The sequence below is a fragment of the Lentibacillus sp. JNUCC-1 genome (assembly GCF_009741735.1).
Taxonomy (GTDB): Bacteria; Bacillota; Bacilli; order Bacillales; family Amphibacillaceae; genus Lentibacillus_B.
Genome location: NZ_WHOH01000003.1, coordinates 403,701 through 514,115 on the forward strand (window position 1 = coordinate 403,701; position 110,415 = coordinate 514,115).

The window sequence follows — 110,415 nt, forward strand, 5'->3', positions numbered from 1 at the left end:
TTTTTAACGGATAAAGTGAAACAGGCTTTTTCGGTAGCAGATTCTTTAGGCGGGCAAGCGGATGTAGACATCACGCATGGCGAACCTCCATTAGACAATCATCCTGATGTCATTGATTGGTTAAAACAAACCATTCAAGAGAACTATCCCGATTTTTCGATTCATGAAGGGCCTTATGGATTAGGAAGTGAGGATTTTAGTTATGTGACTCAGGAAATGCCGGCTGCGATGTTTTTCCTCGGCTGTAAAATAGCAGGGGATAAAGAGCGGGACTTGCATACCTCAGATTTTGACATTGATGAGGCTTGTCTCCCTTATGGCGTTTCCATTTTAGTAGAAACAGCTTTAAGGTATCTGGACGGCACTTACAATTTAAACACGGGAGAAAAATAACGAGACAGCCAATCGTTTTATAAGAGGTGAGGATAGAATGATCGCGGAAAAGTTGATTGAAAAGATGTTAATCGGCGGAAAATGGACACGTAAATCTGAAACAATTGACGTCTATAACCCGGAAACAAATGAAGTCATCGGTACCATACCGAAAAGCACACGCGAAGATATGGAAAAGGCCATTCAAAAGGCAAAAGAAGCCAAAGAGAAAAATGGTGTATTACCGGTTCACGAGCGGATTGAAATTTTACAAAAAGCGGCTGGCTTAGTTAGAGATCGGAGCGAATCGTTTGCAGAGATCATAGCGTTGGAAGGAAGCAAAACCATCACAGAAGCGCGTGGTGAGGTAGGCCGGACTGCAAGCATTTTACAAATGAGTGCCGAAGAAGCAAGGCGAATCAATGGGGAAACGATTGCTTTCGACCAAGTGCCAGGAAGTGAGAACAGAGAAGGGTACTATAAGTATGAACCAGTTGGGATCATTGGTGCGATCACTGCTTTTAACGATCCTCTCAATCTCGTCGCCCATAAAGTAGGCCCGGGATTAGCGGCTGGCAACCATATGATTGTGAAACCGACATCCGAAACCCCGTTTAGTGCGCTTCATTTGGCAGAAGTTCTTCTGGAAGCAGGGCTGCCATCAGGTATGCTATCTGTTGTTACAGGAAGCGGAAGTGAACTGGGTGAGCCGCTTGTGAACGCCCCTGATATCGGAATGATCGTATTTACCGGCGGCCTGGAAACAGGGGAACACATCGCCGATCAAGGCGGAATTACGAAATTGCAAATGGAACTGGGCTCCAATTCGCCTGTGATTGTGGCAAAGGACGCAAAGTTAGAAAATGCTGTCGCAAGCAGTGTTGGTGGCGCATTTGGAGCGGCTGGACAAAATTGTCTTGGGGTTCAGCGTATTTACGTTCATGAAGATATGTTTGAAGACTATACCAAACAATTTGTTGAACAGACAAAAAAGCTGAAGATGGGCGCGAAAATGTCTGAAGACACGGATATAGGCCCGATGATCAGTGAGGATGCAGCAAAACGGATTGACTCATGGGTGAAAGAAGCGAAAGAACGCGGAGCAAAAATCCATTGTGGGGGTGAACGCGATGGTGCATACTATGCCCCAACCGTATTAACCAATGTACCGACGGGATGTAAAGTGGTGCATGAAGAAGCTTTTGGCCCGGTTGTCTCCTTGTTCCCTGTAGCGGATTTTGAGGAGGCGATTGAGAGAGCGAATGCGGTGAATTACGGTCTTCAGGCCGAGGTGTTCACCCAGGATATTGACAAAGCGCATGAAGCCATTAACAAATTGGTCGTCGGCGGCGTAATGATTAACGACAGCAGCGATTACCGCATTGACGCCATGCCTTTTGGCGGCCGTAAAGGTTCCGGAATTGGCCGCGAAGGCATTCAATATGCGGTGGAATCTATGTCCGAGAAAAAAGTGGTTTGTTTTAATCTGGCAAAATAAATGGGTGAGCGGACGATTTAACTATAGGTGAGGAGGTATTGAAGTACGATGGCACTTAATAACAACAGTTCTACCCAAGATATGGATATCATTAAAGAGCGTGAATCACAAGTACGGAGTTACAGCCGTAACTTTCCCGCTGTTTTGCAGAAATCCAAAGGCTATAAAATATGGGACAAAGAAGGCAATGAGTATATTGACTTCTTTGCAGGTGCTGGCGTTTTAAACTATGGGCATAATAATGACAAAATCAAGCAAGCGGTCGTTGATTACTTTGAAAACGATTATATCGTGCATAGTTTAGATATGTTTACAGAACCCCGAGCGAATTTCCTGCAAAAATTTAATGAAACGATCCTGAAACCGAGAGGCCTGGATTATAAAGCCATGTTTGCAGGGCCTACAGGAACAGACGCAGTGGAAGGCGCTTTAAAACTTGCTCGTAAAGCAACTGGCCGGACAACCATTATGGGCTTCACGAATGGATTTCACGGTGTGACGTTAGGCGCGCTCGCGGCCACTGGAAACGTCGGAAAGCGACAGGCTGCGGGAGTTCCCCTTTCAAATACAGTGTCGATGCCCTTTGACGATTACTTGCCTACGCAAGAGTCTTTAGATTTGGTTGAACGCTATATCAAAGAGGGGGGAACAGGTGTCGAACGTCCCGCTGCGATGATTTTTGAAACGGTTCAAGGTGAAGGCGGTATTCACGCCGCAAGTATGGAGTGGATTAAAGGCATCGCGGATATTGCGAAAAAATATGATATTCTGCTGATCGTTGATGATATCCAAGCAGGCAATGGCCGTACCGGGACATTTTTCAGTTTCGAACCAGCGGGCATTAATCCGGATATCGTCACCGTCTCTAAATCCATTGGCGGCTATGGTATGCCGCTGTCCTTCACCCTTTTCAAAGAAGAATTGGATATTTGGGAACCGGGTGAGCATAACGGGACTTTCCGCGGATTCAACTCCGCGTTCATTGCAGCAACAGAAGCTCTATCCTATTGGGAGAATGATGATTTAGCCAATCAAGTGAAGGAAAATGGCAATTGATTTCCGACTTTACGAAAAAAGTAGAAAAAGCGTATCCGGCACTACAAGCAGAAGCCCGTGGACGCGGCATGTTCCAAGGGGTAGCCTGTGGTTTAGACGGAGCGGCTGAGGAAATTATTAAAGAGTGCTTCAAGCGCGGACTCGTGATGGAAACATCAGGACCAAATGATGAAGTATTTGAGTTCCTTGCCCCGTTGATCATTGATCAGTAAGGACTGGAAAAAGGCTTTGCCATCATCGAAGAGAGTATACAAACGGTTTTAGCAAAACATTAAAGTTCGGATAAAACATCGGGACGGTGCTTGTGCTTCCTTTTTATGGCGTGGAAGCAGCAGGGCCGTCCCGTTGTTTAGTCTGTTGCTCCCGTATGGAAAGGAAATTTACTTGGATCAGTTATGTATCTTTGCTGCTTAGCTTCATACCAGTAATTCTTTCCTATTTAATAGCTGAAGGCATTATAGGGCTCAATTATTTCACCTATGTGCTTCCATTAACTGTTATACTATCTTTGATTATATCAATTATTTCACTGAGGAAAAAAGCTGAAAAATAGTTGATATCCGCAGTTGCCTTGATTGTAACAATCTGGGGCGATCTTCTTGTACTTGCAGGTTTTATTGTTTCCGATATGGTGCAGCCTACTTAAATGATCGCTACATAATCGTATTCCGGAATCTGTCTAGATTGTTGATTAACTTAATGGGGGGAGCATATGCTGAATAAAGTTAAGATACCGATGATTATGATCTTATTGCTGATTGTCATTATTGTCGTTGGAGATGATGAGACAAGACACTTTTTAAAAGAAAGCGCTAAAAGGATGCTGAAACGTCCGACAAGAGAAGTGTAATAATACTTTTATGACGTGGCATGGGGGCGGTTCTCGTGCTTCCTCTTTAAAGTGTGGAAGCCTTAGGACCACTTCTTCAAATCAGGCCATTACCTGGAAGAATCTATTTGAAGGGAGGTTACAAAATGCTGATTACGAAAGCTCTTTTAAGAGGCGGGATCCCACTCGTTATTATGAGCGGTATTGCTTTCTCATTATATCTTCAAGGTAAATATTCCGATGCTAAAGGAACATTTATGGCAAGTCTAATCGCCTTTTTTGTTGGGGCAGCAACAGTTATTTATAATATCGATGATTGGAGTTTTATGAAGCAAAGTGGTGTTCATTTTTTAATCATGTTAATGACAGTTTATCCAGTACTATTGCTAAGTGGCTGGTTTGAAATTTCTTCTGCAATGGACGCTTTTAAGATTCTTCTACTTTTTGTTTCAGTGGGTTTAGTTATATGGCTTGTAATGTATACATTAGCTAAGGTTTTTTCTTGGTAAATTGAAAACACGGGTAAGGTGCTCATGCCGTTATCGTTGGATAGAAGTCGTCCTTGCCTGGATAGAATGTGTTCTTCGTGATAGAAGGGGTTCTTGCTTTGATAGAGAGGAATTCTCGTGTGATAGAAAAGGCTCTTGCTTTGATAGAAAGGGGTTCTCGTTAGATAGAAGACATTATTCCCTCCTCATCAAACCTTTCCAATATGATTGCCCATTTTGCGTTTATTAATCCGCTTATCGGATGAGAAAATTCAATATACATTGAGGAAGGACTTGGTTATAATCAAGGGGATGATGGGGATTTGAATGAAAATTCTGCTGTGAACAGTTTTATATTTTCAGGGGTCGTACAGGATTATTCATCAGGTCACTAAAGCTGAATGCGGCTCCAGGTGAGGTGGAAGAAACAAAAGGGGAGGATGGCATGGACACGAAATGGGTTGCTGAAAGATTTAACGACTTTGCTGCTTTAGAATGTGAAGGTTCTAGCAAGCTGTATAAAACCTTATCAGAACAAATTGCAGAGGATCATGATGTATTGAAGCTTTGTTTACATGTCAGGACAGGTCAACCGATTCCGAACCTGCTCTTAGGAGCGGTACATTATTTGCTGCTCAAAGGTGCAGACCATGAGCTTAAAGCGTTCTATCCAAGTATCGTAAATGAGGTGAAGAGGACAGATAACCCTTTTCCTCTATTTAAAGATTTTTGTATTGAAAACGCTGAAAGCATCATTAGGCTGCTTGAAAACAGGCTAGTCCAGACAAATGAAGTACGTCGATGCACTTACCTCTTTCCGATATTTTGTTACATATACCAACAAACCAATAAGCCCCTTTCACTCATTGAAATTGGTACAAGCGCCGGGTTACAGCTGTTATGGGATCAATATGCATACTCCTATGACCATGTTCAAATCTATGGAAATCGTGAATCGCCTGTACATTTGAGGTCTCAAGTACGTGAAGGGGGCATACCTCAAAATGTTTTATCCGTAAATCCTCAAGTACATGATCGACTCGGCATCGATCTGCATATTAGTGACCTTACCAATGAAGAAGACTACTTATAGCTAAAAGCATTGATATGGCCAGAGCATAAAGAACGGCTGGAAACCTTTGAGAGTGCGGTTAAGCAATTGCGATTAACTCCACCTAAGCTCATTGAAGGGGACGGTGTGGCATTACTTTCCGAGATAGCAAAAGATATTCCAAAAGATACAACAATATGTATCTTTTACACGCATGTAGCCAATCAAATGCCGAGCGAGGTGAAGCGTGAATTAATGAGTAAAGTTAATGAAATAGGAACAAAAAGAGATGTCTTTCACATTTACAATAATATGGATGATCAAAAGCTTCATGTTGATTCTATTATTAATGGGGCGGCGAGGACAAACACAGTTGGTGAGACAGATGGTCATGCCCGGTGGTTTGATTGGAATTTACCTGAAAACGTCCGAATGTGACTGAATAAGTGAAATGGGGAATTTGATTATGTGGAAAAAGATAGAGTGCCTTGCGATTTATGCAAAGGACATTGGGGAAGCGGTGAAGTTCTATCAATCGTTAGGTTTAACGAAGGCGTGGGAAACGTATCAAGACAATGAAAAACAGTGGAGTCTTGTAGGGATGAGATTCCCCGATGGTGATTCCGAATTGGTATTGAAAAACAATCCGGAATTAAATTTTGCTGAAACAGAAATTGTTGTTGAAGATGTTAAGGCGACTTATGAAACATTAAAATCCAATCCTGAAGTTGAGTGGATTAGAACCCCATTTCCTAATTCATTAGGTGGCCACGTTGCAGTAATGAAAGCTCCGGATGACAATGTATTTGTGTTAGTTGGAAAATGACTTGGTAACGTTTTGTAAAACGCGGTTACAGAATTGAATTGTGCCTGTTGTGCCTGGATTGGGGCGTATTGTTTTGATAGCACAGCGTTGTCGTTGGATAGAACTCGTTCTTCCTTGGATAGAATGTGTTCTTCCTTTGATAGAATGCATTCTCCGTCTGATAGAAACCGTTCTTCCTTTGATAGACAGGAATTCTCGTGGGATAGAAGAGGTTCTTGCTTTGATAGAAGACATTCTTCGTTTGATAGGCGCAAATGCTCCCGCTGGAAAGCGCACGAGGAAGGGCCTTTACGAAACATGAGGACAAGTCCTGTGCTTCCTCTTTATAGTTAAGGAAGCATCGGATCCCTTCCCATGCTTCTCTGGTGTTTTGCTCACGTATGTGTCGGAGTTGCTCCCGTTCTAAGACGCTTTGCTCACGTAAGTGTCGGAGTTGCTCCCGTTCTGAGGCGCTTTGCTCGCGTATGTGTCGGAGTTGCTCCCGTTCAGGGCGCATTGCTCACGAAAGTGTCGGAGTCGCTCCCGTTCTGCGGTGTTTTGCTCACGTAAGTGTCGTAGTTGCTCTCGTTCTGAGGCGCTTTGCTCACGTATGTGTCGGAGTCGCTCCCGTTCAGGGGCGCTTTGCTCGCGTAAGTGTCGGAGTTGCTCTCGTTCTGAGTCGCTTTGCTCACGTAAGTGTCAGAGTTGCTCCCGTTCAGGGGCGCATTGCTCGCGTAAGTGTCAAAGTTGCTCTCGTTCTGAGGCGCATTGCTCCCGTATGTGTCGGAGGAAAGCGCACGAGGACGGTCATCATGCTTCCTTTCCCAGCATGAAACCGTCCTCGTTCTGCACCTTAATTAGACACTTCACGATCGTTATGCGAATAGACAACCATTCTTGGTGATGGGATGTCAATGCCTTGTTCGAATAAGTGTTCTTTGACTTCTTTCCGGATGGCCCTGGCACCGGCCCATTGCATGACGGGAAAGGTTTCGGCGCGAATGCGCAATACATAATTAGACAGCTCAAGCGCCTGCAAGCCGTTGATTTCGGGTTCTCCGATAAACATGTCGTATTTTTTCGGCAGTGTGGTTAAGATGTTACTGACTATTTTCTCGATGTTCAGTATATCTGTTTCATATGGGACATTGACTTCAACCATTGCAAAGCCATTACTTGCGGAATAATTGGTTACGATATCAATTTGGCCGTTGGGAATGACATAGTTCTGACCATAGAAACTTCTTAATTTCGTGCTGCGGAGCCCGATCATCTCGACATCCCCTTCGATCCCGCTCGTTTCAATATAATCGCCTACTGAAAACTGATCCTCGAAGATAATAAAGAAGCCTGCGATGATGTCTTTAACCAGGCTCTGGGCCCCAAAACCGATTGCAAGCCCAGCAACCCCGGCACCGGCAAGCATTGTTTTTATGGGAACGTTGAAGGTGTCCAGAACCATCATGGTCGCGATAAACATGATGAGATAGGACAGAATGTTTTTTGATAAACTTTTTAGCGTCTGTTCCCGCCGGTTCGTTGTCAGCTTGATCCGCGTTTTTTTCTTGTCTTTGAAAATGGTATCGATGACTTTATTTCCTAAGTGTTTGAAAACGAGAGCAAGGATGATGATGGTGGCGATTCTCACGAGTGTTTTGCCTATTGAAATCCATAATGTGCCACCTGTGATATATTCATATAATGAGTAGAGAACATCCGTAAGAAAATTCATATTGCGCCTCCTAATTGCATAATGACATTCTAGATATGTTGGCGGGCGGATGCGATTCAGAGTACATATGCTGTCACATTTTCAATTTATTGCCGCCTTCTAAAGGGTATACACACATATCAGCTGCTATGTATTACAAAACCGATCTCACACATCCTCTTCCCTAAACCTTACCACTTCAAGACGAAGAGAGGTAGTTAAACGAAAAAATAGGTTGGCAGTTCTTTTCTTTTCCCCATAAAGTGGTGTCAGAATTAGCCTTGAATATATTTAGGTGTATCTTTTTCAAATGAGATGTGTTACACTAAGAATAACTTAATTGTTCGTGCTAGGAATACAAGATTTTAGCTATAACATAACAACTTATATCATCGTCTTGAATTATTGAAATGAGCAATCAAAGTAATAAACGTGCACAATGCACAACGGAGGAATTACACATGAACACAGGTACAGTAAAATGGTTTAACGCAGACAAAGGTTTCGGTTTCATTGAAGTTGAAGGTGGAGACGACGTATTCGTACACTTCTCAGCTATTCAAGACGAAGGTTTCAAAACTTTAGACGAAGGCCAGCAAGTTACTTTCGACATCGAAGAAGGTAACCGCGGACCACAAGCCGTTAACGTCGTTAAATAATAATGCATAGTAAAAAGCCCTTCTATTATAGAAGGGCTTTTTTTTGAGTCCTGAAACATGAGAAACGTTATAATGTTTCTTCCTTTGATTTTCTTAAGATGTTGGTGCAAGCCGTTGCCACATGCCATTCTCCATGTTTATCAATGCCCTTTTTCTATACTCCCATTAAATAATTTAATTAAACCATTGAAATTAAATCCCTTTTGCTGTAATGTAACGATAACAATTCTGCAGGTTATCTAATTTCAGCAGAAAAAGGGATGTTTTTTTATAAGTGGAGGGTTGAAGAAATGACGGTGAAAAACATGGCAGCTCTATATGGAAGAAGTTTTTTAACATTGAAGGATTTTTCCCAGGAGGAAATTTGTGAACTGGTTGATTTCGCTAAAGCCCTAAAGGATATGAAAAAAGCAGGGAAACCACACCGTTATCTGGAAGGACAAAATATTGCGTTGCTGTTTGACAAACCCTCGACACGTACGCGTTCTGCATTCACGGCAGCTTGTGTGGACCTGGGCGCACATCCCGAGCATTTGGGAAAAGGGGATATTCAATTCGGCAAAAAGGAGTCTGTACGAGATACGGCAACTGTTCTGGGAAGGATTTTTGACGGCATCCAGTATCGCGGCTTTGAGCACCGGACGATCGAAACTCTAGCCGCCAATGCCAATGTTCCAGTCTGGAATGGCTTGACAGACATCTACCATCCGACCCAGGTGTTGGCTGACTTTCTCACCATCGAGGAGAATATCGGACACTTAAAAACCCGTCGTCTTGTTTACGTTGGAGATGGGCGGAATAACATGGCTACAAGTCTGTTAATCGGCTGTGCCAAATTGGGGATGGACATCCGGATTTGTGCGCCTGGCCCGCTTCAGCCGGATGAAGAAATTTTGGCCTACGCAAACCGTATCGCGGATGAATCCGGCGGGCGTGTCATGGTTACAGCAGATGTTGCTAGCGCTGTAAAAGGTGTTGATGTCATTTATACCGATGTATGGGTATCGATGGGGGAAGAAGAACAGCTGGAAGAACGCATTAATTTATTAAGACCTTACCAAGTGAATTGGGCTATGCTGGATGCGACCGGAAATCAGGATGTGCTGTTTCTGCACTGTCTCCCTGCTCACCACGACCTCGAAACGGAAGTCGGAAAAATTGTCTATGAAAAATATGGATTGACCGAAATGGAAGTCACGGATGACGTGTTCCACAGTTCCCATTCTGTTGTGTTTGACCAGGCGGAGAATCGATTACATACGATCAAGGCGCTCATGGCTGCTACAAACGGAGATTTTTCTGGCGGCTAAGTGGTACTCAAGCAGTTAATAATGTTAAATAGTAAAAGAGGTTGGGACAAAACAATTTTAATGGTGAAAACACAAATAATAGCTTAGAGCTTTGGGCCCCGCTCCGGGAAAACACTACGCTTTCCGTGGGCGCTGCTGAGCCTCCTCGCGCTACCGCGCTCCGGGGTCTCATCGAGGCTTTTCCTCCCACTGGAGTCTCCGTGTTTTCCCTCCGCTAAATCATAATAACTCGAACAATTACCTGTAATAAGATAGAATTGTTCGGGTTTTTTATTTATGTATATTACTTTTGTCTCAACCTCTTTTTGAAATTACGGGTCATGCATCCTTTTAATAGTACGCAACAACTAACACGTGCTCTTCGTTGGATAGAAGTCGTTCTTCGTTTGATAGAATGCGTTCCTCCTTGGATAGATGCTGTGCTTGCTCTGATAGAATGGTCTGTTCGTTTGATAAAACGCATTCTTCGTCTGATACGAGCCGTTCTTACTTGGATCGAAAACATTTTTCCTTTGACAGACGAACTTGCCCTCTTATCAAAAATATGGGGACGGCTCCCATGCTTCCTTTTAGAGTCTTGGAAGCATGAAGGCCGTCCCCGCATGTTTTAGTTACTGTCCTTATGCGATGGGCTGTTGGCTGAAATGGATACGGTCATCACGGTATGACTTGAACCACCTTCAACTGTTGCGTTAAATACGTTTTCCAAACCGGCAAACACCTGGGAAGCGTCACCTTCTAATTTCGTGGCGTAGTGGGCATGGGACACGGTGACATACTCTTTCATGGCTTCAATTTGCTGGTAAATGGCATCCATGTAATTGCCACCACCGAGAGGGTAGAGGGAAAACTTAGCTGCGACGTATTGTTTCCAGTCCCTGACCTTTTCTTCATTTAATGGGACCTCATCCACTTCAAGATAAACGTCTCCTTCAGAATCTCCCGGACACCCGACCGAATAGGTCGCTTGGAATGCAACATGTTTCCCGGTCTTTGCAGCATGCATGAATAAAGCCTTGGTTACATCGAAAATGTGAACTGATTTTCCGCGAACGGTTGTCGAGACATCATCTGTTTCGAGCCAGACTTTGGAAGTGTCCACTTCTTTCAATGCCCCCATTATAATGTCAACAAAATCATCACTCATCGGATGAATGGAAAAACTCGCACCTACAATGTTACTCACACCACAATTTTGATCTGTCATAACAATTCCTCCTAAACATTATTTTTTCACCAGTTAGACGGGAAAGCGGAACGCCGTCTAACTGTGGATCGTCTGAATAATTTTCCTTTTCCATTGAAGAAATTCTTCGGAAAGCAAGAGCTCTTCATCTCTCGGTCTTGCAAACGGTACTTTTACAATGTCTTTAATTTCCGCGGGATTGACGGATAATATGATGATTTTGTCTGATAGAAACAATGCCTCGTCGATACTATGGGTAATGAACAAAATCGATTGATCATATTCTCCCCAAATGGACAACAGCCATTTTTGCATGTCTGTCCGCGTGAACTCATCAAGTGCCGAAAAAGGTTCGTCTAGACACATGAGAGATTGGGGGCTTAACAAGGCACGGATGAAGGCGACGCGCTGCTTCATGCCGCCGGATAATTCGTGCGGATAGGCATGAATGACATCGCCAAGTCCTGCTCTTTCTAACATGGCAGCGGCACGGTCTGGGTCTTTTTTTCCTTGTAATTCTTGTCCCAGTAATACATTGTCTAAAATTGTGCGCCATGGGAAGAGGGAAGCCTGCTGCGGCATATAACTGATAAAACCGCTTTTATTTGTAATTTGGTCACCGTTCAAATAAACATCGCCGGAATCTGGTGTTAAGAGCCCGCCAATCAGACTGAACAGCGTACTTTTACCACTTCCAGATGGCCCAATTAACGATACGAACTCCCCATCCGCCACATGCAGCGAAATATCATGCAACACCTGCTTATCTCCAAATGACTTACTCACATGACGTAACTCAAGCATTTATGCATTTTCTCCCTTCTGCTGCCACCGGATGAAAAACTTCTCCAGCAATAAAATAAGTCCAAAGAAGGCCAAGCTGATAATCATCGCCACGATAATGGCCACAAACACGCGAGATGTCCGGAAAGAAGAGGCTGCGAGTGTCATAAACACACCGATGCCTTTCTGGGCGCCGAGCCATTCCGATACAACCGCCGCCATGACACTATATGTGCCTGCGATTTTAAGTCCGGAAAATATGGCTGGAATGGCATGCGGCAGTTCCAATTTCCAAAACAACTGAGCTTTATTGGCGCCCATCATTTTCATATAATGGACCAGCTCACGATTGGTTTGGGTAAACCCGCCCAATGCAGATACGGCAATCGGAAAAAAGCATGCCAATGTAATGATGATCAGCTTTGGCAATGGATTAAATCCAAACCAGATGACGAGTAATGGTGCAAGTACAATAATGGGCATATTCTGAGATAAAATGATAAACGGAAAGAATGTCTCCCGCACCCTGGGCATCAAATGCAATACGGTCGCAACCCCTAAACCAACTGTTGTGCCGATCAGGAAACCTGCCACAGATAATTGGACTGTGGACCCTACGTGCGGCATGAATACAGGTATAACACTTTTAGCTTCCATCACAATATCAGATGGCGCCGGAAGCAGCCATTTCTCAATTGCAAACAAGCGCGTTGCTGCTTCCCATAACCCAATGAATAGGAGAATCGCTATAAGCGGCCGCCATACTTTTCCCAGCCAATTTGTCGTCATCGGGATCTCTCCGTTAACTTTTGCGAAAGAACGCGGGCTGCGCTTAACTTTGACATATCATCACTCCTGCATGTTGTTCTATAAATCTATTTTTCTGGTAAAAATTCATTCGTGAATGCCTGCTCCACATCAACAGGCTCATCAATAATGTCATTGTCTAATAGAAAGTCAGCAAACTTCTGCCATCTGTCCTGTTCTTGTATCCCAAACCGTTCGGCATCATCTTTGTACCTAGGTGATAACCACTCTTGACTGTGCTTCACAAGTTCGGGATCAAGATCCGGCACACGATCAATTAAGATCTCGGCCGCTTCTTCTGGATTGTCAATCGCAAATTCATAACCTTTTACGGCCGCATGTGTAAAGGCTTTGACCGTTTCAGGGTCAGAAGCAATCATCTCTTCGTTCGTCGCAATTATCGGTGTATAAAAATCAAGCTTATCGGAGTAATCAGCAAGGTAGACCATGTTCAAATCGACACCTCTGAGCTCTGCTTCAATGCCCGTCCAGCCGTAATAAACGAGTGAGAAATCCACATCCCGTTCAACCGCTACGAAAAAGTCGGAGTCGCCAGTTGTGATGTAATCGACCTCTTCCACATCGGCATTGTCATTCTTCATCAAAGCTGTCATCATTGCTTTTTCAAGGTCAGATCCATTTGCACCAAACTTTTTACCTTCAAAGTCTTCAGGTGAAGTAATGTCTTTGTCTGCAGGTGATGCATAACCAGCTGTATTGTGTTGTAACACGGCAGTGATTGACACCACCGGAAGCCCTTCTGAGCGCGCCTGAGTCAACCCTTCCTGATAGCTGATCCCAAAGTCAGCTTTCTCCGCCGCCAGCAATTGGTTCACACCTGCTTCTCCAGGGAGGAGGATCTCAACATCCAGACCTTGTTCTTCAAAATATCCTTTTTCCTTTGCAACATATATGCCAGTGTGATTGGTATTCGGTGTCCAATCCAGCGCAAATTTAACCGGTGTTAAATCAGAATTATCCGTGCCATCGTTTCCTGTATTTTCTGCCTGACCGGTGTTTTGACCACAGCCAGCCATGAAAATGAACAATCCAATTAGTACGACCCTAAACAGGTTCTTCAACGTCATTCCTCCAGTAAACTTTTACATGAAGGTGTCCTTTAAATGATCAGCAGCATGGCGCCGGGAATGTAGAGTGGCGTGGTATCTATTCCTGTAAAGGAGAGAGCTCTCCTACTGATTCGGTTTCATTCTATCTTTTAGTCCGCCATGAAATATGAACAATAAAAAATGCGCTAAGGTTAAGGACCTTTAGCGCACAGGTATCTCATTTATGCAAATATAAATGACAAAATGAAATGTTCCCTACGCTGGTGCCAACCAGATCAGGTTCAAAGGGTCCGTATTTCAAGAATACGGTCTCAGCTAGCATGACTAGCACCCCCACATAAAAGTATGTAGTTTTTTGTGTAATGCATTACAAACGCAAGTATGTCATATGTACGGTTAAGTTGCAAATTTTTGAAGTGGAGGGCGTGGGAGCGGCGGAATCAGACATGTGTTTCTTCTTAAATACATCCCTTGCAACATCAATATTTCACATCATATGTAGTATAATAAGCATAAGATTCATTTGAATATTTCCTCGAGGAGGCGTTCAGAATGAGGAAGATTGAAGGTCAAATGGCAAAAGTAATGAAGGAAATCATCTCTGACGGTGACCCAGTTGTTGAAATTGAAGGTAAGAAATATTACCTTTCTTTAATTGAAAAGCCGGAATCCACGGTTACAGAAGATGTAGAAGCTGACCCAGAATTAAAAGAAAAATTGCTTCAAGCCAAAATGGATATTTTGCATAGTAATACCTACACAACAGAGGAAGTAGTTGAAATGATTAATCAGGGAGAACTTTAAATGAGGTTGGAATGGACTGACCAAGCATTAGAGGCTTTTCGAAATATACGCAGCCAACATTATACCCAGACTGAGACTGCAGAATATAAAAAACGCTTGCCAGAAATATTCAGGAAAAAATCACTTTACTTGGTGTAAGTACTTTAGTAGAAGAAAAGGAATGGAAAGGCAGTTACAAAATCATTATTGATAAGATTGTTGTCTATTATTCATTCTCAGAAAAACAGAACGTGTGTTATATAGAGTACTTCAGGCATTCTAGCCAGCATAAATAATCCATAATAACTGGATGCAAACCGCATCCTTTTTATTTTATCAAAAATAAACGAGAAAACGCCAAGCGCCGTAAAACGCGGGGACGATTCTCATGCTTTTTTGGGAACGGGAGGGGCGGTTGGGAGAAATACCATGGATAAGGATTTGTTAATTTTGACAACGAAAGCTATGGTGAATCGTATGATATAACAGGAATTGAAATTTTCAAACCAGCCAGATACGTGAGTAACTGATGATTTATTATAAAGAGGTGTTTTATGAGAAAGCTCCTTGTATCGTTGCTAATAATGATGTTATTTAGTGTTTCGCTCACAGGATGTGGTGAACCCCACACGGAAGGTATTGTGATAGAGGCAGATCAGAACTCAGTTTTGGTAGCTGGGAATCTTTCTACAGATCGGTACAAGGAATTGAAGCGTGAATCAGCTTCAGATGGGGATATATTCGAAGCGGTGAAACAGGAAGTACGTGACACAGGAGGAGCTATTGATTTAGTTGATTTCACGTATGAAGATGCCAACCAATTTGCAGCTGGTGATGAAGTTATCGTCTGGATTAAAGGCGGGATAGCAGAATCATTTCCCGGACAAGGCGATGCTCGAAAAATTTCATTGAATGAGTAAAGCGTTATGAGATGGTTTTTTGTATGGTAAATTATGTTAAAACTATGTTAGTTCAAAAGAAGCAGCGGATATTTTGATTTTTTAGCTTTAGCCTTATATTTCCTGGAAGCAGTTCCATTAGCGGGGTATGTGGCTCATAAGTTGGTCGAACAGACGAATTGAATGATGTTTTGTAAGCGGTCTATTTAATGGGGTGGCAAAATTATTGGGTTTACGAAGGGGGATAAAATGAATAAATTTAAAGCATCAAAAAGCAATGTGACGCATATAAGTACTAATATCTTTGCCTTGTTATTAATTGTTTTAGGAATTAATACGCTAAGGTATGGCACTTATCTTTTAGAGGGCTCTGCAGGTGTTTATAATTGGGTGCTTTTTGTTTTCAACTTGTTCTCTTTGATTTTGATTGTGATTTTGAAGGTTAATGGGCGGATAAAAATATTTGGTCCGGACGGGAAGTAATTAAAGACAGCCGCTGTGATCGGGCAGTTTTTTGAACAGGACCGGGTTGCTTGGATAGAACGCGCTTTTCGTTGGATAGAAGGTGTTCTTGCTTGGATAGAACGCGTTCTTCGTTTGATAGAGCTTGTTCTTCCTTTGATAGACTAGAATCTTCGTTGGATAGACAGGGGTCTTGCTCGGATAGAAGACACTCTTCGTTTGATAGATGTATTTGCTCCTGATCGGAAAAGTAATCATTTCAGGCAGTTCCATCATATAACACAATTCGTTCCAAAAAGGAGGACTTTCACATGTCATTCACGACAATTTTAGTCTATTTAACATTGGCGAGCTTGTTATTTACCATTAATGATGTGAATAAAGTTAAAAAAGAAAACGAGAAGCTTAGAAAAGATGTTGAGGCATTAAAAAAACAGGTTGAATAAAAAATATTTTAACCCATTAGCTGAATACGCCAGCTAAATTTAAAGGGGATTGGTATGGTCAGTAACCCAGCTGGATTTTGGATAAGGTTAGGTGCGATTATTATAGACCAAATATTTTTATTCCTTGCATTGGGAATCGTGGGTTTTCTTTTGTTTAAAGAATTTCTTGTTGAAGGCTTTTTCGTGGATGCAATAAGTTCGTTATATTTTGTGCTGCTACCTATTTTTTGGTGTGGATATACGGTTGGAAAAAAAGGGACAGAGATTCGTATTGTTCGTGAAGATGGTGATGAAGTGGGTTTTGGAACTATGTTTTTGCGTGAAGTTGTAGGTGGTTTCGTTTATGTTCTAACATTGGGTATTGGTGTGATCGTAAGCGTTCTCATGGTTGGTCTTAGAGAAGATAAACGTTCGATTCACGATTTTATCGCTGGGACCTATGTGACTTATGATGAACCCGATTAAGATTGTGCCCAAGGATAATGAGCTTGTGCTGAAATGGCGATATAATCTTCAACATTTTAAAGTCAGGCAAAGGAGTGTGCATCCACTTGAAACCAGATCAAAATGATATTGTGCTAAGTTTGCTTGTCTGTTTTTTTCTTTCGTTTCTCATTCCCGGCATTATTTTTACCGATGGGCTGGTCCGGTATGAATTCGGTTTTCCGTTTTGGTATATAACGGTGTATCAGACCGAAGCGGGGAGCGTATGGTTAGGCAATAATTTTTTTGCGGGTAACGCTGGGTTGTCCATTAATCCGCTCTTTTTTCTTTTCAATGTGATGATCATGTATTTTGTAATCCACCGTATTAGAAAGCGTCCAAATAAGCGAAGGAAAACGGAGAAGGAGGTCGTGAAATAAACATGTATTCACAACCGCTCTCTCTTATCCGTTAACTTCTGTTTAAGCTGTAAACATTCCTACGCGTTTTGATTTGCGAACCGTTTTGACAGTTGTGCCAGCAGGTCGGGCTTATCATCACGATGCATCACAACTTCAATAAACGTCAGGCTCTCATGATTGTTTTCCGCTGCTGTTAAGGCTTCCTCGAGTTCGGTTTCCGTTTTGACTTTAAACGTTAGGCTTTTCCCTTGGGGGCTGAAAACCTCAGGCAGCTTCTTGTAATCCCACATCGGAATATCATTATAAGGCTGATTTTCTCCGTGAATCGCGCGCTCGACCGTGTAGCCGTCATTATTGATCAAGAAAATAATCGGTTTGATTTTCTGTGAGAGCATGGTTGAAAGTTCTTGTGCTGTCAGTTGAAATGAGCCATCTCCGATAAGAAGAATGTTCCGCCGGCTCATATCGGCAAGCTGTGATCCCAGTAAAGCCGGGAAGGTAAAGCCGATCGATCCCCACAAAGGCTGTCCGATAAACATGGTATCTTTCGGTATTGGCATCGTCGCAGCACCATAGTAAGACGTCCCCTGTTCCGCCAGCAGAATATCGCTTTCTTTCATAAAGTAAGACAAGCGCTCGAAGAAACGGTTTTGCTCAATGTTTTCTTCTTTTGCCTCATATGGCGTCTGATTGATTTGTGCCTTCAGCGGCGTAATATTAAGCTCCTCAGCATTTTTTGGCGTAATTTTATCGCTTAGTGCTGAAAGTGCATCTTTCATAGTAACTGGTGCATATTTTTTGTCTGAAGTCTTCACAGAAAAAGGAGTCATCTGTATCACGTTTTTTCCTGTGAAGTCATAAGAAAAGCCGCCTGTCGTTGAATCGGTCGGTTTGGCACCAATTTGCAGAATGCAATCCGCGTCATCCACGCGCTGCTGTAAGTAAGGCGCACTCAGTTCCCCGTTGTAGACCCCAATAAATTGTGGGTGCTCTTCGTTAAAAGCGCCTTTTCCACCACTCAATATGGTTACAGGAATCCCTGTTTTATTCGCGAATTCCAGCAATTCTTTCCGGTTGTCATAACGGTTTACCTCGTAACCGGCTAAGATGACAGGCTGATTTGCATTGTTAATCATAGGTGTAAGTTCCGCCAGCATCTGGTTTAAAGCTTCGTGATTGCTGGTAGCGACTTCCTCATGTAAAGGACTTTCCGGCTTGTTGGCAGGTTTATTATAGACATCAATCGGTAAGGTGATATGCACAGGGCGTTTTTCTGTCATACAAGCAAGCAGTACCCGGTCAATTTCTTGTGCGGCGTTTTCTTGTGTTAATAAGGTTTGGGCCACAGTCACCTCTTGAAACATTCTGGAAAAGTGGTCAAACTTGCCGTCGCCCAATGTATGGTGGACATACAAACCATTGTCCATCACTTTTGTTGTCGGTGCGCCTGAAATCTTCACGACAGGCACATGCTCCGCATAGGAACCGGCAATGCCGTTGATTGCGCTCAATTCACCAACACCAAATGTTGTGCTTAAAGCAGCAAACCCGTTAATGCGGGCATAGCCATCGGCAGCATAAGCGGCGTTTAATTCATTCCGATTTCCAACCCATTCCATGCCTTCATGATCGATTACATCATCCAAGAAAGCTAAGTTATAATCTCCCGGCACGCCGAACATATGGCGGATACCGAGTTCTGATAAACGGTCTAATAAGTACTTTCCAACAGTATACTCATATTTCATGATTGACACCTCAAATTCGTATTTTTATCATGTTAGATTTAACATATATACATTTTCTATCCCCTGGCAGGTGAAACTTCTGGGCAAAAATGGGATGTATGTATAGATGCATGTCAAAACTAAAGGTCAACTGTATTGACCTTTTTAGAATAACATCTGAACTTTTATAGGTCAACCACATTGACTGATATTTTATTGCAGGCAACATCATGCTGATACCCAAAATGCGGATCATTTGATATTCTTTAAGAAGGGGGTTTAAACGCAATGGACAAAAAACGTGAAGAACAATTAAATGAGACACTTATGCTGTTTTACTTTGCCTACCGTACATTTACAAAAGAACCCGATCGTATACTCGAACAACATGGTATTCACCGTCTCCATCACCGGATATTATTTTTTGTGGCCCGAACACCGAATATTCGTGTTCACGAGCTTTTGAAAACGTTGGAAGTCTCCAAACAAGCTTTACATGCGCCCATGCGTCAGCTCATCGAAATGGGGTATATCAACAGTGAACCGGCTGAATATGATCGCCGTGTCCGGGAGCTGCAACTAACTGAAAAAGGTCAAAAACTTGAGATGCAATTAAGCAATGTTCAACGCGGTAAAATGAATGCCATTTTTGAGGAGATGGGCCCAGAGAGTGAGGAAACTTGGAAAGCGGTTATGAGGCACATCATGGACATGGACCATGAAGGTCATGAAGAATAGCTGAAGACTGGGGCCGTGTTGACAAGCAGGAACCCATTTTTGAAGGCATATGTTTCAGGGAAGATTGATGCCTGATTTGCAGATGTGCGAATCTGATCTCCCCGATAAAGACGACTGCTTATGGTGAAAAGCTGATTCCTAAACGCGTTGAATATAACCAGGGGGGGAACTGCCCACCTGTTTTTGAAAATGGAATGGGGGGAGAAAGAATGAAAAAGTACATAAGAGTCGTTGTCGGTATCAGTTTCATATCTTATATATTTGCACTGGTAATCCTGTTGTTTATCGGTGGCCGGGGTTATAGATTTTCAGACCTTTCGTTACTGGAATATATAATGTCTTCATCCAATCTTGTTCCGTTTAAAACGATCAATGCATATGTACAGGTACTCATTAACGGCAGCATGAATGCCGATATACCCTTAAAAAACCTGCTAGGTAACGTATTGCTGTTTTTGCCCATGGGAATCTATCTGCCTTTTTATATTAAAAAGATGGGGAGAGCGGGCATGTTTATCGTTTCAATGATTGTCATGTTATTTTTGATTGAAGCGGTACAGATCGTCACAAGAAGAGGAAGTTTTGACATAGATGATTTTATTCTTAATATGGCTGGGGCTTTAATAGGCTTTGGAATTTGGAAAATGGTGATGAGAAAAGGATAACTCATGCAGATCACAGCTCTTTTGAAAAGAGGGGAATGGAATGACTTTGTATTATCAAGAATACGGGGATACGGAGGCTTCACTCATCGTGTTTTTACATGGTGGAGGGGTGAACAGCTGGATGTGGGATAAACAAGTCCAGTATTTAACTGGATACCATTGTGTGACGATTGACTTACCCGAGCAAGGACTGAACGCACATGAAGGGCCATTTTCAATTGAATCCAGTGCAAATAAGATCATTGAGCTGATTGAAGAGATTGCTAACGGGAAGCGTGTCACTGTTATTGGTTTTTCGTTAGGCGCGCAAGTTCTTGTTCAAATGTTAAGTGTTAAACCGGATTTAGTTGATCACGCCATGATAAACAGTGCGCTGGTGAAACCGAGCAGACTCGGCGTGGCAATGGTTGACCCTATAATTCGTCTAACATTTCCAATGATTCGAAACAGGACTTTTTCAAAGCTGCAGGCGAAGACACTTTTGATCAGTGCGGACTACTTTGAGAGGTATTACCGTGAAAGCAGTCAGATGGAACGCCATACGCTGGTTCGGATATTAAGAGAAAATATGTCTTTTGAATTACCTGCTGACTTCGCTAAAGCACGTGCGAATATATTGGTGACTGTTGGTGAGAAAGAAAAAGGCATGATGAAAAAGTCAGCACTTGAGTTGGTGCACCATAATCAAAATTGCACTGGTGTAATGATTGCTGGAATTGGTCACGGGGCACCATTGGCAGTACCGGAGTTGTTTAATCAGATGATTGAAGAATGGATAGAGGCTGGTGAAGTCTCATTTGACTCGACAAAAACCACTTTATAGTTGAGTCTAACGTTACGTCATACTTTATGATCATAACCAAGTGATAATTTTTTAGGGGATGGTCAAATGGATACATTCAAAGTTGTAGACACGTTCAGGCAGTATGATGAATTGCTTGAGATTCAGGATTTAGATCGGCGACGAGATTATTTTCGATATGAAATGATGGAGCCCTTTAGGCACATGTGGAACTTGATCAATGTGCCCCTAAAAGCAAAGCAGCAAAATGGCTATGATGTTATCATGGCTGCCAAGATGCTTGGTTTTGCAGATGTCGGTGATGATCAAACGATTAGAAAAGCATTAACTATTCTAAGAGATTATGACGCCTATGCAGTTGCTGAGCGGACGCTTGAAAACTGTATCGTAAAGGCTTCCGATAAGGGACTGAAGATAAATGCAGATGAAGTAAAAATGGGATTGTATGTGTCTGATCCTGAAAAACTGACGCTGCAAAAAGGGTATACGGGATTTGGCGGCATACCGGGCTATATAACTGTGAACATCTATCCAAACGATTACAACTTGCCGAAGATCCCGGCGGTCATCGCTCATGAGTTTCACCACAATATCCGTTTTTCTTATTTTGACTGGGATCATGGGAATGTGACGGTAGGAGATTATCTGGTCATAGAGGGTCTGGCCGAGTCTTTTGCTAAGGAATTGTACGGAACAGAGCAACTGGGGCCTTGGGTGACAAGCATGGATCAAGAGGAACTGGAATATTCAACTGAGGTTATTGGTGAAGCCCTTGATATTAAAGGATTCGCTGAAGTGAGCAGCTATATGTTTGGTGATAAAATTGCCGCGCAAGAGGGGTACCAGCCTGTTGGGCTCCCGTTTTGTGCGGGCTATGCAGTCGGGTATAAGGCTGTTCAGGCTTATATGGAAAAACATGATCAGACGATTTACGAAGCGACATTAATGCCGGCTGAAGAAATCATTCATGGCTGTGGGTTGTTTACTTAGAATTTAGCGGCGCAAGGAACTCAGGTGAATGCGGATCTAGTGCTTCCTTTTTGGAACTGTAAGCGGCAAAGGAGTCCCAGTGTTTGTTAACGTGAATCATTTCGACCGAACCAAATGCATACGCCAAATGATTTATCCGTCGTACGTTTAAATGACTTGGTTATGAGCTCGTTTTTTCTCTTAACTTCTTTCTCGACTGGAGACAATGTTCCTCTAGCCAAGGGGATGTTCAAACTTCTTCTTTTGAGTGTAAGTTTTTGATTCACAATCATCACCTCTCTTGCATTAGGATATGCCAAAGAAATATAATCATGAAAAAAGCACTCAACTAGAGTGCTTTAATTTTTTACGGTATGCTTTTTATGAGATCTTCTAATCCCCAAAATTCTTCGGTTTGCTTCCCTGATTTTCCGGCTGTGATGACTCTCGCCTGCTTCAGCTAGGGGAATATTAAGGCTTCTTCTTGGCGGTTGCGTGTTCATTGATCTGTTAACTCCTTTTCCTTTCTCTCGCTCAGCTAGAATCTTCTTCAACACTCGTCACCACCTTTGTCATGTATATTGTTGTCTACAGCTAAAGTAAAGACCATCAGCATCATATTCAAAATATTGGTATCGACATCGTGGATATTAACTTCATCACTGATACTCGTCACTTTTGCAACATATTCCTCATCTAATATCTGCAAAGGCATTAGCATGTACTTGTCTTTTGACGAATAATACGCTTTTCTGAGTTCCAGTTGTCTTTTTATTTTTCCCTTGGTGTCACCCTTCAAAACCGCAGCTCGTTCTTCTGAAGTTCTATAAGGCAAGACATCAACGTTTAGGAATTCCTTTCCTGCATACGCATTCATGGAGTTCTCTAATTCATGAACATATTCATCCTTACTTCTAGTATAACTTGGATACTCGAATGCGTTCAAGACAAACTCCATATTGTCGACCTTTCTGTTTGTAATGTTCCACAGTTCCTCTGTTTCAGAGACTTGTTTTTCCCTCATTCTCATTTCGTGACCACCAATTTTTGAGATATAAAGATTGAGAAATAATAACGAGTCAACGATCACAAAAGCTACTAACACAATCAGATAGCTTGTCCATTTTTCAAAGAGGCTATAAGGATGGTTGGTTAGGTAAACCAAACAACCCAAAATAAAAATCAAATACCAAGTCCTCCTGATTACGTCTGTATTTTCAACCAAATGCTCCTTTTTCCACGCTAAAATCGTGTAAATGACCAGGAAAACAAATAAAAACCACAAACCTGCAATAATATATGGTGCCATATCTTCTCCCCTTTTTATTGCCTTTTAGTGTCAACAAAAACAAAATAATCCCTTGCCCTCGCAGGGTAGACGCCACTGGTCACCCATAACTCCCAAAAGAAAGCATCCTTTTTCATACCTATACAACCTTCAATAAGAAGGCCAGGTTTGACCAGCTTGCAAGGCATCCCTACAATTTGATAGACTCTGTCGGAATCGATATCATTTATGGTGACAACATCATCGTATACTTCTTTAACTTGGAAAATGCTCTGAATGTTATTCGCATAGTGGTTGTGGTTTGTGGTATTTGAGGTTAAAATCTTTTCGAAGTCCCAGTCATTCTGATGAATACCTGGGAATGCTTGCTGGAAAAGATGGTTTAACAGTTTTTCACAATGGAGAAGTTCTGACTTGGCTTGTGCCTCATACTGCTCAACCACTTTAAGCCATGATGTTCCAGTACGCTGATCCAGCCACTTAACGAATCGTCTGAGCTGCAGCAGAAATATCTCGGAGTCTCTTTGTTTTTTGGATATTGTCATATGGTCGTGGGGATAATGGACAAAAATAAATTTCTCCCAAAAAGATGATTGACATTCTTGCCACGAGGAGGGGCAATGGTCTTCCAATGTATCGGTTAAGTAGTAGGAAAAAATACGAAGAAATTCGTTTGTATGTTTTCCGGAACCCTTTTTTAATTTATAAGCAACTAAATCATCACTGTAAAACTCGAGTAAACCTCTGTAGCGCATATCAAATTTAGAACTAATCTTTAGCTTTTCCATCATTGCTTTATGTTCATCGGGATGGGAAAAAGTTTGCATTCGAAAGGTTACTTCGGTGTGGCCTTGAGAAGTACTTTCGGAGGATGGAACAATTCCACGGGGATCAAAATAGTGATTTTTCATAAGTGTCATCTACTTTCTATTAGATTTAATAATGAGATGCGTTTGCTTGAGGGGAGCGGGGGAAAGGTTAACATAATTATAGCATGACTTGTCAGAAATGGAAGTTTTATTTAAAGATTTTAAAAGCGTATAACATAAGCTCTAAAGTGCGCTGTGTTGAAGTGAAATGTACAGGTAGGAGTTGCACGTTTTCCTCCGTACAGAATTCAGATTACAATCAGCATGGAGTTAGCTGATAAATTCGCATATATATTGAATTATAGATTTATGTTGTTTTTTTGCCCCCTCGGTTATAATTTAATGAGAATGATCTTCAGTCAGCTGACGGGCCGGCGCGTGGATCCGAGCTTTGTTTGTTACCCGCCTTTTTACAGCAACTTTGGGAAAAATATAACGATCGGGAAAAATGTGTTTTTCAATATGGGGTGTACGTTTCAGGATAGAGGCGGTATACATATAGCTGACAATGTGCTGATTGGAATGAACGTCACGATTGCCACATTGAATCACGGGTTGGCCCCGGACGAAAGGGACACAACAATTGCCTCACCTGTTTACGTCGAGAAAAATGTCTGGATTGGAGCGAATGTGACCATACTGCCCGGTGTTACGATCGGTGAGAACGCTGTGGTCGCAGCTGGCGCGGTCGTGACGGGAGATGTCGCAGCGAATACTGTTGTGGCAGGTGTGCCGGCGAAACGGGTTAAAACGCTGTGATAAAGATGAGCTGTTTTCAGCTACCTCGCGGGATGCGGCCGATAAATGCAGCCGCTGCTCTGGAAAAAAGATTGACTTTTAGTATGTGAAATGGTTTACTATTAATATAATTTCAAAGGGGAGTAGCTTTTACAGTTAAGTCGTCAATTCAGAATGTGGCTCACATTCTCGGCTTCTCTGGCAACTCGGACGTGTTGTTAGCAAGACCTTTGCCTATGTGGTAAAGGTCTATATTTTTTTAGGGGCTTTTACCATGTGGATGGTACGAGCCTCTATTTTTTTATATCTGAAGGGAGCACACAACATGGACGGCATTTGGCTGGAATACGGATGGACATTATTAGTACTGATTGGACTTGAAGGGATTTTATCTGCTGACAACGCACTCGTTATGGCGGTGATCGCAAAGCATCTCCCAGATGATCAAAAAAGAAAGCGATCAATTATGGCATTATCGGTGCCTTTATTTTTAGATTTGGTGCCTTGTTTGCGATATCGTTCATTGCCAACGTGTGGCAGGTTCAGGCGATTGGTGCCGCATACTTGATTTATCTGGGCTTAAAACACGTGATCTCAAACAATTTTGGTTCGAAAGATGATGAGGAGAGTAAGTTGGAAAAGAATGCTGCTGGGAGCGGGTTTTGGCCTACTGTTGCCAAAATCGGGCTGACGGATCTTGCTTTTGCCATTGATTCCATTCTTGCAGCGGTGGCGCTCGCGATCGTGCTGCCGAATAGCCCGCTGCCGAATTTTGGCGGTATGGACGGTGCCCAATTTGCCATGGTTGTCCTAGCGGGGATTGCTGGCTTGATTCTTATCAAATTTGCCGCAACATGGTTTGTAAGCCTGCTTGACAAACGGCCGGGCCTTGAAACAACTGCATACTTAATCGTAGCCTGGGTCGGCGTGAAACTTGCCGTGATTACCCTGAGCCACGAATCAGTGGGGATCTTGAGCGAGAGCTTCCCGCACAGTACAGGCTGGAACTTCACTTTCTGGGGACGCTCCTTGGAATCGCCGTCTTAGGCTGGTTTGCTTCTGGTAAAACGATGCCAGAGGAAAATAGAGCGTAATCGCTAAACAGTGAGCATAATTACTGCATGTTTGATGCGTGGGTGCTAGTGTGACATATATGCTTGAAACAGCATGATTTTGATAGTCGTTTTAGGAGGCCTTGCAGTTATATGAAAAAGAAATATGAACCTTTGTTTGACCATGTGCAACTCCGCAACAAAACGGAATTGAGAAATAGATTTGTTTTAGCACCACTCACACATGTGTCATCAAACGCAGATGGTACCATTTCAGATGATGAAATTAAATATATGGCGCAGCGATCGAAGGATGTCGGTTTAGCGATTACTGCGGCGAGTCATGTGACAGATCTGGGAAAGGCGTTTCCTGGCCAGCCTTCTGTGGCACATGATTCCGATATTGATGGTTTAAAACGGTTGGCGAAAGCGATGAAAGAAAATGGTGCCAAAGCCGTTGTGCAAATTCATCATGGCGGGGCCCAGGCACTGCCGTATTTAACGCCTAATGGCGACGCGGCCGCACCGAGCCCGGTAACATTGCGCAGTTTCGATGAAGAAGCTGAGCATCATGCTCGGGAAATCTCACAAGACGAAATTGAGGAGACGATCAAGGCTTTCGGTGCGGCCACCCGCCGTGTCATCGAAGCCGGTTTTGACGGTGTGGAAATTCATGGTGCCAACCGCTATTTAATTCATCAATTCGTGTCACCCCATTTTAACCATCGTGAGGATGAATGGGGAAAAAACCGATTTAAGTTCCCGATGCGTGTGGTGGATGAGGTTGTTCAAACCGTTAAAACACATGCAGATGACTCGTTTATTGTTGGGTATCGATTTTCTCCAGAAGAGCCTCAAAATCCAGGCATTCGTATGGAAATCACCGAAGAATTGGTGAAGCAACTAATCGAAAAGCCATTGGATTATTTACATGTTTCCTTAATGGATGTGCATTCAAAAACGCGTGCCGGTAAATATCAAGGCCAAGAAAGAATTGCCCTCCTCCATCAATGGATTGACGGGCGCATGCCATTAATTGGTATTGGGTCGATCTTTACGGCAGATCAGGCATTAGAAGCTGTAGAATCCAAAAACATTGATTTATTGGCATTGGGCAGAGAGATTCTTTTAGATCATACCTTTGTTGATAAAATCCAAACAGGTAACGAGGACGAAATCGTGTCTGTATTTGATCCCGATCGAGCGGACAAACATGATTTGCCGCCCAAGTTATGGGAGCAATTTTATAAAGGATTTTACCCAGTGCCAAGAACAGACCAGCAAGATCCCCGTTCCTCGGTGTGATTGGATTGTTTAGTGGTAATAGCGGTTTGAGAACGCATATAACAGATTGGCGGCGGTGCAGGGGCTATCCAAGTTTTTGAGGCTGATATCCAGAATTATTTTCATATATCCAGAATTTCACGGTAGATATCCAGAAAAAGAAGCGTTTATCCAGGAATCATGAGGATTTATCCAGAATTCACCTCGGTTTATCCAGGTTCCCGGCGGCAAGCGACAGCCACCGCAGCCCAGCCGTCTGCAGAAACATCCCGCCTAGTACACTAAACCTACAACAAAGGCCGGTCCTGCATCGTGCGGACCGGCCTTTTTGATTTACATATTCGCTGCTTCGTTAGCAGATGTTTTCACGTCGTGACTATGTTTCCGATGATACAGCACGTTCACAATGGCACCAATCATTAAAATCAGTCCAGTCAGGAAAAACCAGATCATTAAAACAATGACGCCGCCGAGACTGCCGTATGTGGCCGAATAGCTGCCGAAGTTACTGACATAGAATGAGAAGCCGAGCGAGACGAGCATCCATAGCACACTTGCGGTGACAGCACCGGGTAAGACGTGCTTGAAAGGGAAGTTCTTGTCTGGTGCGAGTTTGTATAACATCGCGAGCAGAAGCGTGATGACGACCACACTGACCACCCAGCGAAGAACCTGAAACAGGAGTGTCATTGCTGCAGACAGGCCGAAGAACGACTCGGCGAAATCCAACAGGACGCTTCCGAATACAGGTAAGAGAATCGCCACGCCCAACGCCAGAATCATGCCAAGGGTCAGACCGAGTGCGATGAGACGCACAACGATGAAATTTCGTGACTCTTCCACTTCATAGGCCTGATTGGTGGCTTTGATGAACGCATTAATACCTGCAGATGATGACCACAAGGCACCGATAATACCGACTGTTAAGAGGCCGCCCCTTGGGGTATTCACCAAGCTGATGATATTTTCTTCCAAAATGGTGCCGATGCCGCTTGGCAGTACTTTTTCAATAAATCGAACGATGTCATTCGGATCAACGTTGAGATAAGGAATAATTGTAAAACAGACGACTAATAATGGCACACTTGCTAATAAATAATAGTAAGCCTGTGCAGCGGCTAGAGTTGGAACATTATCTTTCTGAAACTTTTGCATGAATGTTTTTCCATAGTTTATAACCTTAGACATATGCATACCTCCAACGATGCTTTGTTGACTATATACCCCGTTGGTGAGGGTTGTAATCAAAGTTGGAAAATGATTATGCTGTTTTATTTTGCCGCAGTCGTGGTATAGTGGAATGAAAGGAGGACTGTGGGATGGAAGGCGTCATTTATGTTGCACTATTTTTAATTTCAATCGCATTTGCAATCGTAGTCGGGTACATATCGTTTGTGCTCTATCGGATCACGACGATGCTGAAAACAGTAGATAAATCGGTGGGGGAGCTGGAGCAGGAAGTTACAGGCCTCATACCGCCACTCAGGGAATCCATTCAGGAAACGGATAAGCTCGTTGATGATATCGATGTAAAAGCACAGTCCATGGATCACCTTGTTACGACCGCTGAAAATTTGGGCCAAAGTGTGAACGACCTCAATGCGACTCTTTCCAACACCACTGCAAAGCTTTCTGATGAAGAACTTCAAAAGAAAACCAAGGTGTTTACAGAGGGGCTGCAGTGGAGTGAGGTTGCCTTTAAGTTGTATTCCAGATGGAACAAGTCATCCAAAAATGAATTGATGAAACAAAAGCAACCGACAGACATTACACCAATCAAACAGACAGGGGAGGGGAATAAACATGTTATCAGGAATTGGTATTTTACTTATTGGATCAGCTTTTTTAATCTTGGCTGTTTTTCTGGCCCACGTATTGAACAACCTTGCGCACGTGCTGCGTGGTGTCGAAAAGACGGTCGAAAAATTGCCGACTCAGCTTGACAATGTATTCAGTGAGACCGGAAATCTTATACATGAAAGCAACCGCACACTCGGTGACATCAATGACAAACTGGAGCAGCTCAGCCCGTTGTTTTACATTGCCGGGGACATGAGCAATGTGACCCGCAAGTTCTCGTCGTCCCTTGTAGACGTGACCGAGTCCGTGAAGCAAAAGACAAGTGAGACAAGTGAAATCACGAAGAAAAACAATGCTGGCGGTCTATATGGCTCATTTGCTATGGGGTATTATTTGCTGCAAAAACGCAGACAAATGAAGAAGGATTCAGCTAAAGGGGCCACCCGAGATGAGTAAACCCAGTACAAGCAGCCTGGTGATCGGCGCACTTTCCGGAGCGGTGCTGGGTTTTGGAATCCGTACAGTTGTTTCCAAAAAAGATAAAATCAGCGCAAAAGTTAAGGAACTCGATCGCCGGTTGTATGAAGACGGCAAGGTGCAAGCGAATAAGATCAGTCGGATTAAGCAGGATGTGAATGAGCAGGTTAAGCAGTGATAAATCGTAATGATAAGGATGCGAATCGCCATTGATTTCGCATCCTTATTTTTTGTGGAAGCACGGAAACGTCTCTCGTGCTTCTTTTTATTGTGTTTATTTGGAGATTGGTAGCCGGAGCTGGCACCCATTTCCATTTCTAGAAAACCTGTAAGGATAGTGTTCTAGAAGTTGGAGATGACATTAAGATTCCGTTGAGTAAATAATTATTTACTCGTGAAATGAGTGCCAGTTTTCGGTGCTGCTGAAGTTTTAAAGTAGCAGGAGGCTGGCATTTATTAATCTTTTAACAGTTTTTAATAAATTTTTCGGAAGCAAACTAAATAAACTAAAAAGATCTGCTATAATAGAGTCGAGACCTATTCAGAATTATTAAAAATAAAACGGTGCATGTCTCGATGAGCGACCCTGACCAGTGGAGTGGAGAAGATGAGATGAAGATTATCCTCAAACATATTTTAAAAAATCTATACGAAAAAAAGCTGCGGACGTTTATTATTCTATTGACCGTTCTTTTGTCGACGATGGTTTTATTTATCGGCCTGAGTTTAAATGACATTCTCAATAACACATATGCAACGATGGTCAAGGGCGCATATGGTGATGCGAATGTCCTTGTTGAGAAGGCGACAAATGAGGAAAATCCGTTATATGAAGCGGATGCTATTGAAACTGGTCAGATTCATATCGATGAACGGGTTGACATGATACAAGCAGTCGGCAGAAGTCAACAGGGTGGGGACAATGTGAAGGTGTCTTTGACCGGCTTGGATTTGCAGGCGGCGTCAGAGATGAATATGGTCAAGGTGATGGATGAACCTGAGGACTTCGCATTCAATAAGAACGATGCCGTCATCAGTTCACGTGCTGCCTCCAATTACGATTTGGGTGTTGGTGAGCAAATAACGGTAGAAATAAACCAGGATACATATACCTATACGATCGGTGCGATCAGTGAGGCAAATGGTTTATTTTACTCGGAAATAGACGATATTCTGCTGGTTGTACCTATGAATCAGGTCAACGACATTTATGGCACGAACAACCTGGTCAATCGGACATTGATCAAAGTTAATGATGAGAAAGTTGATACGTTTACTGAAACATTGGCTGGTCTCAATACGCATTTTTCCGTGGAACCGACGCGTAAGCTTGATGCGGAAAGCCGTGATGACGAGGCATTCAAAACAACTATGATTTTATCGATCGTCATCATTGTGATGATCAGCGCATATGTTATTTTTTCATTGTCTAAAGTCATCGTTGCGGAACGCATGCCTGTTGCTGGAACATTTCGAAGTGTGGGTGCCAGTAAGCACATGATCAACCGTATGTTACTGATGGAGTTTTTATTTTATGGCATCATTGGTGCTGTAATGGGCATCATACTTGCCGTCATTTTGCTTCCTGTAGCTGCTGACAGTTTTAACGAATATAAAGCATTTGGTGCGAAAACGGTCGTCACCTATGATCCAGTCTATCTGGCAATTGCCTTTATATTCGGTGCCGTCTTCCCGGTGATGGCGGGGATGCTGCACATTTATCGTGCAGGCAAAAAGCCGCTTAAAGAGATCATTCTTAACACCACACATACTGTTAAGGAACAGTCAAAAGCAGGCGTATTTATCGGTGTGGTCCTGTTTGCCGGCTCACTGGGGTTACATGTTGTGAATAGAAAAGATGATCTCCTGTTAGCGGTTGGTGCGATCCTATTGCTGTTCATTGCGATCGTTTTGCTGATGCCGGTATTGTTAAGCGGTATTTCTAGGCTGACACAGATGTTGCTTGCCAAGGTGCCCATTGGTGAATTGAAGCTTGGCGTAAAAAATATCGCCCATAACAAAATGGTTTCCAATAACGCCAGCATGATTATCGTTGTTTTTCTGCTTTTGTTAATGATCGGGATAACGAGTGCCGGCATCGATCAATATATTAAAAACACGGTCGAACAGGACTTCGATGTCCTTGCTAATAGTACGGACATGGACTTTACAAAATATGAAGACATTGAAACGATTGATGGTGTTTCCGAAGCTTATTTTCAGCATATCAGTGCTGCTGGCTATGATGATGGCCGTGATACGTTTATTGTTTACGGGGTCCAGGATATCGAGAAGTTTGATCGGTTTTATTCGGGCGCGACTTTTTTGGATGAAGCGAAAGCAAACCTCAACACACTGGACAACGGGGTTGTGATCGACACGTATCAAGCCAAACGCTATGGTTTGAAAACAGGAGATACCATACGGCTGGTACCCCTAGATCAAGACCAGAAACCAATCGGTGAGGCGTATGGACCGGTAGAACTAGAAATTGCGGGAACAATGGATGCTGCTTCACTTTCAACGAACCGGAATATCGCCATTCTTTCATTGGCATATTATCAAGCTCATTTTGTCGATGCATTTAATCAAATCGAAATAAAGACAGATGCGTCTAGCCAGGCAGAAACGGTTAAAGAAAACATCGAAAATCACTACCCCAATTCTGGACTGACCATCCAAACATTTGAAGACATGATTGGCTCTCAAAAGGAGACAGTCGATACGTTGATCCAGGGTGTTCTCGTCATCATACTCCTGGGACTTGTTATTGGGCTCTTAGGGGTATCCAACAATTTACTCGTTTCCTTTATCGAGCGAAAGAAAGAGTATGCCGTATTGTATTCGGTATGTATGAGCAAGGGCCAGCTCGTTAAAATGCTTGTTTATGAGATGATCATGACGTTCGTCTCTGTGGTCGTCATTGGGCTGGGGCAGGGCTTCTTATGAATATCATATGGAGCCGTCTGCTCTCTGCAGCAGGACTGAGGATTGACTTTTACTTTAACTTTGAAATCTTTCTCATATTAAGTGGCGCGGTGCTCGTGTTGCTTGCCTTAGCAGCGCTAACGATCGTCCGGAAAATCTTGCGGTTAAACGTGCTGAATGAATTGCAGTACGAATAAGAGGTGTGAAGGGAGAAAACAATGCCTATTCTTAAAGCGGAGAAACTATGCAGGCACTATCAAATCGCCGGAAGAGAGGTCGCGATTTTAAGAGGTATTGACATGACGGTTGAAGCCGGAGAGTTTGTATCCATTATGGGCCCTTCAGGCTGCGGGAAAAGCACATTGCTTTATTTGCTCGGAGGGATTGATGCGCCAACCTCGGGGAACGTTTTGTTGAATCAGCAAGATATCAACAAAATGGATGATAAAAAGAAGAGTGTTATCAGGCGGCAATCGATCGGGTTTGTGTTTCAGTTTTACAACCTTGTCCAAAATTTGAGTGTTGAAGAAAACATTATGCTGCCGGTTACAATGGATGGGAAAAAGCCAAAAGATTATCAAGCCCAATTGGACGAATTGCTGGACATTGTCGGCTTGACAGAGCGGCGCACATTTACACCAAGAAGACTTTCTGGCGGCCAGCAACAGCGTGTTGCAATCGCAAGAGCGGTGATTCTCAATCCGTCGCTCATTCTGGCAGACGAACCGGTGGGTAACCTGGACAGCCAATCAGGCGCGGATGTTATGAACTTATTCCGCCGAATCAATGAAGAAAAAGGCATCACCATCGTCCAGGTCACCCACTCGGAAAAACACGCCAACATGGGAAACCGCATCATTCACATGAAGGACGGGGTCATTGAAGCCGATCATAAAGTGGTCTGTGGATAGCCTGATATCCAAATTAAAAAGCTCAGATCCATATCTGAGCTTTTTGTGTGCGTCGGTTTAACCTTTTCTTTTCTTAAAGATATAATACCCTAATGTCGCAATGCCATACCAGCCTTCCAGGTGATTGCGGCGGGTAAATTCGTGTCCTTCTGATGTATCCGTTTTGACCTTCATGACGGCGTCGGCCATGGAAGACGACACGTGCTGTGTGGCTCGTCCAGCGTCACCGACAATGTCAAAAAGCGGTGTGAGTTTTTCAACCTGATCATTGACCTGATTCAGTGTTTTATCACTGCTTTCCAATGTGCTTTTAGCCTGGGTCATGACACCATCGATTTGCTCCGGCAGTTTATCTGTCGTGTTTTGCAATCCATCGAACACGCCGGCGAGTTTGATGAGCGGTTTGATAAGCATGATGGCAATAATAAGTGCCGCTATTCCAAGAATCAGTAATCCAATACCTGACCAATCCATACTGACAGCTCCTTTTCTATGTGGTCTTCTTTTAATAATACCACAAACCGGTGAAATTAAACGATGGTTATGATTGTGAGGGTTGTGGTTTGAATGCAAAAAATATCAAACACACCTTTAAAATTGGTATAATGGATCAGACAGATTATCTATAAAGGAGTCACACACATATGAAAAAATTCATCAACGCGAATATATACGGACAGCCGGAAGCTCATGAAATTTTAGTGGAAAACGGTCATCTCAAGGCGATCGGTAATGGTTTAATCGCTGCAGATGATGTGATTGATTTAGAGGGCCGGCTGGTGCTGCCCCCTTATGTGGATCCGCATTTGCATTTGGATTATATTTTCTCGGGATTGGGTGAAGGCAATGCCAATGTCTCTGGTACGTTGTTCGAAGGCATCCAGCGCTGGAGTGATAATAAAAAGTCATTAACAGAAGACATGGTCCGCGAGCGTGCAATTAAAGGTATTCGAAAAGAAGTGAGCAAAGGGGTTCAATTCATCCGTACACATGTGGACATTACCGACCCCCATTTGACAGGAATGAAAGCTCTGGTGAAGCTGCGGGAGGAATTGAAAGATATCGTGACATTACAGCTTGTGGCCTTTCCGCAAGAAGGGTTCTTCCGATATGAGGGCGCTGAACAGTTGATGGAAAAAGCCCTTGAAATGGGAGCAGATGTCGCGGGCGGCATTCCACATTTCGAAATTTCATATGAACATGGTGTGGAATCGTTAAAGCGTATTGTCGACATGGCGATCAAACATAATGTAATGATTGATATCCACTGTGACGAAAACGATGACCCTAACAGCCGCTTTTTAGAAGTGTTAAATGCCCTCGTGATAGAGCGGAATTACGGTCCATACACAACGGCAAGCCACACGTGCAGCTTTGGCTCAGTGGAGAACAGTTATGCCAATAAGATGCTCGGGTTATTTAAGGCGTCCCAGATCAACTTCATTTCATGCCCAACAGAAAACGCGCACTTGCAAGGACGGGGTGACAGTTATCCGAAACGCCGCGGCTTAACACGGGTCAAAGAGCTGCTCGCCAACGGAAACAACGTCGCTTTTGCCCAAGATTCCATTGCCGATTACTGGTATCCACTAGGAAACGGCAACATGATGAACATCCTGGACAACGGCATCCACTTGGCCCATTACACACATATAGATGAAATTAACAAGGCGTTCGACCTCATCACTTTTTACGGCGCCAACATTATGAGGGTGACCGATGAATACGGCATTGAAGCAGACAAGCCAGCCAACTTCATCGTTCTGGAAGCACACGATCCTTATGAAGCCATTCGCGAGCGGGCGGAAGTTCTTGCGTCCGTCAGACAGGGCGAGTATCTGTTTAAGCGTGAACCGCGGAAGAATGAAGTGGAAGTGGATTTTTTGAAGGCGTAGAAAGAGGCTTCTCTGTTTGAGATGTTACCCTGAATGGGGATGAACGCTACACGATAGAATAAGATGATCTATATCCAGGTTTTTGAAGCGTATATCCAGATTTATTTGCGTATATCCAGGTTTTTCTAATGGATATCCGGAAAAAACGGCGGTTATCCAGGTTTTGATGGCAGATATCCAGATTTTGCATCCATTTATCCAGGTTTTTGAGTATGACTGCTGATTTACGGATCTTGAGGAGGAAGTGCTCGGTGACTATTGCAAAACGAACATGCAACGCGCATTACAAAGGCAGGCGATCTGATTGAAACCATTTACGGCAAATGTCATCACCGTGTTGAAGAAAGTACCAGCAGGAAAAGTCATGTCATATGGGCAGGTCGCCCGGGTGGCCGGCAGTCCAAAGGGGGCCAGGCAAGTCGTAAGGGTGCTGCACTCGATGAGCCAAAAATACGACTTGCCGTGGCACCGAATCGTAAACCGGGAAGGACAGATTGTGCTGCAAGATGAGGAAGCGGCACAGAAGCAAAGAGCGCTGCTGGAACAAGAAGACGTGAGTGTTAACAGTTTGGGACGCGTGAATATGTCAGAATACCAATACCAACCAGATTTCCATGTGCTGGATGATGATGCGTTTCTGTAAAAGGACCAAAGGATCTATTTCCCATGGTTCTTTTTTCATGAAACTTTTTAAATCATAAGGAATTTGAAGGTAAACTGAGTAAATAACAGTTATTCGTTCTTAATAACGAAAAAACGTGTGGATTTGGAGTTTTTCAACTTAGGAAAATTGAACTATAATCGGTTTAGGTTCTTTATAAAGAACAACTAAATAAAGCATTAGCACACTTCAAGGCTTTATTTATGAATTTGACAATATGGTTGTTCTTTATAAAGTATAAAACTTTACGAGGTGATGCGGTGTAAGAGACACGGGGAGTGAGTCTGTTTTTGGATATGTTTGCATCTTAAGAGTCTACATAAGAGGAAACCAAATGCCTAATATCAAGGCGAAATAAGGAGGAAACATTATGGACATTAAGAAAAAACTAGGGATTGGTGTGGTAACAGCAGCATTGGGCTTATCATTGGTTGGCGGAGGAACATTCGCCTATTTCAATGACACTGAAACAATGGATAATAAGTTTGCTTCGGGGACATTGGAGTTGGATGTCTTACAGGTTGGTAATAATCCATCCACGTTTGAGCTAACGAACCTCAAGCCTGGAGACCTGATGCGGCGGTCATTTACATTAGATAACAGCGGATCACTTGCAATTAAAAATGTATGGCTTGATTTAACTGCTGATGGGTATGACGGCCAAGAAGGCGTAAGTATGGATGATTATTTAGATCAATTTAAAGTCAAGTTCTATAGATCTAAAAAAGGCGAAGATGGGGAATTTGAACTGACATCGCACCAGATATTTAAAAATTTCAATGCCACATTAAAGGACTTGGTAAATGGTAAAGATCTCACAAATTTAGTTGCAGATACGAGTCTGCTTGATGAATCTGGGAAGAGAGTCGATATCGCACATGGAGGCCTTAACGCCGATCCAAAACAACAACAAAGAATTGAAATTGAAATAGAGTTTGTAGACAATGGGGATCAAAATAGATTTCAGAATACCACTGCAGATGTTCATTTCAACCTAGAAGCTACGCAAGACACAGGAACCCGTTTTGACTACAACAATCCTGACGCTAATAATGCCAATGGGAAAACAAAATAACTGATTGTGGGCCGAGAACTGGTTTCTCGGTCCATTTTTATATTTTTTATTTTACTTAACCTGGCATGTGCCACGTGATGATTCAATCATTTTTAGTTAGCCACATTGCTATGAACACTCCTCGATCACGATTTGTTTGACCTCGTATTTGGATCTTTTTGATCAGTCGATTGTACACTACATCCGGTTGAGGTGAGCCAAAACAGTGAGGACAATAGAACAATCGCTGTTTCCCATTTACAAATGTGCTGATTTGAATTTAGTCTGTGAAATGATAGTCTGTAAGAAAGGGAAAGGAGTTTGATTGATGATGACTACGCCGATTCCTGAAAAAGTCCTGAATGACGGGGTGCCGATCCCTGCGATAGGTTTCGGGACTTTTAGATTGCAAGGTAACAAGGGAGCGGATGCCGTTAAGACTGCGCTTGATAACGGCTACCGTCTAATCGACACGGCTTATAATTATGAAAATGAAGGCGCTGTGGGTGAGGGGATCAGCAGAAGCCTGGTTCCAAGATCCGACATGTTCATCACTTCGAAGCTGCCAGGACGTTATCAAACCTATAATGAGGCAGTTGCGGCCATACAAGAATCGCTGTATCGCACCCACCTGGACTATTATGATTTGTATCTCATCCATTGGCCGAATCCGCAGCAGGGCCATTATGTTGAGGCGTGGGAAGCGTTGATTGAAGCGCAAAAGTGGGGCCTGATTCGCTCGATTGGTGTCTGCAACTTCCTGCCTGAACATCTGGAGCGGCTCGAGACTGAAACAGGTGTGAAGCCGAGCATCAACCAAATTGAATTGCATCCGTTTTTCAATCAAGAAGCACAACGCGCCTATCATGCGGAACATAACATAACGACGCAGTCTTGGAGTCCACTGGCCAAAGCTGAGGAAATTTTGCAAAACGAAACGCTCAATGCAATTGCCAAGCGTCACGGGAAAACCGTGTCACAGATCATTCTGCGCTGGCAGTATGAGCTCGGCAATATTGCAATCCCTAAGTCCGCTTCGGTTCAGCGGCAGCGGGAAAACATCGCCATTTTTGACTTTGCACTGGGCGAAGCTGATATGAATGAAATCAATGCTCTAAGCCGGGCAGATGGCCGGTTGAATGATCAAGACCCAGCCACATATGAGGAGTTTTAACTGAATTGAAAAGGAGCGGCGTATGGGTAGTAAACGGCCGCTCTTTTTTGATGGGGATTGGGGATATTATCCGAGCTGTTAACACATTCGAACCTCCTAGAGGATAGCGGCCGTATTTATATTTTTCCGCTCAGTTTGTGATCTGGTAAATTCTCCCCATTAACCCAATCAGCAAAGTTGAAATCTAAGACTTGGTCACTTTGAGCAATGGTCGTCATGATTCTGGAATCTTCAAAGCCGTATGATAACGTATGGAGTGTTCCAAAAAAATCATCATAATCTGTGAAAAATAATGGTGAATGCCGGTCCTTGAAATGAGCAAACATTTCCTCATGGGTCAGATGTTTCTGGGTAAGAGCTTGCAGATGATCGTTGCGTTTGAGCGAACCATCGATTGACACTCTGTTTTGATTGGCCAAGGATTCGTTTTGAAAATGATTTACGCAAGACAGTGCAGCTTCTCCTGACCTCACCATCACTTTTTCAGGACCAGCCTCTACCACTGCAATATGGCCATTCCGATCGCCAAGTGAAAAATTATAACAAGCAGCATGCGGGATTTCTTTTAACAGTTGGATGGCCTGATCCACTGTCGAACACGTATCCAAAACCATTCGGATTGCCGTCCAGGGGGAGATGCCTTTTGAGTAGCCATGATTACTTACAAAGTGCAATCCTAACGCCAAGCCCGCTTGATTGATGCCATCATGACGGCCGAGAACCTGCAAATTGTAGCCTGCTGTGGCAAATGCCTCTTCCGGCTGAACCAAACTGAAAATCCCATCATACAGAACAGGAGAAAAGTCGTAATTCCTCACATAATAATCTTTGGTCACGATTGCCGAACAGCCCATCGCTTCGGTTTTTGGCAGGTCATAGCCGCTAAATAAGGCAGTAGCCTTCTCAGTGGGGACGTTCAGTCCATAAGCTAAACCTTCCAGCTCATCCAGCAAATGCGGGGCCAGGCCTGAAAAAATAGAGTGATAGCTTTTGTAATCGATCTCTGGTCGTGTTGCCGAATCCAACACTTTCAATAGCGGCTTATGATGTATGTACTGGCCAAACTTTAAGCCAATATTGAATGACGTATCTCGAACTTGAATGATGTCCACCGAAAATCCTGCCATTAAAGTCCCTCCTTTAAATTCTTGATTCTGACGAACGCGCCGATGTTTTAACCCAGCCGAGGTCCATGTTATGAATACCAAACCTCATAGAGTTCGTCCCAAATGCCGAACATCTACATTTCCGCCTGATAGCACACAAACGATCTTTTTCCCGTTAACATTCAATTTCCCCGTCATGGCAGCGGCTACGGTGACAGCGCTTGAAGGTTCGATCAGCTGTTTCATGCGCTCAAGAACGAGGGACTGAGCTGTACGGATCTCTTCTTCTGAAACGAGCACAAGATCATCCAAGTACCTTTGAACAATGGGAAAAGTCATGCTTCCGGGCTGTGTCGTTCTGAGCCCATCGGCAATTGTTTCTGTTGCCGGTATCGGAGTGATCTGTTTGTTTTGCAAGGAAAGCAGGGTATCGTTGGCTGTTTCCGGCTCTACTCCGATCACTTTGACTCTCGGTTTGGTTTGCTTGATGGCGGTCAGGATGCCTGAGACAAGACCACCACCGCCAATTGGTACAACCACCACATCGACGCCCTGCAGCTGATCGAGAATTTCCAGACCAACCGTGCCCTGGCCCGCCATAATTAACAAGTCATCATAAGGCGGGATGAAAACACCGTGGTGAGCTTTCGCCAATTCTTTCGCGCGCGGCAGCCGCTCTGCTGATGTGGTGCCACACGCCTCAATTTGGCCGCCATATGCTTTGATGGCATTGAGCTTGCTTTCATTCGCATCCTCAGGGACGACAATCGTGGCTTGAATGCCTAATTGGTTGGCGATATAGGCGACAGCCTGGCCGTGGTTACCGCTTGAAGCCGCGGTCACGAAAGTCGCCCCTTCTCGTGCAGCCTGCTTCACTTTGTTGGTGGCACCGCGGATTTTAAACGATCCCGTTTTCTGCAGATGCTCTGCCTTGAAATACATCTCATTTCCACAAATGGCGCTGAGTTGTGCGGAATGCAGCATCGGAGTTGTGTGAATGGTGTCAGCAATATTTTCTTGAGCTTGTAAGATATCTTGAACAATGATCATATCGGCATTTTCCTTTTTGAAGTGTTTTTTTGTAGATTGTTGCTATTTAGTATGGGAAGTTTTGAAAACAAGTAACGACAGATTCACATGAACTGAATGTGCATATCCGCGTCTGAATGCGCATATTTGAGATTGAATGTGCAAATCCCCGGATGAATGTGCAAATCTGAGACTGAATGTGCAAATCCCCGGATGAATGTGCATATCTGGGATTGAATGTGCAAATCCGCGGATGAATGTGCATATCTGAGATTAAATGTGCAAATCCCCGGATGAATGTGCAAATCTGAGAATGAATGTGCAAATCCCGTACGAAGGTGCATATCCAAAATCCAATGTGCGAATCCGCATTCGAACGTGCACAATCTTGCTGAAGTACAAAACATGGCGTGTTTTCCTAAAGCTGTTGCTAGAAGCAGTCACACGAATACTCACTATGTCGCCCTTTGTGTCTACTATTCGTTGAGGATTTTAACAGTAAAGCGGAAAAGGACCTTTTTGAATGATTAGAATGTTGTTAAGGCTAACATATCACTTTTAACTGTTTTTTTAAAGATAATAAAACAGAAACCTCCGTACTGTTGCTGTTCTGCTTTGTGAGCGTGTTGTTGATTTAATCAATATATTATCCATCGTATTTCAAAGGGGTGGTTTTGAAAATTTGGTAAAGAAGACATAGAATAGAAGTAAGTAAAAGTAAGGAAGAGAAGGGGGTTTTTTTATGGAAGCGAAATTAACCAGTAAAGGGCAAATTACAATTCCTAAAGAAATACGGCATTTATTGAATCTTAAATCCGGGGATGTACTGTCTTTTGATATTCGGGAAGATGGTGTCATGATGAATAAATCCAGTCGTCCCTTAACCATTCAGGAGCGCTTCGCAAATTACACTTTCAATAAATCTAATGGTGTAGATGAATTCATGCAAGAGGTCGAGACTGGGGATGATGTAGGGGAGGAACGGTGATGACCTATAAAGCCAAACAAGGGGATATTATCTATCTTGACTTTAACCCTCAAAAAGGCCGTGAACAGCGAGAAAGAAGGCCTGCAATAATTGTAAGCAATAACTTTTTCAATCAGTTAAGCAATTTGGCGCTGGTTTGTCCGATTTCCAATGTTAATTCTGATTTCCCCCTTAATGTCATTTTAGATAAACATACAAAAACAAAGGGTTCAGTGTTATGTCAGCATTTGAAATCCCTTGATTTATTCGAACGTAATGCTTCATTTATTGAAAGGATTCCTGATCACTTAATGCAGGAGGTACTGAATATTATTCATAGCGAATTTTAGTATGTTTCTTAAAAAAATCAGCCCCTGCTTTTTCAACAGGGGCTGATTTTGGTATGTAAGATCATGTGAGTTTTTTATATTCTACAACGGCATTCATCGCACGCTCCAAATCGTATTTCTCAATAATGCCTTCCATGAGAAAATAGACAATGACCAAGCCGATGATGGTAATGAGCAGAACGATGAGTATGATGTGTTTTCCTTTCACGGGTATTCCCCTCGTTGATGATACTTTAAACATAGCAAAAAGGCCTGGCGCTGTAAATGATTTTAAGCCAGGCGAATTCACTATCTGAGAACGGTGCTGACGACGTATCTGTCGGGATCAATATCGAGTTGCTGATCGAGTGCCCATCTGGCTAGTTGTTGACCGACAAATGGACCGATGGTGATGCCTGATGAGCCGAGACCATTGGCGAGGAGCAGTCCTTCATAGCCTGGAAGAGTGCCGATTACAGGCATGGCGTCAACGGTGACCGGACGAAAGCCAACGCGTGTTTCCAGAATGCGTGCATCTTTGAGTGCTGGGATGACGTTAAGGGCCTGGCTCAAGATTTCATGAGCGCCGTCAACGGTCACATCTGTGTTGAAGCCTTTCCAGTCGTCACGCGTGGCGCCGATGACGAGACGATCACGGAATCCGAGCACATAATGCCGGCCGGGCGGGTTGATGACAGGCCAGTCACTGGGCTCAGTGTCATCCAGCTGGACATGCATGATTTGTCCTTTTTGCGGCCAGCCTCTAAATGTTACACCAAGCGGGACGAGCGTGTCGCGCATCCAAGCGCCATTCGCAGCGATGACTTGGTCAGCAGCCATATAGTCTGAGCCGAGTTTAACGCCTTTTACTTGGCCGGCTTCGACATCGAGGTCTGCGTGGGCCTGAACGAACTTGGCACCGTGCGCTTGGGCCGCGTTAAGCAGCGCTGTCTTGAGCGCACGACCGTCGACACGGGCAGCGCCACTTAAGTACACAGCTTCATATCCATCAGCAAGCATAGGAAAGAAGGCTTTTGTTTGTTCAGCGTCCAGGCGCTTAACCTCGCCGATTTCCGGTGCTTCTTTTTGTTTGAGCCGGGCGCGCTCGGCCATGTCGTCGAGGACATCCGGATCGGTATGAATGTTCAAGCCGCCAACTTTTTTATAGCCTGTATCGGCTTGGCCCATTGCTTGGAGTTCGTCCACAAGCTCAGGATACAGCCGAGCTCCGTTCACAGCCAGGTGGTACCAGGCCTTATTGCGCCGTTTCGATAACCACGGGGAGACGATCCCTGCAGCGGCATCTGTCGCAGCACCGGGCTCATTGCGGTCAATAATTGTCACGTCAGCCCCACTTCTGGCAAGGTAATACGCACAGGAAGCGCCGAGAATTCCGGCCCCGATTACAATATATTTCTTCATAAAACATGTCCTTTCAGTAAGTGCAGTGAGTTGAACTATCTTTACTATAGAAACAAAATGGTGGGTTGTAAAATAATAGCCGTTGGGGTGGGTTAATCCGTTATATCGGAAATTTTGCATCGGATATCGGAAATTCTTGTGCGTATATCGGAATTTTTGAGGCATATATCGGCGAATTCGACTCATATATCGGAAAAAGCATGAAATCAAGTCGTAAAGTGAAATTCAAAAACCTCCCAGACAGGAGGTTTTTTCTAGCATTGTTTATGTAAATGTGCGCTAAGACTTTTAGCAGTAAAAAAAGTTAGTCAAAAATACAAACGTTTGTTTCTGTGTGATATAATGACGATAGTGCAATAGGGCTTTCATAGGTGGTGGCTCACCCCTTTTAATAGAAAGGGGGTGACTGTGATGACAGTTTTCGAGACGTTGTTTCTTATGATCTCGTTTGCAACATTGATTGTTGTAGCACTGTCGGAACAGAAAAAATAACCACCCCATGAGCTTGATGAACAATGAGGGTGGTTATGCTTCCCGAATTGTGAGTCACCCCTTTAAAGGGGTGTTGCACACGACCGGATGGTGTTCACGCACCATTCGGTCTGTTTATTATATGGTGCTTCTATATTTAGTATACCTTATTTTAGAAAAATGTAAACACACCTGAGCACCTGTGATGACAGGGTGTCTCTTTTGCCACAGCAACGCTTTTTGTGATAATCTAATGAGAGAATAAAGATGGTATTTAGCATGAGACAAGGAGAATGACGATGGAAAAGACATTGATTTTTGGACACAAGAACCCTGATACAGATACGATTTGCTCGGCCCTTGCTTACGCGCATTTGAAAAACGCGATTGGCACGGTTGCAGAACCTGCACGTTTGGGAGAGCCGAATAAAGAAACAGAATATGCACTGAATCATTTTGGTGTAAAAGCGCCGAAGCTGATTGAGAAAGTTGACGAAGACGTGACAGATGTGATTCTTGTGGATCATAACGAATTTCGGCAAAGTGTTGATAATATCCAGGACGTTCGGATTGCAGAAGTTATTGACCATCACAGGGTCGCGAATTTTGAAACTAAGGAGCCTCTGTACTTCCGGATCGAACCGGTCGGCTGCACGGCAACGATTTTGAAAAAGATGTACGAGGAAAAGGGCGTTGAAATCGATCAACAAATCGCCGGCCTCTTGCTGTCAGCGATCATTTCTGACTCATTGCTGTTCAAATCACCGACATGCACCCAGGAAGATATTGACGCGGCACATGCTCTTGCTGAAATTGCCGATGTGGATCTTGACACGTACGGTCTTGAGATGCTCAAAGCCGGGACCGACCTCGCTGACAAATCAGTCCGAGACCTCCTGACCATGGATGCCAAGCCGTTTAACATGGACGGGCAAAATGTTGAAATCGCCCAGGTTAATACGATTGATCTGGCCCAGGTTTATGAGCGCCAGGCCGAACTGGAAAAAGAGATGGACATGATGATCGCGGAAAAAAATCTCGGTTTATTCTTGTTCGTCGCCACCGACATCTTGAACAGCAACTCCGAAGTCCTTGCCCGCGGGACCGCGAAGGACAATGTCGAAAAGGCCTTCAACGTCACGCTCGGCAATGACCGCGCCTTGCTTGAAGGTGTCGTCTCACGGAAGAAGCAGATTGTAACAAATTTAACGGATGCTTTTAAAGCGTAAATGAATATGAGAAATAGCATGGCAGATCCATTAGGGATTTGCCATGCTATTTTTAATTTAGCTAGCTTTTGGTTCAGGGACACATGAGTTTGATCGAATGTGCATATCCAGGATTGAATGTGCAAATCCGCGATCGAACGTGCAAATCCGCGATCGAACGTGCATATCCAGACTCAAGCGTCCAAAACGACATTCAAATGTGCACTGATCATTCCAAATGCGCAAGGAAAACGTCCACCGCTCTACCCAGAAACATCAGCACGACTGAGATCTTCCAACACGTTACTCGGCTGGAACACCTGGCAACCACCTTCACCTTTCCGCCCGCACCGGGTGCATTTTCGGGTATTAATCAACTCAAGGGCGTAATCAACGGCCTCGGATGAATGGCTGAAAAAGTGCTCTGCGCCAATCTGATCATACAACCCGCTGGCATCCAGCATGGCCCGTACGTCGTCGTTCACCTCAGCAATTAAAACACGCCCACCGACATTCGTGAAGTCAGTCACAAGCGCGCCCAAGTTGTTTGCGGCCGTGGCGTCCATGATTGAGGCGTGCTTCATTTTCAAAATCAGTACTTGCGGACGTCTGTTGATCGACCGGGTGATCATCGATTCGAATTTGTCCGCTGCTCCGAAAAAAAGTGGCCCGTCTATGGTGTAAAAGGCGATTTCCGGACAGCTTGCTCCATGCTCTTCCGCCCCGTTAGCCGCTTGCTGTTTCAAGAGGGAAGGCATGACTGTTTCCACTTCAAAAACTTCGCTCATCCGTTTAATGAATGATACAGCCGCGAGCAGCAATCCAATTTGAACGGCGACCGTCAAGTTCACAAACACCGTCAGTAAAAATGTTGCGGCAAGCACGATGGAGTCGCTCGTCTTTAATTTTAAAATATGGGCAAACGACCGGTGTTCGCTCATGTTGTAGGCGACGACCATCAGAATCGGCGCCATGCTCGCGAGTGGAATATTCGAAGCATACGGGGCCAAAATCAGCAACGTCGCCAGCACGAAAACCCCTTGAAACACGCCGGAAAAAGGACTGACAGCGCCTGACTTGATGTTTGTCGCTGTCCGCGCAATGGCACCTGTGGCAGGGATTCCGCCAAACATCGGGGTGACGACGTTCGCGATTCCTTGCCCGACGAGCTCCCGGTTGGAATTGTGGCGCTTCCCGGTCATACCATCAGAAACAACTGCCGACAGAAGCGACTCGATCCCGCCCAGCATGGCAATGACAAAAGCCGGCTGCCAGAGCATCATGATTTTTTCCCAAGTGATGTCGGGAAAACGAAAGCCTGGCAGTGACTGGGCAATCCCGCCGAATGCACTGCCAATCGTTGCCGTTTGCCCAGGATAAAAGACAATAGCAACGATTGTCGGTACCATTAACGCCGCCAACAGCACAGGCACCTTGGGAAAAATTCTCGGAATGGTTATGATGACAAACAGCCCGATCATGGCGGTGAGAATGCTGTAGCCATTGATCCCAGAAATATTATGCGCCAATTCCAACATGTTTTCATGAAAATATTCCTTTTTCTCAAGCCCTTCCAGACCGAGAAAGTTGCCAATCTGCCCAGTAAAAATAATGACAGCTATGCCTGAGGTAAAACCGATGGTCACGGAACGGGGAATGAATTTGATTAAACCGCCGAGTTTAAATAGCCCCATGACAATCAGCATAACGCCAGCCATGAGCCCGGCGATGAGGAGATTTTCATAACCATACTGCAAAACAATCGCGAGGAGAATCGGGATAAATGCACCTGTGGGACCGGCCACCTGGAACCTTGATCCGCCAAATAACGCGACAAGAATGCCGGCAATAATCGTGGTATACAGCCCGTATTCTGGTTTCACACCTGAAGCAATCGCAAAAGCCATCCCCAGCGGAATGGCCACAATACCGACGGTGATACCTGCAATGGCATCCCGTTTTAAACTGTCCAATGTTAACCCGCTAAATCGCTCATCTCTGAACAATCGAACCATTCACTCCTGAAAAGATATATTTTTATAGCCTTAAAGCTTCCATATATAAGCATACCATATATGGAAGAAAAATGCTTACCGCGGATATTAATACAATATATAGTGGTGGATTTTAGGCAGTTCTATATATGGTAATCATATTCAATGATCATAAACGCATTCGATTGACAAAAACAATCCTTTAAAATTCGAATCAGCGTGTTCGATTGAAAGCCCAGATTGGGTTAACAACTCAATGATATCCCGGTTTAAATGACAGCCGTCACAGACTTTTTTCCAGACCGGTGTCAGTAGATCCTGTGTTTTGGCAAGTTCGCTTGATTTAGCCTGACATGTTCAAACAGCAGTTTACAGACACAATACATTTCTTTAGCATGTTTTCGTTCGTATAGTTTGTAACTATTTATTAAGGCACAGGATCCGTAAACTGCGAACTAACTAGGCAGACCTAATGACTGCTTCACGCGGTCGCTCGGGGAAAACACTGCGCTTTCCGTGGGCGCTGATGAGCCTCCTCGCGCTAACGCGCTTGCGGGGTCTCATCGAGGCTCTTCATCCCACAGGAGTCTCCGTGTTTTCCCCGAGCTTGGTGAGGAGTGTGCACCTTTTTCCTTTCGTTCTTGAGCAGAACGTCCTAATCACTGTTTAACATAAAGTGATTGGAGCGGAGGGAAGTCGACTCCTGCGGGAACAGCACGAGTCCGAAGACCCCGCAGAGGTGGTATTCCTCGAGGAGGCTGAGGCCGTGCCCGCGGAAAGCGACTTCCCGCAGCGCAAATCACGATACTCTCTTTGTGGTGGTTAGTTGCCAGAAGCAGTCATTTCAAGTTTTCACTGGTTCGGAGTTTGTGTCTACTATTCGTTATGGACGTTAATCGTAAAGTTACATTAGCCATCATCAATAATGAGTTTTTTCATTAACGCCTCACACCTACCCATCTCTTTTCAATAATATTCGGCTTCTCTCGGCTGGTATGAAGGACGTAAAATTCACGACCGGGATTTTCGTGATGCAGTTTTTTATAGGCTCTCATAGCCTCAGGAGAATTCGTAAACTTTTTCAAGGGGACAATATCTTCTAAAATGCGTTCATCATTTTCGTTCGTAAAGGCTTGTACCGCTTCGATTAACATCCATTTATCAGGAAATGCTTGCTGTACCTCTTCCCATTTCATTCATTTTTGCTACCACCCATTTATGTTATATTCTATCATGCTATAGTTTGTTTTTTACAAAAGATAACAGCAAAAGGTCATAAATGATAGGATTTAATCGATTTAGTAAAGGCCTCAAGCGCCTGCTGATCCACCGTCACCCCGATCCCGGGTTTGTCAGGCACTGCTACATAGCCATCTTGCACAACGATCTCTGGATCAATGATATCTTTGTCCCAATACCTGTCCGACCCTGAAATGTCACCAGGCAAAATGAATTGCGGCAGGGAGGCGAGTGCAATGTTATGGGCGCGGCCGATACCTGATTCAAGCATGCCGCCGCACCAGACAGGCATGTTATTTTCCAAGCAGTAGTCATGGATCCGGCGTGCTGCTGTCAGGCCACCGACACGACCGCTTTTAACATTGATGATCTGGCAGCTTCCGAGGCGATGGGCTTTTTCCACGTCAGAGAGCGCATGAATACTTTCATCAAGACAAATCGGTGTCGTAATGCTTTGCTGCAGCTTGGCATGATCAATGATGTCGTTATGGGCGAGCGGCTGTTCAATCATAAGCAATTGAAGCGCGTCAAGCTGTTTGAGATGCTGGATGTCCTCCAGGGTATAGGCTGAATTGGCATCTGCCATCAGGGCAATGTCCGGAAAAGCATTTCGAACCGCTTTGAGCATATCGATGTCCTGACCCGGCTTGATTTTCAACTTGATCCGTTTATAGCCTTCTTCCACATAGGCAGCGATTTTTTCCAGCAGCTCGTTGATCGTCGGCTGAATGCCAATGCTCACGCCCACCTCAACTCGGGATCTGGTGCCTCCGAGTGCCGCTGCAAGACTCACATTCTGCTGTTTGGCATACAAATCCCACACCGCCCCCTCGAGTGCTGCTTTTGCCATATTGTTCCGTCTGATCGGGGCGAACAGGCGTGACAGCTCATCTGGATGGTTTACCGGATTATTTTTCAGCAGAGGGATGAGAAAGTCCCGCATGATATGCAGATTCGTTTCGACCGTTTCTTCCGTATACCACGGCGCGGAAAAAGCGACAGACTCTCCATAACCGGTCTCTCCAGCAGAATCAATCGCCTCTATAATGAAAAATTCCTTGTTTTGCAGTGTTCCAAAGCTCGTTCCAAACGGATGCTTCAATCGCATGCGCATCCGCCGCAACTGGATACGGGCAATATCGATTGGCATGTCGGATCGCTCCTTTAATGATTAAGTATGATTGTATCTATGATAACATAAGGAGAGACAATAAATATTTCAGAAATGTGGTGAATGGAATGGATAAACGCCTGATCGACAGCCATATTCATATTGATAAGTATGAGAAAAGTCAACGCGACCATATATTGAGCGACTTGCAGCGGGTGATGGTCGATGCCTTGATTGCGGTCTCCAATGATCTTGAATCCACTCGGCGTGTCCTGCGCCTGGCAGCGGCTGATCAGCGGATCAAGCCAGCCATTGGTTATCACCCGGAGCAAGCTGTGCCAGATGAACGTGAACAGCGGGCTTTAATCGCGCTCATTGAAGATCGGAAAAATGACATTGCTGCGATTGGGGAGATCGGTTTGCCGTATTATTTGCGGCAGGAGCAACCGGACTTGGATTTACAGCCGTACATAGATTTGCTGGAACGTTTTATCCAAAAAGCTGCCCTCCACGGGAAACCGGTGATTTTGCATGCGATATATGAGGACGCCGTAATTGTGTGTGATCTGCTGGAAGCTTACGGCATTCAGAAAGCGCATTTTCATTGGTTTAAAGGGGAGGACAAGGTGCTTAAGCGGATCGTCGGAAATGGCCATGTGATATCTGTGACGCCTGATGTGGTGTATGAACCAGAGATTCAGCATATTGTAAAACAAGTGCCATTGGAGCAGCTGTTGGTTGAAACCGATGGGCCTTGGCCATTCGAAGGCCCGTTTGAAGGGGAAGTGACCCACCCTGAAATGATGCACCATTCTATTGAGAAGATTGCCGCGATCAAGGGGTTGGAGCTGACCGAGGTGTATAGACGAATTTATAAAAACACATGTGAGTTTTATAAACTCGAAGATCTGCTCTGATTGCAAAGCCCGCTTTGCACTTGTATGATGGCTTCAATGTGAAATTTCGCTGACGGAAAAGGGGATGGATTTTTATGAAACGAACGGCATTATCATTCAGCGGCGGCAAGGACAGCTGCTTTGCCCTCTATAAACTACAGGAGCAAGAAGGGATCGAGATCGCCTCTCTTGTCACAACGGTGTTTCAAGAGGATCAGAAAACGGTGGCACATGGCGAGCCACCTGAGCATATCAAGCAGCAGGCTGAACGTCTCGACGTGCCCGTTACGTTTGTCACAACCGACTTTAAAAGTTACGGTGAGGACTACCTCGACCATTTGCTGAAGCTCAAAGAAACCTATCAACTGGATGCCATTGCATTTGGCGATATCTATCTGGAAGGCCACCGAGAATGGGGTGAAGAGCTCGCAGCCAGAGCAGGACTCGAGCCTTTGTATCCGCTATGGTCCACAGAATATCAAGCCCTGCCTCTTTTGCAAGAATTCATTTCACACGGCTTTCAAGCACGCGTCATAAAAGTTGACGAAGAAAAGCTGCCGGCAGACTGGGTAGGCCGCATCGTTGATGGAGCGTTTGCTGACGAAATCGCCCGCCTGGACGTCTGTCCGATGAGTGAATCGGGCGAGTATCATACCGTGGTAGAAGATGGTCCGTGTTTTAGGAAATAGGAGTAAGGGGGAGGTGTGATGAAACAAACACATGTGATGACGATCATCATTATTGGCCTTGTGGCGAATGCTATTGCGATGGGCATCAATGTTTATGGATACTTTCGTGAAGGTGAGATAAGCCTAGCGGTGATTTTTGGCGTTGTGCTGCTTTTGAACCTTGTTGTGGTAGGCTTTGCTATCACGATGAAAAGGAAACTCAAACGCCAGTAAGGTGTTTTTCAAAAAGGACTTGACGAACCAACAGCACCGATATATAATAATATTTGTCGTCGAAAAAAGACGAGCCAACGGGGCATTAGCTCAGCTGGGAGAGCGCTTGCCTGGCAGGCAAGAGGTCAGCGGTTCGAGCCCGCTATGCTCCATATCTATGAAACGCTTGTATCCAATCGGGTGCAGGCGTTTTTTGTATGTGGATGAACTTACAGTAGGGGTCGAAGCTTGCAATTTCAATTATATCGGCGAATTCGAGCGAGATATCGGCGATTTCAGGACATATATCGGCGGTTCCACCCATTTTATCGGCGAATCTGCGGATATATCGGCGAAAATGAAAATAACCGGCTTTTGAGATTGCTGCTGAGTAACAATCTTAGTGAAGATGCTTTTCAATTTACACAACGTCTAGTCCACTAACTCTAACCTGATTTCCTTTTCTTGTTTAGTATTCTTCCCACCAGCCCGCCATTCAAAATGAACAAAGATCTCATGACCTAGATATTTCAATCTCTGCGGGTCAACAAAAGCGGTAACCGTCTGTGTTATAATGAGCCATAAGAACACAAGTGGAGGAGATATGAATGAGTCTTCCCCCAAAACAGGACGCAAGCCTCGAAGATTTTTATAAAATGCGTGAGGAAACCAATCAGATTCTTGAGTTCGCGGGTGGGGTTGTGCTCATGTCACCATCGCCCTCGACACGTCATCAACAGGTTTCAGCTAGGCTGTAGGCTGCGTTATTCAATTTTCTCGAAGGTGGACCATGTCAGGTCTTCAGTGCGCCGTACGATATTCAGTTGTATAAAGATGACATCAATGAGACAAATATTTTCATCCCCGATTTGTCTGTTATTTGTGATGAGACCGGACTGGAGGAAAACAAGTTTGTTGGTGTGCCCGAAATCATTATGGAAATCCTGAGCCCTTCCAACCAAAGTCATGAATTGATCCCAAAGATGGATGCCTATATGAGATATGGCGTAAAAGAATACTGGATTGTTAACCCGTTGCTGAACGCCATTCAAGTTCATACGTTAACGGCTGAATGTGTGTATCAGCAAGCGGATGTTTTGAGAGCAGAAGGCATGATGAAATCTAAAGTTTTAAAAGGATTCCAGGTTGATTTGGAAGATATTTTCCGGTGAGAGTCATGAACAAAAACACTGGGAGGCATTTTAATGAAAACCATGAATACGATATTGCTTATTCTCATTGTGGCTGCGGGTATTTTTTATTTGTATCAGCACAGGGAAGTTCCGTTTGAAAACGTGTGGAATGATGCTTTAGACAAAAATGAGCAAATCCCTGGTGATGAGGAATTACGCCATATCAGCATTTATTATATAAAAAAAGCAGACAATGAGCGCGGTTTTACTGAAAAACATTTGAAAATCGATGATAAGCAGATGGTGAATGAAGTAATGGATCAAGCCTTGGGAATGACGGTGAAGAAAGCCCGAGGGATCAGCTTGGATTTTGATGGATTATATATCATGGACGTAAAGACGAATCACGCCAAATACGGCATTGAGTTTGATGAACAAGGGCATATGCAGGTGGAAGGTAAGTATTATGAAATTGAAGGCGAAAACCGTTTGCTGAAATCACTCAAACCAATGGATTGGGAACCACGGTGAACTCAGGGGGGGCAGCTTGGATGCATAGGAAAAAAAGTTCGTCCAAACTGGAGATTTATGAAAAGCTAGCAAAAGCAGAAAAGCAGCTAGAAAGCGATACGGACTTGTTAGACGCAGAGGAAGTCTTTAAAGGGTTAAGGGAGAAGTATGGGAACGAATAACGATTAATGAAACGCTTGTATCCAATCGGGTACAGGCGTTTTTTTGTATGTGGATGAACTTACAGTAGGGGTCGAAGCCTGCAATTTCAATTATATCGGCGAATTCGAGCGAGATATCGGCGATTTCAGGACATATATCGGCGGTTCCACACATTTTATCGGCGAATCTGCGGATATATCGGCGAAAATGAAAATAAACGGAGGGCTGGGGGCCTTCCAGCGGATGCTTGACGTGTGAAGGTGTATTCTATCCAAGCAACACCGCTGTCTATCAAAGGAAAACACCATTCTAACAAAGCAAAATCACGTCTATCTCAGCAAGAAAGGGTTCTATCACAGCAAGAGCGCGTTCTATCAAAGCAAGCCCACCTCCTATCCAAGCAAGCCCACTCTCTATCCAAGCAACAGCCCCACCCCCGTCCCATACAAACACACAAGCACCACGGCAAAAGCCTGCCACATCAGACTCTTTTACCCCACCCGTCCTCCGCCTCAAGTCTGAACATATTTCCTTCCACAGAATGTAGCAAGATTTTCATTTTACAGTTATCATGTAATTACAAGTTTTGGAAAAACAAAGGGGATGACGAGTTGGAGAGCATTATTGAGGTCAAGGATTTGAATAAACAATATAAGAAACGCCGGACAAAAGAGTATGTGAAGGCGGTGCAACATGTGTCTTTTCAGGTGAAACGGGGGGAGATCCTCGGGTTGCTTGGGCCAAACGGTGCTGGGAAGACGACGACGATTAAGATGATCTGTGGGTTGTTGGTGCCGGATTCGGGTACCATCCGGATCAACGGGATTGACAATCAGAAAAACCGACTTCAGGCGCTGCGGCAGATCAGTGCGGTTCTGGAAGGGAACCGGAATTTGTATTGGCGTTTGAGTGTGCGCGAGAATCTGGAGTATTTTGCCGGGAACAGGGGGTTTTCGCGGAAGGCGGTGCGAGCGCGGGTGGATGAGCTGCTTGACCAGTTCAACTTGAAGGATAAGGAGCATGAGCTTGTGAACCGGCTGTCCCGCGGGATGCAGCAGAAGCTGGCGATTGCGGTGGCGATGCTGGCTGACAGTGAGGTGATTTTGCTAGATGAGCCGACGTTAGGTCTGGACGTTGAAACAGGGTATGAGGTGCGTGAACTGCTGCACGATATCGCGGAGAATCACAACCGGACGATCATCATCAGTACGCATGATATGGCGGTGGTTCAGGCGTTGTGTGAGCGCACCGTGATTATTAACGGCGGGAAAATTGTGACCGACGACCGTGTTGAAAATTTGCTGAAATTGTTTGCAGCGCGCTCTTATGTGGTCACGATTGATGGAGAACTGACAGGGCAGCAAGCAGCATTGCTGGGAGAAACGTTTCCAGACTCAGAATATCAGCCAGACGATCTTCAATCAACGTTACGGGTGGACTTTTCCAACGGGGCGAAAATGTATGATCTGTTTGATATTTTAAGGGTGAATGAAACGCAGATTGAAGCGATTGACCGGGAGACGGTTGATTTTGAACAGGTCTTTATGAAGATCGTGAAGGGGGAGTCGTCACATGAAACTGCTTAACCTGTTGAACGCAAATACGCGAAAAGAATACTTGGAGCTTAAACGGTATTTGCCGAATACCATTGCGATGCTGTTTACATTTTACATTATTTTTGTCGGGATGTTTATGGGAATTCAAGTCATCGGGGACCCGAGCACACAGGATGCCAACACGCAATTTGTGATCGTGAACTATATCTTCTGGTTTCTGGCGATGATGGTTGTGAATGATATCGGCTTTGTCGTGATGAGTGAGGCGATGCGCGGTACCCTTGAACAGCTATGCATGTCGCCGATGGGATTGTGGCGGATCATGGTTTCAAGACTGATCGCGACAACGGCATTGAATTTCCTGCTTATTGTTGTGCTACTGTACTTATCGATGCTGACTACGGGGCAGTGGCTGAACGTAGACTTAGTCGCCATCATGCCGATACTGATCTTAACATTAATCAGCATGTTCGGACTCGGCTTTATGGTGGCAGGGGTGTCCATCATTGTAAAACAGATCCAGGCATTCTTGCAGATCTTGCAGTTTTTGCTGGCGGGATTGACGTTTGTCCCATTGTCAGTCGCACCTGGACTCGCGTACCTGCCTTTTGTCAAAGGGGTGGACCTGATGCGCGAGGTGATGATCAACGGGGCAACGCTTACGCAAATCGGTTGGGGCGACTTCGGAATCCTGGCGCTGAATGCCGTGGTATACTTCTTCCTTGGCTTGGCGTTTTTCCTGTATTGTGAACGGTTGGCCATGCATAAAGGGTTGCTGTCGCATTATTGATCAAAAGAATGTATAAAAGGAAGAACAGGTCAACAAGGCCTGTTCTTTTTACATTTGTGATATCCTGCAAAAAATCCAAAAAAAAACACTATTTGCATTATAAGCGGTTACATATTATAATATGTAACCATACAAGACGATTCATTCTAACAGGGGGGGCAAAGGATGGTTTTACACGTCAAAGGGCTCAGCAAGTCATACGGCAAGGAAAAAGTATTGGATAACCTTTCTTTTAATATAGAAGAAAACCAGATCGTTGCACTGGTGGGCCCGAATGGTTCGGGAAAAACAACGCTTTTGAATATCATTACAGGATTAATGAAAGCAGACGCGGGCGACATCAAGCTGTTCGATATGCGCAATAGCAATCCCGACGTATTCAAACATATCTCCTATATGCAAGACAATTCCGTGCTGTACGATTATTTAACCGGGTATGATCATCTGCAATTTATCGGTGATATCCAAGGCTTCACCAAACAACAAATCCTCACCACAGCAGAAAGAGTCGGGAGTGCCCATTATCTCAATAAAAAAGTGCGTAAATATTCTATGGGCATGAAGCAGCACCTGTTGTTAACGATGGCCCTCCTGAATCAACCTAAGCTCCTCGTCATGGACGAACCTTTAAATGGCTTAGACCCAACCAGTACGATACGCGTGCGCAATCTGCTGTTAGACCTCCATCAAGAAGGGACATCGATCCTCTTGTCCTCACATAATTTGTCCGAAATTGACCGTGTCACGTCGCATATATTATTTTTGAAAAATGGCCGACTGATCGAGGAGGATATTTCCAAATATCTACATACAACTTATGCACTCCATGTCAGCGATGTAGACGGATCTGTAAATGCTCTGAAGCACATGGGGGTTCACATTGATCAGATTGAAGGGAACACAGTACACATTTCAACCCAACACCATTCCATTCACGACGTTTTCCTGAAGTTAGCGGGAAAACAAGTCGTCATACACGATGTTAGCCAAAAGATCGCCGGTTCCGAGGAACGCTATCAAACGCTTTTTACAGAGGGCACATAGATGTTAAAGCTAGTAATGTTCGAACTGAAAAAGCTGCTCAAGACTAAAAAGCTGTTTTATTTACTCGTCATCATCACCTTATTTAACGTGTATCAATATACATATCATGCCACACAGGCAGATGAAATGGTCGATCGTTTATATGAAGACACTGAGCCATTAATGAGTGCCGTTAATCAGAGTGAACGTGCCCTGGAAGAAAGACGCTCCAATCAACAGCTGGGAGACATGGGTTTGGCCCAATCCGACGCCCTTCAGGAGATGAAGTCTGACCTTCAGGATTGGAGAAGTGCCATTTATACAGAAGACTTCGGAGCCGCACCTAAATTTGAACAGGCATTTTTGGAAAGCCTGCAAGATTACCTGAATGCCGGCGGAGAATTTTCAGTGTTAGACGGGGTAGGCCTGGACTATGCCATAGAAAAAAATGACTGGATGGTTGAGCATGGATTGGCCGTTGAAGATGAAACCTATCCACTGTCACCACATTTATTTTTAAAAGATGCGAGTGAGTGGCTATTTGGAATCTCAGGTGTCATCCTATTGATTCTCGTCCTCGGCAATATTTTATCAGCAGAGCGCGAACAACACACCTGGTTCACATTGAAAACCCAGCCCATCACAAAGTCACGCATTATTTTAGCAAAATATATGGCACTGCTGCTGAGTCTGTTATGTTATATGCTGTATACGATCATCATCGGGATCGTGATACCGCTTGTTTTTGGTGACTATGAACTGAATTTAAATTATCCGCATGTTTTGATTACAGGCGATGAAGTTGTAGCGATCTCCACGCTGCATTATGTAAGTCTTAAAATAGGTTTGTTTGTTGGGGCTGAACTAATTGTATTGAGCTTTCTGCTGTTTGTCAGCATGCTCTTCAAATCGACATTCAATACGTTAATGGTGTCCATTTTCGTCTTGTTAAGCGGTTATGTTTTAACGGATTCAGTCTCTGCATTACAAACACCGCTTAATATCTTTCATCATCTGCGTCTGGACCAGATCATATCTGAGGCCGGGACTGGCGTTGTATGGACCTATCTATTGTTTGCAGCGATGTGGAGTACCATATTGATCGGGATAACCCTGCTTTTGCCGGAAAAAAGCGGGCGTCTTATTCAGTTTACAACCGTGAGACAAGCGTTTCGTTCAGGGCAGACACGTCCAACAAGGGGCCGACTTTGGAATGTCGTGGTTTTTGAATGGCGAAAGCTGCTGAGAAAAGGTCAGCTGACACACGTTTTAACCATCTCCCTGTTATTCATTGTTGGCGCGTACTTTTTTCTGCATCATGTTGAAACGACAAAAGAAGCCGCGTACTTCAATCAGTTGGAGCTAGAAATGAAAGACATTCAACATAAGATGATTCCAATGTATGAAGAAGGCCTAGCGGGTTTTAGAGCGGAATTGGAGGATGCAGATGACGACATCCATCAAGAACAGCTCCAAGATTACATTGAAGGACATCAGGCAGCGATTGATTTGTACGAGAAATGGACGGCTGTCATCGAAAACGGCATCAAAGGCTATGAGTCAGAAAACTGGAAGTCTTTTTACGAGCATCAGATCTTCAAGATTAAATTATTGGGCGGGGAATTTGATAAGCCTTTAAACTATATAAGCCATAGTAAGGATGGATTCGAATTTCAATATGACGTCAGTCTTGAAAAAACGAAATGGTTGATGGAAAGAGATATTCAGCCCATATTTCCAGGTGAATACACATCAACCATACATGACGAGTGGCCGGACACACCACAAAACGAAATTGCTCGCGCCAATCGGGAAGCGCAAAACCACAAAGTCAATGCGAGTGGCCTGTACAGTCTGTTTCACTTCTATGAGTATTATATCTATATTGGGCTGCTCGTCCTGTTTCTGTTTTTACTTGGAACAGGCATGGCGTCAGAGCGGGGCAAGCAAAACACCATTTACTTTTTGCGCACACAACCGATTTCCCGCAGCACATTGTTTCTCGGGAAAGTGACGCATTCCATAGTGGTCGTCCTCGGCACTTTTTTGGGAATCGTATTGTTTATCTTCCTCTTAGGAACGATTTTTAATCGATTGGGCGATTGGAATTATCCTATTTTACATTACGATACGCTAAGCGAATCCACCGCAGCCAATTATACGGGGATCATAACCGATTATCACAGTTACGGATTTCATTTAATTCCACTGGGAAATTACTTGCTCCAGTGTTTGATGCTACTAATCTTGACAGCTGTATTCGTGATGGTCATGGCGAACTTTTTATCATTATGGGTTAAAAATACGGCCGCTGTCATGACGCTGGCCCTGATCATCGTGATCGGCGGTTACGTTGGAAGCATCGAATATTTATCCGAATGGGCATACCTGTCTCCGTTCACATACTTGGACATTATGAAAGTGGCAAATGGCGCATTGGCGACACAATTTGACCAATCGTTGATCAATAGTTATGTTGGCGCAATGAGCTTGGGTGTATCTATACTGGTATTGGTGTTACTGGGATATTTGAAGGAAAAGCGATTCAGATGATTTAAGCTGGGTAAACGCACAAACACAGGCCTTATAACCAATCATTTTTCTAAAACCGGTACAACTGTCATATACACTGGGTGGTCAACTGCCATAGGTTATTAGTGTACTGATTTTAGAAAGGGGACGATTATCAATGGGTCATAGACATCAAAGACATTGCCATTGCAGGCCAAAGCAAGTTGTGTATCCTGTTAAGCATGATTGTGTGAATTGCTACAGCGAAAGCGAAGTCGAGCATATCCATCCTTCTCATACAACAGTTATGAACCACCATCTTGTGAAAAATAAGCACGTTTATCCGCATTCAACATCTGTGCAAAATACGTGGAACGAACAGAATGTGTATGGTGGGTCGTATGAGGTGCCAGGACAGCCGAATAATGTGGCCGGCGCGATGTCACCACCGCCGCGTCCAGGCATGGGACCTGGGCAAATGCCGGGACCGGGCAACATGATGCCGGGCGGTCCAGGCAACCAAGTAGCAGGCGCCATGACACCTCGGCCACCAAACCATCACGGTCAAATGAAACCGGGCATGGGACAATGGCAAAAACCAAATCACATGTGTTAACAGGAAAAAGCCGGCAGCAATGCCGGCTTTTTGTTTAGGATGTTTTCTGCTCACCACCCCATATCCGTAAACTAAGCACCTCATATTTTTAAATGAGCACCGTGATTTCCGCTGCGTGAAGTCGCTTTAACTTTATCACAGCTCAAGTGCGACATCTGCTCAAGAAAACCACTTTCGCAGTGTCTTCTAGCCGCGGGCACGACCTCAGCCTCCTTGCCCCGGCAAGGGGTATGTCGACGTTGTCCGCAAAGGACGGTTTTAGTCGACCATCCTTAATGTAACGCTGTGGGGTCTTCGGACTCGTGCTGTTCCCGCAGGAGTCGACTTCCCTCCGCTCCAATCACTCTATGTAATTCAGTGGCATGGACGGTTCTGTCCGAAACCAAGTATGAATGATTTCAGTTTACGGGCTATTATCAATGTCTCTACGCAATTCAAACTTTCATCTGTTCTGCCCACGAAAACGGGAAGGAGGTGAACACTTCTCACCCAGCTCGGGGAAAACACGGAGACTCCTGTGGGAGCAAAAAGCCTAGATGAGACCCCACAGCGCGCAGCGCGAGGAGGCTCAGCAGCGCCCACTGGACGCGGAGTGTTTTCCCCGAGCGGTTGCCAGAAGCAGTCATTCAAGTTTTCACTGGTTCGCAATTTGTGTCTACTATGCGTTATTGGTTAAATAGTAACCTCTATAATCTTTTCCTGTAAAGAGCCTTTACTCATGATGTTCGAGGGTGAACAAGGCGAGTCCGAGTTTGCTCTGCTTTCACCATAAATACCTACGCATCTCTGGCTTAAATAAATTGGTGTCGATGGTGCATGTTTCGCCGTCAATGGCGTATTGCCAGCCGTAGACTTTAGCTTGGTCGGGGCCTTGGGCTGCATAGTCGGGGGCATTTTCTTTTGTGGTGATATCCTGCTGGGGGAAAGCGGTCCATACGACTGTGTCCTGTTGACGGCTGGGTTCCATTTCATTGTAGGAACTCAGGATGTCGCTGCCCTCGTCAAATACACCGTAAACGCCTGGTTCATAAGCGGAATTTTTCAAAGTGTCATACCAGCTTTCCAGAAATGCTGTGTCAACTGGGAAAATCGGTTCGATATCGGCAAATAACGCGACGCCCTCGGGGATGTCCAATTCGTTGGCTGCGTCTATGGCACTTTCAGCATGCGCCGCGCCATTTTCATACCCTGTGGCATCTTCAATAAGGTTATAGATTACAAGTATTTGAACGTCTTTTTCATGGAGAAATGCAGCTTCATCTTTAGTCAGGGCGTCTGAGACATTTTCGATATCACCGAGGTAACGGCCCCAAACTGCGGGTGTGCCATAATTACTGTTTACACATTGATACATATCTTGATCTGCCTGGGTGGCGGAATCGACACCCCACAAGATTTCAGATTTGCTGTCAGGCTGGCTGGTGTCGTCTTCTTTTTCCTGCTGGTGAAAAATAAACCATGCGAGCAATGCCGGGATGACGATAACGACGACCATACCGATCAGCAATTTTATTTGATCATTCATTGAGAACCCTCCTTCATTGCTTGTGCAGTATATGAAGGAGAGCGTTATAGAGTGTAGGCAAGTGGATTGTCTGTTATGATTAAAATAAAGAGGAGTGATTCTTGTGAAAACGATCGGGCTAATCGGCGGGATGAGCTGGGAATCGACGGTGACGTACTATCAGTTGATCAATTCTGAGATTGGGGAGCGGCTTGGCGGCCTGCACTCGGCCAAGTGCTTGTTGTACAGTGTGGATTTTGCCGAGATAGAAGACTACCAGCGCCAGGGTGAATGGGACCGGGCTGGAGAGACATTGGCTGACGCAGCCGTGCGTTTGGAGAGCGCGGGAGCTGACTTTATTGTACTGTGCACGAACACGATGCATAAAGTGATTGATCGGCTGGAGGCGGCAATTCAGATTCCAGTGCTTCATATCGGCGACGTAACAGCCCGTGCCATTCAGCAGAAACATCTGGACAAGGTGGGCCTAGTGGGAACAGCTTACACAATGGAAGAGGATTTTTTAATAGAAAGGATTCGCGCGCACGGAATCGAGGTAATGGTGCCTGATGAAACGGAGCGGGAAATTATCAATAAGGTCATCTTTGAAGAACTGTGTCTGGGCCGGATTCGCGATACCTCCCGCACTTACTTCCTGGAAGTGGTGGATAGGCTGGCAAATGCGGGCGCAGCGGGCGTGATCCTTGGCTGTACAGAGGTTGGTTTGCTCATTAATCAAGACGATAAAGAGGCCCCCTTTTTTGATACAACGAAATTGCACGCAATGGCTGCTGTAGACATGGCGCTGGAATAATGCATGAGAGAAGATTGATAAATTTGGAGTCAAGCGTCCCGTTTGCGATTTTTCCTTAGGGTGTAAACGAGATAGAATGTGAGTATGAGGGCTAATAATGAAAAAACGCCGATAAAAACCCTGTTGGTCATATTGAATGTATAATGCACCACGATTAATATGAAAAAAAACACATTAAATATCCACAGGACTTTATCCTGCTTTTCATCTTTAAATTTGATCATATAAATAATCATGGCCACTGTAAGAACAATGTAGCTCGTTGTTGGAAAATAAATCCAGCCAAATCCTGGCATCTGCTCACCCCCGCTTTTTTGGATGAATATGTAAAGAGTCCTTACTCCTAAATATAGCATATTTTATTATAAAAAGGTGTCGGAAACGGTCGAAAAGAATATTTTATAAAAGTAACAGAAAATGTGCGATAAATACTGGGTGGTGCGACGGGGAATGCAGGTTGTGAAGAATAACCGCCGTTCAAGCTGGGAAACCGCCGCTCGGATGGAATAACCGCCGTTCAAGCTGGGAAACCGTCGCTCGGATGGAATAACCGCCGTTCAAGCTGAGACACCGCCGCTCGTGACGATAATTCGTCTATCACCATTATTCAGCGAAAAAATCACACATGGAAGGAATGGTTGTTTGAATCGGGGACTCATTGTTTTAGGGTTATTTTTAATATTGGTTGTATATTTTGCCGTGGATAAGGGCGTCCGAAAGTGGCTTGGTATTGAGAAAACAGAAGGGGCCTCACGCTATGTTAACAGGTTTCATTTGCTCGGATCACTTGTCTTGCTTGGCGTATTTTTCGTGATTTTAACCCAGAATGAGGGTGTAGGCAGTGGGGAATTAGTCGGGAGTGGCCATTTATATGCGGTTATTGCACTGCTGATTGTGTCACAGCTTTTCGATGGCTATATGCACTGGAAATATCACGAAAACCCGCGCGAGTATATCATCACACTGATCTTTCTCGGGCTTATGATTGTGCTCGTGACCGGGATTTTGTTGGTGAACATTCTTATGTAAACAGTTCAATATTATTAAGCCGTGTAAGTGTACCAATGCGTATTTGACGCACCCATTTATTTACCCGTTAAAAAGCGCCTTTATTATTCAGCTTACATAAATAATGAAAAAGCTACTTTTAATAGACCCCACCCCAAGACTAACGCCCTCCCCCTCCATGCATATGCTGATTGAAAGTATATGAATGGAGGCTTGGTGACATGCATAATATGGAAGGAAAAAAGAAACAAGGATCCCTGACGGTGGTCGGCACGGGAATGGTCAAAGGCGCGCCCGATGCGGCTTCTATCGATTTGGAAGTAAGGACAGAAGCCATGCAGGCGGAAAAGGCTCAGGAGGAAAATGCGGTCGTAATGTCTCGTGTGATTCAGTCGCTGCTGCAGCTTGGCATACCGAGGCATCAGATTCAAACGACTGCTTACCGCATGAATCCGCAATATGATTATGTGGACGGTGAGCAGGTTTTTCGCGGATATGAAGTGGTGCATGTCGTGACGGTTCAAATCAACCAGCTCAACCAAGTGGGGCAGGTCATCGAAACGGCAGTCGGGCAAGGTGTGACACGGGTTTCCGATATTCGGTTCACAGTCACAAACTCAGATGCTTACGAAGCCCGTGCCTTACAGGTGGCGCTGCAAGACGCTCAAATGAAAGCCCAAGCCTTAGCAGCAACCATGCAGGTAAACCTCAACGCGGCTCCTTCCCAAGTCAGAGAGACATCGGCTGTTTCGCCTGAACCGTATCAGACATACATGGCCGCAGAAAAAAGCACTGCTGTTCCAATCGAACCCGGTCAAATTGAATTTCGCGCTTCAGTCACAGTAACATATGACTACAACTAATCATTGAAACTTTTATGCTGAATGAAACGTTATAATGGATCAAGCACATGAACGTGGTGTCAAGGAGGCTTTGCCATAATGAAAATTTTAGCGTTCATCGGGAGAAAGCTGCTCACAACCTGGTTTGTGGGCGTTGTTTTAACCGTTGCGTTTACATTGCTGTTAACATCAGGCGGTATTGAAGGGCTTGAATTGCAAAATAAGAACGACGGCTACTTTTTGCTGTCGTTTCTCACAGCCATTGCGGTCGGCATTTTAATGCTGTATGGCATGATTTTTTCGATTATAATTGAACTGGTGACGCAGAGATGGTTCCAGGAAGCTTGGATGTATGTGTTCCTGCATGTCGTGTTCGGGCTTGTCTTTGTCCTGTTGGGAAGCGGCTTTAACATGCTTCTCTTAGGCACCGCACTCGTCGTTACATTATTATACGTCGGCGTAGACCGCGCCATATTTACATGGGCCGACAGAGCCACCCGCTGGATTCTTTTCGCCGTCACGCCAGTGCTGCTTTATATACTCGGGTTCGGGCTGTTTCGTTTAATGGTGTAGTGATCATAAACTATTCTCGTATAGAATAATTCTATTGATTAAAACACAGTTTAAGTAAACTGCGAACTAACTAGTTAGATCTAATTTGGGATTTTATGACTGCCACTGACAACCGCTCGGGGAAAACACTCCGCGTCCAGTGGGCGCTGATGAGCCTCCTCGCGCTGCGCGCTGTGGGGTCTCATCTAGGCTTTTGCTCCCACGGGAGTCTCCGTGTTTTCCCCGAGCTGAGTGAGAAGTGTCGACCTTCCTTCTCGCTTTCGTGGGTAGAACGGTTGAAAGTGTGAATCAGCATATAGGGATTGAAAAACATTAACGGAAATAAATCTCATAGTAAGCCAAGATTATCACTAATAAGGAACCTCACCTGTCAGTGGGCGGCCCAAGAAGTGTTCACGTTCATACCTGATTTCTTAAGTAGAACCGTCCAAGTCACTGAAAGAACATAAAGTGATTGGAGCGGAGGGAAGTCGACTCCTGCGGGAACAGCACGAGTCCGAAGACCCCGCAGAGGTGGTTTTCCTCGAGGAGGCTAAGGCCGTGCCCGCGGAAAGCGACTTCCCGCAGCGCAAATCACGATACTCTCATTGTGGTGGTTAGTTGCCAGAAGCAGTCATTCAAGTTTTCATTAGTTCGCAGTTTGTGTCGACTGTTCATTAAGGATGTTGTTATAAAACAGGTCACTTTATTTAGTTACATATATCATAAAAAGGAGAGGATTCCATGCTTCAAAAAGATCAAACCGTATTCGTTCTCGTTGACGTCCAAGGAAAACTGGCGGAAATCGTACATGACAGTGAGCATGTTCTGGACAATCTGACAAAACTGATCCAAGGTTTGCGGGTGCTTGATGTGCCGATTATCTGGCTTGAGCAATATCCGGAAGGGCTCGGCCCAACAGCGGACAAGATATCGGCTGAACTCCAAGGGCTCAAGCCTATTCCCAAAATGACGTTCAGCGCCTGTGGTAATCTTGATTTCATGCGCGCATTAAATGCGACCGGCCGAAAACAGGTGCTGATCGCCGGCATTGAAACTCATGTTTGTGTGTATCAAACGGCGAGACGATTGCATGAGCTCGAATATGACGTAAACCTTGTGCAAGACGCCACATCATCCAGAACGGAATCCAACCGGGATATCGGCATCCAAACCATGCAACAGGCCGGCATAAAAGGGACAAGTGTGGAGATGGCATTGTACGAGCTCATGGAAAAAGCCGGGACCGATACATTCAAGCAAGTGTTGAAGATTATTAAATAACGACTCCGACCTTAAAACAAAGGAGGAACCCATCATGTATGAACTAAAAACAAAAGAAAACGATAACAGCGTCATTGAGTTTATCGAAAGTGTAGAGCACGAAGGAAAACGTGAGGATGCGTATCGAATGCTGGATATTTTCACGGAAGAAACAGGGCATCAAGCAAAAATGTGGGGGCCAAGCATCATCGGCTTCGGCTCATACCATTACAAATATGCATCAGGCCATGAAGGTGACGCACCACTCGTGGGCTTTTCTCCGCGGAAAGCAAGGCACAGCCTGTATTTCGCTACTGGTGACAAAGAACGGGAAGAGCTGCTGCAACAGCTTGGCAAACACAAATCCGGGAAAGCATGCGTTTATGTGAACAAACTGGCTGATATTGATGAAGCGGTGCTCAGACAACTCATCCAACAATCGATAACCTTCTTGAGAAAAACCTACCCTGAACAATAGTTTCAGGGTTTTTTCTTATAACATGCCGCATCCCAACTGTCTATGTGATATTGATTATTTTCACTGTCTGAAATATACTAACAGAAAGACAATACATCAGGTCAGCCACCACTTATAAATGGGGAGTGGAATATAAATGGACAAAATGAAAGCGCATTCCGAATTGGACCAGGTGATCGAACGGGCAAGGCGGCAAACGTTGGGAGACCTCCTTGTGAGAACACGCAGACGCACGCCCGGGAAGCTGGCATTCGTCTATAACGATCAATATGTGACTTATGCAGAACTGGACGACATGGTCAATCAGACAGCACATGCATTCATGCAAGATTCCCTGCAAAAAGGCGATATGGTTGTTGTCATGTCGAAAAACAGTCTTGATTTCGTTGTGGTGACGTTTGCTCTCGCCCGTGTCGGCGCAGTGATGATCCCGATCAACTATATGCTGACAGGCGAAGACGTGCAATATATCATTGAACACGCCGAAGCGGATGTGCTGATTGCTTCTGAAGAATATGCGACCACATTGGAGACGGCTGCAGAAAACAGATCGATCAGAGCACTGTATTTAATGGATGTGCTTGGAGCATCTGCTGGTGAGCACCAACACTGGACGTCCTTATCCGTGGCGAGAGATGGTCAGCCGGTGACGTTCGTTGAGGCTGACTTGCGTGACGACGATCTTGCTCAAGTTTTGTACACAAGCGGAACCGAATCCCGGCCCAAAGGTGTCATGCTTTCCCATAACAGCATTATCAGCGAGTATGTGAGCTGTGTAATTGACGGAAAAATGGAAGCCCGCGATAAGTTGATTCATGCCCTTCCTTTTTACCACAGTGCTCAACTGCATGTATTCCTCGGACCGAGCATTTACCTCGGATCAAGCGGTGTGATCCTAGGAGTAGCAAGCCCTGAGCTGATCCTGGAAACAATCGAAAAAGAAGGCGCGACCCAATTATTCGCACCACCCACCGTCTGGATTGCACTTCTCAGGCATCCTGACTTTGACAAACGCGACCTTTCTACGCTGGAAAAATGTTATTATGGTGCCGCGATTATGCCCCGGGAAATTTTAAAAGAACTGGCCGAACGCCTGCCCAATGCCGGGTTCTGGAACTTTTATGGGCAAACAGAAGTCGCCCCGCTGGCAACCGCCCTGCAGCCGGAAGATCAATTACGCAAGCTCGGTTCAGCAGGTGTTCCGACATTGAATGTTGAAACGAAAATTGTGGACGAAGCCGGTGAAGAGGTGGAAAGAGGAGAGATTGGCGAAATCGTACACCGCACGCCCCATGCCATGAAAGGGTATTTGTACGATCACGAAAAAACCGCCGAAGCCTTCCGTAACGGCTGGTTCCACAGCGGTGACCTTGGGGTAATGGATGAAGAAGGCTATATCACGATTGTCGACCGGAAAAAAGATATGATCAACACGGGCGGCGTGAACGTCTCCAGCAGGGAAGTGGAGGAGACGATTTATCAGATGGACGGCGTTTCAGAGGTAGCCGTCATCAGCATCCCTGATCCGTATTGGGTGGAAGCTGTAACGGCGATCGTCGTGCCAAAAGATGGTACGAATTTGACAGAAGAGGGCGTCATAACGTTTTGCAAAGAGCGGCTGTCAACATTTAAAGTGCCAAAGCGAGTTGAGGTTACAGATATTTTACCTAAAAATCCGAGTGGCAAAGTGCTGAAACGATCTTTGCGGGAACGTTATGAGTAAGCCGTTTGTCTAAGATGATTTTCGCCCATCTGCCAGCAACTTCGACAACGGGCTCACGCCGAGACTCTGGACAATCAATGACAGCATGATGACGGCAAAGGAAAGTGATAACAGAAAATCTGCCCCGCCGGACGACTTGGTGCTTAAGCTGAGCAGCAAGAAGACCGACATGGTGCCTTTGATGCCGCCCCACGAGATGAGGGCGGCATATTTGAATTTAACGATGTGCCGCCAGCCATCAAATACTTGCATGGTTAAAGTAACGATAACAAAACGCACGATCAGCGAGGCAATAAAAACGATCACAGCGAGCATCCATCCGTTGAAGCTGAACGCGAGATAATCGGCGGCTTCGATTCCGATTAACAAGAAAAGAAGGGAAAGCAAGGAAGGTTCGGCCACTTCCCAAAACCCGCCCAGGCTGGATCTGTAAGACGTTTCCTTACTTGAGCGGCTCAGTTCAAACGACAGCATAATCCCTGCAAACACCGTCGTCAGCACACCGGAAAATCCGAAATGCTCGGAAAGGTAAAAACCGCCATAAGCAATCACAAGACTGAGCATCACTTGATAGTCACGATGGTGGGTGATGTAGATCAGCTTACTCAATCCCCATCCGATCACAACGCCCAAAAGCACGCCGCCAGCCGACACATATAAAAATTCTTTCAAAAATCCGAGCGGCTGGAAGGCTTCCTGGTTCAAATACATCCCCGACAGCACGCCAAACAAGACAACACTTGTCCCGTCATTAATCATGGACTCCCCGTCAACGACATCCCCAATGCTCGGATCGTCTGTCGATTGTTTCAAAATGGCCACGACCGAGACAGGGTCTGTTGGAGTCAGAATCGATGCGACCACAAGCGCGCCAATCAAAGAGATGCCAGCGTAGGGTCCACCAATTGCGTAGATGATGACCCCAAGCAGCCCAGCTGTCAAAGCGAGACCGATCGTACTTAAAGTCGCGATCACACCGGCATTTCGCTTGAGAGCCTGTGCCGGATATTGATATGCCGCAGCAAATAACAATCCAGGCAGGAATATTTTATAAATCATGTTTTCAGTGACTTGAATGTCTGAGAAAAAAGGGATGAACGACAAAAGGATCCCGATGACAACGAGCACAACCGGGACAGGAAAGTTTTTTTGTTTTTTATCAATCGTAAAAACAATGTAGCCAATGGCCAGCAAGATGACGATTTTAACTGGAGTCATATGTACGACCTCTTTTGTTTGGGTGATGAGTGATAATCAGAAGGAAGTGCTCAGATATCTGATCACTTCCTCCGTCTGGTGTATTTATTCGTGTTTTTCAATGACCGGATCTGTCAGGTTTTTGTATTCAGGAGCTGGATCCTGACCCATTCTGATTTCAGGATTAGCGACAACCAGAATCTTGCCGGCTTTGACTTCTTCTGTGTAGCGTTGAGCCTGTTCTTTTGTCAGATCAAGTTCCAGCATTTCCTCATACATGCTCTTTTTCTCTTCGGTATCCGGTGAATTATTCAACATTTGTTTCAGTTTATACATCATATCTTTTTGTTCGCTATGGTCACCGTCATCTTCTACTCTTACATCAGTGAGTTTATCCATTTCCTTGCTGCGGTCCTCATTGGCAAATACGGTCATGTTTTCCACTTTCAAGCCTTTTAAACCGAGATTGTCAACAATATTGGCAGCTTCGACGCTTGATTCAAACGGTCCATATACTTCATATGGCATACATGCACACCTCCATTTGAAAACTATATGCCTTATACAGCAATTACCCGTTCCATTTACCGCTTAAACGCTGCATAGAAACGGACACGCTGCAAACGCTAATAACGGAGGTGTGAAACCATGAGCGATAAAAACGATATCTGGGAAAAGAAACGCAGCAAAACAAGCATCAATCCCCAAGGGCTAAGCGAAGACGAAAAGGACCATCAGCCCAAATCCCAGCCGGAACACCGAGCTAAGAAGAAAAATACGAAGATATAGTCATTTGTAAGAAAAATGAGGCTGGCGTTTTGAAAATGCCAGCCTTTTTGTATTATAAAGAGCAAAAAATCAACGTGATTGACGCGCTCGCAGCTATAATTGAAGCGCTCACGATCTTAATTGTTGCACTCCGCCAAGCATTAGAGCACTCCGTCAAAATTTCTGTCTTAGAGCATATGAAGCAAAACAAGATAAAAGAGTTTGTCCAAACAATTTTGGTTGTAAGTTGTCCCTCTTACTAAAAGTGGGATGACTTTTAAAATGTTAGAGTCTATAAAACCAAATGCAACACCACAAGGAAAAACAACGCCATGGCCAAGTAAAGGTGGAACATGCGTTTTTTACGGGAGGGCCAGTAAAGTCGCAACCAGCCGAATGTGGCGACTGCGATAATGGTTAGCCCCGCGATGAGTCCGATTGTAAATTTTGGATATTGCCAGTAAAACCCGTACCGCTCGATTACCAGCCACCCATGGAATAAAACGATGATGACAGCAGTCGTGCCCGTCCAGCGGTGATAAGGGATGACTTTTTTTGACAAGTTGGCAAAGCGGATTTTCTGTTGTCTGGAAGGACTTTCCCGAATCGTGGTGAACACGGCATGGCGCGTCCAATTATAAAAAATGAGCAAAGCCCCCAACCCACCGAATAGCGTGTGCCAGCCATAACTGTTCGCAGTCAGCAACGCCCACACCAGCACACCTACCGCAGCCCCGTTGATTAAAAACCATTTATTCATATCGTTCGCCTCATTTATCAGTACATTTATCCTACAAAATTATAACACAAGAAGTTTTACAAAGGCTTTACATGAAATCAACAGTGGCTTAATATCCGCTTGGTATACTGACGTTGAAAGAGATGATCTTTCAAAAACAATTGGGGAGGACAATTTAATGATGTCGATGAAGAAGGTTTTCATGCTGTTGGTGGCACTTGCTTTTACTGTAGTGATGGCAGCTTGCAGTGACGACGCTGGCGCAGAAGAAAAAGAAGGTAACCATGCATCCAATGACAATGAGCACGCTAACAGTAGCGAAAAAACAGAAACAAGTGGAGATGCGGAAGATTTGGAAGGCAGTGTGGTCATCGATGGCTCTGGGACTGTTTATCCTTTAATGGCACGTCTTGCTGAAGAATATATGATTAATGAACAAGAAAATGTGTCGGTGGAAGTGAGCCGCGCAGGTACGAGTGCCGGTTTTAAAAAGTTCCTCGTTGAAGACGGGACAGATTTTAATGATGCCTCACGTCAAATTAAAGATGAGGAAAAAGAGAAAGCCGAAGAACTGGGCATCGACGTCAAAGAACTCAAAGTCGCATTGGACGGTCTAACATTCGTCGTCAATCCTGAAAATGATTGGGCCACAGAAATGACGGAAGAGGAATTGGTCAGCATTTTTCTGGCTGATGGCGGTGTAACAAAATGGTCTGATATTAATCCCGATTGGCCTGACGAAAAAATCAATACGTATGGACCAAATGAAAACCATGGAACTTTTGAATTTTTCTATAAAGAAGTGCTGGATGAGCAAGATCTCGCCAGCGATGTGAACCTGCAGCAGGAATACTCAACATTGGTAAACCTGGTGTCTGAAGATGTGAACGGCATTGCGTTCTTCGGGTTTGGCTATTATGTGAGCAACACAGACCAGCTCCAAGCAGTTCATGTTAATTTTGGAGACGGACCTGTTGAACCATCGCTCGATACGATTGCGGAAGACGGAGACTATGCTGGCTTCACCCGTCCAGTGTTCACCTATTTGAACGTGGACCATGCAAAAGAAAAACCGCAAGTTAAGGATTACGCGCTTTACGTAATGAATCACATGAACGAATTTGCCGGCGAAACAGGTTTTGCTCCAATCCCTCAAGAAGAAATTGATGAAAACATCGAATTTCTAGAGGGATTGAAATAACACCACTGACTGTTTTGAGATGGGTGGGCGCGCATATCCCGGAAACGAATGTGCAAATCCCGGAATGAATGTGCATATCCGGAAACGAATGTGCATATCCCGGACTGAATGTGCATATCCGGAAACGAGTGCGCATATCCGCGAACGAGCGTGCATATCCAAGGCAGACTTGCCTCCTCTGAGCGCAAATCACGATGCACTTACAATGGCTAATAATGAGAAAACAAATTTTTGAAAGGAGTTGTGGGTCATGGGATCACAAACTTCCACATCTGCCCAATCCTCGCCGAGTGTTCGCGATATGATCGAGGCAAGGAAATCGAGAAATCATCTGGGGGCTCATTTTGAAAAAGCCATTCCATTTGTAATGTTAATGATCGCGTCTGTATCCATTTTAACAACAGTCGGCATTGTGCTCGTCTTGTTTACGGAAATGGTGGCGTTTTTCCGCGAAGTGTCAGTGGTTGATTTTTTCACTGGAACGGTCTTAAAACCGCTGAGCCAGTCCCCGGAATTCGGGGTCCTGCCCTTGCTGACCGGGACGATTCTTTCTTCTGCAGTCGCGATGATTGTGGCTGCACCGATCGGACTCATGACCGCAATTTATTTAAGTGAATATGCGTCTGATCGAGCTCGAAAAACAGTCAAGCCACTCCTGGAAGTGCTGGCCGGCATTCCGACAATCGTGTACGGATTCTTTGCCTTCACGTTTGTCACGCCGCTATTAAGACAAATCATTCCGGGACTTGAAGCCACGAACATACTCAGCCCTGGCATTGTCATGGGTATTATGATCATCCCGATGATTGCCTCATTGTCAGAAGATGCTATGCAATCGGTGCCGAGCGCCATGCGGGCAGGGGCCCTCGCGCTTGGCTCAACAAAATTGGAAGTAACAAGACGCGTCGTCATTCCAGCAGCTTTTTCAGGGATAGTAGCATCGTTTGTGCTTGGCATCTCTAGGGCGATCGGTGAAACGATGATTGTGACCATAGCGAGCGGGAGTTCCAAAAATTTCACCTTTAATCTGACCCAATCTATGCAGACGATGACAGCGTATATCGTCGAAGTTACAGGCGGTGATGCGCCGGCCGGATCGACGATTTACTACAGTCTTTACGCAGTGGCGATGACGTTGTTTATATTCACACTGCTGATGAATCTGCTTGCCCGTTATGTGTCACGCCGCTTGAGGGAGGAATATTAAATGAATCTGGTCAATCACGCTGATAGGGAAAAACGTATGAACCTACGCCTGATAATGAATCGCTTTGCCAATGTGGTGTTTTTCTTAGCGACAATGCTCGGACTAGTGGTGTTAGGTGTCTTGATTGTGAGAGTTCTGACTGAAGGGCTGGCATGGATCAACATGGATTTTCTCACGGGAAAATTATCCACCCAGCCTGAGCGGGCAGGCATTATGGGAGCGATTCTTGGAACACTCTGGCTCATGGCCGTTGTAGCCCCAGTGACGATGTTCTTCGGAGTCGGGACAGCGATATACTTAGAATTATACGCCAAGAAAAATCGATTTAACAGCTGGCTGGAAACGAATATCTCAAACCTCGCGGGTGTGCCTTCAATCGTTTACGGCATTCTTGGGATGACAATCTTTGTGCGCGCGCTTGACTTTGGCAATATCATTTTGGCTGGTGGTTTTACCATGTCCCTGCTTATCCTGCCGATTGTCATTGTCGCAAGTCAAGAAGCGCTGAGAGCAGTCCCCGGGCATCTGAGTGAGGCCTCTTACGGGATGGGAGCGACAAAATGGCAGACGATCAGACGGATCATTCTTCCGACAGCGTTGCCGGGCATTATGACAGGCGCTATTTTATCGTTATCCAGAGCGATTGGCGAGACCGCACCGCTTGTCGTGATCGGGATTCCTGCCTTGTTGATTCCTTTTCCAGGCGGGATTTTTGATAAGTTCACTGTCCTGCCGATGCAGATCTATTATTGGACGCTTGATTCTTCGCTCATAGACGCTTATGCCAATTTGGCCGCAGCGACGATTGTGACGCTTCTAGTTATATTGCTGCTACTCAATGCAACTGCCATAATGGTCCGGGCCAAGTTTCAAAAACAATATGACTAACAGGGAGAGTGAATAACCATGGGGATCGTTTCGATTCATCAGCATATGCCTCAAGTCACGGATAGAACGGATGCAGCAACACGTGTTCAGGATGTTGTGTACGATACACAACATTTAAACTTATGGTACGGGGATGTCCAAGCTTTAAAAGACATTAATTTATCCATCCGCAAAAAAGAAGTCACAGCCATCATTGGTCCGTCTGGATGCGGGAAATCAACCTATTTAAAAACGTTAAACAGGATGGTTGAGCTTATTCCCACAGTCAAAAAGACAGGGGCTATTACTTACAATGGGTATAATATATTTGATAAAACATATCGTGTTGAAGATTTGCGGACGCGTGTTGGCATGGTTTTTCAAAAGCCGAATCCTTTTCCTAAATCCATTTATGAAAATATCGCATACGGACCTAAGATTCACGGGATTCGTGATAAAAAGATTCTCGATCAAATTGTGGAGAAAAGCTTGCGCGGTGCCTATATTTGGGATGAGGTGAAGGATCGGCTGAAAGAAAATGCCTACAGTTTATCAGGCGGCCAGCAGCAGCGCCTCTGCATTGCGCGGTGTCTGGCGATAGAACCGGATGTGATTTTAATGGATGAACCAACGTCAGCCCTCGATCCGAAATCAACGGCGAAAGTTGAAGAGCTGATTCAAGATTTAAGGAAGTCTTATTCAATCGTCATCGTTACGCATAACATGCAGCAAGCCGCTCGGATATCGGACCGGACAGCGTTTTTCTTAAATGGTGAAGTGATTGAGTATGATCAAACAAATGTGATTTTTTCACATCCAAAAGATCAACGTACGGCGGATTATATTTCTGGGCGTTTTGGCTAAAATGTATTGCTTGGCATATGTTAGCATTACACGCAAACAAAATGCTTTATTTTAGAGAAGATCTCAACCAATTATGACAGTATAGTTACTTTTATGGTTGAGGTCTTCTGCTTTCTAAAGTTTGTGATATAGTTAACATATGACATAGAGAGGAGCATACATATGAAAAAAGCAAAGCCATTGTGGCTCTTAGCAATCACGGTATGTTTTATTTTGTTACTGACAGCGTGTACGGAAAACACTGATGAACAAACAAATGATGAAAATGAAAACGCAGCAAATGATGACACAGAAGTAATTGATGGAATGGCTTACAATCCGCCTGATGTGGATGAACTTGACCCGGACGATCCAATGACAGAACTCATTCAATACGGTAAGAAAGTTTTTAATGAAACAAATACGGTCGCTTCTGAACATGTAGGAAATGAACTATCATGCCAGAGCTGTCATGCTGATGGCGGGATTTCACAATCCTCTTCCATGGTTGGGGTTGTTACCCAATTCCCACAATATCGTGGCAGAGAAGGTGGCGTGTTCACAATGCAGGACCGGATTAACGGCTGTATGGTCCGTAGCATGAATGGTAAAAAATTCGATTCAGAGAGCAAGGAAATGAAAGGCATGGTCGCTTATCTGACAAAGATTTCTGAAGGGATAGAAGTCGGCGAAGATATTCCGTGGCGCATGCAAAACACAATGAAAGAAATCCCTGAACCAAGTGTCGAACGTGGCGAGGAGTTATACACGAAGAAAAACTGTATGACCTGTCATGCCGATGACGGCTCTGGAACTGGTGCAAACAGCGGCCCGGCACTTTGGGGCGAGGATTCCTTTAACGATGGAGCAGGCATGAGCCGGATGAGTAAAATGGCCGGTTACATTAAAAACAACATGCCAGTGGGGCAAGCTGGTGACCTGACTGATCAGGAAGCTGCTGACTTAGCTGCGTTTCTCCTGTCCCATGAACGGCCCGAATGGAGCGGTCATGACTCAGACTGGCCTAAAGGCGGACGTCCGACAGATATTATGAATAAAGAACGTCGTAAACAAGTACGGGAAGGCACTTTTGATTGGACTGAAATTGAAAATGTAGTTCCTGCCGATAATTCCGGCGAATAACATATAAAACGCACAGGCTACAACTGCAGCCTGTGCGTTTTTCCATCATATGATTATTCTCTAATAGGTCTCGGTTCCCGTTGGTTGGAGTATGCTTCATCTGTCTTAAACAGCAATGACAGACAAACCAGTCCGCTAATGCCAACGATCGCATAGATCAGGCGGGCGAATGTTGCGGTTTGCTCACCGCCGAATATGGCTGCCACCAGATCAAACTGAAAAAATCCGACAAGTCCCCAGTTAATGGCGCCTATAATGACGAGAGCCAAAGCTGCACGTTGAATACCATTCATCACATTTCCTCCTTTTTTCTGAGACATACCTGTAGTTTTTCCCGTCAGCAAGGGAATATACGATATGATACACTTGGGCAATCTAAGAAAGCAGAAGGGATGTTGTTGATGAAAATCGGTTATGCCTGTATTAATCTTAGTTTGAAGCCAACTTTTAGAACGTGCCGAGTGGCTACTGTTGAAAAAGAAGGCATTGAAAAAATTAAAGAACTGACGCTTCAAAACCTGGAACTCACCAAAGCAATTATCCAATGGAATATAGAGCATAATATTCTGTTTTACCGAATATCTAGCGGTGTGGTGGTACTGGCCACACATCCCGTGAATACGTGGGATTGGAAAAATGACCCCGACGTACAAGCCGTTTGTGCTGAAATTAAGATACTCAAGGAAGAACATGGTTTAAGATTATCGGTTCACCCCGGTCAATATAGTGTGCTCAATTCCCCAAGAGAAGATGTGGTAGAACGGACCATTGATGATCTGACCTATCATGCAGAGCTTCTCGAGTTGGTTGGTGGCTCAGATATGATTTTGCATTTGGGTGGAAAATATGGTGACAGACAATCGGCCCTTGAAAGACTCGTGCGTAACACACAGCAATTACCTCCTTATGTTAAAGAAAAACTCCGCTTTGAAAATGATGATAAAGTGTTTAATCTTGAGGATGTTTTGTTTGTTGCAAATCAAACTGAAGTGCCGGCTTGTTTCGACATTCATCACCATTTTTGCAATCCGTCAGAGGAGGCATTGGAGGTACTGCTTGAAGAAGTTTGGGAAACATGGCGAGGCAAGGGCAGACCAAAAGTCCACATTTCTTCAGGACGCACACATTCGACTGACAGATCGCATCATGATTATATTATGCCCGATGATTTCAAGCGATTGATCAGTTATGTTGGTGACACCGAAGTCGATGTCATGGTAGAGGCAAAGAAGAAGAATTTAGCAGTGCTTGAATTGATGCAAACATTTGAAATCACCCCTGATTAAATAAAAAAGTGGTCCACGATGTGTATCGAGGGTCACTTTTTTATTTTCTTCTACTGAAATATGATGTATATCCGCGCATATCGAAGGATTTTTCTAATTTTTCGCATCTCAATGGACTACATATGATTAAATGCGGGTATATACAGGATATGCGCCATGAATGCGATTTTTCATTTTCGCCATTTAATGTAAAAATATAACTATCCCTGCTCGCCGGGTCAAAACATCCGGCTGTACCTCTTTAACCACTCTTTATTTTTCATGTGATCATCTGCAAAATGAATAAGCAACTTCGGAGGTGTCCTGCATTTCAATTGATTTAAGTTTATAATTCGCAATATTAAAAATAAAAAATAGGGGGCAATTGATTAATGAAAAAGATTATGTTATTTTTGACGGCTTTACTGCTTGTTGGTCTGCTTGCTGCATGTGGTGATGAGGAAGAAACCGATGCGGCGCCAGAAAAAGAAGCGACAGTCGATACAATTGAAGACGGCTACTTCACATTTGGATCAAGTGGCTTGTACAAACCTTTTAACTTTGAAGATTTAGATGGAGATCTAACCGGATTTGAAGTTGAACTTGGAGAAGCCATTGCCAAAGAAATGGGCTTGAAGCCAAAGCCGGTTGCAACGCAGGATTTCGGTGCGTTAATTGAAGAAGTGAACAGCGGTCGTCTGGATGCCATTATGGGAAGTATGACGATTACAGAAAAACGTGCTGAATCGGTTGATTTCTCTGATCCCTATTACCGTTCAGGCGGTGTGATTTATGTGCATAATGATAACGACAGTATAGAAGCAGCAGAAGACTTGGAAGGCCATAGCGTTGGTGTTGTCGCTTCAAGCACATATGAAGAAATGGTCATGGATTACATTACAGAAGAAGATTTAAAAACATATCAAAGTGATAATGTTGCACTTCAGGATCTTGCAGCAGGAACAGACAGACTTGATGCAGTCGTAACGGACAAATTTGTCGGCATGCTGCAGATTGAAGAAAATGATCTTGATATCCGTCCGGTCGGTGACAGAGTCTTTGATGAGGAAATCGGCGCTGCCGTTAAAAAAGGCAACCAAGAACTGCTCGACGAAATCAACCGAGCACTCCAAGCAGTCATTGACGACGGCACTTACGATGAAATCAGCAAAAAGTGGTTTGACGAGAACATACTTGAATAATCCCTTTTTAAAAAGCTGCTCTTGTATAGATTGTTGTTTTTATCGAAGTGCAGTGCCTGCAAACTGCGATGTAAGTGAGAGGCTTAATTAAGCATCTTATGACTGCTTCTGGCAGCCGCTCGGGGGAAACACTGCGCTTTCCGCGGGCGCTGCTGAGCCTCCTCGCGCTACCGCGCTGTGGGGTCTCAGCGAGGCTTTGCATCCCGCAGGAGTCTCCGTGTTTCCCCCGAGCTGAGTTAGAGAGAATAACTCTCTAACCCTTGTGTGAGTTAAACCGTCCAAGCCACTTAAAAACATAAAGTGATTGGAGCGGAGGGAAGTCGACTCCTGCGGGAACAGCACGAGTCCGAAGACCCCGCAGAGGTGGTTTTCCTCGAGGAGGGTGAGGCCGTGCCCGCGGCTAGAAGACACTGTGAAAGTGGGGTTCTTGAACAGATGTCGCACTTGAGCTGTGATAAAGTTAAAGCGACTTCCCGCAGCGCAAATCACGGTGCTCTAATTAACATATATGGGATTTGGCTTTGTTATATCGGAAATTTCACCTCAGATACCGGAAATTCTGAGAGTTATATCGGAATTTTGAAATGTATATCGACGTTTACTATTCATTTAGGGTTTACTGTGAATCAACAATCTTTCGGGATGGGCTTTAAAAAAAGATTTGAATCAAAGAGGTGTTCCGATGGCCAGGGCTATTGGAACACTGCCTCATCAGACGAGACGACCAAGGAGGATAACTGAATGGGTTTTTGGGAACTATTTATTGAAACCATTCCAGGCTATAAAGATGCCATTATTAATACCATTGAGATCACGTTACTTGGCCTGTTGCTCGGAATGGTCATCGGGCTATTTTTTGCATTTTTAAAGGTATCAAACATCAAAATACTGAGCATCATTGCAGATTTATATATCTACATTGTGCGCGGCACGCCTTTGATCGTACAAATATTCATATTATATTTTGGGCTCGTCCAATTTGTCGATCTCGGAAGATTAATGGCAGGCGGCATTGCCCTTGGGGTCCACAACGGGGCCTATATCGCCGAAATCTTCAGGGGCTCGATCCAGTCGATTGACAAGGGTCAAAATGAAGCGGCCAGAAGCCTTGGCATGACGCCAAGCCTGGCCATGCGCAGAATTGTGCTGCCACAAGCGATGAGACGGGCCATACCGCCGCTTGGCAACCAATTTATTATTGCCTTGAAAGATTCATCCCTTGTCGCATTTATCGGGTTTCAGGACTTATTTAACCGGGCACAGCGCATCCAATCATCAACAGGAATGGCGATGGAATCATACATCATCGTTGGTATTTATTACTTAATTCTCGTGCTAATTCTGACCTTTATCGTCAGCAGGATTGAAAAGGCACTGTCTAAGAGCGAAAGAGGGGTGGACGCATGAGCCAGAAGCAGCCTGCTATAAAAGTTAAAGCATTAAACAAGCATTTCGGCAAATTGCATGTGCTAAAAGATATTGATATGACGATTGAAGAAAATGAAGTCGTGGTTCTGATTGGAGCGAGTGGTTCAGGCAAAAGTACCCTGCTCCGGTGTTTGAACTTCCTGGAAATGAAAGACGGCGGGGAGATCATGATTGAAGGACAGGCGATTAACCCGCGCAAAGATAACCTAAATCAAGTAAGACAGCGCATTGGAATGGTGTTTCAGCATTTCAATCTCTTTCCTCACAAAACAGTAATCGGCAATGTGATCGAAGCACTGGTTCAAGTGAAGAAGATGAACAAAGCCGAAGCAAAGAAACTCGGCATGACCTATTTGGAAAAAGTCGGACTCAGGGATAAAGCGAATGTTTATCCGCGTACACTGTCAGGTGGACAAAAGCAGCGTGTCGCCATTGCGCGTGCGCTTGCAATGGAACCGGATATGATGCTGTTTGACGAGCCGACATCAGGCCTCGATCCAGAACTAGTCGGCGAGGTGCTCGAAGTCATGAAAAACCTTGCCAAAGAAGGCATGACCATGGTCGTCGTCACACACGAAATGGGTTTCGCCCGCGAAGTAGCCGATCGTGTTGTATATATGGACCAGGGCGTTATTATTGAAGAAAATGCGCCAGACGTTATTTTTGAAAATGCTGAGGAGGAACGGACTCAGGAGTTCTTGAGTCGTGTGTTGTAGGAAACTTAATGGAAAATGAAATTAGAAAAAGCTCAGAATCGATTCTGAGCTTTTTCTAATGCGTTTTTACCTGTCATAGATAATGAAATACTAATAGTGGAAATTATTTGTTTTTAGAAAAAACGATGATATAATAAAAATATCCCCCAAAAGAAAGGGGGTGAGTGGATGTGGTAGAGGTTTTAGCCTTAATTACGACTGCGATCAATTTGGTAGTAGCTGTTATTAACTTAACGGTTGCCATTTTGTCAAAGCGTAATAAGGAAAAGGACTTTCATTCTGATCGCAACAGAAGAAAGTCCGATGACTAAGACTTGGAGAGGATTAATTTCCTCTCCACCATATTCTACTCTTAGTATACAATAGGTATGCAAAATAAACAAGAAAAAGGAGTAATCTTATGGTGTGGATCGCATTATCCATTTCGTTAATCACCTTGGTTATTTCGCTTTACACCCTAAATCTCGTTGTAAAAAAAGACTCATAAATGCCATAGTAAAGCTCAGATTGATTCTGAGCTTTTTGTGGTTTAGGAAATTATACAATATCCGGGTTGCTGATAAACATTGCCAAAGGTCACGTCCAGCTCCAACGCCTACCCCCTCGAGTCATAAGCAATACCGTTTCGTGGCAAAGTTCGCCACTACACGTTCTTGCTTATGCTTTTCGGGGGTGAGCAAGGCGTTTCCGCTTTTGTTCTGTGCGCTGATGTTCACTCACTCAAATCCTCCCAATCAACTTCATCATTTTCAACAAGGGATTCAATGGTTTCCAAGTGGTTAGGCTCATTAACGATTTTATATTTGTTTAGATAGTGTTGATCAACATCCACCATTAAAGTGCTTGTTTTGTAATAGCCATCCTCCACCTTGTTGGTGATGCGTATGTTTAAATGGTATTTTCTACCCAAGACAACAGCATTTCGATCCTCTTTGAGTTCCACATCTGAAAGGTCTTCCAGTATGTGTCCAATGATGTCTTTGTCTCTTATAGTGACCTGCTCTTCTCTCACTGGTCGATCCCCTGATACATCGTTAATCGTGATGATAATGGCTTGAACAGTACTGTCTTCGTTGAGTTGATCTGACACACCATCTGGGAATGTTGTATGTAATGCTTGAGGAATGAGAAAGATGCTGCCCACAACTAAAATCAACAAAACAACAATGAGTCTGCTTTTCTTTTTTATAAAAATGCTCAAAAGAATCACGACGATTCCACCAAGAAAAATTAAATCACCGTATTGTATTAATACATCAATGAAGGCTTTCATTGGGTACCTCCGTCCTAAATTAAATTGTACATTCTCTTAGCACAGAAGTTTTCGGTGAGCAGGGATTATTCATGATCTGATAAATACACAACCCCTTCACACGTGATCCGGACCTCGGTTGAAATTAAAATTTTTCTGCCAACCTTCACTTGGATCGTTCCTCCTGGCTGTTGCACTTCAAATGCATTCTCTTCCGTTTTTTCGGCTAAATAAATTCCAAGCGCCAATGTTCCCGAACCGCAAGAACGCTCGAAAAATGTACTCCCCTCTCAGTTACATAAATAAAGGGGCGAATTTCGTACGCTTCATCATTTACATGTCTATAAGGAATAATGCCAATAGCTTTATCGTGTACCGTTTCCTTAATCGTCTCAAGTATAGAAGGGAAATCGTCGTTATTCGGCCAAAAATCTGTGACGAAATGCGTAATCCCTCCCAGTCGGATTAAGGCCCCTGAAATGCTCTTGGCACCTATATGAAAAGTGGTGTCATCCATCGACAATGGCTGAGGCATCTCTGCTTCCGCTTCAAAAAGCCCAGGCGCCTTTACTTTCGCATGACACGCAAGCGGGAATAGGGCGCCGGATGCTTCTATTTTAAAATGCTCTTCTTTACTTAACCCCTTATATATGCAATAGGCTCCAGCCGCTAGCACAGCATTTCCGCAAAACTCACCACCAGACATTTCCAGTCGAAGTATAGACCCATCATCAGTTGGTTTGGTTATAAAACCGGCTTGTTCTGCATGTATGTATTCATAATCCATAATCATGTTGCCAACGGTTGCATAATCGGATGGGTGCACCTCACTGGTGATGAGCGCTGTCATATTCTGTGAAGGGCTTATTTTAACAAAATCAAGTTTCATGACGGGTTTTCTCTCCTAATTTCGTGATGTTTAGAACATTTTATCACATCGTCTACAGTTTATTCATCTAAAGTAAGCGTATTTCTTCATAATATAAAAGATTTTAATATTTCAGGAAGGTATTTAGAGCGGCGATGTCAAATATATATAAGGATAGGACTTTAGTTATAACAAGGGAGGAATATACAATGATGCAAACGCCGTTGCTAGTTGGAAGTATGTTTGAACGGGCAGAAAGGTATTTTCCGAAAAAGTCAGTGATATCAAGAACGCATAGTGGGATTCAGAGATTCACCTACAAGGAAACCGGGGCGCGGATACGAGCGTTGGGCAGTGCTCTGGAAAAATTGGGTGTTGTTAAAGGTGATCGCGTTGGAACACTGGCCTGGAACCATCACAGGCATCTCGAAGCGTATTTTGCCATCCCATCGTTGGGCGCCGTCCTGCATACCATCAACATCCGTCTTTCTCTAGAGCATTTGGCCTACATTATTAACCATGCAGAAGATAAGGTGCTGCTGATTGATGAAGACGTGCTTCCTTTAGTTGAAAAAATCCAGGATCAGCTGACAACTGTCGAAGCGTTTGTCGTCATGACGGATCAGCCTGTTTTACCTGAATCCGAACTTGATCCACTGTATTCCTATGAGCGTCTGCTGGAAGATGGAGATTCTCAATTTGAATTCAATATTGAGATGGACGAAAACGATCCAGCTGGCATGTGCTATACGTCCGCCACGACCGGAAAACCAAAAGGCGTTATCTATTCGCACCGGGGCATTGTTCTACATGCCATGGCATTAAGTATGGCAGACACCGCTGCCTTGTCGGAAAGTGATGTCCTGATGCCTGTTGTGCCGATGTTTCATGTAAACGCATGGGGGATGCCGTTTGCCGCAACCTGGCTCGGATCGACACAGGTGCTGCCAGGGCCAATGTCCGTGCCAAAAGTGCTTGCCGAGCTGATTGAATCCTATAAAGTGACGAAAACAGCCGGGGTACCAACGATTTGGCTGGGATTGCTGAATGAACTGGAACAGAACAGCTATGATACCTCCAGTCTGGAATCCGTCCTATGCGGAGGCGCAGCAGCTCCCCGAGGCTTGATCAAAGCCTTTGAACAAAAGCATGGCATTCCTTTTCAGCATGCATATGGCTTAACCGAAACGACACCACTCGTTACACTGTCACGATTAAAAAGCTACCAGCAACAGTTATCTGTTGAAGAAAAACTTGATGCCCGTGTGAAGCAAGGCATGGTTGTTCCAGGCCTGGAGGTTAAAATCATCAACGATTCAGGCGAAGTGCAACAAGATGGTGAGGAAATGGGCGAATTGCTCGTCAAAGGCCCATGGATCGCTGACGAATACTATAAAGACGAGCGCACAAAAGATGCCTTCCGAGACGGCTGGTTCCACACCGGCGACGTCGCCACAATGGATTCAGAAGGCAACATCAAAATCGTCGACCGAACAAAAGACTTGATCAAGAGCGGCGGAGAATGGATTTCCTCAGTCGACCTTGAAAACGCTTTAATGGCGCACGAAGCCGTATTTGAAGCTGCAGTTGTAGCCGTTCCACACCCAAAATGGCAAGAACGCCCCGTCGCATGTGTCGTGCTGCAAGAAGGCGCCGAAGTATCAAAAGAAGACCTGCTCGAATTTCTAGAGCCGCAATTCGCCAGCTACTGGCTGCCAGACGAAATACTTTTCCTCGACGAAATTCCAAAAACCTCAGTTGGGAAGTTTTTAAAAAGAGCACTGCGCACCCAAGTAGAAGAGGCCTTAGGAGTATAAGCGATGCGGTGAATTTTAGATATGTAGGGGGAATGGAAAAGGAGTTTGAGCGATCAAGCTCCTTTTTTGTGGTTAAGCGCTGATATAAAGTTGCAAGCGCTGATATAAGGTTGCAAGCGCCGATAAAAAGCCGTGAGCGCTGATAAAAAGCTGCGAGCGCCGATAAAAAGTCGTGAACGCCGATAAAAAGTTGCGAGCGCCGATAAAAAGCTGTGAGCGCTGATATAAGGTTGCAAGCGCCGATATAATGCTGCAATCGCTGATATAAAGCTGTGAACGCCGATAAAAAGCTGCGAGCGCTGATATAAAGCTGCGAGCGCCGATAAAAAGTTGCGAGCGCCGATATAAAGCTGTGAGCGCTGATATAAAGTAGTGAGCGCTGATATAAGGTTGCAAGCGCCGATAAAAAGCTGCAATCGCTGATAAAAAGCTGTGAGCGCCGATAAAAAGCTGCAAGCGCCGATAAAAAGCTGCAAGCGCTGATAAAAAGCTGTGAGCGCCGATAAAAAGCTGCGAGCGCCGATAAAAAGCTGTGAGCGCCGATAAAAAGCTGTGAGCGCTGATATAAAGTAGTGAGCGCCGATAAAAAGCCGCGAACGCTGATATATTGCCTCTCCAAATGGCGATACTTCACCAAGAACAGCGATTTCCTCATCACGAACACTGGCATCTCAAACAGGCAACTTCCCATTGCAAAAAATCACCGCTCCATCTTCTCCAACCGCTCATCAATATGCTCAATAATAAACACACACTCCTCCACTTCAAAAGGATCGGGATACTTCAAAAAATATTCCCGACATTTCACAGCGTGTGCCCTCCAACTCAACAAATCCTCCCGGCTGTACCGGTTGATCGCATCCTTCACTTCTTTACGATTCACACAAATTCCTCCTTTTTCATAGCACCCGATGCCCCTTTTTCCAACGACATTCGATTTTATAAATGAGTCATCGATTTTCAAAAAGGGGATTTATATATGTTCAAAGTATTCATCGATCCAGGGCATGGCGGTTCTGATCCCGGTGCCACTGCTTTTGGCGTACAGGAAAAGGATCTTACTTTAAAAATTGCCCGAGCTGTGTGCGAGGAACTGATCCGGAATGTGCCGTGCCGGTTTAAACTGTCACGCACAACGGATAAAACCATGTCACTGAAGGAGCGGACGGACATGGCGAATCAGTGGGGTGCGGACTTGCTCGTTTCCATCCATATCAATGCAGGCGGGGGTTCGGGGTTTGAGTCTTTCATTTTCAATGGACGACATAAAGCGCAAACCAGCTTCTATCAAACGACCATTCACCAAGCAATTTTAAAGCATACCAGCTGGACGGATCGCGGTCAGAAGCAGGAAAACTTCCATATGCTGCGCGAATCACGAATGTCTGCTGTTCTAACGGAAAGCGGATTTATCGATCATCCTGATGATGTCAAAAAGCTCAAGCAGGCTCATTTCATTCAAAAAATCGCAGCTGGGCATGTGAGCGGCATCGGTCAAGCGCTCTCCACTCAGCATACTAAACCACCACAAAAGAACCAAGCGACATACACCATTCAAAAGGGGGATACGTTATGGGATATTGCCCAGGACAATCACACAACTCTCGCACATATTTTCGAGCTTAATCCTGGCATCGATCCGTATCAACTGCAAATCGGACAGAATATACAGATCGGCTCAATAAAAGATACCGATCAATACCATGAAATTGCACCAGGTGACACGCTATGGTCTTTGTCGAAAACTTACCACACAACAATCACAGTGCTTCTCGCAAATAACCCTGGCATCAAGCCGCAAGCTCTTAAAATCGGCCAGCAGATTAAAATACGTTAAGCAACAAAAAAGCAGCGCACGTCTCCCAAACGTTCGCTGCTTTTTAAAATTATTAAACCTCGCGCGTTACGACATCAACGCCTCCAGTACCAGGATCAATCACAAGCCCGTGGACCTTCACATATTCCGGCAATAAAGGGTGGTTTCGAATCACATTCACACTTTGTTGTACGGATTCTTCAACTGTATCAAACCCGTGGAATTCATCATCAAAATCAATGCCCGCGTGCTTCAAAGCATCAATCGTTTCTTTAGGGATCCCTTTTTCAATCATTTTCTCCGGCAAAAGCTCTGTATCCATATGGGACATGCCACAGTCATAATGGCCAATGACCGCGACTTCCTCGGCCTGTAATTCATACACAGCCACAAGGATGCTTTTCATAACGCTGTCAAAAGGCTTCCGGATGATGGCTCCTGCATTTTTGATCATTTTCACATCACCGTTTTTTAGGTTGAGTGACCTCAAAAGCAGCTCAATCAAACGCGACTCCATACAAGTGAATACAATCATTTTCTTGTTAGGTACGCTGTTGGTTTCATATGGGACATAGTCTTTCTGTTCAACAAAGCGTTTATTAAACGCCAGCATTTCATCTAAATGTACAGTCATGATTTCGACTCCTTTTTACGATGGCTTATAAAAATAGTAGCTTTTTAAGAAACAGATGTAAAGTTATTTCCCACAAAAAAGACGCCTCTCATGAAGCGTCTTTTTTCGATGTTATTGTTTCTGTACATTTGCAGCCTGAGGACCACGATCGCCCTGTTCTATGTCGAATGAGACTGTTTGCCCTTCTTCCAGTGTTTTAAAACCTTCACCCTGGATGGCTGAGAAGTGGACAAACACATCTTCGTCACCTTCAACTTCAATGAATCCAAATCCTTTGTCTGCGTTAAACCATTTAACTGTTCCTGTTGTCATACGATTAGTTCCTCCATGTATATTCAAGATCTGCTCCTCGAAAAGTGAGGGCTACTCATAAGCATGCACAGTTATTGTCGCTTTATACATGTTTTTGCAAATTCATGTTTTAATTTGTTTTGAACTTGCTGCCTTTCTTCTTGGCGCGAAGTTTGGCCAGCAAATCTTGTGACGTTTCCAGTTCTTTTTCAGTTGTATCATGATCAATCGACAGCTTGTATTGGCCGCCGGTCTTTTCAATGTTGAACCACGTGTTGATCTGGCTGTTTTCCGGAAGCGCGTCCCGTTCGACAATAATTTCTTCTTTCTGATCCTCAAGCAAAATCACCGCTTGGTTTTCTTCAAATCTATCCAATACGCCTTTCATTAATATCCACCCCATTTTTATTGTGCACACACTTTGCCTTCTTGTTTGATATCAACAATTCTCGACGGGCCGATCCCATTAATTTTCGTCAAATCATCAATCGAGTTGAACGGTCTAAGTTTTACAAGATCTTCAGCACGGGCGGGGCCGATATGTTTAATCTCTTGCACTCTCTCAATCGAGGCGCTGTTAATATCAACGCAATCAGCAGATGAAGATACCGATTGTTCCTGATTGCTTGACTCACTCGATTCAGCCTCCCTGGCAGTTTGTGAATCCGACTCAGCACGTCCAGTCGTTTTCGGGCTGATCGTGCCATCCTTTTTCGTTAAAATGTCATAGGTTTTCCCGTCTGTTTTAACGACAATCGTCCCATTAACATCTGTCCCGTATAAATCAATGCCAGCATTTTGAATGGTCTCGATAACTTCCGCATGGGGATGACCATACTGACTGTCAGCACCGGCACTGTAGATCGCCACCTCAGGTTGAACTGCTTTGATGAATGCGGGCGCACTTGATGTACGTGACCCGTGGTGCCCAAGCTGGAGAATTTCAGCATCGAGATCAATCCCCGATTGCATCATTACCTTTTCAGCTGCTTGGTCCGCATCCCCTGTGAAAATAAAGTCAATATCACCATATGACATAAGAAGGGAAAGAGACTCTTCGTTGGCTTTTCCAGAAATGCTGTTCGGATACAAAACAGTAATGTCCATAGGTCCGATCGAAAAAGTATCGCCTGAGCGCGGTTCCTCATAATCTGCGTCACTGTTCAAGACAGCCTCCAAAGCTCCCTGAAAAGTTTTAGATGAAGCTGTATTACCCGACATCCAAACCTCACCGACATCATATGTATTGACGATCTCCGCCAACTGGCCAATATGATCAGCATCCGGGTGGCTGATCACAATCAAATCAATACTGGATATGTTCTGGCTTGCCAAATATTGCACCGTGTCATTGCGCCGCCAATCGCCCGTATCGTATAAAATGGTGTACGATTGCTGATCATTTTCATATTGAAAAAGCGTCGCATCCGCCTGGCCAACATTCATATAATGGACACTCAGTTCGTTTAAATGCGTGTTTTTTTCCTCAACCTGTTCATCGGCAGTATCTGTTTCCGCTTTTTCTGCATTTGCTTTATCGTCCTGATTTTCCGTTGCATCTTCATCCGCCGCTTCTTCTACGGTCTCAGTACGCTCACCGCTAACCTGATTGCTTTCATCATTAACCGCCTGCTGAGCGACCTCACCTGTTCCACACGCCGACAGCATCAAAGCAACGGCCATCACCCATACCACTAAAACTTGTTTATACATACCCATATGCCCCACTTTACATTGTTGTCTGTGTTAAGGATATCAAAACCCCAGAGCCAACACCATAGAGAAAAAATAAATATGAAGAAAATTATATTTTGCGTCATAGACATAGTCTTATAAACCAAATATACAAGTGGAATAATCCCAATTCCACAAGCACATAGCCAGCAAAAACACTGTTTTGACAACATGACCTCTATGTCAAATCCTGACATAATAAACAAAAGCTGCTCCCTCCGCTCCAATCCCTTCATGTTAACCAAAGCTAGGGCGGGTCTGCTCATATAAGAGTTAGAGAATAACCTCTTATACCTAGATCGGGGAAAATACGGAGACTACAGTGGAAGGACAAGCCTCGGTGAGACCCTGGAGCGCGGTATAGGGGAAGGAAGGCTAAAACCGCGACGTCAATCGCCACTTCTTCATGACCCACGTCCTGTGGGCCCGAGGCTCAGCAGCGCCCCGGAACGCGGAGTGCTTTCTCCGAGCGGTTGCCAGGAGCAGGCATTAAAAGCATCCAATAACTCGCAGCTTGTGTCTACTATTCATTAACGTTTTAACTCTAAAAGCAACAAAAAACAACAAAACAAGAAAAGGGAGGTGATAAGCATGCCGGCTGCTGTCGTTCGATTCTTCGTCACGCTTGCCGCATGTTTATTCTTATTTGTTTATATCCTGCACGTTTATCTGACAGAAAACCCTTCACAGCTTAATGCTTTACAGTCAAATTGTGCAGCACAAGCCCCAGTAGTACTCACAACATCAGAAGTGCCGGAACTCAACACATTCCTGCAAACCATAAGGAAAGTTCAGAATAATCAACAGCATGTAACTGCTGTGTTAGATCGTTTTGAAACTGGGCAAAAAGCAGTATTGTTGCTTGAAGACGCTGGAGAAGAATGGGTCCTTCCCAAACATATTTTTGCATCACAACCTGAAACCCACACATGGTTTGATGTGTTTGTGGGTAATACAGGCGAAATCTGGCTGTATGTCAATTGTCGAAAGACCGCACAGGAATCAGATAAATCAGACCAACTGATCAGCCAATTAAAAACCAAGCGTTATTGCCCGGGAAATATCGACAAAAACTTTTCCACCGAAATCCAATAAACCATTGCATTAAAGCATGCACGTGTTAAAATAACTACAAGTCATTTTGATAATGGCTTATAGCTTAGTTTAGAGGAGATGAGAGAATGAGGAAAGAGCAGAGTTTAGCAGAAAAAGGTTTGTATGGGGAGTTTGGCGGACGTTACGTTCCGGAAGAATTGGAATCCGCACTTGATAAAGTGGCGAACGCTTTCCACACGTACAAAAACGATCCGGAATTTGAAGAGGAATTCCGTCAGTATCTCAAGTCCTATGTTGGACGGGAAAACCCCCTGACTTTCGCAGGTAATCTGACAAACAAAGTGGGCGGTGCAAAGATCTATTTGAAAAGAGAGGATCTGAACCACACTGGCGCTCACAAAATCAATAACGTAATTGGACAAATACTTTTGGCTAAACGAATGAATGCCAAAAGAATCATTGCTGAAACAGGTGCAGGCCAACACGGTGTAGCCACAGCTACCGCATGTGCAATGTTCGGCATTCCATGTGTCATTTACATGGGTAAAACCGATATGGAACGACAGGCACTCAATGTGTTTCAAATGGAACTCCTTGGTGCAGAAGTGGTTTCAGTTGAAAATGGTCAGGGCCGGCTTAAAGATGCTGTCGATGAGGCCCTGGGAGACTTAATCCGAAATCACGGCGATACATTCTATTTGCTCGGTTCAGCGGTGGGTCCTTATCCGTATCCTGAGATTGTTAAACACTTTCAGTCGGTGATCAGTGAAGAATCGAAACAGCAGATCCTTGAGGTGGAAGGACGCCTTCCGCATGCTGTCGTCGCTTGTGTGGGCGGGGGAGCAATGCAATCGGGGCGTTCGCTCACTATATTGAGGAGCCCGATGTTCGGCTGGTTGGTGTAGAACCTGCCGAGGCTGCCACGATTACAAACGGTCAAGCGAGTGTGCTGCACGGATTCAAAAGTTTAACATTGGTCGATGAGCATGGTGATCCACAGCCAACTTATTCGATTGCGGCAGGTCTCGATTATCCAAGCGTCGGGCCTGAGCATAGTTACTTAAAGACGAGCAACCGCGGAGAATATTATACAATCACAAGTGAAGAAGCATTAACGGCTTTCCAGGAATTATCACAGACAGAAGGCATTATTCCAGCCCTCGAAAGCGCCCATGCGGTGGCATATGCCATGAAAATGGCTGAATCTATGTCCCGTGACGATATCATTGTAGTGAATCTCTCTGGGAGGGGCGATAAAGACGTCGCCCAAGTGTTTCAAATGCTTAGAGGCTAAAAAATAAATAATCGACCCGAAAAGCTGGCTCTGCCGACAAATCCAATGTCCGGCAGAGTCAACTTTTTCATATGAAAACATTGATGCACAAGCTGAGTTTGGATAAAAATGCTAAACTATACATATCAATGATACCCAGCTTGAGGTGAGACAAATGGAATCTGAAAAAATGTCAATCAGAGAAGTGGCAACTCATTACGACGTAACAACTCGGACCATTAGGTATTATGAAGAACTCGGCATGCTTGCACCCGAACGCACGAATAACGGACAACGTCTTTTTGGCAAAAAAGAACATATCCAGCTTAAATTGATTTTGCGCGGGAAGAAATATGGCTTTAAATTGGATGAAATCAAAGAAATGATTGAGCTGTTTGACCGGGACCGCACTGGACGCAAACAACTGGAACGAACGATTGAATATGGAACTGAAAAAGTCGCTGAAGTAACAGAACGAATTGAAGAACTGACCCAGATCCGTTCAGAGATGGAAACATTGCTAGCAGATTTCCAAGACCGATTACCGTACTAATGAGCGGGAAAGCCCATTCCTTCAGGTGTGGGATGAGAGCGAATATATTAAGACATGATCTTAAAAATAAAAGGGTCAAAACAATTAAAATAAAACTGGAACATATGTTCTTGATTTGATATAATACAGTTGAGGAGGTGAAATGGTGCCAACAATTTCTCTGAAAGTAGAATTGCTAAAGCCGACAATAGAAAAACAAAATGTGTATCAAACAATGACACAAACAAACACGGATTTCGCTAATTGGCTTTTGACTTATGACGATCTAAACAAAGCGACATCCAAAGTTTTCAAGCTGTTCTCATCCAACAAACAACTGCCCTCAGCAGTTGTTAATCAAACGATTCGGGATGTAAAAAGTCAAAAGAGACACCAAAAAGCGAAAAAATATAAACGACTCTGGTGTGCTTTCAATAACCAAAACGCCAAAATAGAATATGACAGCCTTTATAAAATCAGCTTCCCGACACTTGAAAAACGCATCGGCGTGCCTTTGGTCGTCCGACCGTTTCAGCAAAAATGGCTCGATAAGATTTTAAACGGTGAAGCCAAACAAGGTACGGTTGACCTTTTTAAAAAGAGAGAACGCTGGTTTGTGACAATTGCCATTTCCTATGACGTAGAAAAAACGACCAATGAGAAGGTATTGGGTATTGACCTTGGGTTGAAAAACATCGCCACATGCAGTGTCGGCACGAAAAGTTTATTTTTTAAAGGCAATCAAATAGCCTTCAAAAGAAGAAGATTTTCTTCAAGAAGACGCAAGCTGGGCAAGCTGAAAAAACTTCAAGCTATCAAAAAATCAAAAGATAAAGAGTCCCTTTGGATGAGAGAAATGAATCATACCATATCCCGTCGAATCATACGGTTTGCCAGGTCCAACGGTGTTGGACTGATCAGAATGGAAGATTTGACAGGTATTCGCATGGCTAAATCAAAAAAAGAAGCAGGCAGAAACCTAAACAATTGGAGTTTCCATCAGCTTCAGACATTCATTCAGTATAAAGCAGAAATGGCAGGCATCACGGTTGAATATGTCGTGCCAAATTATACATCGCAAACATGTAAATGCGGAAATTGTGACAAGAAAAACCGCAATGGTTTGAGGTTCAAATGTAAAAAGTGCAGCTATAAAAACCACGCGGATTTAAATGCAAGCATCAATATCGCAAAAGCCCTGTCAGGCATCTCCAAACATAAACAAGTTATATAACTCGTGTACCGGTAACAGGTATACCGCCAATTGCGGTACAATTCATAACGCAGTTGGACGGGGCCATGGCAGCCCCCTTAACTTGAGGCTAGTTCAAAACCGAAAGGGACTGCGAACGTCTTAGCACTCGAGAATCCCACTGCTTTAGCTGTGGGAGTGTCAAAAGCATTGGAGAGAGAAGAGGATACGGCAAAGAAATAGTAAGTTGGTTTATGGCATTATTTCAGAATATTCCTTCTCGGTGTAAACAAAATATGTTAAACTGAGATCAAGTCTGTCTAAGCCCTCATCGGCATAGTGCCGTATCATAGGATAAGAAGAGGAAGATTGAATAAAATGTCGCATCTGAAAGGAGATTTTGTTGGAAAAAACACTGTGGATTTTAGAAGTATTGGAAGCTGTTTCGTTAGGTGTATTTGTGATCGGTTCATATCTGTATGTAAAGCATTTATTTAACATAAGAAAGAAAAGAAGTCTTTCATCTTTTGAACAGGTCATGTACATACTCATTGTAGCTGCATTTGTTATAATCGCAGCCAGAATGTTAGTTGAAATCTTTTTTGTATGAGGTTTTCAAGAGCAGGATCAATAACTTTAATGGTGAAGCGATGCTAAAGAAGGGAGTAACATGAAAAAAGTCATAGTACCCTTATTATTGCTGATGGTTATAATTGGCGTGGTTCTATTCTTTAGTTTGAGCACGGCCACTTTTACAGGCAACGTGATTGAAGTTAATGACAGCGGACAGCTTTTAGTAGATTGTCCAATTGTAAAATTTAGCGGCAGTTCGGATGACATCGGTTATACATGTGGGGTGCAAACAACCGAAAGCACCATTGTCACGAACGAAAATGGGGATATTTTGACTATAGACGACATTGAAGTAACCGAGACTGTCAACGTCGTTTTGACAAAAAGATATTTCTTAAGGAAAAATAAAAACAGCAGAATGGTTGCGGCTGAAAAAATAACAATCTTGAAGTAAAGAATTCTATTTTATTGGAGGACGGAGGGCTGTGTTTTGGCTAAAGAAAAAGATGGATCCATTAAATTGAATTCACATTCCTTCCTGTCAAAAGTACTAGCGTATCTTTTCATGAGTGCTTTAATATTCTTAATTGCCCAGGTCGCCATTAAAATATATGTGGGTTCATTTGAGCTTAAGCTCGTGTTAAGCATGATGGATACGTATGTATTAACTGTACTCTTGGTTCTATCGGGAACTCTTTTTTTGATTGTCAGGAAGAAACGAAAAGCATAAATCCAAACGAAAGGTTATGGTTACATGAGCGTTAGTGTAAAGATTGGAGATATAATCGAAGCAATTGAACTTCAATATCCAGGGTCATATCAATTTCTTAACATGAAAAATGGAAAGGTTGTCATAATCGATTCAGAAGCGATGCGAGCTGCTGAAGATGATGAACCTTACATGGATGATGAAGCTCTGGAAGTTGCCATTGATGTTCTGGAAAATGAAGACAATTATATAGAACTTCCCGAAGAAGAAGATATAAACGAATATGATATTATGGAAGATTTTTGCCTGTCACTTGAAGATGCTCATCAAAAAGAAAAATTATTAAGTGCAATTAAAGGAAAAGGTGCGTTTAGAAGGTTTAAAGATAAAATCATTGAACTCGGTGTTCGTGATGAGTGGTTCACATATCGTGATGAGAGAATTAAACAGTTCGTGATCGAATGGTGTGAAGCGCATCAAATAGATTATAAAAAATAATAGAAGCTTTGATGTGAGGTTAGGAGGCTCATATATGGAGATCATTTTCATGTTCATACTCGGGGGCGTTGTTTTCGTCTTAGCTCTGGTGGCGATCGTTAAAGCACTCACGCATAGGGTGAAAACCCCCACCGATGAATTGGAAAAAGAGATTTCGAATTTAAAAGAGCGCGTCAACGCCCTTGAAGATAATAACGGTAATGTCTAGAACTTTGATTGGGAGACAGGTAGTACTCAAGATGAGAGTGTCCAAAGCATGTGGTAAAGAACACTTTTATTGAAAACGCTTTAATGGAGAGGCAATACCAATGTAAAACAGGCTGAAAGACAATTTTAAGTCCGAAAAGGAGGGGAGAGAATGACTGCCATTATACTGATTTATGGTTTTATAATTGTTTTGATGGTCATGTTAGGCATCGTTTTTTCTCTCGGAAAAGGGTCTTCGTTAATTGCTGGATTTAATACGATGTCAGAAGAAGAAAAGGCAAAATACGATGTCACCGCACTCAGCAAGTTTATGGGAAAAATAATGTTCACATTAGCATTTAGTGTCGTGTTGCAGTTAATCAGTCAAATTTATGAAAAGGATTGGCTATTTTACATTAGCTTGGTTTTACTTGTGGGGGCAATTATATTTTTACTTGTATACGTTAACACAGGGAATCGATTTAGAAAGAAGTAGGAACAATAGGCACGGTTATCTGGGAAGTGTCGTATCAACATTTGCATTGGTGCGATCTCCGTTTACTACTTGTTCAAGGCAGACGCCGAACGCAAGAAAAATCATATCATGCTGCCGATGCGGATTTAATATATGATTGATTTTTAATCAACAAGAAGCATGATGAACAACTTAGAGGTAGGGATATGTAATGAAGAAGATAAGTTTTGTATTTATTGGATTGCTATTGTTGTGTGCTTGTTCGACTGATGACCCCGATCGTACGACTTACGGGTTTGAACAAGATCAAGCTGAACAGAAAGAATTCGAATGGGTACTGTCAAATTCATATCAAATAACTGTCGATGATTCGTTTGAAATGGTTTCAAGATATGAAAGAGACACAGCACCTGAGGAAATGTTCTTCTGGCATGAACCGTCAGCTAATGAACATGCATTTCAACTTGATACAACAACAGAAGCACTTGAAAAAGAAGTGCCAACCATGAAGATTAACCCCATTAATAAATATCAGTATGTTTATATGCAGAAGTATTACGCGTTTGATTTAACAGAACCGGAAGCTAAAGAATCCATGAGAGATGTTAAAGAGGAGGTTAACAAAAAATCAGATGAATTCCTCGAAGACATAAAAGAAAAAACAATAGAGAGATTGGAAAATGAGTCCACCGTTTATACCAATGAGGATTATGATATCGAGCCTTTCACTTATATGATCGAAAGCGAGTCAGAACAAGGTGTGATGCATTATAACTTGGTTGGTGAGGCGGAAGAAGAGTACGTGAGGGCTTCAATGTCGATCCCAAGCAGCAATGATGAAGACCTATTTGAAAGCATGCTCGCCTCTCTTCGGACATTGACATACAATAAAGATGAGTTCCAGAATGATCCAGTATTGGATGAACCAACAAAGCTATCTTATGAACCAGCAGACAACCTTAAAGGTAGTTATCCAGAAGTAGGTTATTCTTTTGAAATACCAGAAGCCGCGACCTTCCGCTACTCTTATCCGGTTTTCCATACATACCGTTATACATTTGACACGCTATACGATGAAAGTATTGAAAAGGAACACTTTGGCCTAAGAAGTTCGGAATTAATCATTCGAGTAGCAAAAGAGGAAAACGCTAAGAACCGAGAAACGGAAATCCGAAATAGGGCACTTGATGATTTTGTAGCATTTCAACACGACTATGCCAGGTCTGTCACATACTTACATGAAGATGCGGACTTTAATACAGGTGTGTTCACAACCGCAGTACGTGTTACATTTGATGGCTACGAAGAATACTGGTTTCTAAAAGAGGTTGATGGGCATGTGTATGAAGTCACTTTTGATATAACCTTGGAAGCCCCAGAGTATGATGACTTGCTCGAAAGTTATTTGAATGTGATCCGAACGTTCGAACTGACGCATATAGAGTAAAACAATGGCGTTATTTAAACTTAGTGGAGGAGGGTGAAAATGAAACGCAGCCTATTTTTCATTCCGGCCGTTATCTTTACCGTTTTATATGGAGCAGTAGCGATACTTGATACGATTACTGCTGTTTCACCCGTTGTGTTAGTTTGGCTGGCATTGTTTTTTATAAGCGGTTTTCTTTTAATAAAGAATATCTATTGGGGCAGTCTGCTCGGGATATTGCCCGCCATTCATATGATTTATATGGGAACACAAGAGACAGGACAAATTATTAATGAAACCCCCATCGGAATTGTGGTTTTAGTATTTTACGTGATTTGCGGTTTCATTGTTTATAGATGGAACAAAAAGGCAAGTCAATCGTAGTGTATCATGAGGGGGTGCTCCATTATATTTTTTTCACGATGGACCTTATTTCAAGGACTTATTGTTGCACTGCTGATCGGTTTCGCATTTATAGCGGAAATGTTTAAAGAAGATATCGGAATACCATTTTCTTCAACTGACCCCGTTCCGACACCGGTGTTGACGACTTCTATGTTTTTGATCGTAACAATTGGGTTAATCAGCTTATTGATGATTTTCCAGGTTAAAAAAAGCGATACCTTCCTAAAACACAGATTATGGGACAAAATGTATATAATCATGCCCGTGATCATTGGAATATCCCTGATTCTGCTGATCATCTTATTTGTGACAGAACCATTTAGTACAGTGATACAAAACAATCGTTGGATGATATATGTATTAGGATATTATATCTTATTCTTAATAAATGCAGCTGTTGTAGCAATGATACATAAGGCAAAAAAGAATACGATATCAAATGAAAGTAAAATTGCTTATTCGTTTGCGTGGACATCGTTAGGTCTTATAGCAGTTATTTTTATTCTGTAAGGGTTTTAGACAAAGTGATTGGTTTATAGCTGAAATGCACTAGTCATAAAGGGAGTTATAAATGTAATTCATGCCTGATGAGTTAATTGATTTTTTGCAAATATCGATTTCGGCAAGTGGAATTTTACTCAGTATAGCAATTAATTTTCACGATGAGGTGAAGCGAAATGAATGCAAATCAATCTGCCGGTAAAAATTTATCTAAATTCGATATCGGTTTCATAGCGGTAGGTGTAATTAGTTTAATCCTCATGCTTCTAGACCGTCAAAATCATACAATTTATGGAGAAATAGTGCTATTTGCAGCCTTTCTTTTCTTCTTCGCAAAAGGAATCTATTACACCAAAATAAATAATCTTAAATACGCTACAATGTGCTTTTTGTTCGTCACAATAGCTACGGCTGCAGAAATAGTAAAGTTTTTAATGCGCAGCAATGTTTTTTAAATACAGGACAAGGTTATTGCCGCAAAAACCTATAAAAAATAGGTCAACCAGAAATGACTGGCTAACCATATAATACGATCGGACCATTTTGTTGAGCAAATACTTTCCCAATTTGTATAAAAGTGTGAAGTTGAAATCAGGGGAAGGCGGTTAATTATGACTAACAAAAATAATAATAAGAATTTATATGTGGGTTATGGAGTCGCCTTTGGATTGCTTGGAGGCGCAATCTTTTCAACTGTTGTTGGAATGTTTATTAAAACCCCCATAATTTGGGCTTTTGGACCAGGATTAGGAATACTCATTGGTATAGTAATAGGCACAATAGTGGACTCAACTAAAGGTGAGAAATAGTTTAACATTCAAGATTAGGGCGCATTTCTTTAATAAGGATTATGCCTTCAGAGGGCCAGATTGTTCGGTAAGGAGGTTAGAAAAAATGTTGTTAAATGTTTTATATATAATTTCAATAGTCTCTTTTATAATTGTTGTTCCAATTATAATTAAAAAAAGAAAAAGAGCAGGTGTTTCAGGTATAAAAAGTGCATTAACTCCTGTCTGTTTTTGCTTGCAGCTTTGATAAGTATTTTAGCGTATTGGTTTAATTTTATGGGACTGTTAACTTGGACTGTAAGCTTTTTATTATTTATTTTAGCTGCCTATTTCACCAAAAATTTGCCTAAGCCTGCAAATAGTAATTAGGCAATCGGACGCTATTCTTGAACAGAGATTAGCCCCAATGTTGGAGGGAAGGACCAATTGTCGCATATAAAATTTAAATGGGAGAGGATATTATGGCGAAAAAAATTCATATTTATGATATTACAATGTCCAATGGGGAGCAGTTTAAAAATGTACGAATTGAGGGCTCAATCAGTAGTAAGTATACAGGCATTGCAACGGATTTTATCCCTGTAGAAAACGAAGATGGTCGAACAGTAGAATTAACGAAATATCAAATTGTTAAAGCTGAATTGGTTGATATTGAAGACTAAAAGTTATGCTTCAATCGGTCGCAATTCTTGAATAAGGATCTGCGCCGTGTGTTTAGAATTGGCCCATTTTGCCGCACAGAGAGGAGCATGAGCCACTATGGGAAGTATGATATTCAATATTTTGGTCAGCATAGTAGCTGTTTCACTGATTATTTTTCTTATTCTAGGACAAAAGAAATTCAGTAGAAAACTGGATACTGTTATGATCATTGCAGGAGCAGGGATTATATTTATTGTAAGTAAGCCTTTAATATGGATTTTAGTTTTCATGTTGGCTGTTGTGTATTTTTCTTTTAGACACAAACAAGCGCAAAATTAATTCCAGAATAGGGCGGAGCCGTTGAACAAATGCTGTGCCTGAATTTAGTACTGAATAGAAATGAGGGAGGGAGCGCATTGCAAAATAAATTAAGAAAATCCTCAACAGATAAAGCTTTAACAGGGGTTTGTGGAGGTATTGCTGAATACTTAGGTGTATCTTCTCTTGGGATCAGAATACTTTTTATCATTTTACCAGCTAATCTGCTTATTTACTTAATTCTTGTATTTACAATACCTGATGGTCCACCATCATTGTAAAAAAGCATAAAAGGGCGCATATCAGAAATAAATAAATGCATTCGCCATTGATTTCTAGGGCCAGATTAGTAAGGGGGGAGGAAATGATACTAACCGGGTTATATATAATCTTGACGATCGCCTTTATATTCTTCATACCTGTTATTATTAAAAAAAGGAAAAAAGCAGGTGTTACAGGAATTAAAACAGCATTACCTTCAATATGTTTTTTGTTTATAGCTTTGATAAATATATTAGCTTTTTGGTTGAACTTTATGGGGCTTTTAAGGGTGCGTCAATAATTTTGTGTAAATAACCCTGTTCTGGTAGAACGGCTAGCTGATAGGTAAATTCAGGAAAATTTCTTTTTGAGCCACAGTGACAGCTGCTTGTCCTTGACCATATTGTTGCCTCTTCTTTGCGATTTGTTATGTTGGATTCAGGGTTTCCGACCAGCGAGAGCGGAGAAAAAGATCGGTCGTGGTGCGGATGGAGCCCTTAGGGCTTTATTTTTGCCATCTCTCCATTCATGCACCACCACGACCGCGAAACATGGTCAAGGATGGCGAACTTGAGATTAAGCCTGCACCTGTTGATCTTCAAACATATGCAGTAATTCTGGCTTAGCTTGATCAAATCCCCTGTGGCAACGGATACCGAATTTTTGATTATAATCTAAGAATTGAGTAACCAGGAATCGCTCCAAGGCATCTTCGTTGGGAAATTGTTCTTTGCGTTTCACGTATCGCTTAATTTCCTTATTAAATGCTTCGATGAGATTGGTTGAGTAAATACTACGGCGAATGGAAGCAGGGAAATCATAAAACGTTAATAGCTGTTCGTTCCCAACCACCGCGTCAATCACACGTGGATAAATCTTTTTCCATTTGTCCTGGAATGCATTCAAGGCATCCACGGCTTCGTCCCGATCCTTGGCTTGGTAGACGTTTTTAAAATCATCCAGAATGGCTGGGCGGTCTTTCACCCGCACTTTACTGGCAATGTTGCGGGCAACATGAACACAGCAGACCTGATGCTTGGCTTTTGGATAAACACGGTGAATGGCGTCCGTCATGCCGGGTAAACCGTCCGAAATGAATAGAAGGACTTGTTCCAATCCTCTCGCTTGTAGGTGTTGGATCATTTCTTCCCAAACATGCGTCGATTCTGTTGGTGCGATGGTGAAGTCTAGGACTTCTTTCGTTCCTTCCTCGGTAATGCCGATGGCAATATAAACGGCTTCCTTTTCAACCGTTTGACGACGAATGGGAATGTGCGTTGCATCCAGATAGATGCAGACATATCGTTTCTCCAGTTTCCGTTCATGAAAAGCCTGTACATCTTCCGCAACCAGCTGCGTGAAGTTGGATACGGTTTGTCTGGAATAATGATGTCCATACATTCGCTCCATCAAATCTGCAATTTCATCGGTTGTGATGCCTTTTTCATAAAGATGAATGACAAACTGTTCCAACGTGTCATTGGAACGCTGATACGGAGCGAGAGTTTCCGGTTGGAATTCACCATTTCGATCTCTGGGGATCGCAAGCTGAAGTTCACCATATTCTGTTTTAAAGGTGCGATCGTAGAATCCGTTCCGTGAGTTACCAGAATGGAATCCTTCGCGGGCATAGGGTTCATAATCCAGAAAAGCAGTTAGTTCATGTTTTAACAACTGATTAACAGCTGTCTCAAGATGGCGACGAAAAACCTCTTCAATGTCTTGTTTTTGGGCTAGTGCTTCGATTAAATCTGTAGTAAGATGGTTCATAGGGAAGACCTCTTTTCTGTGAATGTTGTCGCTAACTCTATTCTACAGAAAGGGGCTTCCTTTTTTAAATGAAGATCGTTTAATCGTCATTTCTATTTACACAAACTATTTTACACTCTCGCTTTTAAGTTGGGCTATTAGTTTTATATTATTGATTTTGGCTGCTTATTTCACAAAGTATATGCCCGTTCCCGAAGCTAAAGATTAAGCAATAGAGCGCAATTCTGGAATAAGGATTGTGCCTGAATTGATCCAGATTGTTACATAGATGGGAGGAGATAAAATGAGTAGTCCTGAGATTTCAAACGGGAGCGTTACAAATGGTAAAGCTAACGCGTCATTAATTTTAGGAGTTATTTCAATCGTATTGGCTATAGTACCGCTAGGAGGTATGATACTTGGGATTATTGGTTTAATTATTGGTGTTATCGGATTACGAGAAGTAAAAGGTTTAAAGCAAAGGAGTAGAAAAATCGCATTATCCGGCATTGTTTGTAGTAGTTGAGGAATTTTGCTGCCAATAATTTTGAGTGTTGTTGGATATATGGCTTATATGCCCGTTTAAGGTAGGGCACAGTTGTGGCATAGACCCTGTGCCATTATTTGATTCAGTTATGCGATAAGTCTAAAAGTGATTAAATATGCGTTTGGAGGTTAATAGATGTTTAATTTTCCAGAAGTCTCGATGATTAGATTTCCTAAGTTGATTCTTCATTCAATGCTTCTAATGGTTCTCTTGACGTTAATGTCATTGTTTAGTGCAGATATAGTAGGGGGGATATTAGGCAAACCTGTTGAAGTCAGTAAAGGCTTTGTATCTTTGCTTGGATCTATTTGGCTTTTTTTTGCTTTACAAAGCAAGAAATATAAGAAGCAAAAAACTAATAATCGGATAATGTGCAATGACAAGCTATTCCTGAATAGATTCATTTAGTGAAGAGGAACAATTTAAGTCGTTGAAGGGGTCGAGGGGAGGGATATTTTCATGTTAAAAAGTGTACAATTATCGGTTTTAATACTTTTTATTCTTATGGCTGGATGCAGTGGTATTTCGAAATACGATGATAAAGAAACAGCAGCGGTGGTAAAAGATCAAGAGATTACAGTAGGCGATTTACGTTTTTTGTATCCTGATGACACTGCACTGGATTATCTTGATTGGGCAATAGAAGTAGAATTGGTAAAACAAGAAGTGAAGGAAATGGGACTTGATATTTCTAACAACTTACCTGACGAAAAAACCTTTGCTGAATTTGAAGCGCTCCCACCTGAAAATACAAAGGAGGCAAACGAAAAACAGATTCGTGAGTATGCAGAAGCTCAAGCCAAAAAATTAGATATGACACCAGAAGAATTTCATAGAGAATATGTCAAAAGACTTTTTGAGCAAAGTGCTTATATCAATACTTATCTCCAGGAGAAATTAGATGATGCAGAAGCGGATATTAATGATGTAAATTGGATAGACGAACATGTGGAAGAATATGATGACTTAATGAAAAAACTTATGGATGAGATTGAGGATGAAATTGACGTTTTAATTGATTATTAATTTTTAAGAATCGGGGGCATTTGAAGAGGAGAACAGATCTGCCACAGTAATTCAAAGGTGAATTCTTATTGTCGAAACTTGTTGTAACCGCTATCATAATTGGCCTAATTATACTTAGTCAATATGGTGTGATTAACAATACAGTTAATGCAATACTTATGGTGATAGCCCTTGTTGCTTTCTTTGTTACGGACAGCAATTTGAGGAAAAACAGTCAGCACTATTAAAGTTAAATGGGAAAGGCAGCTCGCATAAACCATCAAAAATGGGGAGATGGAATAATGACTTTTATAGCTCTTACGGGGGTTCTGCTGTTAGGAATCATCCTTTTAGCTGCTGGATTCTTTACGAAAAAGAGTTGGCTTAAGTTAGTATCACTGATCCCATTAGCGATTTCGCACTGGCAGATTGTTATTTTGTTTTCTTTGTAGATATTCACCTTCAAAGAGAAGCATTATCTTTACTACAACTTGTAATGCATAGTCGACACAAACTGCGAACTAATGAATATTTGACTCATACTCAAGATGAGAGAACCGTGATTTGCGCTCCGGGAAGTCGCTTTCCGCGGGCACGGCCTCAGCCTCCTCGCTCGCAAAGACCGCTCGCTGTGGGGTCTTCGGACTCGTGCTGTTCCCGCAGTCAACCATGTATCGCGAAAAGCGCTATACACCACAAGGGGATGAAAATAGATGTAGGGTGGCGATACTAGTGCTACGGCTGGATGAGGAAGGTCGATACTCCTTGGTGCCTTAGAGCCCTACCCGCAGTCTGACTCCTTCGACCACGGCGCATCACTTATTGTTGCTCCCATTCGGGAAGCACTCATGGTAGATTAACCCTATTCTGGTTGTTGCGCCAGCCTTAATAAATAACGGATGCCGTATGTCTTAGGAAGGAGATCAAGAACACATTATCTTACTAACCTAAATGCACCAATACAGCGACGCTCTCATCTTAGTTTTTTTAAAAAACATGAGCTGCGTCTACTTAAATATTGTCTTTTTGCGATTCTTAAGAGATTTAATTTTCATGGTAGGAGTCGACTTCCCTCCGCTCCAATCACTCTATTTAATTTAGTGGCTTGGACGGTTCTACTCGCATATGAGTTAGAGAATAACCCCTCACACCCAGCTCGGGGAAAACACGGAGACTCCCGTGGGAGCAAAAGCCTAGATGAGACCCCACAGCGCGCAGCGCGAGGAGGCTCATCAGCGCCCACTGGACGCGGAGTGTTTTCCCCGAGCGGTTGCCAGTGGCAGCCATAAGTTAGTTCGCAGTTTACTTATACTCCGCCTTTAAACAATCTATATGAAAATAGCTTAAAATAAACAGAGAGGTGAATTTTATTATGAAATACCTGCTGTATGGCACAGTCGGTCTCGTCGTCATCATCATTGTTTTAAACCTTCTAATGTACGATGCGTTTTATGTGATTACAAACACTATTGAATGGCTGATTCAGTACGTTTTGCCTTGGATAGCATTATATTGGTTTGTTCAGTTTGTGAATCATTACAAGAATAGGACAGGGAAGTAGCGGTATAAACTTATCCTGCGAAGAGGGGGAGGGGGACCTTTGTGCGCTCTATTAAGCTCATGTTGTTAGGTATTGCGTTCATGCTGATTTCGATATACATTCCGCACGAACCTGGATTTAGAACAGCCGGATTTGAACTTTATGTTTTGGTCTTTGGATCTGTGCTTACGTTAATTGGTTTTTTTGCGAAAGAGAAGAAACGGTAAAATTGATAACCCACCCCGAAATAAACTCGTAGGAATACGCCTTTAGTCATTATTATTTTGTTTCAAACTTAGGTACATTTTTAGTGTTATTAGCAGCATTTATAATCGCCCAGCTTTTCTACATCATTGATTTAGTTAATAAAATAAGTAAAAATCAAAGGTGAGCCAAAGGGGAGGATGCTATTGAAGAAGATCGGGAAATTTTTCACGCACAGACAAACCTTCTGGATATTCGCTTTAACAGTGTTAAATTTGTGCTATGTATCGATTGAGATTTACAAGTCAAAATTCACGCAGCCGTTAATAGGCAAATCTCACATAACTGAAGCGGAGTTTTCCAAGTTTGAAACGTTGTCCAACTATGCATACTACTTTGAATCTGCTTTTCTGATCGTATCCATCGTTTGGACGTTGCTCATGTGCTCGAAAAAGTATCAGCTTTCATTTAAGAGTGGAATGATCGCTCAGTTTACCTTGCTGTTCGTTTGGTATGTTGTTAACAGCATATTGAGTGTGCTTTTTAAAGCGCCAATCGGAAACTTAACACAGCTCCTGTGGCTTCCTATAGTATTTGCTGTTGTAGGAGTGGTTTATTTCGTCTTATCCAATTTGATTTCTAAATTGAGACGTAACGATGCAATGCTGTAATGGTGATTGTTACTTTTAAACTACATAAAAGCCCAAAACAATTTCAACTTCTCAACAGGCTACTTCAAAGATTCTTAGTTTAGAAAAATCAGTCATGCTTATGATATAATAGAGAAAGAATATTTGAACGGAGAGATGATATGCATTGGCAAGAAGTAAACGTTTCCGAATGAATGGGTCGTTTTAGACGTGGTCAAAGCATACATCTAGAATAGGGTGACTAACATGGAGAATGATAAGGTGAACTATTGGTTAGATATGGGTGAATATGACCTGAATACGGCCAAGGCTATGCTTGATACCAAGAGATATTTGTATGTGGGATTCATGTGTCATCAAGTGATTGAAAAGATGTTAAAGGGCTCTTATGTTTCACAGAAGGAAGAAGTTCCACCTTACACGCACAATCTGGCATATTTAGCTGAGCTCACAGGGTTAACTGAAGAGTTTACTGAAGATCAACGTGCCTTCATAAGAGAGTTGCGTCCATTGAACATTGAGACGCGGTATCCAGAGAATAAAGAGAGAATTATGCAAGCCCTGGATAACGAAAAATGCTTGGAGATTTATTCAAAGACAAAGGAGTTGTCTGAATGGATACAAAAGAGGTTGAGAAGTTAGTTGAACAATATGCAGAGCAGGTCATTCAAGAATTTCCGGCAGAGTTAATTGTCTTATTTGGATCATATGCTAAAGGTTCTGCTCATAAACACAGTGATATTGATGTCGCTGTTGTGGTAAAACACATTGAAGGGGACTATCTTCAATCCATAACCCGACTTTTTCGTATTGGGGAGGATGTTCATGTCCTGATTGAACCCGTTCTAGTTGGAAAAGATGAATACAGAGGGGGCTTTTTGGAAGAAATTATAAAAACAGGCAAAGTGATCTATCGACGAGATCGTGCTTCTGCATAGTTTGAAGTCCTTACAAGATTATATCGGAAATTCTTAGCTGGATATCGGAAATTCAGAAGGATATATCGGCGAAAATTGGTCGTATATCGGAAATTTGGGAGCATATATCGGAGATTTCCAGTTTTCCACCCACAAAAAGAGGTGCAACATCCGCACCTCTTTTTAAAATGCACATCTAACCATTCATCCGTTCACACACACCAGCATTTAGTATCCGCTCGGCATTCTTAACTCGGCCTGTCGCGGGCGGTTCGATGCCTTCGAGGGGGTAGTCGTAGCCGAGTGCTTTCCATTTGTAGACGCCGAGCTGGTGGTAGGGCAGAACGTCGACTTTTTCCACGTTGTCGAGGGTCTGGATAAATGCACTAAGTTCCATTAGGTCTTCGTCTATATCAGATATGCCGGGGACGAGGACGTGTCTGATCCAGACGGGCACGTGTTTTTCAGCAAGATATTTGGCAAATTCCAGGATGTGTGAATTGGTCATGCCGGTCAGGGATTTATGTTTCTCTGCATTGATTTGTTTGATGTCCATTAGTACAAGGTCGGTCAATTCCATCAGTTCATCCAGCTGTTCGCGGAATGATGGGGAGTTTGAGAAGCATCCGCCGGCGGTGTCGATGGCGGTGTGGATGCCCCTTTTCTTAAGTTCTCTGAACAAGTAGATGACACTTTTAATTTGAAGGAGGGGCTCGCCACCGCTGATGGTGACGCCCCCGTTTGACGCCTTGAAAAAGGGCTTATACGTTTCAATATCCTTAATGATCTCATCCAAGTCAACGCGGCGTCCGTCCCCCATTTTCCAGGTGTCGGGGTTGTGGCAGAATTGGCATCTTAAAGGACAGCCTTGCATGAAGACGATATAACGCAGTCCTGGGCCGTCCAATGTACCACATGTTTCAACAGAGTGTATGCGAGCTTCCATGGTGAAAACCTCCTTCAAAATCACAGTGTCGTATTACCGGCTTTCGTGGAATGTCCGGTTGATGACGTCGATTTGCTGTTCGCGTGTCAGTTTTATAAAGTTAACGGCATATCCGCTTACCCGTATGGTCAGCTGCGGATATTCTTCCGGATGCTCCATGGCGTCAAGCAGGGTGTCACGGTCAAATACATTAATGTTAAGGTGATGGCCGCCCTGGTCTGTGTAGCCATCGAGCATGGCTGTCAAGTTGATTTGTTGTGTTTCACTGTCGCGTCCGAGTGCTTTTGGCACGATCGAGAAGGTGTTACTGATGCCGTCGAGTGCATCTCTGTAAGGCAATTTCCCGACTGATAAAAGAGATGCGAGTGCGCCTTTTTCATCACGGCCATGCATTGGGTTAGCGCCTGGTGCAAAAGGTTCGCCTGCTCGTCTGCCATCTGGTGTGTGGCCGGTTTTTTTGCCGTATACGACGTTTGATGTGATGGTCAGAATGGACTGGGTATGCTCAGCGTCGCGATACGTGTGGTGTTGCTTGATTTTATTCATAAACCGTGTGACGAGTTCTGAAGCGATGTCATCAACTCTGTCGTCGTTGTTGCCGTATGCGGGATAGTCGCCCTCTATTTCATAGTCAGTGGCCAGCCCTTCTGCGTCCCGAATCACTTTAACCTTGGCGTGTTTGATGGCGCTCAAAGAGTCTGCCACAACAGATAGTCCGGCGACACCACAGGCCATGGTTCTAAAAACATCTTTGTCATGGAGCGCCATTTCAAGGCGTTCATAGCTGTAACGGTCGTGCATATAGTGAATGACGTTCAAAGTGTTGACATACAGACCAGCGAGCCAGTCGAGCATGGTGTCGTATTTTTCCATGACTTCTTCAAAATCAAGTACATCGCTTGTAATCGGTGCATAAGCTGGGGCCACCTGGACATGGGATATTTCATCGACACCGCCATTGATCGCATAGAGCAATGCTTTCGCAAGGTTCGCGCGGGCACCGAAGAATTGCATTTGCTTGCCGATTGTCATGGCAGACACGCAGCAGGCAATGCCATAGTCGTCTCCATAGATGTCACGCATGAGATCGTCGTTTTCGTATTGGATGGAACTGGTTTCGATGGACATTTTCGCACAGAACCGTTTGAACCGCTCTGGCAGATTTTCAGACCAGAGAACAGTCAGGTTTGGCTCAGGCGCTGGCCCGAGATTTTTCAATGTGTGCAGAAAACGGAAAGAGTTCTTTGTCACAAGCGGTGTGCCGTCTAATGCGACACCGCCGATGGACTCGGTGACCCAAGTTGGATCCCCGCTGAAAAGTTCATTATAGTCAGGTGTGCGCGCGAACTTGACGAGTCGCAGTTTCATAACGAAATGGTCGACCAATTCTTGTGCGGTTTCTTCAGTCAAGCGGCCTTTAGCCAAGTCACGTTCAATATAAATATCGAGAAAAGTTGAGACACGGCCGAGACTCATTGCAGCGCCGTTTTGTTCTTTGATGGCAGCTAGGTAGCCAAAATAGAGCCACTGAAATGCTTCATGGGCGGTTGTAGCGGGTCGTGAAATATCAAAGCCATGTCCGGCTGCCATTTCTTTCAGTTCATGAAGGGCACGAATTTGTTCGGTTGTTTCTTCCCGGTCACGCATAACGTCATCGAACATCGCCCCATTAGCCCCGATTTCTGCGAGGTCCTGCTGTTTGGCTTCGATGAGGCGATCGACACCGTATAGCGCAACACGACGATAATCACCAATGATACGGCCGCGGCCATAAGCATCAGGCAAACCAGTGATGATCCCAGCTTTGCGGGCGCGTCTCATTTCAGGTGTGTAGGCATCAAAAACGCCTTGATTATGCGTTTTACGAAAATGGGTAAAAGTATCTTGCACATCTTGGTCAACCTTGTAGCCATAGGATTCGCAAGCCGCAACAGCCATGCGAATGCCGCCAAACGGCTGCAGGGAACGTTTGAAAGGGACGTCAGTCTGCAAACCGACGATGCGTTCTTTAGCCTTGTCAATATAGCCGGGCGCATGGGATGTAATGGTGGATACAATAGAGGTATCCATATCCAGGACCCCCCGTTCTCGCGCTCTTGTTTCGACAGTTCCATTATTTCTTTCCAAAGGTCTGTTGTGTCATTTGTAGGTCCTGCCAGAAAAGCGTCATCACCCATATACGGGGTAAAGTTCTTGTTGATAAAATCGCGTACATTGACTTCTTTTTCCCAAAGGCCGCTTTTAAAACCATTCCATGGCTGAGTGTGCATAGCGAAAACCCCCTAAATAGTTTGTGAAGTGTTGAACAATATCACTGTACTAATCATAACATACTTTTTGACTGGTACACCCTTAAATTGTTAAGAATTTATGTCGGTATGAAGCATCGTAAAGAGGGAAAAAACTGGAATGGCAGAGGGCTTACTTGATATGATGGTTGAAAGAACGGAGGGACAAACAGATATGGGGCTTGTAACAGTAGATTTTGATGGAACGTTGTTTAAAGGAAATTCATTTAAGGTCATGTTCCAGGTAGCTAAAGCGGATTTTTCTATAAAAGAGTGGTCTGTCGTTGGTCTGGGACTGCTTAAAGCAGGGGCTAAAGGGTTAACAGGCGGGAAGGAAGCTTTTAAACACGGATTTTTCAAGGCTTTTGCCCGTTCGTTTAAAGGAAAAACAGAGGGGGAACTGACGGATTTCTTCAATCAGCTTGTTGTCGTTGGCAAACCCAATGTGAATCATGAACTTGTCAGCCGGGTTCGGGAACATCAGAATAACGGGGACACGGTCATTGTTTTATCCGGAGCTTTACGCCCATTTCTTTATGCGTTTATTGAGTCGCTGCAACTGGACGTGCATGTTATTGGAACGGAACTTCAAGTTAACTCTGATGGCGTATGTACAGGAGAAATTGGAGAGATTGTGAACGGGCAGGTGAAAGTGGACAAGGTGCAGCAGTGGTTAAAAGAAAACCATCCTGCACAACAAGGAGATGTGCAGGATACATGGGCATATGCAGATAGCTTAAGTGATGTGGAACTGTTGGAATTTGTCAAACACCCTATCGTGGTGAATCCAAGTGATGATATGGTGAAAATGGCTCAAGAAAAAAACTGGCCTATTTTTTCTCAGCCAGATCAAGCGGCGAATTCACTATAACAGCCAAGTGAAACTGTACTAGTTTCGCGCTTGGCTTCTCGGCTTGATTTTCTCAGCCATAGACTCAGTCAATTTACGCGTTTGCTTCGGGACAAACGATTTTAGGACACTGTTAATCACCGGGGCACGCATCCCTTTTGCTTTAATATCCAGATAACCAGTCATTCTTGTTTTGTCTTTGTCGGCCGTCTCAGCTAGAAAAGAGCCTTCGCCCGTGAATTTTTCATTCAGACCAGTTAAATCAAATTCAATTAAGGATGGCTCCTGCCATGTTTTGATGTGGACTTTCAATTTGATTTTTTTGCGGGCGATGCCAATATCACCGAAAAACGCCCACTTTGATTCTTTGTCATTGAGAATTTCATGTTCGACATACCCTGGCATCAAGGGAGCCCATTTATCAATATCACTTACAAAGTTCCAAACATCGTCAACCGGTACATTTAAGACCTCAGCATGTGTTCCACTCGGCATATTCAATTCCTCCTCATTGTAAATGTATATCAAATGCAGGCAGCTTCTATACCTGAAAAATACACAATCCTGTTCATTCTTTTTCCCTTAAAGCCTGTTTAGAAACATGTTTTTCAATAGAATTTCCCTATTTTCGAGATATAAATGGTAAAATAAACCTAAATCAATGAG

Annotated in this window: 130 protein-coding genes, 1 tRNA gene, 6 pseudogenes and 1 riboswitch (1 of these 138 cut by a window edge); of the genes and pseudogenes, 99 read left to right on the top strand and 38 right to left on the bottom strand. The window is 43.8% G+C overall.

The window, feature by feature from the left end; genetic code table 11:
• From JNUCC1_RS12450 to JNUCC1_RS12480, 8 genes and pseudogenes are all read left to right on the top strand, one after another.
• Window positions 1–393, top strand: the end of a protein-coding gene (locus JNUCC1_RS12450) for a M20 metallopeptidase family protein (protein WP_231784207.1). Its footprint begins 852 nt before the window's first position; only the last 393 of its 1,245 coding nucleotides appear in the window; its start codon lies beyond the left edge, outside the window; its stop codon occupies window positions 391–393.
• A gap of 37 nt (window positions 394–430) precedes the next feature.
• Window positions 431–1,870, top strand: a complete 1,440-nt coding sequence (locus JNUCC1_RS12455) for an aldehyde dehydrogenase family protein (protein WP_156645787.1) — start codon at window positions 431–433, stop codon at window positions 1,868–1,870.
• Between the two features lie 48 nt (window positions 1,871–1,918).
• Window positions 1,919–3,138 (top strand): annotated as a pseudogene (gene ectB / locus JNUCC1_RS12460) (diaminobutyrate--2-oxoglutarate transaminase).
• Window positions 3,139–3,293: 155 nt separating this feature from the next.
• A complete protein-coding gene (locus tag JNUCC1_RS18295) occupies window positions 3,294–3,479 on the top strand; it encodes a hypothetical protein (protein WP_197431733.1) in 186 nt (61 codons plus the stop codon).
• A gap of 159 nt (window positions 3,480–3,638) precedes the next feature.
• Window positions 3,639–3,776 (top strand): hypothetical protein, encoded by a 138-nt coding sequence (locus JNUCC1_RS12465; RefSeq protein ID WP_156645788.1) that lies wholly within the window; start codon window positions 3,639–3,641, stop codon window positions 3,774–3,776.
• 125 nt (window positions 3,777–3,901) lie between these two features.
• A complete protein-coding gene (locus tag JNUCC1_RS12470; protein ID WP_231784208.1) occupies window positions 3,902–4,264 on the top strand; it encodes a DUF3021 family protein in 363 nt (120 codons plus the stop codon).
• Between the two features lie 424 nt (window positions 4,265–4,688).
• A pseudogene (locus JNUCC1_RS12475) lies at window positions 4,689–5,732 on the top strand (DUF2332 domain-containing protein).
• A 28-nt stretch (window positions 5,733–5,760) separates the two neighbouring features.
• Window positions 5,761–6,120: a VOC family protein gene (locus JNUCC1_RS12480; RefSeq protein WP_156645789.1), complete on the top strand. Its 360-nt coding sequence runs from the start codon at window positions 5,761–5,763 to the stop codon at window positions 6,118–6,120.
• Window positions 6,121–6,952: 832 nt separating this feature from the next.
• Here JNUCC1_RS12480 and JNUCC1_RS12485 read toward each other — a convergent pair.
• Entirely contained in the window at window positions 6,953–7,831 is an 879-nt protein-coding gene (locus JNUCC1_RS12485) for a mechanosensitive ion channel family protein (RefSeq protein ID WP_156645790.1), read from the bottom strand.
• A gap of 440 nt (window positions 7,832–8,271) precedes the next feature.
• Between JNUCC1_RS12485 and JNUCC1_RS12490 the strand changes: the two genes are divergently transcribed.
• Window positions 8,272–8,469, top strand: coding sequence for a cold-shock protein (locus tag JNUCC1_RS12490; protein WP_156645791.1), 198 nt, complete (start codon window positions 8,272–8,274; stop codon window positions 8,467–8,469).
• Window positions 8,470–8,759: 290 nt separating this feature from the next.
• The gene (gene argF, locus JNUCC1_RS12495) at window positions 8,760–9,779 is read left to right on the top strand and encodes an ornithine carbamoyltransferase (RefSeq protein ID WP_231784209.1); all 1,020 of its coding nucleotides are present in this window, start codon (window positions 8,760–8,762) and stop codon (window positions 9,777–9,779) included.
• A 607-nt stretch (window positions 9,780–10,386) separates the two neighbouring features.
• On the opposite strand, the gene JNUCC1_RS12500 is transcribed toward argF, so the two are convergent.
• The 4 genes from JNUCC1_RS12500 to JNUCC1_RS12515 form a co-directional block, all read right to left on the bottom strand.
• A complete protein-coding gene (locus JNUCC1_RS12500; RefSeq protein WP_156645792.1) occupies window positions 10,387–10,986 on the bottom strand; it encodes a YkoF family thiamine/hydroxymethylpyrimidine-binding protein in 600 nt (199 codons plus the stop codon).
• A 57-nt stretch (window positions 10,987–11,043) separates the two neighbouring features.
• Window positions 11,044–11,769 (bottom strand): ABC transporter ATP-binding protein, encoded by a 726-nt coding sequence (locus JNUCC1_RS12505; RefSeq protein ID WP_156645793.1) that lies wholly within the window; start codon window positions 11,767–11,769, stop codon window positions 11,044–11,046.
• On the bottom strand, window positions 11,770–12,537 hold the full coding sequence (locus JNUCC1_RS12510; protein WP_156645794.1) for an ABC transporter permease: 768 nt from the start codon (window positions 12,535–12,537) through the stop codon (window positions 11,770–11,772). It abuts the gene before it with no gap.
• 86 nt (window positions 12,538–12,623) lie between these two features.
• Entirely contained in the window at window positions 12,624–13,643 is a 1,020-nt protein-coding gene (locus JNUCC1_RS12515; protein WP_442915475.1) for an ABC transporter substrate-binding protein, read from the bottom strand.
• Between the two features lie 217 nt (window positions 13,644–13,860).
• Window positions 13,861–13,970: riboswitch (TPP riboswitch) on the bottom strand.
• A 207-nt stretch (window positions 13,971–14,177) separates the two neighbouring features.
• On the opposite strand from JNUCC1_RS12515, the gene JNUCC1_RS12520 reads away from it, so the two are divergent.
• The 3 genes from JNUCC1_RS12520 to JNUCC1_RS12530 all read left to right on the top strand — a co-directional run bounded on the left by JNUCC1_RS12520 (window position 14,178) and on the right by JNUCC1_RS12530 (window position 15,790).
• Window positions 14,178–14,429, top strand: a complete 252-nt coding sequence (locus tag JNUCC1_RS12520; RefSeq protein WP_156645795.1) for a hypothetical protein — start codon at window positions 14,178–14,180, stop codon at window positions 14,427–14,429.
• Window positions 14,430–14,992: 563 nt separating this feature from the next.
• Window positions 14,993–15,328 (top strand): DUF3221 domain-containing protein, encoded by a 336-nt coding sequence (locus JNUCC1_RS12525; protein WP_197431734.1) that lies wholly within the window; start codon window positions 14,993–14,995, stop codon window positions 15,326–15,328.
• Between the two features lie 228 nt (window positions 15,329–15,556).
• Window positions 15,557–15,790 carry a hypothetical protein gene (locus tag JNUCC1_RS12530; RefSeq protein WP_156645797.1) on the top strand — a complete coding sequence of 78 codons (234 nt, stop codon included), beginning with the start codon at window positions 15,557–15,559 and terminating at the stop codon, window positions 15,788–15,790.
• Here JNUCC1_RS12530 and JNUCC1_RS12535 read toward each other — a convergent pair whose 3' ends face one another.
• Complete coding sequence (locus tag JNUCC1_RS12535) at window positions 15,791–16,045, bottom strand: hypothetical protein (protein WP_156645798.1); 255 nt, start codon at window positions 16,043–16,045, stop codon at window positions 15,791–15,793.
• A 35-nt stretch (window positions 16,046–16,080) separates the two neighbouring features.
• On the opposite strand from JNUCC1_RS12535, the gene JNUCC1_RS19070 reads away from it, so the two are divergent.
• The 3 genes from JNUCC1_RS19070 to JNUCC1_RS18300 all read left to right on the top strand — a co-directional run bounded on the left by JNUCC1_RS19070 (window position 16,081) and on the right by JNUCC1_RS18300 (window position 17,078).
• Window positions 16,081–16,215, top strand: a complete 135-nt coding sequence (locus tag JNUCC1_RS19070; protein ID WP_269448173.1) for a hypothetical protein — start codon at window positions 16,081–16,083, stop codon at window positions 16,213–16,215.
• 54 nt (window positions 16,216–16,269) lie between these two features.
• Window positions 16,270–16,680 (top strand): RDD family protein, encoded by a 411-nt coding sequence (locus JNUCC1_RS12540; protein WP_156645799.1) that lies wholly within the window; start codon window positions 16,270–16,272, stop codon window positions 16,678–16,680.
• A gap of 86 nt (window positions 16,681–16,766) precedes the next feature.
• On the top strand, window positions 16,767–17,078 hold the full coding sequence (locus JNUCC1_RS18300) for a hypothetical protein (RefSeq protein ID WP_197431735.1): 312 nt from the start codon (window positions 16,767–16,769) through the stop codon (window positions 17,076–17,078).
• A gap of 59 nt (window positions 17,079–17,137) precedes the next feature.
• On the opposite strand, the gene JNUCC1_RS12545 is transcribed toward JNUCC1_RS18300, so the two are convergent.
• Window positions 17,138–18,808 carry an alpha-keto acid decarboxylase family protein gene (locus tag JNUCC1_RS12545; protein ID WP_156645800.1) on the bottom strand — a complete coding sequence of 557 codons (1,671 nt, stop codon included), beginning with the start codon at window positions 18,806–18,808 and terminating at the stop codon, window positions 17,138–17,140.
• Between the two features lie 267 nt (window positions 18,809–19,075).
• On the opposite strand from JNUCC1_RS12545, the gene JNUCC1_RS12550 reads away from it, so the two are divergent.
• The 4 genes from JNUCC1_RS12550 (at window position 19,076) to JNUCC1_RS12565 (ending at window position 21,982) form a co-directional block, all read left to right on the top strand.
• On the top strand, window positions 19,076–19,525 hold the full coding sequence (locus JNUCC1_RS12550) for a MarR family winged helix-turn-helix transcriptional regulator (protein WP_156645801.1): 450 nt from the start codon (window positions 19,076–19,078) through the stop codon (window positions 19,523–19,525).
• A 209-nt stretch (window positions 19,526–19,734) separates the two neighbouring features.
• Complete coding sequence (locus tag JNUCC1_RS12555; RefSeq protein ID WP_156645802.1) at window positions 19,735–20,190, top strand: VanZ family protein; 456 nt, start codon at window positions 19,735–19,737, stop codon at window positions 20,188–20,190.
• Between the two features lie 40 nt (window positions 20,191–20,230).
• Complete coding sequence (locus JNUCC1_RS12560; protein ID WP_156645803.1) at window positions 20,231–21,013, top strand: alpha/beta fold hydrolase; 783 nt, start codon at window positions 20,231–20,233, stop codon at window positions 21,011–21,013.
• A gap of 66 nt (window positions 21,014–21,079) precedes the next feature.
• Complete coding sequence (locus JNUCC1_RS12565; protein ID WP_156645804.1) at window positions 21,080–21,982, top strand: DUF2268 domain-containing protein; 903 nt, start codon at window positions 21,080–21,082, stop codon at window positions 21,980–21,982.
• Window positions 21,983–22,068: 86 nt separating this feature from the next.
• Here JNUCC1_RS12565 and JNUCC1_RS12570 read toward each other — a convergent pair whose 3' ends face one another.
• The 3 genes from JNUCC1_RS12570 to JNUCC1_RS12580 form a co-directional block, all read right to left on the bottom strand.
• Window positions 22,069–22,248, bottom strand: coding sequence for a hypothetical protein (locus JNUCC1_RS12570; RefSeq protein ID WP_156645805.1), 180 nt, complete (start codon window positions 22,246–22,248; stop codon window positions 22,069–22,071).
• Window positions 22,249–22,511: 263 nt separating this feature from the next.
• On the bottom strand, window positions 22,512–23,270 hold the full coding sequence (locus tag JNUCC1_RS12575) for a type II toxin-antitoxin system SpoIISA family toxin (RefSeq protein ID WP_156645806.1): 759 nt from the start codon (window positions 23,268–23,270) through the stop codon (window positions 22,512–22,514).
• 14 nt (window positions 23,271–23,284) lie between these two features.
• Window positions 23,285–24,076 carry a hypothetical protein gene (locus tag JNUCC1_RS12580; RefSeq protein WP_231784211.1) on the bottom strand — a complete coding sequence of 264 codons (792 nt, stop codon included), beginning with the start codon at window positions 24,074–24,076 and terminating at the stop codon, window positions 23,285–23,287.
• 384 nt (window positions 24,077–24,460) lie between these two features.
• Here JNUCC1_RS12580 and JNUCC1_RS12585 point away from each other — a divergent pair, with 384 nt between their 5' ends.
• The 3 genes and pseudogenes from JNUCC1_RS12585 to JNUCC1_RS12595 all read left to right on the top strand — a co-directional run bounded on the left by JNUCC1_RS12585 (window position 24,461) and on the right by JNUCC1_RS12595 (window position 27,213).
• Window positions 24,461–24,877, top strand: coding sequence for a DapH/DapD/GlmU-related protein (locus tag JNUCC1_RS12585; RefSeq protein ID WP_269448174.1), 417 nt, complete (start codon window positions 24,461–24,463; stop codon window positions 24,875–24,877).
• Between the two features lie 304 nt (window positions 24,878–25,181).
• A pseudogene (locus JNUCC1_RS12590) lies at window positions 25,182–25,950 on the top strand (TerC family protein).
• 111 nt (window positions 25,951–26,061) lie between these two features.
• Window positions 26,062–27,213: an NADH-dependent flavin oxidoreductase gene (locus JNUCC1_RS12595; protein WP_156645808.1), complete on the top strand. Its 1,152-nt coding sequence runs from the start codon at window positions 26,062–26,064 to the stop codon at window positions 27,211–27,213.
• Between the two features lie 312 nt (window positions 27,214–27,525).
• Here JNUCC1_RS12595 and JNUCC1_RS12600 read toward each other — a convergent pair whose 3' ends face one another.
• The gene (locus JNUCC1_RS12600; protein WP_156645809.1) at window positions 27,526–28,380 is read right to left on the bottom strand and encodes a YihY/virulence factor BrkB family protein; all 855 of its coding nucleotides are present in this window, start codon (window positions 28,378–28,380) and stop codon (window positions 27,526–27,528) included.
• 131 nt (window positions 28,381–28,511) lie between these two features.
• On the opposite strand from JNUCC1_RS12600, the gene JNUCC1_RS18760 reads away from it, so the two are divergent.
• From JNUCC1_RS18760 to JNUCC1_RS12630, 6 genes are all read left to right on the top strand, one after another.
• The gene (locus JNUCC1_RS18760; RefSeq protein ID WP_156645810.1) at window positions 28,512–29,135 is read left to right on the top strand and encodes a DUF948 domain-containing protein; all 624 of its coding nucleotides are present in this window, start codon (window positions 28,512–28,514) and stop codon (window positions 29,133–29,135) included.
• Complete coding sequence (locus JNUCC1_RS12610) at window positions 29,044–29,448, top strand: DUF948 domain-containing protein (protein WP_231784212.1); 405 nt, start codon at window positions 29,044–29,046, stop codon at window positions 29,446–29,448. The genes JNUCC1_RS18760 and JNUCC1_RS12610 overlap by 92 nt, the downstream gene beginning before the upstream one ends.
• Complete coding sequence (locus tag JNUCC1_RS12615) at window positions 29,441–29,647, top strand: hypothetical protein (RefSeq protein ID WP_156645812.1); 207 nt, start codon at window positions 29,441–29,443, stop codon at window positions 29,645–29,647. Before JNUCC1_RS12610 ends, JNUCC1_RS12615 begins: the two co-directional genes overlap by 8 nt.
• Window positions 29,648–30,081: 434 nt before the next feature.
• The gene (locus JNUCC1_RS12620; RefSeq protein ID WP_197431737.1) at window positions 30,082–32,418 is read left to right on the top strand and encodes an ABC transporter permease; all 2,337 of its coding nucleotides are present in this window, start codon (window positions 30,082–30,084) and stop codon (window positions 32,416–32,418) included.
• On the top strand, window positions 32,415–32,594 hold the full coding sequence (locus JNUCC1_RS12625) for a hypothetical protein (protein ID WP_156645814.1): 180 nt from the start codon (window positions 32,415–32,417) through the stop codon (window positions 32,592–32,594). Before JNUCC1_RS12620 ends, JNUCC1_RS12625 begins: the two co-directional genes overlap by 4 nt.
• Window positions 32,595–32,615: 21 nt before the next feature.
• A complete protein-coding gene (locus JNUCC1_RS12630; RefSeq protein WP_156645815.1) occupies window positions 32,616–33,308 on the top strand; it encodes an ABC transporter ATP-binding protein in 693 nt (230 codons plus the stop codon).
• 57 nt (window positions 33,309–33,365) lie between these two features.
• On the opposite strand, the gene JNUCC1_RS12635 is transcribed toward JNUCC1_RS12630, so the two are convergent.
• Entirely contained in the window at window positions 33,366–33,782 is a 417-nt protein-coding gene (locus JNUCC1_RS12635) for a DUF948 domain-containing protein (protein WP_156645816.1), read from the bottom strand.
• Window positions 33,783–33,952: 170 nt separating this feature from the next.
• Here JNUCC1_RS12635 and JNUCC1_RS12640 point away from each other — a divergent pair, with 170 nt between their 5' ends.
• The 4 genes from JNUCC1_RS12640 to JNUCC1_RS12655 all read left to right on the top strand — a co-directional run bounded on the left by JNUCC1_RS12640 (window position 33,953) and on the right by JNUCC1_RS12655 (window position 38,092).
• A complete protein-coding gene (locus tag JNUCC1_RS12640) occupies window positions 33,953–35,203 on the top strand; it encodes an amidohydrolase family protein (protein WP_156645817.1) in 1,251 nt (416 codons plus the stop codon).
• Window positions 35,204–35,507: 304 nt separating this feature from the next.
• Window positions 35,508–35,846 (top strand): MGMT family protein, encoded by a 339-nt coding sequence (locus JNUCC1_RS12645; protein WP_156645818.1) that lies wholly within the window; start codon window positions 35,508–35,510, stop codon window positions 35,844–35,846.
• 388 nt (window positions 35,847–36,234) lie between these two features.
• Window positions 36,235–36,939 (top strand): TasA family protein, encoded by a 705-nt coding sequence (locus JNUCC1_RS12650; RefSeq protein WP_156645819.1) that lies wholly within the window; start codon window positions 36,235–36,237, stop codon window positions 36,937–36,939.
• Window positions 36,940–37,249: 310 nt separating this feature from the next.
• Window positions 37,250–38,092 carry an aldo/keto reductase gene (locus JNUCC1_RS12655; RefSeq protein WP_156647114.1) on the top strand — a complete coding sequence of 281 codons (843 nt, stop codon included), beginning with the start codon at window positions 37,250–37,252 and terminating at the stop codon, window positions 38,090–38,092.
• A gap of 116 nt (window positions 38,093–38,208) precedes the next feature.
• Here JNUCC1_RS12655 and JNUCC1_RS12660 read toward each other — a convergent pair whose 3' ends face one another.
• Both JNUCC1_RS12660 and JNUCC1_RS12665 read right to left on the bottom strand, forming a co-directional pair.
• Window positions 38,209–39,219, bottom strand: coding sequence for a C45 family autoproteolytic acyltransferase/hydolase (locus tag JNUCC1_RS12660; protein WP_156645820.1), 1,011 nt, complete (start codon window positions 39,217–39,219; stop codon window positions 38,209–38,211).
• Between the two features lie 84 nt (window positions 39,220–39,303).
• Window positions 39,304–40,248 carry a threonine ammonia-lyase gene (locus JNUCC1_RS12665; RefSeq protein ID WP_156645821.1) on the bottom strand — a complete coding sequence of 315 codons (945 nt, stop codon included), beginning with the start codon at window positions 40,246–40,248 and terminating at the stop codon, window positions 39,304–39,306.
• 721 nt (window positions 40,249–40,969) lie between these two features.
• Here JNUCC1_RS12665 and JNUCC1_RS12670 point away from each other — a divergent pair.
• Window positions 40,970–41,215 (top strand): AbrB/MazE/SpoVT family DNA-binding domain-containing protein, encoded by a 246-nt coding sequence (locus JNUCC1_RS12670; RefSeq protein ID WP_156645822.1) that lies wholly within the window; start codon window positions 40,970–40,972, stop codon window positions 41,213–41,215.
• The gene (locus JNUCC1_RS12675; protein ID WP_156645823.1) at window positions 41,215–41,544 is read left to right on the top strand and encodes a type II toxin-antitoxin system PemK/MazF family toxin; all 330 of its coding nucleotides are present in this window, start codon (window positions 41,215–41,217) and stop codon (window positions 41,542–41,544) included. The genes JNUCC1_RS12670 and JNUCC1_RS12675 overlap by 1 nt, the downstream gene beginning before the upstream one ends.
• Window positions 41,545–41,605: 61 nt before the next feature.
• Here JNUCC1_RS12675 and JNUCC1_RS12680 read toward each other — a convergent pair whose 3' ends face one another.
• Window positions 41,606–41,752, bottom strand: a complete 147-nt coding sequence (locus tag JNUCC1_RS12680; RefSeq protein ID WP_156645824.1) for a hypothetical protein — start codon at window positions 41,750–41,752, stop codon at window positions 41,606–41,608.
• A gap of 80 nt (window positions 41,753–41,832) precedes the next feature.
• The gene (locus JNUCC1_RS12685) at window positions 41,833–42,945 is read right to left on the bottom strand and encodes an NAD(P)/FAD-dependent oxidoreductase (RefSeq protein ID WP_156645825.1); all 1,113 of its coding nucleotides are present in this window, start codon (window positions 42,943–42,945) and stop codon (window positions 41,833–41,835) included.
• A 411-nt stretch (window positions 42,946–43,356) separates the two neighbouring features.
• Between JNUCC1_RS12685 and JNUCC1_RS19525 the strand changes: the two genes are divergently transcribed.
• Both JNUCC1_RS19525 and JNUCC1_RS12690 read left to right on the top strand, forming a co-directional pair.
• Window positions 43,357–43,437, top strand: a complete 81-nt coding sequence (locus JNUCC1_RS19525; protein ID WP_442915500.1) for a putative holin-like toxin — start codon at window positions 43,357–43,359, stop codon at window positions 43,435–43,437.
• Between the two features lie 278 nt (window positions 43,438–43,715).
• Window positions 43,716–44,645: a manganese-dependent inorganic pyrophosphatase gene (locus tag JNUCC1_RS12690; protein ID WP_156645826.1), complete on the top strand. Its 930-nt coding sequence runs from the start codon at window positions 43,716–43,718 to the stop codon at window positions 44,643–44,645.
• Window positions 44,646–44,887: 242 nt separating this feature from the next.
• Here the strand turns inward: JNUCC1_RS12690 and JNUCC1_RS12695 are convergent, their stop codons facing one another.
• The 3 genes from JNUCC1_RS12695 to menC all read right to left on the bottom strand — a co-directional run bounded on the left by JNUCC1_RS12695 (window position 44,888) and on the right by menC (window position 49,007).
• Window positions 44,888–46,639, bottom strand: coding sequence for a SulP family inorganic anion transporter (locus tag JNUCC1_RS12695; protein ID WP_156645827.1), 1,752 nt, complete (start codon window positions 46,637–46,639; stop codon window positions 44,888–44,890).
• Between the two features lie 917 nt (window positions 46,640–47,556).
• The gene (locus JNUCC1_RS12700) at window positions 47,557–47,814 is read right to left on the bottom strand and encodes a hypothetical protein (RefSeq protein WP_156645828.1); all 258 of its coding nucleotides are present in this window, start codon (window positions 47,812–47,814) and stop codon (window positions 47,557–47,559) included.
• 77 nt (window positions 47,815–47,891) lie between these two features.
• Window positions 47,892–49,007 (bottom strand): o-succinylbenzoate synthase, encoded by a 1,116-nt coding sequence (gene menC, locus JNUCC1_RS12705; protein WP_156645829.1) that lies wholly within the window; start codon window positions 49,005–49,007, stop codon window positions 47,892–47,894.
• Window positions 49,008–49,096: 89 nt separating this feature from the next.
• Here menC and JNUCC1_RS12710 point away from each other — a divergent pair, with 89 nt between their 5' ends.
• The 15 genes and pseudogenes from JNUCC1_RS12710 (at window position 49,097) to JNUCC1_RS12775 (ending at window position 59,046) form a co-directional block, all read left to right on the top strand.
• Window positions 49,097–49,885 (top strand): TatD family hydrolase, encoded by a 789-nt coding sequence (locus JNUCC1_RS12710; protein WP_156645830.1) that lies wholly within the window; start codon window positions 49,097–49,099, stop codon window positions 49,883–49,885.
• Window positions 49,886–49,959: 74 nt separating this feature from the next.
• Entirely contained in the window at window positions 49,960–50,553 is a 594-nt protein-coding gene (locus JNUCC1_RS12715; protein WP_156645831.1) for a diphthine--ammonia ligase, read from the top strand.
• An 18-nt stretch (window positions 50,554–50,571) separates the two neighbouring features.
• Window positions 50,572–50,766, top strand: a complete 195-nt coding sequence (locus JNUCC1_RS12720; RefSeq protein ID WP_156645832.1) for a hypothetical protein — start codon at window positions 50,572–50,574, stop codon at window positions 50,764–50,766.
• Window positions 50,767–50,845: 79 nt separating this feature from the next.
• Window positions 50,846–50,918, top strand: a tRNA-Ala gene (locus tag JNUCC1_RS12725).
• Between the two features lie 5 nt (window positions 50,919–50,923).
• On the top strand, window positions 50,924–51,124 hold the full coding sequence (locus tag JNUCC1_RS12730; protein WP_231784213.1) for a hypothetical protein: 201 nt from the start codon (window positions 50,924–50,926) through the stop codon (window positions 51,122–51,124).
• 229 nt (window positions 51,125–51,353) lie between these two features.
• Window positions 51,354–51,503 (top strand): hypothetical protein, encoded by a 150-nt coding sequence (locus tag JNUCC1_RS19295; RefSeq protein WP_331713777.1) that lies wholly within the window; start codon window positions 51,354–51,356, stop codon window positions 51,501–51,503.
• 15 nt (window positions 51,504–51,518) lie between these two features.
• Window positions 51,519–51,917: pseudogene (locus JNUCC1_RS12735) on the top strand (Uma2 family endonuclease); the annotation flags it as partial.
• A gap of 33 nt (window positions 51,918–51,950) precedes the next feature.
• Window positions 51,951–52,409: a hypothetical protein gene (locus JNUCC1_RS12740; protein WP_156645834.1), complete on the top strand. Its 459-nt coding sequence runs from the start codon at window positions 51,951–51,953 to the stop codon at window positions 52,407–52,409.
• Window positions 52,410–52,429: 20 nt separating this feature from the next.
• Window positions 52,430–52,570: a hypothetical protein gene (locus JNUCC1_RS12745; RefSeq protein ID WP_156645835.1), complete on the top strand. Its 141-nt coding sequence runs from the start codon at window positions 52,430–52,432 to the stop codon at window positions 52,568–52,570.
• A gap of 49 nt (window positions 52,571–52,619) precedes the next feature.
• Window positions 52,620–52,808, top strand: coding sequence for a hypothetical protein (locus JNUCC1_RS12750; protein WP_156645836.1), 189 nt, complete (start codon window positions 52,620–52,622; stop codon window positions 52,806–52,808).
• 353 nt (window positions 52,809–53,161) lie between these two features.
• Complete coding sequence (locus tag JNUCC1_RS12755; RefSeq protein WP_156645837.1) at window positions 53,162–54,136, top strand: ABC transporter ATP-binding protein; 975 nt, start codon at window positions 53,162–53,164, stop codon at window positions 54,134–54,136.
• Window positions 54,123–54,896, top strand: a complete 774-nt coding sequence (locus JNUCC1_RS12760; protein ID WP_156645838.1) for an ABC transporter permease — start codon at window positions 54,123–54,125, stop codon at window positions 54,894–54,896. Before JNUCC1_RS12755 ends, JNUCC1_RS12760 begins: the two co-directional genes overlap by 14 nt.
• Before the next feature lie 165 nt (window positions 54,897–55,061).
• Complete coding sequence (locus JNUCC1_RS12765; protein ID WP_156645839.1) at window positions 55,062–55,940, top strand: ABC transporter ATP-binding protein; 879 nt, start codon at window positions 55,062–55,064, stop codon at window positions 55,938–55,940.
• Window positions 55,941–58,472, top strand: a complete 2,532-nt coding sequence (locus tag JNUCC1_RS12770) for an ABC transporter permease subunit (protein ID WP_156645840.1) — start codon at window positions 55,941–55,943, stop codon at window positions 58,470–58,472.
• A 136-nt stretch (window positions 58,473–58,608) separates the two neighbouring features.
• Window positions 58,609–59,046, top strand: coding sequence for a CotD family spore coat protein (locus JNUCC1_RS12775; RefSeq protein WP_156645841.1), 438 nt, complete (start codon window positions 58,609–58,611; stop codon window positions 59,044–59,046).
• Between the two features lie 763 nt (window positions 59,047–59,809).
• On the opposite strand, the gene JNUCC1_RS12780 is transcribed toward JNUCC1_RS12775, so the two are convergent.
• Entirely contained in the window at window positions 59,810–60,571 is a 762-nt protein-coding gene (locus JNUCC1_RS12780) for a glycoside hydrolase domain-containing protein (RefSeq protein ID WP_156645842.1), read from the bottom strand.
• Between the two features lie 103 nt (window positions 60,572–60,674).
• Here JNUCC1_RS12780 and JNUCC1_RS12785 point away from each other — a divergent pair, with 103 nt between their 5' ends.
• A complete protein-coding gene (locus JNUCC1_RS12785; RefSeq protein ID WP_331713778.1) occupies window positions 60,675–61,364 on the top strand; it encodes an aspartate/glutamate racemase family protein in 690 nt (229 codons plus the stop codon).
• 29 nt (window positions 61,365–61,393) lie between these two features.
• Here JNUCC1_RS12785 and JNUCC1_RS12790 read toward each other — a convergent pair whose 3' ends face one another.
• Window positions 61,394–61,660, bottom strand: coding sequence for a hypothetical protein (locus JNUCC1_RS12790; RefSeq protein ID WP_156645844.1), 267 nt, complete (start codon window positions 61,658–61,660; stop codon window positions 61,394–61,396).
• Window positions 61,661–62,045: 385 nt separating this feature from the next.
• On the opposite strand from JNUCC1_RS12790, the gene JNUCC1_RS12795 reads away from it, so the two are divergent.
• From JNUCC1_RS12795 to JNUCC1_RS12820, 6 genes are all read left to right on the top strand, one after another.
• Window positions 62,046–62,393 (top strand): DUF4181 domain-containing protein, encoded by a 348-nt coding sequence (locus tag JNUCC1_RS12795; protein WP_197431738.1) that lies wholly within the window; start codon window positions 62,046–62,048, stop codon window positions 62,391–62,393.
• Between the two features lie 200 nt (window positions 62,394–62,593).
• Window positions 62,594–63,235, top strand: a complete 642-nt coding sequence (locus JNUCC1_RS12800; protein WP_156645846.1) for an SIMPL domain-containing protein — start codon at window positions 62,594–62,596, stop codon at window positions 63,233–63,235.
• A 78-nt stretch (window positions 63,236–63,313) separates the two neighbouring features.
• The gene (locus tag JNUCC1_RS12805) at window positions 63,314–63,787 is read left to right on the top strand and encodes a hypothetical protein (RefSeq protein ID WP_156645847.1); all 474 of its coding nucleotides are present in this window, start codon (window positions 63,314–63,316) and stop codon (window positions 63,785–63,787) included.
• A gap of 723 nt (window positions 63,788–64,510) precedes the next feature.
• On the top strand, window positions 64,511–65,050 hold the full coding sequence (locus tag JNUCC1_RS12810; protein WP_156645848.1) for a hydrolase: 540 nt from the start codon (window positions 64,511–64,513) through the stop codon (window positions 65,048–65,050).
• A gap of 34 nt (window positions 65,051–65,084) precedes the next feature.
• The gene (locus JNUCC1_RS12815) at window positions 65,085–65,507 is read left to right on the top strand and encodes a DUF1801 domain-containing protein (protein WP_156645849.1); all 423 of its coding nucleotides are present in this window, start codon (window positions 65,085–65,087) and stop codon (window positions 65,505–65,507) included.
• Between the two features lie 136 nt (window positions 65,508–65,643).
• A complete protein-coding gene (locus tag JNUCC1_RS12820; protein WP_156645850.1) occupies window positions 65,644–67,230 on the top strand; it encodes an acyl-CoA synthetase in 1,587 nt (528 codons plus the stop codon).
• A gap of 9 nt (window positions 67,231–67,239) precedes the next feature.
• Here JNUCC1_RS12820 and JNUCC1_RS12825 read toward each other — a convergent pair whose 3' ends face one another.
• Window positions 67,240–68,448, bottom strand: a complete 1,209-nt coding sequence (locus JNUCC1_RS12825) for a cation:proton antiporter (protein ID WP_156645851.1) — start codon at window positions 68,446–68,448, stop codon at window positions 67,240–67,242.
• A gap of 84 nt (window positions 68,449–68,532) precedes the next feature.
• Complete coding sequence (locus JNUCC1_RS12830; RefSeq protein ID WP_156645852.1) at window positions 68,533–68,955, bottom strand: general stress protein; 423 nt, start codon at window positions 68,953–68,955, stop codon at window positions 68,533–68,535.
• A gap of 120 nt (window positions 68,956–69,075) precedes the next feature.
• Here JNUCC1_RS12830 and JNUCC1_RS12835 point away from each other — a divergent pair, with 120 nt between their 5' ends.
• Both JNUCC1_RS12835 and JNUCC1_RS12840 read left to right on the top strand, forming a co-directional pair.
• Window positions 69,076–69,216 carry a small, acid-soluble spore protein L gene (locus tag JNUCC1_RS12835; protein WP_156645853.1) on the top strand — a complete coding sequence of 47 codons (141 nt, stop codon included), beginning with the start codon at window positions 69,076–69,078 and terminating at the stop codon, window positions 69,214–69,216.
• 29 nt (window positions 69,217–69,245) lie between these two features.
• A complete protein-coding gene (locus JNUCC1_RS12840; RefSeq protein ID WP_156645854.1) occupies window positions 69,246–69,458 on the top strand; it encodes a hypothetical protein in 213 nt (70 codons plus the stop codon).
• Window positions 69,459–69,487: 29 nt separating this feature from the next.
• On the opposite strand, the gene JNUCC1_RS12845 is transcribed toward JNUCC1_RS12840, so the two are convergent.
• Complete coding sequence (locus tag JNUCC1_RS12845) at window positions 69,488–69,955, bottom strand: hypothetical protein (protein ID WP_156645855.1); 468 nt, start codon at window positions 69,953–69,955, stop codon at window positions 69,488–69,490.
• Between the two features lie 160 nt (window positions 69,956–70,115).
• Between JNUCC1_RS12845 and JNUCC1_RS12850 the strand changes: the two genes are divergently transcribed.
• The 5 genes from JNUCC1_RS12850 (at window position 70,116) to JNUCC1_RS12870 (ending at window position 75,195) form a co-directional block, all read left to right on the top strand.
• Window positions 70,116–71,135, top strand: a complete 1,020-nt coding sequence (locus JNUCC1_RS12850; RefSeq protein WP_156647115.1) for a PstS family phosphate ABC transporter substrate-binding protein — start codon at window positions 70,116–70,118, stop codon at window positions 71,133–71,135.
• 250 nt (window positions 71,136–71,385) lie between these two features.
• On the top strand, window positions 71,386–72,342 hold the full coding sequence (pstC, locus tag JNUCC1_RS12855) for a phosphate ABC transporter permease subunit PstC (protein WP_156645856.1): 957 nt from the start codon (window positions 71,386–71,388) through the stop codon (window positions 72,340–72,342).
• A complete protein-coding gene (gene pstA, locus JNUCC1_RS12860; RefSeq protein WP_156645857.1) occupies window positions 72,343–73,230 on the top strand; it encodes a phosphate ABC transporter permease PstA in 888 nt (295 codons plus the stop codon). It abuts the gene before it with no gap.
• A 45-nt stretch (window positions 73,231–73,275) separates the two neighbouring features.
• Window positions 73,276–74,073 carry a phosphate ABC transporter ATP-binding protein PstB gene (gene pstB, locus JNUCC1_RS12865; RefSeq protein ID WP_156647116.1) on the top strand — a complete coding sequence of 266 codons (798 nt, stop codon included), beginning with the start codon at window positions 73,276–73,278 and terminating at the stop codon, window positions 74,071–74,073.
• A gap of 162 nt (window positions 74,074–74,235) precedes the next feature.
• Complete coding sequence (locus JNUCC1_RS12870) at window positions 74,236–75,195, top strand: c-type cytochrome (protein WP_156645858.1); 960 nt, start codon at window positions 74,236–74,238, stop codon at window positions 75,193–75,195.
• A 53-nt stretch (window positions 75,196–75,248) separates the two neighbouring features.
• Here the strand turns inward: JNUCC1_RS12870 and JNUCC1_RS12875 are convergent, their stop codons facing one another.
• A complete protein-coding gene (locus JNUCC1_RS12875; protein ID WP_156645859.1) occupies window positions 75,249–75,488 on the bottom strand; it encodes a DUF378 domain-containing protein in 240 nt (79 codons plus the stop codon).
• 108 nt (window positions 75,489–75,596) lie between these two features.
• Between JNUCC1_RS12875 and uvsE the strand changes: the two genes are divergently transcribed.
• The 5 genes from uvsE to JNUCC1_RS12900 all read left to right on the top strand — a co-directional run bounded on the left by uvsE (window position 75,597) and on the right by JNUCC1_RS12900 (window position 80,117).
• Complete coding sequence (gene uvsE, locus JNUCC1_RS12880) at window positions 75,597–76,481, top strand: UV DNA damage repair endonuclease UvsE (RefSeq protein WP_156645860.1); 885 nt, start codon at window positions 75,597–75,599, stop codon at window positions 76,479–76,481.
• A gap of 371 nt (window positions 76,482–76,852) precedes the next feature.
• Entirely contained in the window at window positions 76,853–77,662 is an 810-nt protein-coding gene (locus JNUCC1_RS12885; RefSeq protein ID WP_156645861.1) for a transporter substrate-binding domain-containing protein, read from the top strand.
• A gap of 741 nt (window positions 77,663–78,403) precedes the next feature.
• The gene (locus tag JNUCC1_RS12890; RefSeq protein ID WP_156645862.1) at window positions 78,404–79,069 is read left to right on the top strand and encodes an amino acid ABC transporter permease; all 666 of its coding nucleotides are present in this window, start codon (window positions 78,404–78,406) and stop codon (window positions 79,067–79,069) included.
• Window positions 79,066–79,806 (top strand): amino acid ABC transporter ATP-binding protein, encoded by a 741-nt coding sequence (locus tag JNUCC1_RS12895; RefSeq protein ID WP_156645863.1) that lies wholly within the window; start codon window positions 79,066–79,068, stop codon window positions 79,804–79,806. Before JNUCC1_RS12890 ends, JNUCC1_RS12895 begins: the two co-directional genes overlap by 4 nt.
• Window positions 79,807–79,976: 170 nt before the next feature.
• Window positions 79,977–80,117 (top strand): hypothetical protein, encoded by a 141-nt coding sequence (locus JNUCC1_RS12900; RefSeq protein WP_156645864.1) that lies wholly within the window; start codon window positions 79,977–79,979, stop codon window positions 80,115–80,117.
• A 401-nt stretch (window positions 80,118–80,518) separates the two neighbouring features.
• Here JNUCC1_RS12900 and JNUCC1_RS12905 read toward each other — a convergent pair whose 3' ends face one another.
• From JNUCC1_RS12905 to JNUCC1_RS12910, 3 genes are all read right to left on the bottom strand, one after another.
• On the bottom strand, window positions 80,519–81,079 hold the full coding sequence (locus JNUCC1_RS12905; protein ID WP_156645865.1) for a hypothetical protein: 561 nt from the start codon (window positions 81,077–81,079) through the stop codon (window positions 80,519–80,521).
• A 65-nt stretch (window positions 81,080–81,144) separates the two neighbouring features.
• The gene (locus tag JNUCC1_RS18765) at window positions 81,145–81,306 is read right to left on the bottom strand and encodes a hypothetical protein (RefSeq protein WP_231784214.1); all 162 of its coding nucleotides are present in this window, start codon (window positions 81,304–81,306) and stop codon (window positions 81,145–81,147) included.
• Complete coding sequence (locus JNUCC1_RS12910) at window positions 81,285–81,947, bottom strand: hypothetical protein (protein ID WP_156645866.1); 663 nt, start codon at window positions 81,945–81,947, stop codon at window positions 81,285–81,287. Before JNUCC1_RS12910 ends, JNUCC1_RS18765 begins: the two co-directional genes overlap by 22 nt.
• A gap of 188 nt (window positions 81,948–82,135) precedes the next feature.
• On the opposite strand from JNUCC1_RS12910, the gene JNUCC1_RS12915 reads away from it, so the two are divergent.
• Window positions 82,136–83,743, top strand: coding sequence for a long-chain fatty acid--CoA ligase (locus JNUCC1_RS12915; RefSeq protein WP_156645867.1), 1,608 nt, complete (start codon window positions 82,136–82,138; stop codon window positions 83,741–83,743).
• 72 nt (window positions 83,744–83,815) lie between these two features.
• On the opposite strand, the gene JNUCC1_RS18305 is transcribed toward JNUCC1_RS12915, so the two are convergent.
• Both JNUCC1_RS18305 and JNUCC1_RS12920 read right to left on the bottom strand, forming a co-directional pair.
• Window positions 83,816–84,199: a hypothetical protein gene (locus tag JNUCC1_RS18305; RefSeq protein WP_197431739.1), complete on the bottom strand. Its 384-nt coding sequence runs from the start codon at window positions 84,197–84,199 to the stop codon at window positions 83,816–83,818.
• 244 nt (window positions 84,200–84,443) lie between these two features.
• Entirely contained in the window at window positions 84,444–84,626 is a 183-nt protein-coding gene (locus JNUCC1_RS12920; RefSeq protein ID WP_156645868.1) for a hypothetical protein, read from the bottom strand.
• A gap of 96 nt (window positions 84,627–84,722) precedes the next feature.
• Between JNUCC1_RS12920 and JNUCC1_RS12925 the strand changes: the two genes are divergently transcribed.
• On the top strand, window positions 84,723–85,580 hold the full coding sequence (locus tag JNUCC1_RS12925; RefSeq protein WP_156645869.1) for an N-acetylmuramoyl-L-alanine amidase: 858 nt from the start codon (window positions 84,723–84,725) through the stop codon (window positions 85,578–85,580).
• A gap of 52 nt (window positions 85,581–85,632) precedes the next feature.
• On the opposite strand, the gene JNUCC1_RS12930 is transcribed toward JNUCC1_RS12925, so the two are convergent.
• The 4 genes from JNUCC1_RS12930 to JNUCC1_RS12945 form a co-directional block, all read right to left on the bottom strand.
• A complete protein-coding gene (locus tag JNUCC1_RS12930; protein ID WP_156645870.1) occupies window positions 85,633–86,193 on the bottom strand; it encodes a beta-class carbonic anhydrase in 561 nt (186 codons plus the stop codon).
• A 111-nt stretch (window positions 86,194–86,304) separates the two neighbouring features.
• Complete coding sequence (locus tag JNUCC1_RS12935; protein WP_156645871.1) at window positions 86,305–86,505, bottom strand: cold-shock protein; 201 nt, start codon at window positions 86,503–86,505, stop codon at window positions 86,305–86,307.
• 109 nt (window positions 86,506–86,614) lie between these two features.
• The gene (locus tag JNUCC1_RS12940; RefSeq protein WP_197431740.1) at window positions 86,615–86,872 is read right to left on the bottom strand and encodes a DUF3006 domain-containing protein; all 258 of its coding nucleotides are present in this window, start codon (window positions 86,870–86,872) and stop codon (window positions 86,615–86,617) included.
• Window positions 86,873–86,889: 17 nt separating this feature from the next.
• Window positions 86,890–88,197 (bottom strand): MBL fold metallo-hydrolase, encoded by a 1,308-nt coding sequence (locus tag JNUCC1_RS12945; RefSeq protein WP_156645873.1) that lies wholly within the window; start codon window positions 88,195–88,197, stop codon window positions 86,890–86,892.
• A 612-nt stretch (window positions 88,198–88,809) separates the two neighbouring features.
• On the opposite strand from JNUCC1_RS12945, the gene JNUCC1_RS12950 reads away from it, so the two are divergent.
• The 18 genes and pseudogenes from JNUCC1_RS12950 (at window position 88,810) to JNUCC1_RS13035 (ending at window position 99,073) form a co-directional block, all read left to right on the top strand.
• The gene (locus JNUCC1_RS12950) at window positions 88,810–89,313 is read left to right on the top strand and encodes a hypothetical protein (RefSeq protein ID WP_156645874.1); all 504 of its coding nucleotides are present in this window, start codon (window positions 88,810–88,812) and stop codon (window positions 89,311–89,313) included.
• Between the two features lie 86 nt (window positions 89,314–89,399).
• Window positions 89,400–90,568 (top strand): annotated as a pseudogene (trpB, locus tag JNUCC1_RS12955) (tryptophan synthase subunit beta).
• A gap of 154 nt (window positions 90,569–90,722) precedes the next feature.
• On the top strand, window positions 90,723–91,100 hold the full coding sequence (locus JNUCC1_RS12960) for a MerR family transcriptional regulator (protein WP_156645875.1): 378 nt from the start codon (window positions 90,723–90,725) through the stop codon (window positions 91,098–91,100).
• A gap of 145 nt (window positions 91,101–91,245) precedes the next feature.
• Window positions 91,246–92,313 (top strand): RNA-guided endonuclease InsQ/TnpB family protein, encoded by a 1,068-nt coding sequence (locus tag JNUCC1_RS12965; RefSeq protein WP_331713888.1) that lies wholly within the window; start codon window positions 91,246–91,248, stop codon window positions 92,311–92,313.
• A 361-nt stretch (window positions 92,314–92,674) separates the two neighbouring features.
• Window positions 92,675–92,881 (top strand): hypothetical protein, encoded by a 207-nt coding sequence (locus JNUCC1_RS12970; protein WP_156645877.1) that lies wholly within the window; start codon window positions 92,675–92,677, stop codon window positions 92,879–92,881.
• 60 nt (window positions 92,882–92,941) lie between these two features.
• Window positions 92,942–93,298, top strand: coding sequence for a hypothetical protein (locus tag JNUCC1_RS12975; protein ID WP_156645878.1), 357 nt, complete (start codon window positions 92,942–92,944; stop codon window positions 93,296–93,298).
• A 36-nt stretch (window positions 93,299–93,334) separates the two neighbouring features.
• Window positions 93,335–93,574 carry a hypothetical protein gene (locus JNUCC1_RS12980; RefSeq protein WP_156645879.1) on the top strand — a complete coding sequence of 80 codons (240 nt, stop codon included), beginning with the start codon at window positions 93,335–93,337 and terminating at the stop codon, window positions 93,572–93,574.
• 24 nt (window positions 93,575–93,598) lie between these two features.
• Window positions 93,599–94,051 carry a UPF0158 family protein gene (locus JNUCC1_RS12985; RefSeq protein WP_156645880.1) on the top strand — a complete coding sequence of 151 codons (453 nt, stop codon included), beginning with the start codon at window positions 93,599–93,601 and terminating at the stop codon, window positions 94,049–94,051.
• A 34-nt stretch (window positions 94,052–94,085) separates the two neighbouring features.
• Window positions 94,086–94,259 carry a hypothetical protein gene (locus JNUCC1_RS12990; protein WP_156645881.1) on the top strand — a complete coding sequence of 58 codons (174 nt, stop codon included), beginning with the start codon at window positions 94,086–94,088 and terminating at the stop codon, window positions 94,257–94,259.
• A 150-nt stretch (window positions 94,260–94,409) separates the two neighbouring features.
• On the top strand, window positions 94,410–94,733 hold the full coding sequence (locus tag JNUCC1_RS12995) for a DUF3784 domain-containing protein (RefSeq protein ID WP_156645882.1): 324 nt from the start codon (window positions 94,410–94,412) through the stop codon (window positions 94,731–94,733).
• A 190-nt stretch (window positions 94,734–94,923) separates the two neighbouring features.
• Window positions 94,924–96,159 (top strand): hypothetical protein, encoded by a 1,236-nt coding sequence (locus JNUCC1_RS13000; RefSeq protein WP_156645883.1) that lies wholly within the window; start codon window positions 94,924–94,926, stop codon window positions 96,157–96,159.
• Between the two features lie 39 nt (window positions 96,160–96,198).
• Entirely contained in the window at window positions 96,199–96,522 is a 324-nt protein-coding gene (locus JNUCC1_RS13005; protein ID WP_156645884.1) for a hypothetical protein, read from the top strand.
• A gap of 6 nt (window positions 96,523–96,528) precedes the next feature.
• Window positions 96,529–97,053 (top strand): hypothetical protein, encoded by a 525-nt coding sequence (locus JNUCC1_RS13010; protein ID WP_156645885.1) that lies wholly within the window; start codon window positions 96,529–96,531, stop codon window positions 97,051–97,053.
• Between the two features lie 167 nt (window positions 97,054–97,220).
• Window positions 97,221–97,499 carry a hypothetical protein gene (locus JNUCC1_RS13015; protein ID WP_156645886.1) on the top strand — a complete coding sequence of 93 codons (279 nt, stop codon included), beginning with the start codon at window positions 97,221–97,223 and terminating at the stop codon, window positions 97,497–97,499.
• Window positions 97,500–97,655: 156 nt separating this feature from the next.
• Window positions 97,656–97,853 carry a hypothetical protein gene (locus JNUCC1_RS13020; RefSeq protein WP_156645887.1) on the top strand — a complete coding sequence of 66 codons (198 nt, stop codon included), beginning with the start codon at window positions 97,656–97,658 and terminating at the stop codon, window positions 97,851–97,853.
• Between the two features lie 440 nt (window positions 97,854–98,293).
• Window positions 98,294–98,494, top strand: coding sequence for a hypothetical protein (locus tag JNUCC1_RS13025; RefSeq protein ID WP_156645888.1), 201 nt, complete (start codon window positions 98,294–98,296; stop codon window positions 98,492–98,494).
• Window positions 98,495–98,591: 97 nt separating this feature from the next.
• Window positions 98,592–98,813 (top strand): hypothetical protein, encoded by a 222-nt coding sequence (locus JNUCC1_RS13030; protein ID WP_156645889.1) that lies wholly within the window; start codon window positions 98,592–98,594, stop codon window positions 98,811–98,813.
• A gap of 77 nt (window positions 98,814–98,890) precedes the next feature.
• Complete coding sequence (locus JNUCC1_RS13035; RefSeq protein ID WP_156645890.1) at window positions 98,891–99,073, top strand: PspC domain-containing protein; 183 nt, start codon at window positions 98,891–98,893, stop codon at window positions 99,071–99,073.
• A 556-nt stretch (window positions 99,074–99,629) separates the two neighbouring features.
• Here the strand turns inward: JNUCC1_RS13035 and JNUCC1_RS13045 are convergent.
• A complete protein-coding gene (locus JNUCC1_RS13045; protein WP_156643798.1) occupies window positions 99,630–100,823 on the bottom strand; it encodes an IS256 family transposase in 1,194 nt (397 codons plus the stop codon).
• A gap of 283 nt (window positions 100,824–101,106) precedes the next feature.
• Here JNUCC1_RS13045 and JNUCC1_RS13050 point away from each other — a divergent pair, with 283 nt between their 5' ends.
• The 7 genes from JNUCC1_RS13050 to JNUCC1_RS13080 all read left to right on the top strand — a co-directional run bounded on the left by JNUCC1_RS13050 (window position 101,107) and on the right by JNUCC1_RS13080 (window position 105,686).
• Window positions 101,107–101,328 (top strand): hypothetical protein, encoded by a 222-nt coding sequence (locus JNUCC1_RS13050; RefSeq protein WP_156645892.1) that lies wholly within the window; start codon window positions 101,107–101,109, stop codon window positions 101,326–101,328.
• 480 nt (window positions 101,329–101,808) lie between these two features.
• Window positions 101,809–102,375 (top strand): hypothetical protein, encoded by a 567-nt coding sequence (locus JNUCC1_RS13055; protein WP_156645893.1) that lies wholly within the window; start codon window positions 101,809–101,811, stop codon window positions 102,373–102,375.
• A 1,351-nt stretch (window positions 102,376–103,726) separates the two neighbouring features.
• Window positions 103,727–103,915, top strand: coding sequence for a hypothetical protein (locus tag JNUCC1_RS13060; RefSeq protein WP_156645894.1), 189 nt, complete (start codon window positions 103,727–103,729; stop codon window positions 103,913–103,915).
• A 41-nt stretch (window positions 103,916–103,956) separates the two neighbouring features.
• Window positions 103,957–104,121, top strand: coding sequence for a hypothetical protein (locus JNUCC1_RS13065; protein WP_156645895.1), 165 nt, complete (start codon window positions 103,957–103,959; stop codon window positions 104,119–104,121).
• Window positions 104,122–104,304: 183 nt separating this feature from the next.
• On the top strand, window positions 104,305–104,769 hold the full coding sequence (locus tag JNUCC1_RS13070; protein ID WP_156645896.1) for a hypothetical protein: 465 nt from the start codon (window positions 104,305–104,307) through the stop codon (window positions 104,767–104,769).
• A 240-nt stretch (window positions 104,770–105,009) separates the two neighbouring features.
• Window positions 105,010–105,390, top strand: coding sequence for a HEPN domain-containing protein (locus JNUCC1_RS13075; RefSeq protein ID WP_197431741.1), 381 nt, complete (start codon window positions 105,010–105,012; stop codon window positions 105,388–105,390).
• A complete protein-coding gene (locus JNUCC1_RS13080; protein ID WP_156645898.1) occupies window positions 105,363–105,686 on the top strand; it encodes a nucleotidyltransferase domain-containing protein in 324 nt (107 codons plus the stop codon). Before JNUCC1_RS13075 ends, JNUCC1_RS13080 begins: the two co-directional genes overlap by 28 nt.
• Window positions 105,687–105,861: 175 nt before the next feature.
• Here JNUCC1_RS13080 and pflA read toward each other — a convergent pair whose 3' ends face one another.
• Together pflA and pflB are read right to left on the bottom strand one after the other, a co-directional pair.
• Window positions 105,862–106,611 (bottom strand): pyruvate formate-lyase-activating protein, encoded by a 750-nt coding sequence (gene pflA / locus JNUCC1_RS13085; RefSeq protein WP_156645899.1) that lies wholly within the window; start codon window positions 106,609–106,611, stop codon window positions 105,862–105,864.
• A 33-nt stretch (window positions 106,612–106,644) separates the two neighbouring features.
• A pseudogene (pflB, locus tag JNUCC1_RS13090) lies at window positions 106,645–108,881 on the bottom strand (formate C-acetyltransferase).
• A gap of 139 nt (window positions 108,882–109,020) precedes the next feature.
• On the opposite strand from pflB, the gene JNUCC1_RS13095 reads away from it, so the two are divergent.
• A complete protein-coding gene (locus JNUCC1_RS13095; RefSeq protein WP_231784215.1) occupies window positions 109,021–109,770 on the top strand; it encodes an HAD family hydrolase in 750 nt (249 codons plus the stop codon).
• Between the two features lie 18 nt (window positions 109,771–109,788).
• Here the strand turns inward: JNUCC1_RS13095 and JNUCC1_RS13100 are convergent, their stop codons facing one another.
• Window positions 109,789–110,244 carry a CoxG family protein gene (locus JNUCC1_RS13100; RefSeq protein ID WP_156645900.1) on the bottom strand — a complete coding sequence of 152 codons (456 nt, stop codon included), beginning with the start codon at window positions 110,242–110,244 and terminating at the stop codon, window positions 109,789–109,791.
• Window positions 110,245–110,415: the final 171 nt, after the last annotated feature.

What these genes read in the sequence shown, in the direction of transcription:
- JNUCC1_RS12525 (WP_197431734.1), top strand. Translation starts at nt 14,993, where the DNA reads ATGATGTTATTTAGTGTTTCGCTCACAGGATGTGGTGAACCCCACACG.
- JNUCC1_RS12520 (WP_156645795.1), top strand. Translation starts at nt 14,178, where the DNA reads ATGAGGAAGATTGAAGGTCAAATGGCAAAAGTAATGAAGGAAATCATC.
- JNUCC1_RS12510 (WP_156645794.1), bottom strand. Translation starts at nt 12,537, where the DNA reads ATGACGACAAATTGGCTGGGAAAAGTATGGCGGCCGCTTATAGCGATT.
- JNUCC1_RS12505 (WP_156645793.1), bottom strand. Translation starts at nt 11,769, where the DNA reads ATGCTTGAGTTACGTCATGTGAGTAAGTCATTTGGAGATAAGCAGGTG.
- JNUCC1_RS12615 (WP_156645812.1), top strand. Translation starts at nt 29,441, where the DNA reads ATGAGTAAACCCAGTACAAGCAGCCTGGTGATCGGCGCACTTTCCGGA.
- JNUCC1_RS12810 (WP_156645848.1), top strand. Translation starts at nt 64,511, where the DNA reads ATGCTTCAAAAAGATCAAACCGTATTCGTTCTCGTTGACGTCCAAGGA.
- uvsE (WP_156645860.1), top strand. Translation starts at nt 75,597, where the DNA reads ATGAAAATCGGTTATGCCTGTATTAATCTTAGTTTGAAGCCAACTTTT.
- JNUCC1_RS12910 (WP_156645866.1), bottom strand. Translation starts at nt 81,947, where the DNA reads ATGAAACTTGATTTTGTTAAAATAAGCCCTTCACAGAATATGACAGCG.
- JNUCC1_RS12850 (WP_156647115.1), top strand. Translation starts at nt 70,116, where the DNA reads ATGTCGATGAAGAAGGTTTTCATGCTGTTGGTGGCACTTGCTTTTACT.
- JNUCC1_RS13060 (WP_156645894.1), top strand. Translation starts at nt 103,727, where the DNA reads ATGAAATACCTGCTGTATGGCACAGTCGGTCTCGTCGTCATCATCATT.
- JNUCC1_RS12940 (WP_197431740.1), bottom strand. Translation starts at nt 86,872, where the DNA reads ATGAAAGGCGTATTGGATAGATTTGAAGAAAACCAAGCGGTGATTTTG.
- JNUCC1_RS13000 (WP_156645883.1), top strand. Translation starts at nt 94,924, where the DNA reads ATGAAGAAGATAAGTTTTGTATTTATTGGATTGCTATTGTTGTGTGCT.
- JNUCC1_RS12825 (WP_156645851.1), bottom strand. Translation starts at nt 68,448, where the DNA reads ATGACTCCAGTTAAAATCGTCATCTTGCTGGCCATTGGCTACATTGTT.
- JNUCC1_RS12500 (WP_156645792.1), bottom strand. Translation starts at nt 10,986, where the DNA reads ATGACAGATCAAAATTGTGGTGTGAGTAACATTGTAGGTGCGAGTTTT.
- JNUCC1_RS13100 (WP_156645900.1), bottom strand. Translation starts at nt 110,244, where the DNA reads ATGCCGAGTGGAACACATGCTGAGGTCTTAAATGTACCGGTTGACGAT.
- JNUCC1_RS12550 (WP_156645801.1), top strand. Translation starts at nt 19,076, where the DNA reads ATGGACAAAAAACGTGAAGAACAATTAAATGAGACACTTATGCTGTTT.
- JNUCC1_RS12950 (WP_156645874.1), top strand. Translation starts at nt 88,810, where the DNA reads ATGCCGGCTGCTGTCGTTCGATTCTTCGTCACGCTTGCCGCATGTTTA.
- menC (WP_156645829.1), bottom strand. Translation starts at nt 49,007, where the DNA reads ATGCCAATCGATATTGCCCGTATCCAGTTGCGGCGGATGCGCATGCGA.
- JNUCC1_RS12885 (WP_156645861.1), top strand. Translation starts at nt 76,853, where the DNA reads ATGAAAAAGATTATGTTATTTTTGACGGCTTTACTGCTTGTTGGTCTG.
- JNUCC1_RS12480 (WP_156645789.1), top strand. Translation starts at nt 5,761, where the DNA reads ATGTGGAAAAAGATAGAGTGCCTTGCGATTTATGCAAAGGACATTGGG.
- JNUCC1_RS12630 (WP_156645815.1), top strand. Translation starts at nt 32,616, where the DNA reads ATGCCTATTCTTAAAGCGGAGAAACTATGCAGGCACTATCAAATCGCC.
- JNUCC1_RS12985 (WP_156645880.1), top strand. Translation starts at nt 93,599, where the DNA reads ATGAGCGTTAGTGTAAAGATTGGAGATATAATCGAAGCAATTGAACTT.
- JNUCC1_RS12625 (WP_156645814.1), top strand. Translation starts at nt 32,415, where the DNA reads ATGAATATCATATGGAGCCGTCTGCTCTCTGCAGCAGGACTGAGGATT.
- JNUCC1_RS13030 (WP_156645889.1), top strand. Translation starts at nt 98,592, where the DNA reads ATGGGAAGTATGATATTCAATATTTTGGTCAGCATAGTAGCTGTTTCA.
- pstB (WP_156647116.1), top strand. Translation starts at nt 73,276, where the DNA reads ATGCCTCAAGTCACGGATAGAACGGATGCAGCAACACGTGTTCAGGAT.
- JNUCC1_RS12650 (WP_156645819.1), top strand. Translation starts at nt 36,235, where the DNA reads ATGGACATTAAGAAAAAACTAGGGATTGGTGTGGTAACAGCAGCATTG.
- JNUCC1_RS12800 (WP_156645846.1), top strand. Translation starts at nt 62,594, where the DNA reads ATGCATAATATGGAAGGAAAAAAGAAACAAGGATCCCTGACGGTGGTC.
- JNUCC1_RS12545 (WP_156645800.1), bottom strand. Translation starts at nt 18,808, where the DNA reads ATGAAATATGAGTATACTGTTGGAAAGTACTTATTAGACCGTTTATCA.
- JNUCC1_RS12710 (WP_156645830.1), top strand. Translation starts at nt 49,097, where the DNA reads ATGGATAAACGCCTGATCGACAGCCATATTCATATTGATAAGTATGAG.
- JNUCC1_RS12975 (WP_156645878.1), top strand. Translation starts at nt 92,942, where the DNA reads ATGAAAAAAGTCATAGTACCCTTATTATTGCTGATGGTTATAATTGGC.
- JNUCC1_RS12675 (WP_156645823.1), top strand. Translation starts at nt 41,215, where the DNA reads ATGACCTATAAAGCCAAACAAGGGGATATTATCTATCTTGACTTTAAC.
- JNUCC1_RS12905 (WP_156645865.1), bottom strand. Translation starts at nt 81,079, where the DNA reads ATGAAAGCCTTCATTGATGTATTAATACAATACGGTGATTTAATTTTT.
- JNUCC1_RS12930 (WP_156645870.1), bottom strand. Translation starts at nt 86,193, where the DNA reads ATGACTGTACATTTAGATGAAATGCTGGCGTTTAATAAACGCTTTGTT.
- JNUCC1_RS12600 (WP_156645809.1), bottom strand. Translation starts at nt 28,380, where the DNA reads ATGTCTAAGGTTATAAACTATGGAAAAACATTCATGCAAAAGTTTCAG.
- JNUCC1_RS12990 (WP_156645881.1), top strand. Translation starts at nt 94,086, where the DNA reads ATGGAGATCATTTTCATGTTCATACTCGGGGGCGTTGTTTTCGTCTTA.
- JNUCC1_RS12465 (WP_156645788.1), top strand. Translation starts at nt 3,639, where the DNA reads ATGCTGAATAAAGTTAAGATACCGATGATTATGATCTTATTGCTGATT.
- JNUCC1_RS13050 (WP_156645892.1), top strand. Translation starts at nt 101,107, where the DNA reads ATGAGTAGTCCTGAGATTTCAAACGGGAGCGTTACAAATGGTAAAGCT.
- JNUCC1_RS19525 (WP_442915500.1), top strand. Translation starts at nt 43,357, where the DNA reads ATGACAGTTTTCGAGACGTTGTTTCTTATGATCTCGTTTGCAACATTG.
- JNUCC1_RS13045 (WP_156643798.1), bottom strand. Translation starts at nt 100,823, where the DNA reads ATGAACCATCTTACTACAGATTTAATCGAAGCACTAGCCCAAAAACAA.
- argF (WP_231784209.1), top strand. Translation starts at nt 8,760, where the DNA reads ATGACGGTGAAAAACATGGCAGCTCTATATGGAAGAAGTTTTTTAACA.
- JNUCC1_RS12690 (WP_156645826.1), top strand. Translation starts at nt 43,716, where the DNA reads ATGGAAAAGACATTGATTTTTGGACACAAGAACCCTGATACAGATACG.
- pstA (WP_156645857.1), top strand. Translation starts at nt 72,343, where the DNA reads ATGAATCTGGTCAATCACGCTGATAGGGAAAAACGTATGAACCTACGC.
- JNUCC1_RS12540 (WP_156645799.1), top strand. Translation starts at nt 16,270, where the DNA reads ATGGTCAGTAACCCAGCTGGATTTTGGATAAGGTTAGGTGCGATTATT.
- JNUCC1_RS12960 (WP_156645875.1), top strand. Translation starts at nt 90,723, where the DNA reads ATGGAATCTGAAAAAATGTCAATCAGAGAAGTGGCAACTCATTACGAC.
- JNUCC1_RS12770 (WP_156645840.1), top strand. Translation starts at nt 55,941, where the DNA reads ATGTTAAAGCTAGTAATGTTCGAACTGAAAAAGCTGCTCAAGACTAAA.
- JNUCC1_RS12560 (WP_156645803.1), top strand. Translation starts at nt 20,231, where the DNA reads ATGACTTTGTATTATCAAGAATACGGGGATACGGAGGCTTCACTCATC.
- JNUCC1_RS12720 (WP_156645832.1), top strand. Translation starts at nt 50,572, where the DNA reads ATGAAACAAACACATGTGATGACGATCATCATTATTGGCCTTGTGGCG.
- JNUCC1_RS12845 (WP_156645855.1), bottom strand. Translation starts at nt 69,955, where the DNA reads ATGAATAAATGGTTTTTAATCAACGGGGCTGCGGTAGGTGTGCTGGTG.
- JNUCC1_RS12760 (WP_156645838.1), top strand. Translation starts at nt 54,123, where the DNA reads ATGAAACTGCTTAACCTGTTGAACGCAAATACGCGAAAAGAATACTTG.
- JNUCC1_RS12935 (WP_156645871.1), bottom strand. Translation starts at nt 86,505, where the DNA reads ATGACAACAGGAACAGTTAAATGGTTTAACGCAGACAAAGGATTTGGA.
- JNUCC1_RS12670 (WP_156645822.1), top strand. Translation starts at nt 40,970, where the DNA reads ATGGAAGCGAAATTAACCAGTAAAGGGCAAATTACAATTCCTAAAGAA.
- JNUCC1_RS12490 (WP_156645791.1), top strand. Translation starts at nt 8,272, where the DNA reads ATGAACACAGGTACAGTAAAATGGTTTAACGCAGACAAAGGTTTCGGT.
- JNUCC1_RS12995 (WP_156645882.1), top strand. Translation starts at nt 94,410, where the DNA reads ATGACTGCCATTATACTGATTTATGGTTTTATAATTGTTTTGATGGTC.
- JNUCC1_RS12655 (WP_156647114.1), top strand. Translation starts at nt 37,250, where the DNA reads ATGACTACGCCGATTCCTGAAAAAGTCCTGAATGACGGGGTGCCGATC.
- JNUCC1_RS12665 (WP_156645821.1), bottom strand. Translation starts at nt 40,248, where the DNA reads ATGATCATTGTTCAAGATATCTTACAAGCTCAAGAAAATATTGCTGAC.
- JNUCC1_RS12585 (WP_269448174.1), top strand. Translation starts at nt 24,461, where the DNA reads ATGAGAATGATCTTCAGTCAGCTGACGGGCCGGCGCGTGGATCCGAGC.
- JNUCC1_RS18295 (WP_197431733.1), top strand. Translation starts at nt 3,294, where the DNA reads ATGGAAAGGAAATTTACTTGGATCAGTTATGTATCTTTGCTGCTTAGC.
- JNUCC1_RS12640 (WP_156645817.1), top strand. Translation starts at nt 33,953, where the DNA reads ATGAAAAAATTCATCAACGCGAATATATACGGACAGCCGGAAGCTCAT.
- JNUCC1_RS12700 (WP_156645828.1), bottom strand. Translation starts at nt 47,814, where the DNA reads ATGAAATGGGAAGAGGTACAGCAAGCATTTCCTGATAAATGGATGTTA.
- JNUCC1_RS12820 (WP_156645850.1), top strand. Translation starts at nt 65,644, where the DNA reads ATGGACAAAATGAAAGCGCATTCCGAATTGGACCAGGTGATCGAACGG.
- JNUCC1_RS12530 (WP_156645797.1), top strand. Translation starts at nt 15,557, where the DNA reads ATGAATAAATTTAAAGCATCAAAAAGCAATGTGACGCATATAAGTACT.
- JNUCC1_RS13010 (WP_156645885.1), top strand. Translation starts at nt 96,529, where the DNA reads ATGAGGGGGTGCTCCATTATATTTTTTTCACGATGGACCTTATTTCAA.
- JNUCC1_RS12535 (WP_156645798.1), bottom strand. Translation starts at nt 16,045, where the DNA reads ATGATGGAACTGCCTGAAATGATTACTTTTCCGATCAGGAGCAAATAC.
- JNUCC1_RS12790 (WP_156645844.1), bottom strand. Translation starts at nt 61,660, where the DNA reads ATGCCAGGATTTGGCTGGATTTATTTTCCAACAACGAGCTACATTGTT.
- JNUCC1_RS12455 (WP_156645787.1), top strand. Translation starts at nt 431, where the DNA reads ATGATCGCGGAAAAGTTGATTGAAAAGATGTTAATCGGCGGAAAATGG.
- JNUCC1_RS13080 (WP_156645898.1), top strand. Translation starts at nt 105,363, where the DNA reads ATGGATACAAAAGAGGTTGAGAAGTTAGTTGAACAATATGCAGAGCAG.
- JNUCC1_RS12870 (WP_156645858.1), top strand. Translation starts at nt 74,236, where the DNA reads ATGAAAAAAGCAAAGCCATTGTGGCTCTTAGCAATCACGGTATGTTTT.
- JNUCC1_RS12485 (WP_156645790.1), bottom strand. Translation starts at nt 7,831, where the DNA reads ATGAATTTTCTTACGGATGTTCTCTACTCATTATATGAATATATCACA.
- JNUCC1_RS12470 (WP_231784208.1), top strand. Translation starts at nt 3,902, where the DNA reads ATGCTGATTACGAAAGCTCTTTTAAGAGGCGGGATCCCACTCGTTATT.
- JNUCC1_RS13015 (WP_156645886.1), top strand. Translation starts at nt 97,221, where the DNA reads ATGAATGCAAATCAATCTGCCGGTAAAAATTTATCTAAATTCGATATC.
- JNUCC1_RS12805 (WP_156645847.1), top strand. Translation starts at nt 63,314, where the DNA reads ATGAAAATTTTAGCGTTCATCGGGAGAAAGCTGCTCACAACCTGGTTT.
- JNUCC1_RS13020 (WP_156645887.1), top strand. Translation starts at nt 97,656, where the DNA reads ATGACTAACAAAAATAATAATAAGAATTTATATGTGGGTTATGGAGTC.
- JNUCC1_RS12660 (WP_156645820.1), bottom strand. Translation starts at nt 39,219, where the DNA reads ATGGCAGGATTTTCGGTGGACATCATTCAAGTTCGAGATACGTCATTC.
- JNUCC1_RS13025 (WP_156645888.1), top strand. Translation starts at nt 98,294, where the DNA reads ATGGCGAAAAAAATTCATATTTATGATATTACAATGTCCAATGGGGAG.
- JNUCC1_RS12715 (WP_156645831.1), top strand. Translation starts at nt 49,960, where the DNA reads ATGAAACGAACGGCATTATCATTCAGCGGCGGCAAGGACAGCTGCTTT.
- JNUCC1_RS12925 (WP_156645869.1), top strand. Translation starts at nt 84,723, where the DNA reads ATGTTCAAAGTATTCATCGATCCAGGGCATGGCGGTTCTGATCCCGGT.
- JNUCC1_RS12515 (WP_442915475.1), bottom strand. Translation starts at nt 13,643, where the DNA reads ATGACGTTGAAGAACCTGTTTAGGGTCGTACTAATTGGATTGTTCATT.
- JNUCC1_RS12565 (WP_156645804.1), top strand. Translation starts at nt 21,080, where the DNA reads ATGGATACATTCAAAGTTGTAGACACGTTCAGGCAGTATGATGAATTG.
- JNUCC1_RS12740 (WP_156645834.1), top strand. Translation starts at nt 51,951, where the DNA reads ATGAAAACCATGAATACGATATTGCTTATTCTCATTGTGGCTGCGGGT.
- JNUCC1_RS12875 (WP_156645859.1), bottom strand. Translation starts at nt 75,488, where the DNA reads ATGAATGGTATTCAACGTGCAGCTTTGGCTCTCGTCATTATAGGCGCC.
- JNUCC1_RS12830 (WP_156645852.1), bottom strand. Translation starts at nt 68,955, where the DNA reads ATGCCATATGAAGTATATGGACCGTTTGAATCAAGCGTCGAAGCTGCC.
- JNUCC1_RS12765 (WP_156645839.1), top strand. Translation starts at nt 55,062, where the DNA reads ATGGTTTTACACGTCAAAGGGCTCAGCAAGTCATACGGCAAGGAAAAA.
- JNUCC1_RS19070 (WP_269448173.1), top strand. Translation starts at nt 16,081, where the DNA reads ATGTCATTCACGACAATTTTAGTCTATTTAACATTGGCGAGCTTGTTA.
- JNUCC1_RS13005 (WP_156645884.1), top strand. Translation starts at nt 96,199, where the DNA reads ATGAAACGCAGCCTATTTTTCATTCCGGCCGTTATCTTTACCGTTTTA.
- JNUCC1_RS12730 (WP_231784213.1), top strand. Translation starts at nt 50,924, where the DNA reads ATGAAACGCTTGTATCCAATCGGGTGCAGGCGTTTTTTGTATGTGGAT.
- JNUCC1_RS12780 (WP_156645842.1), bottom strand. Translation starts at nt 60,571, where the DNA reads ATGAATGATCAAATAAAATTGCTGATCGGTATGGTCGTCGTTATCGTC.
- JNUCC1_RS18760 (WP_156645810.1), top strand. Translation starts at nt 28,512, where the DNA reads ATGGAAGGCGTCATTTATGTTGCACTATTTTTAATTTCAATCGCATTT.
- JNUCC1_RS19295 (WP_331713777.1), top strand. Translation starts at nt 51,354, where the DNA reads ATGAGTCTTCCCCCAAAACAGGACGCAAGCCTCGAAGATTTTTATAAA.
- JNUCC1_RS12775 (WP_156645841.1), top strand. Translation starts at nt 58,609, where the DNA reads ATGGGTCATAGACATCAAAGACATTGCCATTGCAGGCCAAAGCAAGTT.
- pstC (WP_156645856.1), top strand. Translation starts at nt 71,386, where the DNA reads ATGGGATCACAAACTTCCACATCTGCCCAATCCTCGCCGAGTGTTCGC.
- pflA (WP_156645899.1), bottom strand. Translation starts at nt 106,611, where the DNA reads ATGGAAGCTCGCATACACTCTGTTGAAACATGTGGTACATTGGACGGC.
- JNUCC1_RS13095 (WP_231784215.1), top strand. Translation starts at nt 109,021, where the DNA reads ATGGCAGAGGGCTTACTTGATATGATGGTTGAAAGAACGGAGGGACAA.
- JNUCC1_RS12635 (WP_156645816.1), bottom strand. Translation starts at nt 33,782, where the DNA reads ATGGATTGGTCAGGTATTGGATTACTGATTCTTGGAATAGCGGCACTT.
- JNUCC1_RS12945 (WP_156645873.1), bottom strand. Translation starts at nt 88,197, where the DNA reads ATGTATAAACAAGTTTTAGTGGTATGGGTGATGGCCGTTGCTTTGATG.
- JNUCC1_RS12745 (WP_156645835.1), top strand. Translation starts at nt 52,430, where the DNA reads ATGCATAGGAAAAAAAGTTCGTCCAAACTGGAGATTTATGAAAAGCTA.
- JNUCC1_RS12815 (WP_156645849.1), top strand. Translation starts at nt 65,085, where the DNA reads ATGTATGAACTAAAAACAAAAGAAAACGATAACAGCGTCATTGAGTTT.
- JNUCC1_RS13055 (WP_156645893.1), top strand. Translation starts at nt 101,809, where the DNA reads ATGTTAAAAAGTGTACAATTATCGGTTTTAATACTTTTTATTCTTATG.
- JNUCC1_RS12835 (WP_156645853.1), top strand. Translation starts at nt 69,076, where the DNA reads ATGAGCGATAAAAACGATATCTGGGAAAAGAAACGCAGCAAAACAAGC.
- JNUCC1_RS12595 (WP_156645808.1), top strand. Translation starts at nt 26,062, where the DNA reads ATGAAAAAGAAATATGAACCTTTGTTTGACCATGTGCAACTCCGCAAC.
- JNUCC1_RS12890 (WP_156645862.1), top strand. Translation starts at nt 78,404, where the DNA reads ATGGGTTTTTGGGAACTATTTATTGAAACCATTCCAGGCTATAAAGAT.
- JNUCC1_RS12555 (WP_156645802.1), top strand. Translation starts at nt 19,735, where the DNA reads ATGAAAAAGTACATAAGAGTCGTTGTCGGTATCAGTTTCATATCTTAT.
- JNUCC1_RS12620 (WP_197431737.1), top strand. Translation starts at nt 30,082, where the DNA reads ATGAAGATTATCCTCAAACATATTTTAAAAAATCTATACGAAAAAAAG.
- JNUCC1_RS12895 (WP_156645863.1), top strand. Translation starts at nt 79,066, where the DNA reads ATGAGCCAGAAGCAGCCTGCTATAAAAGTTAAAGCATTAAACAAGCAT.
- JNUCC1_RS12685 (WP_156645825.1), bottom strand. Translation starts at nt 42,945, where the DNA reads ATGAAGAAATATATTGTAATCGGGGCCGGAATTCTCGGCGCTTCCTGT.
- JNUCC1_RS12695 (WP_156645827.1), bottom strand. Translation starts at nt 46,639, where the DNA reads ATGGTTCGATTGTTCAGAGATGAGCGATTTAGCGGGTTAACATTGGAC.
- JNUCC1_RS12580 (WP_231784211.1), bottom strand. Translation starts at nt 24,076, where the DNA reads ATGCAAACTTTTTCCCATCCCGATGAACATAAAGCAATGATGGAAAAG.
- JNUCC1_RS12915 (WP_156645867.1), top strand. Translation starts at nt 82,136, where the DNA reads ATGATGCAAACGCCGTTGCTAGTTGGAAGTATGTTTGAACGGGCAGAA.
- JNUCC1_RS12575 (WP_156645806.1), bottom strand. Translation starts at nt 23,270, where the DNA reads ATGGCACCATATATTATTGCAGGTTTGTGGTTTTTATTTGTTTTCCTG.